Below are 115,343 nucleotides of genomic sequence, written 5' to 3'. Positions count from 1 at the left end.
CGGGATTCCAGCACGTTCATGCCGCCAAACAGCACGAACGGCAGGTCGTTTGCTACCTTGATATCACCAATGCTAACCACTTTTTGTTTCATAGGATCGCCTTATTCAGGTGTGAATCGGAATTAAGATTAATGCAGTGTAATTTGCTTGTGCGAGATCGCGTTGATCTGCGCACGAATCATTTCGCTAATAGGATCTTCCGGACACTGCTCGACGAAATAGCTCAGATCGTTCAGCGCCACGTGCTCACAATCGAGCTGGGCATAGATCAACCCACGGTCGCGAATTTCGTACGGGTCTTCCGGATTAAACTGCAGCAGCACTTCGCTGGCGCGCAGGGCCAGCTCCATCTGACGCTCTTCCATTAACGCAGACTTCAGCGTATCCAGCAGCTTGCGGATCACTTCTGCGTTATCCGCCTCGTCGAGATCTTCGTTGAAGAGCTCAGCCACCGGGCTGATATTGCCTTTCAGCCACACGTCCAGCGTATGTTCATCCAGCGTATCGCCGTTGAAGGGATTAATGAGCCACATCTCACCGTCCAGCCACTCCGCACGCAGGATCATCTGCGTCGGAAAAATGACCGGCACCAGTGGAATATCCAGGCGATGCGCAACCCAAAGCAAAATAGAACCCAGCGCAACGGCGCTCCCCTGACGATTTTTTAAGACCTGGTCCAGCCATAATGCGTCAGACAGGCGATACACGCCCCGCGTGTCGCAGAAACCCCATTCGCCGTAGAAAAGCTCAAGCAGCTTCTCTAATTGCCAGTCCTGCGGGCGCGCCTGATTGATCTCTTCACGCGCCAGGCTGACCAGATTCTCCAGCTCATCGTAGACGTACTGCGACGTAAAATCGTCGCGGATCATCTCAGAAATCAGGATCATGCCATCGCAAAGCGGCACTTTATTAAATTCGAAATCGGCTAAGGACTTCATGACTTACCCCAGTAACGACCGAGCGTACAGCGACGCCCGGGCGAGATAAAACTCAAAACGATGTAGATGATAACGCCAAACCGCCTTTCAGTCAGCCTTACGCCTTTATCAGTACCTGCGCTCATAACCACTGCCCCAGCGTCAGGCGTTCGTTGCCGCCGTAGTCGCGGCAGGTTTTGACATCGGCGTAGCCCGCCTGGGTAAAGAGCGCCCGCACGGCTTCCCCCTGCGTCCAGCCATGCTCCACCAGCAGCCAGCCGCCGGAAAGCAAATGTTGTCGTGACATTGTCACAATGTGTTCAAGGTCGGCTAAACCCTCCCTGGCGGCGACCAGCGCCGTCAGCGGTTCGAAGCGCACATCCCCCTGCGCAAGGTGCGGGTCACGCTCGTCAATATAGGGCGGGTTACTGACAATCACTCCGAACGTCTGCTTCTCCAGCGCGCTGAACCAGCTGCTTTGCAGCACCGTCACGTTGGTCAGGCCAAGACGTTCCACGTTACGCTGCGCCAGCGCCACCGCGTCGGGCATCACATCCACCGCCGTGACCGCGCAGTCGGGCCGTTCAGTAGCGAGCGCCAGGGCGATGGCCCCGGTCCCCGTTCCGAGATCGAGAATGCGGCAGGACGATGCGGGTAAGCGCGCCAGCGCCTGTTCAACCAGACACTCGGTGTCGGGGCGCGGGATCAGCGTCGCCGCCGAGACGTAAAGCGGTAACGACCAGAACTCGCGCTCGCCGACAAGGTGCGCCACCGGCTCGCCGGTTTTACGGCGGGCAAGCAGCGCGGCGAGCCGGGCTTCCTGTTCAGCAGTCAGTTTGGTTTCGCCGAAGGCCAGCAGGTACGTGCGGGCTTTACCCGTCACATGCTCAAGCAAAATTTCGGCATCGCGTTTCGGGCTTTCGCTTTCGGAAAGCTCACCGGCAGCATCACGTAACCAGCGCTGAAAATCCATTATTCCTGCTCGGACAGTGCCGCCAGCTGGTCGGCCTGGTATTCCTGCACGATAGGCTCAATCAGCATATCCAGCTTGCCTTCCATTACTTCGTCCAGACGGTACAGCGTCAGGTTGATGCGGTGGTCAGTCACGCGCCCCTGCGGGAAGTTGTAGGTGCGGTTACGGTCGCTGCGATCGCCGCTGCCCAGCAGGTTACGACGCGTAGACGCTTCCGCCTGCTGGCGTTTCGCCATTTCGGCCGCGTGGATACGTGCGCCCAGCACGGAGAGCGCTTTGGCTTTGTTTTTGTGCTGGGAACGCTCGTCCTGACACTCCACCACGATGCCGGTCGGCAGGTGGGTAATACGGATGGCGGAGTCGGTGGTGTTAACGTGCTGACCGCCCGCGCCAGAGGAGCGGAAGGTATCAATACGCAGGTCCGCCGGGTTGATGTCCGGCAGTTCAGCTTCCGGCAGCTCCGGCATCACCGCCACCGTACAGGCGGAGGTGTGGATTCGGCCCTGAGATTCGGTGGCCGGTACGCGCTGCACGCGGTGACCGCCGGATTCAAACTTGAGACGACCATACACGCCGTCGCCGCTGATCTTGGCGATAACCTCTTTGTAGCCACCATGTTCACCTTCGTTGGCGCTCATGATCTCCACGCGCCAGCGACGCGATTCGGCGTAGCGGCTGTACATGCGGAACAGATCACCGGCAAACAGCGCCGCTTCGTCCCCGCCAGTCCCGGCGCGGACTTCCACGAACGCGTTGCGTTCGTCGTCCGGATCTTTTGGCAGCAACAGCACCTGAAGCTGCTGCTCCATCTCCTCAGAACGCGCTTTCGCATCCTGCAACTCTTCCTGCGCCATCTCGCGCATTTCAGGATCGTCGAGCATCATCTGCGCGGTTTCGATATCTTCCTGAACCTGTCGCCAGTCGGTAAAGCATTTAGAAACATCACTTAACTGCGCGTATTCACGCGAAAGTGCGCGAAAACGTTCCTGGTCCGCAATGGTCCCGGCATCCCCGAGCAGCGCCTGGACTTCTTCATGGCGCTCGTGCAGAGCTTCCAGTTTAGCGACGATAGAAGGCTTCATAGGCGTAAGTGCACCTTGTCTTAGAAAATGGGTATAGGGCGCTATTCCAGCCCGAGGCTGTTGCGCAGAATAGTCAGGCGTTCATCATCCCCGTCACGGGCAGCCTGCTGAAGAGATTTGGTTGGGGCATGAATCAGGCGGTTAGTCAGTTTCCACGCCAGATCCTGCATAATAGCCTGCGCGTCGCCGCCCTGCTCCAGGGCCGCTAACGCTTTGGCAGTCAGGTCATCACGCACCTGCTCCGCCTGCCCGCGGTACTCGCGGATGGTCTCGCTGACGCTTTGCGCGCGCAGCCAGGCCATAAACTCACTGGTTTCCTGCTCGACAATGGTTTCCGCCTGCACCGCCGCCGCTTTACGCTGCGCGAGGTTGTGCGAAATGATGCTTTGCAGGTCATCTACGCTGTAAAGATAGGCGTTAGCCAGCTTGCCGACTTCTGGCTCCACATCGCGCGGGACGGCGATATCCACCAGCAGCATCGGCTGATTACGGCGGGACTTCAGCGCGCGCTCCACCATCCCTTTGCCGATAATCGGCAGCGGGCTGGCGGTCGAACTGATAATAATGTCCGCCTCTTTCAGGCGTTCATCGATGTCGCTCAGGGCAACCACTTCTGCCCCCACTTCATCCGCCAGCACCTGCGCGCGTTCGCGGGTGCGGTTAGCGATAATCATCTTTTTCACTTTATGCTCGCGCAGATGGCGCGCCACAAGTTCGATGGTTTCGCCCGCGCCCACCAGCATCACGGTGACGGTGGAGAGGGATTCAAAGATTTGGCGTGCAAGGGTGCAGGCCGCGAAAGCAACAGAAACCGCACTGGCACCAATGTCGGTTTCGGTTCGCACACGCTTCGCCACGGAGAATGACTTCTGGAACATGCGCTCCAGTTCGCTGGCCTTCAGATGCCCTTTTTGCGAATCCGCAAAGGCTTTTTTCACCTGACCCAGAATTTGCGGCTCGCCCAGCACCAACGAATCCAGCCCGCTGGCCACGCGCATCAGATGGCTGACGGCATCATTGTCCTGATGCCAGTACAGGCTGTTGCGCAGTTCGTCTTCATTGAGATTGTGGTAGTCGCATAGCCAGCGGATCAGCGCTTCGTGCAGGTTGTCCTGCTCTTCCACGCTTAAATAGAGCTCGGTACGGTTGCACGTCGAGAGCACCACGCCACCCTGCACCATCGGCTGTGCAAGCAGGCTATCCAGCGCCAGGTCGAGCGTATCTGGCGAAAACGTTACGCGTTCTCGCAGCGAAACCGGGGCTGTTTTGTGGTTGATACCGAGTGCTAATAGGGTCATGTTGAGCGGGAGTAGTACCAGCGTTAATAAGGTTAGCAGAACGCATCATACAGGATGCGCGAGATCAATAAAAGAGACAGCCCCCTTTCGGAGTAATAGGTTACACAACGCTTTGAGATAATTTGAACGTAGACGGTAGCCCCCTTCGACGCTAGCATTAACAGTTATAACTGCAACGTATCTCAAGGATTTGTCCTCATTATGACCCGACTGATTCGCCTGCTGCCCCTGGCGGCACTGGTTCTGACCGCGTGTACCGTCACCCAACCAAAAGGCCCGGGCAAAAGCCCTGATTCACCGCAGTGGCGTCAGCACCAGCAGGACGTCCGTAATTTGAGCCAGTACCAGACCCGCGGCGCCTTCGCCTATCTCTCTGATGAGCAAAAAGTGTATGCCCGTTTCTTCTGGCAGCAGACGGGTCAGGACAACTATCGCCTGCTGCTGCTGAACCCGCTGGGCAGCACCGAGCTGGAGCTTATCGCCAAACCGGGCGAAGCGCAGATCACCGATAACAAAGGCCAGCACTACACCGCAACCGATGCCGAAGAGATGATTGGCAAGCTGACCGGAATGCCTATCCCGCTGAACAGCCTGCGCCAGTGGATCCTTGGCCTGCCGGGTGACGCCACCGACTACACGCTTGACGATCAGTACCGTCTGAGCCAGGTGAACTACACCCAGAACGGCAAAACCTGGAAAGTGGTGTACAGCGCCTATGACAGCAAGAGTAAACCGTCGCTGCCATCGAACATGGAGCTGACCCAGGGCAGCCAGCGCATCAAGCTGAAAATGGACAACTGGATCGTTAAATGATGACCCACTGGCCTTCTCCGGCAAAGCTGAACCTGTTTTTATACATCACCGGCCAGCGTGCTGACGGGTATCACACCCTGCAGACGCTGTTTCAGTTTATTGACTATGGCGACACGATCTCCATTGAACTGCGCCAGGACGGGCAGATTTGCCTGCTGACACCGGTCGACGGCGTGGCGCATGAGGACAACCTGATTGTGCGCGCTGCGCGTCTGCTGATGAACGCCGCAGCGGAATCGGGTCGTCTGCCTGCGGGAAGCGGTGCGGACATCCGTATCGAGAAACGTCTGCCGATGGGCGGCGGCCTGGGCGGAGGCTCATCCAACGCCGCTACCGTGCTGGTTGCCCTGAACCACCTTTGGGGCTGCGGGCTGTCGCAGGACGAACTGGCCGCCTTAGGCTTGAAGCTGGGTGCGGATGTCCCGGTGTTTGTTCGCGGTCATGCGGCCTTTGCTGAGGGCGTGGGGGAAATCCTCTCCCCTGTAGAACCGCCGGAAAAATGGTACCTGGTTGCCCATCCTGGCGTAAGCATTCCGACCCCGGTCATCTTTAAAGATCCTGACCTGAAAAGAAATACCCCGATTCGGTCAATAGAAACGTTATTAAATTGTGAATTCAGCAACGATTGCGAGGATATCGCAAGAAAACGTTTTCGCGAGGTTGATGCGGTGCTTTCCTGGCTGTTAGAATATGCGCCGTCGCGCCTGACTGGTACAGGGGCCTGTGTCTTTGCTGAATTTGACACCGAATCCGCCGCTCGTCAGGTGCTTGAGCAAGCGCCGGTTTGGCTGCATGGTTTTGTAGCGCGTGGGATGAACATTTCCCCCCTACAGCAGGCCATTCTGGCGCAGACTGAGTTTCGGTGACAACGTCACCCTGTTCCAGACGTTGCATCGCGCTCTTTAATACACCGCCTGGATAGCCTTTGCCTGGCCCGCACAGTTTACGGCGAACGCTATCCACCACTGGACGCATGCCTGAGGTTCTTCTCGTGCCTGATATGAAGCTTTTTGCTGGTAACGCCACCCCGGAACTAGCACAACGTATTGCCAACCGCCTGTACACTTCCCTCGGCGACGCCGCTGTAGGTCGCTTTAGCGACGGCGAAGTCAGCGTACAAATTAACGAAAATGTACGCGGTGGTGATATTTTCATCATCCAGTCCACCTGTGCTCCAACGAACGACAACCTGATGGAACTGGTTGTTATGGTCGACGCCCTGCGTCGCGCTTCCGCAGGCCGTATCACTGCTGTTATTCCTTACTTCGGCTATGCCCGCCAGGACCGTCGCGTCCGTTCCGCGCGTGTGCCAATTACCGCGAAAGTTGTCGCTGACTTCCTGTCCAGCGTTGGCGTTGACCGCGTACTGACCGTTGACCTGCACGCAGAGCAGATCCAGGGCTTCTTCGACGTCCCGGTTGATAACGTATTCGGCAGCCCAATCCTGCTGGAAGACATGCTGCAGCTGAACCTGGATAACCCAATCGTGGTTTCTCCGGACATCGGCGGCGTGGTACGTGCCCGTGCTATCGCTAAGCTGCTGAACGATACCGACATGGCGATCATCGACAAACGTCGTCCGCGCGCTAACGTTTCTCAGGTGATGCACATCATCGGTGACGTAGCTGGCCGCGACTGCGTGCTGGTTGACGACATGATCGATACCGGCGGTACGCTGTGTAAAGCGGCTGAAGCGCTGAAAGAGCGTGGTGCCAAGCGCGTATTCGCTTACGCGACCCACCCGATCTTCTCCGGCAATGCCGTAAACAACCTGCGCAACTCCGTCATTGACGAAGTTGTAGTATGCGATACCATCCCACTGAGCGACGAGATCAAGGCACTGCCAAACGTGCGTACCCTGACCCTGTCCGGGATGCTGGCCGAAGCGATTCGTCGTATCAGCAACGAAGAATCCATCTCTGCAATGTTCGAACACTAATCGAACACGGCCGAAAAACCCGCTGCGGCGGGTTTTTTTGTCTCTGGGTTTTATTTGTATGATTAATGCCTCCTTCACCTGCCATTCACATGACAGATGATGCGCATACGGATGATAGATAATTGTGAAAAACGTAACCTCCTCACATGTTCTGCCCTTTCGCGCCCTCATCGACGCCTGCTGGAAAGAGAAGTACACCTCGTCACGTTTTATCCGTGACCTGATTGCCGGGATCACCGTCGGCATTATCGCGATTCCGCTGGCGATGGCGCTGGCGATTGGCAGCGGCGTTGCACCGCAGTATGGCCTGTACACCTCGGCCGTGGCCGGGATCGTCATTGCCCTGACCGGCGGCTCACGCTTCAGCGTCTCCGGCCCGACCGCCGCCTTTGTGGTGATCCTCTACCCCGTTTCGCAGCAGTTTGGTCTGGCTGGCCTGCTGGTCGCCACCCTGATGTCCGGCGTCTTTTTGATTCTGTTTGGTCTGGCCCGCTTTGGGCGGCTGATTGAGTACATCCCCCTTTCCGTCACGCTGGGGTTCACCTCGGGGATTGGGATCACCATCGGAACCATGCAGATCAAGGATTTCCTCGGCCTGCAAATGCCCCATGTTCCGGAGCACTATTTACAGAAAGTGGGTGCGCTGTTTATGGCGCTGCCGACGGCCAACCTGGGCGACGCCGCCATCGGGATTGTGACGCTCGGAACACTGATCGTCTGGCCTCGTCTGGGTATCCGTCTGCCCGGCCATCTTCCCGCGCTGCTGCTGGGCTGCGCGGTGATGGCTGTCGTCAATATGTTCGGCGGCCATGTCGCCACTATCGGCTCGCAGTTCCACTATGTTCTTGCGGATGGTTCGCAGGGGAGCGGCATTCCGCAGCTGCTGCCGCAGCTTGTGCTGCCGTGGGATATGCCCGGATCCAGCTTTACCTTAAGCTGGGATTCCCTGCGCGCCCTGCTGCCCGCCGCGTTCTCGATGGCGATGCTGGGGGCAATTGAATCCCTGCTGTGCGCCGTCGTTCTGGACGGGATGACCGGCACCAAGCACAAAGCCAACAGCGAGCTGGTTGGTCAGGGGTTAGGGAACCTCATCGCACCGTTCTTTGGCGGTATTACCGCCACGGCAGCCATCGCCCGTTCTGCGGCCAACGTGCGCGCGGGTGCAACGTCACCCGTTTCGGCAGTTATCCACTCCCTGCTGGTGATCCTCGCCCTGCTGATCCTCGCCCCACTGCTCTCCTGGCTACCGCTTTCCGCCATGGCCGCCCTGCTGCTGATGGTGGCCTGGAACATGAGTGAGGCGCACAAGGTGGTAAACCTGCTGCGTCGGGCGCCGAAAGACGACATCATCGTGATGCTGATCTGCATGTCGCTGACCGTGCTGTTCGATATGGTTATCGCCATCAGCGTCGGGATCGTGCTGGCTTCCCTGCTGTTTATGCGCCGTATCGCGCAAATGACGCGCCTCTCCCCGGTTAACGTGGAGGTGCCTGACGATGTGCTGGTTCTGCGCGTGATTGGCCCGCTGTTCTTCGCCGCGGCGGAAGGTCTGTTCAGCGACCTGGAGTCTCGCATCGCGGGCAAACGGGTTGTGGTGCTGAAATGGGATGCCGTACCGGTGCTGGATGCGGGCGGCCTGGACGCCTTCCAGCGCTTTGTGAAACGTCTGCCTGAAGGCTGTGAGCTGCGGGTGAGTAACCTCGAATTCCAGCCCCTGCGCACCATGGCGCGCGCGGGCGTGCAGCCAATCCCTGGCCGCTTATCCTTCTACCCTAACCGGGAAGCCGCGTTAGCGGATCTGTGAGTTAACCGATGCAGAGAAACGTCTCTGCATCATCACCCCGATCGCCTGCTGGAGCCATGCAAGCACGGCAGGCGTCATCCACGTTCCTTTCATCAGATGCGGTTCCTGCTGCATGGCAGCGCGAAACTTTTGCTGGGTCTCCGGGTTCGTCCCTGCGTACGACTGGAATAACGTCAGCCAGTTTTCCGCCAGCTTCTGCGCCTCCTCCGCAGCAGGATCGAGATTTTCCCGCTGCGCCTGATGCAGCTTCGCCACCAGCGGCGGCCACTCCATCATGCGGTCAAAGTAGTGCTTCCGCGTAAAGGCCATCTCTTCGGGAGTAAGGTACTTCTCCCATATGCTGAGCTTGGATTCCGCAAACGCGCGCGTAATGTAATCCGTCATCTCCGGCGTGATGCCGGTTTGCGCCTGCATCTGTGGCTCTACGCTGTGCATCTCGTTCAGCCGGGTAAGAAACTCCGGTTTGCCCGCCGTGTCCTGCTCCAGGCGCTCCATCCAGCGCGTCGCCAGGTCCTTCGCCCTCTCGTCCGTAACGGGTATATGGTGCTCCAGCAGCGCGTTGGCCTCTGCCACCAGCCCTGACCAGATAGCCGACAGCGCGTCCTTCTGCACCGCAAACGGCAGCTGCTGTAACTCTTCTTTGCTAAACCAGCGATCGTACATATTCATTAACTCCAGAGTCTGTAGCCAGGATTCCAGGTCCGGCGTCGCATCGTCGAGAAGCCCGGTACGCAGTTCGACCAGCCGGTCGCGCAGCGTATGTATGCTGCGCAGCTGTTTATCCAGCAACGTGATTTGCGCATCGAGTAACTCGGTTAACGACAGCGACTCCTGTTCCAGGAAATCCCTGATTTCAGCAAGTTCCAGCCCCGCTTTTGCCAGCGCCTGAATCATATGCAGGCGCTGAACATCCGCCAGGTTGTAAAGCCGGTAACCTGCCGCGCTTCTGGCAGAAGGCAGCAACACTCCTGTTTGCTCATAGTGATGCAATGTGCGTACGGTGATACCGGCCCGTTTCGCCAGTTCACCCACCTGAATCAACATAACTGCTCCTTTTCTTTGCCAGTGCCGCCACTCTGGCGCCTTACGTTACGTGAGGGTCAACCCTTGATGCAAAAAAAAACGACTCCCAGGGAGTCGTTTCGGTATTCTTTCGTCATGGCACTAGCTGTGCTTATGCTGATCTCGACGGCAGCGTTTATCGTAGTGGCGCACCCACCAGTATTTATCGCAGACTTCCTCATGTCCGCTCACGCGCGCCCCGGCGAGCCACAATACCGCACCGAGGAAGATGCTCAGTACCGCGCCATGCGCGAAGTATTGCGGAAGATCAAGCTGCGGCAGCTGGTTTAATATGGAATAACCTACGCCGACGACCATCACAAACAGCCCCAAACCCATCAGCACGTTACCGAGTAGCGAAGCGTTTTTGCGTTTCATGTGTCACCTCCGGAACTTTGGGTTGTCAGGGGAAAAGCCCCTAATCCTTGTGTGTAAAGTATAGACAACGCTCCTTTTATGAGTTGCGTGAATGATCACAATTACAGATAACGCCCAGACAAAAGTTTACAAATAACACGTTGAACAGCTTGAAATTCTAATTGTTCAGGTAAGTAATTATTCGTATTTCGCTGCGACGATCGCAGAATTTTGTCAAGCGGCGCGCCAGACAGTAAACTACGCGCCAGATCTGGAACCCATTAGGAATTGAATCGTGACGATTAAACTGATTGTCGGCCTCGCCAACCCGGGCGCAGAGTATGCGGCTACCCGCCACAATGCCGGGGCATGGTACGTCGATCTGCTGGCCGAGCGGTTACGTGCTCCCCTGCGTGAAGAACCTAAATTCTTCGGGTATACCTCACGTATCAACCTTGCTGGCGCGGATGTTCGCCTGCTGGTCCCCACCACGTTTATGAACCTGAGCGGTAAAGCCGTGGCGGCGATGGCAACGTTTTATCGCATCAATCCGGATGAAATTCTGGTCGCCCACGATGAGCTGGATCTTCCCCCTGGCGTGGCAAAATTCAAGCTGGGCGGCGGGCATGGCGGCCACAACGGTCTTAAAGACATCATCAGCAAGCTGGGCAATAACCCGAATTTCCACCGTTTGCGCGTGGGAATCGGCCATCCGGGCGATAAAAACAAAGTTGTCGGTTTCGTGCTCGGTAAGCCACCGGTTTCTGAGCAGAAACTGATTGATGAGGCGGTAGACGAAGCGGCGCGCTGCACGGAAATCTGGCTGCAAGACGGCTTAACCAAAGCGACAAACCGCTTACACGCTTTCAAAGCGCAATAATCCGCCCGATACGGCTTTTTTACCGCGCGTCATGCGGGTTACGTGTATAATAGGCGTAGTTATTTACTTTTCATCAGTCGGTTATCGTTAACGGATTGATTATCAAGATATTAAGGTGATTTAGAAATGGGATTCAAATGCGGTATCGTCGGTCTGCCAAACGTGGGCAAATCCACCCTGTTTAACGCGCTTACCAAAGCGGGTATCGAAGCGGCGAACTTCCCGTTCTGTACCATCGAACCGAACACCGGCGTGGTGCCAATGCCGGACCCGCGTCTGGACCAGCTCGCGGAAATCGTGAAGCCGCAGCGCATTCTGCCCACCACCATGGAATTCGTGGACATCGCGGGCCTGGTAAAAGGCGCATCCAAAGGCGAAGGTCTGGGTAACCAGTTCCTGACCAACATTCGTGAAACCGAAGCGATCGGCCACGTTGTGCGCTGCTTCGAGAACGACAACATCATCCACGTTAACAACAAAGTGGATCCGGCTGACGACATCGACGTTATCAACACCGAGCTGGCGCTCTCTGACCTCGACACCTGCGAACGCGCGATTCACCGCGTGCAGAAGAAAGCCAAAGGCGGCGACAAGGACGCGAAAGCGGAACTGGCTGCGCTGGAAAAATGCCTGCCACAGCTGGAAAACGCCGGCATGCTGCGCGCGCTGAAAAACCTGACTGACGAAGACAAAGCGGCGATCAAATACCTGAGCTTCTTGACCCTGAAGCCAACCATGTACATCGCCAACGTTAACGAAGACGGTTTCGAGAACAACCCGTACCTGGACAAAGTGCGTGAAATCGCCGCGGCGGAAGGTTCTGTGGTTGTGGCGGTTTGCGCGGCCGTTGAATCCGACATCGCCGAGCTGGACGATGCCGATCGTGAAGAGTTCATGGCCGAGCTGGGTCTGGAAGAGCCGGGCCTGAACCGTGTGATCCGCGCAGGCTATGAGCTGCTGAACCTGCAGACCTACTTCACCGCTGGCGTGAAGGAAGTGCGTGCGTGGACAATTCCTGTGGGTGCAACGGCGCCTCAGGCGGCCGGTAAGATCCACACCGACTTTGAGAAAGGCTTTATTCGAGCGCAGACTATTGCGTTTGAAGACTTCATCACCTACAAGGGTGAGCAAGGCGCGAAAGAAGCAGGCAAGATGCGTGCGGAAGGGAAAGATTACATCGTTAAAGATGGCGATGTGATGAACTTCCTGTTTAACGTTTGATTGGTTTTGAATGAAAAAAATCCACGCTTTGCCGTGGATTTTTTTATTGGGGGGTCAAAACACATTGTCTAAAAGTTCTGCCTTCATACTGGGTTCGAAGGGAATGATTTCGGCAGTCGCAAGCTTCAACGCCTGAAAGGGATCCTCGCGCAAGCGCTCTTCAAGAGAGACCAGACTCTCGCATTTAGCGAGTATGACTCCACCGGTTCTTGGGATCCGTCTACCCGATGCCAGAAATATCCCCTCTGCATACCCCTTTTTTAGCCACTCCACATGAGCAGGTATCGCTGCGTCAACCTCTTCAAGGGGTTTGATATAGGTCAATATGACAATGTAAACCGTACTCATCCTTTGCCTCTTAGCTCTGTTTTAAACCGCTTGTTGGAACTGCTTATTCGGCCCTCTTTGGCTACCGGTTATTGTTATCGTTTTTTGGCGCTTTTGATGTTAATACGCTGGGCCCAATTGAGACAAAGCATTACGCTTCATATCCCAGGAATAAAACCACTCATGCCAGCCGTTTTGCTTTTCCGCATAGCTACAGACCACAACCACTTCCTTTGACAGGTTGAAAGTTAAGTAATAGAAAAATGCGCCTTCAGGAGGTGCAGACCAAAATAGTTTTTCGCCCTGCGCATTGAAGATGGTCAAAACGGTTGGTAATGGCTTTGGCTCGCTTAACGTAAAGACTAACTGGCGAGTTGAGTCGACCATTGCATAGTCTAAAAACGGCATACTAACCAGTATGTTACTTGCACCACATACCCATTGAACCAGGTCATTTTCTTTAATAAAAATGAGATTTTCAATCATTGGTAAACCTCAACGTTTAAAGTTTGATCTGTTTCAAATCACCTTCAAAAAGCCCCACAAGATATACCCGGTATCGGGCTGGCTGCACTTCTTTATACGTTAATACAGTAGAAAATTCTTTTAAACAATTTGAACATGCTTTTTTCGAAACATGTAATTGGCTTTCATCATAGCTAAATTCATTATGATCGCTAACAAGCTTCACTCCTCTCATTTTCTTAACCAAAAAGTATTTTACCTCTTCAGAGAGCGAGTCAAACTCATATGAGTTTACGATGGAATAGACTATTACACCCTCGCATTCAGGGCATGCTATTTTTGCGCCATAATCTATAAAGTCATTATCAATGCCATCCAGGACTAATATCTTCTTTTTCAGTCGATTAGTTATTTTCATTTTTTTAGATTTTAACTTTATTAATAAAAAAGTAAGGCGAGAAGAAAATGAGGGGTTTTATTAATTAATAACATTGTTTAATCAAACATTCCATTCGATATAAATACCACAATCGAAGCTTTTTTCATTAGACTGTACAACAATACTTCCCCATTCATGCTCCCATTGAATTCCATATGGGGGGGTTGTAATTTTAAGTTTAGGCTTTGAGGTTATTTCACTCTCAACCCAGGCTGTCAAGCGTTGCTGCTCATCCGATAAATTACTCAGACTAGCCCTTTTATCCCAATCCTCTAGCGTTTTATAAAAACTTCCATCCTTACTAGTAAGGAATAATGATGGAGTAAAAGAAAATGCTGAGGGCCTCAGTTCCAAAATGAAAATTTGATCTTTCCATTTAATATTATCGATAGCGAAATAATAAGGACCTATTTTAGCCAATGGCGAGAAGAATTTGTAAAATGCGGAATTTTTAAAAGTATCAACATCTTTTAATTCGATTGGGTAGTTGTTAATTGCTACTAATCCAGTATGAACATCAAGTTTCATTTCTAACATATCTAAACAACCTTGTCTGGAAGTGACTACGTTATATTCCAAACTATATATATCCCATGATTAAACGACTTTGTCTCATATGAGACTGAAACCCGCCCCCACGCAAAGTTCCACCTAATGATGTCTGTTTCCATGGTATCAGGCGTGTCTAGGTTTAGTGATTCTTTCAGCCAATCAGACAAACTTTTTACTGATTCATTTAGTATGTGAATATTAGTTCGAGCATTCCAATCATTTAATGCTTTATAGTATTGACTGTTTTTATCAACAAGATGAAGCATAAAAGGAAAACCATAGCACACTGGGCGTATAGTAACTTGAAATTCTTTATCGGAAAACACTGCTGAGTCAACAAGGTAGTGATTTGGCATGGTTTTCTTAACGGCTTTGTGCTTTACTAATTCGCGGTATAAATCACACTTACAAAAGCCTTCTTCAGTATCAATTTCCAAAGGCAGATCATCAAGATTTAGTTCACCTGTAATCGGTTTAAATTTTAATTCAATCATTTTGTCCTGATTTACTTTTTATTGTCTGACAAGATCTTAATAATATAATCGACTCAACATGAGAACATCCATATGAGGAGCATTTTCCGCGTACAAATTATATTTATTATAACCATTTACAATGACACCCGCATAACAATAAAGTCTTATTGCCAATGGTGCAATAAGTCAATCCACATTTCTTTTTCCTCAGCGTTAATTTTTATGCCATCTCTACTTTGTTTTACATACTGCATGTACGTTTCATAAATTGCTCTTATTATCACCGTTTTTTCAGTGCGAGATCCTTCAATCAAAGTCATTAGTTTTTCTAAATAAATTGATGAATCCACTCTTTCGTTGAAAAAAAACCTGAGATAATCGAGTACTTCATTATATGAATCGTAATTCATGATAGGCATCCCTGATTTCATACACTGGTTTGTTTGGCACATCCAATTCTGGAGATACTCGGATATCTGCGTCTCGCTTTCCAGCAGTAGCTTACGCAGGCTCCGTTCGCCCCTTCCCAGCGCTTCTGCCCTTCGATATCCATTATCCGCTCTGGCGTGCCGTTGGGCTGGCAGTGGAACCAGAAGATCTCTGGGGCATTAACGTCGTCAGCATGTGCCAACGGGTCATCACTGTCTGGTCGCAGTATACTTAGGTCATCGGCACGTCCCCGTGCACCTCCTGCAGCAGGCGGTTATGGGTAATTTTTTCAATCGCCCTTCGAACGGATTATCATCAGCGGCGAACAGGTTTTGAATAAAGTTAAAAGAAGGAAATCAGCATAATGCGTGATATATAAAATAAAATCTGTAATTAATATTTTTCTAATGTCCCTCATAGGGGAGGGTAAGGATTGGGACGAGTCAAGAGTCATTTACCCTTCCCCATGCATCAACCTACTCACCTCCCATAAAAAAAACAAACATAATAAACAACCTGAAAAAATCAATTCCCCGTATAACTATTAGTTAGCAAAAATAAAAGTAAATATCACGTATCAAATCTCCATCCGCTTCATCAACGGTTCTTGTTTTGACTTTATTAAAATCAGCTAAAATACCTTTCACTGGCACATCAGGCTTTGATATGTCATCATAAAATGCTTCCTGTTGACTTTCCCGAACATATTTTTTTATTAAAAAAACAAGATTCTTTCGTAACTTTTCCACTGTCATTCATTTTACTCCTGATTTTTAATAACACATTCGAAAAAAACAGATTACCTCCTGACACCGATGGTAATAGCATAACCTTAGCAAAATAATACGGGATATTAAGTAAAAACCCATCCAGCCATTTTTATTTAATATTTTACTGCCATATATTGAACAACTGTTTCCATATCTCCTGTTCCTCATGAGTAGGGACTCTATAATCTTGAGTCTTTCGCCTATATTCCATAAAACATGAGTCTATAGCTCGAATAGCCACCATTTTTTCTTTTCGACAATCATCTAAAATAGATTGCATATCCTGCAAACAATTAGAATCAAGAATATATTTTTGAAAAAACAGCTCCAGGAAATCTAACACTTCATTATAAGATTGTAAATTTATCATGGTTCCTCTGGCAGAATATCAATCTTGTCGCTTTCAAACACTTTGAACAAATGTTTTTCGAAGCGTCTAATTGGCTTTCATCGTAGTTATATTTATTATATTCACTAACAAGCTTCACGCATCTCATTTTCTTAACCAAAAAGCATTTTACCTCTTCAGAGAGCGTGTCAAACTCATATGAGTTTACTATGGAATAGACTATTATGCCTTCGCATTCAGGGCATGCTATTTCTGCGCCATAATTTATAAAGTCATTATCTATACCATCCAGGACCAATAACTTCCTCTTCAGCTGATTAGTTATTTTCATTTTTCATCAAAACCTTAATTAAAACGCAACAAATCAGAATTAATTATAGATATAATGAATAGAGGTGATGTTTTAATTGGATAGATAATTCAAAGATGAATGCGAGCACAAATACATGCCAGAATGCTATGCATGCACACGCCGGGGAAATTGTATGCAATCAAAATTAAAACTGACTAATCATCTTCTATATCAGGGGGTGGTGTCGTAATACCAAGTATTTCTCGGCCAAATCGAATTTCCTCTGCAGTTTTCTTTTTAAGTTTAAGGATAATAACACCCAGTAAAGTATTATTATTTTCATCTGAATAAATCTTGAACGAGTACAACTTACTTCGGATATTAATTACGAATACATTTTCCTTTTCAAAATTTTCAAGGGCAATGATTAAATCATCAAGACCATTAACTTTCAACCCTGAAAATTTAGTATTTTCTTTATGCGCTTTCATTATTCTCAATTCATTTTGAGTACTACTTATAAATGATGCACATTGAAGATTATTCTTTTCATTTAGATAAGAACGAAACTCATCCGGTATTTTTTCTCGTGCATACTCAATAAGTTTATCATTTATCATGGTAGGAATACCTCCACATCGCCACTTCGAATTCCTTTAAGTAAGATTTCGCGTTCCATCCATTCATCAAAAGAATACTCCCACGACCAAGAATCGCCAGGCTTAGGAGCACCAACTTTGACTCTCAATATGACCCCATCAGGCCCTGCGAAGCCTCTAGCTACATCTGGACTATCTGTCCACGAAGTATAGGGGCTGATGCTGGATACCCCTCCGAAGTTATGTTGCTCCGGAGTTATTGATGAATGAACATCCCCAGGAATTACCTTACCATTAAGTGCATTTTCCCATTCGGGATGGTCTTTATGTATACCCCTGTAATTATATTGCCCAGGTTCCGCATCAGGTAGATGTTTATCGGGCTTACAAGGCGACAACCCCCACGGATCCACCCACCCCAGCGCATTCGGCGCATACTGGTAAAGATTTATCCCCCCCGCCAGCCCTATCGGGTCCTGCTGCGTAAATCTTCCGCAGTCCGGGTCGTAATACCGGAACAGATTGTAGTGCAGGCCTGTCTCACGGTCCAGGTATTGCCCCTGCATGCGCAGGTTCTGAGAATATCCTGATACCTGCGTCTCGCTTTCCCGCAGCAGCTTGCCCCAGGCGCTGTTCACGCCTTCCCAGCGCACCTGCCCTTCGATATCCGTCATCCGCTCCGGCGTGCCGTTCGGCTGGCAGTGGAACCAGAAGATTTCATGGTCATCAACGCCGTCAATACGCGCCAGCGGATCGTAGCTGTCCTGATCGCTGTAAACGTAGGTGAGCGGCACATCTCCGTGCACCTCCTGCAGCAGGCGGAACCCTTCCCAGACAAACCGGGTGGTGACCGGCTTGCCGGTTGGCTGTCCGCCTAGCATCTGGCGTCGCGTTTTGCTGATGCGGCGACCGAGCGGATCGTAGCGGAAGCTAACCTGCGTCTGCGGTTTGTTGCGGTCCCGCGGCTGGCTGATGACTTCCGTCAGGCGATGTTCGCCGTCGTAGCGGTAGTGCCAGCGGGTCTGGCCGTTATCCTTCTCCACGGTGCGGCCGTGGATGTCATAACGCCAGCGAATGCCGTTCAGCTGCGTCAGGCGGTTGTGCGTGACCTTCTCAGCAGATCCTTCGAGCGGGTTACCGGCTGCATCCCAGCGCCACTGCTCCTGGCCAGGCAGCGTGCCGTCCTGAACGAGCAGGCGCCCGGCGCTGTCGTACTGCCAGCGGTACCAGCTGAACGGGTTATCGTCCCGCTCTTCGCGCACCAGGTTATTGCGGTAGTCATAATCCCAGCGGCGGGACCAGCGGCGCGGCGACGGGCGCTGGGCGTTGCCGGTAAAGACGTCACGGCGATGCAGTCGGCCAAGGCGGTCGTATTCGCTGCGGGTGGTCAGCAGACCCTGGGTGCGGCTGGTCTCGCGGTGAAGCTCGTCGCGGGTAAAGTCGGAGACCGAGAGCTTATCAAGAGCAATGCTGAGCAGATGCCCGCTGCCGTAGTAGAACTGCTTCAGCTCGCGACCATCGGGCAGCGTGACGGAGGTGCGGTTGCCCAGCGCGTCATACTCCCACGCCAGCTCGCCGTGCTCGCCCGCTTCGCGGGTGACGCGACCGAGTGCGTCATACTCAAAGGCAAGCTCCTGCTCTGCCTCGGTGGTCCACGCGTCGGCTGAAAGCGCCGGATGCAGCCCAATCCGGCTTAATAGCCCGGACGGCGTGTAATGGTAGCGGGTCTGCCCTTCCGGCGTGGTGCGGGCGACCAGCTGGCCGCTCGCGCTCCAGGCGAAGGCGTGGGTGATGGCCTCCGGATGGCCGGCGGCAAAGGTGCGCGCAATCGTGCGCCCGCAGGCATCATAGCGATACTGCGAGGCCACGCCATCGAGCCCCACCTCTTCCAGCAGCAGCGAGTCTGGCCCCCAGCGGAACTGATACGCTTCGCCGTTCTCGTTTTCCAGGGCAATCAGACGCCCGCGGCTGTCCCAGCGGCGGCGCACCTCTTCACCCTGCGTATTTCGGGTGGCGGTTAAGCGCCCCGCCTCGTCGTATCTGAACTCGCTCTCTTTCCCGTCGGCGCCCGCATGCTTCACCGGCAGGCCACGTTCGTTCCATTTGAGCGACTCCGTCCAGCCTTCCGGGCGGTCGAGCTGCACCGGACGCCCTGCGGCGTCGTAGCGGTAACGTGTATCTTCACCGTCGGCGCCAGTCTCAGCCACCAGCCAGCCCAGCGGGTGATAGCGATAGCGGGTAATACGCCCGGAACAGTCCGTCGAACGGACGATCTGCCCGGCCTCGTTGTACTCCTGATAGCGGCTGTTGCCAGCGGCATCGACCTCTTCTACAACCAGGCCAAACTCGTCCCGTCGCAGCTGCGTCGTCTGCCCCATCGGGTCCACCACGCGCTTCAGCCCGTGATGTTCGTCGTACCAGAACCGGGTGGCGCTGCCGTCGGCTTCGATAATGGCCGCGGGAAGCGCGCGGTGCTCCAGCCAGGTGGTGGTGCGGGTATTGCCGTCGGCATCGGTCTCCTGCACCCGGTTGCCCATCTCGTCGTAGACGAAGGTGACGGCGTTGCCGAGCGGATCGATGCGACGCGTGAGAAGCTCGTTATCATCCCACTCGTAGCGCCAGTTTTCACCGCGCTCGTCAACGTAGCGGACAATCAGATTCTGCGCGTTCCAGTAGTGGCGGCGCGTCTGACCATCGTAGTGCTCGACGGTCGTCAGCCCGGCGGCTAAATCATAGCTAAAGCGGCAGCCGTCGCCGGTGCTGGTGCGGTTTTCCACCACGCGCCAGTGGTCGAATTTTTGCCAGCGGTATTCGCTCTCCAGCCCGCCCGGCATCCGGTGCCAGACCATCAGGCCGTGGTCGTTGTAACGGTATTCACGCGTCACCACGCCGGAGGCGTCCGTCGCGCTCGCCAGCTGGCCGCGCGCATCGTAGCCCCACTGCATCAGCGGCCAGGCTTGGTTGCCGTCGAAATGGCTGGCAGCGGTAACGCGATGGGGGAATCGTTCATCTTCATAGCGCAGGGTGACGTCTATCGCCCGCGGCTCGTCGTGAAGACCAACCAGCCTGCCGTGCTCGTCCCACGCCGTCAGCAGCGCGTTGCCGTATTCGTCGCTGAGGGAGGCCAGACGCAGGATGGAGGGATTCGCCCGGGTTGGTTTATACAGACGCCACACCGCGCCGTCATCGTCGGCAATCGCCACGTCGCCGCTCTCATTGCGGCGGATAATGATGCCTTCGCTGATGCTGTAAAACGCGCGGTCGACAGGCGGCAGTTCAAAGCTCAGCTCGCGCCCGGTTTCATCGAACCAGGTCGCATTGTTATCTTCCAGCGAGAGATAGCTGTCAAAGGTCGTTGCCCAGCCCAGACCAAACAGCCCTTCGCGGGTGGTCAGGCTGTTGTAGCTGCGCTGCCAGCGAAGCGGGAAGCGCCCCGGCAGCGAGAAGTCGAGCTCATCGTCGTCGTTCAGCACCTTCACGCCGGTGGCGGCGTGGACCGGGTGCGAGGAGCCAAACACGGCGTTGACCGCCATATCCGCCAGCATCCCGCCGCCGGCCGCGGCCAGCGCGCAGGGCATGTTTTTCAGGATCTTGCCCGGACGCCCGCGCAGCAGGGAGAGCGCAATCATCCCCAGCGCCAGACCCGGCGTTTTACCGCTTTTGATATCGCGGACCGTAAGCGTGTCCCCGCCGATGATCACGTTCGGGGAGACGTCGTCGGAAACGGTGCCTTCGCAGGTGGTGCGATCTTTCGCACGCACCGCGGGCTGCCCGTTGATAAAGACGCTTTTGGAGCCTTCCGCCAGATACTGCGGCCCGGAGTGCTTTTCGCACGCCACCTTGTCCTCTTCCAGCGGCGAGGTTCCCGCGGCGGCTGAGGCAACGCTCGGCTGCCACATTTCGCTGCCAAACTGTCCGGCGGCGGAAAGCAGCATGCCCGCGTAATCGGCAAAGCTGCCCGGTGACTGCGGCTCAGGGGACGGTGTATCGGCGGGCGTGAGCGTGCCTGCCGCGCGCGCGGCAGGGATTGCGTTGGTCAGTACGTTGTTCGAACCGGTGGTGATTTTACCCGCAGGCGACGGCGGGAAAAGCGCATTGCCTAACCCTTCCGCGGCGTTGCTGATATCGTCGGTGATCCCCGCCACGTTCGCCAGCACGCCACCGATAATCCCGCTTAACAGACAGCTGGACCCAATCGCCGCCACGCCCGCTGCGGCGGCTCCGGCACCGAGGAGTGGCGCGGAGGCCGTAGCCGCCAGCCCCACTGCCGCACCGATCACCGCATAGGCGGCACCTTCCGCCACAATGCTGGTGATATCAGCAAAAATGCTGGAGTGAATAATCTCGTCGCCCTTACGGGCCGCGTTGTTATCGCTCATGCCTTACACATTCCGGTTGTCGTTTAGCGTCAGACTCTGCTTAAGCGCGCTCCAGCGCACCTCGTCCTCTTTGGTAAAGGCTCTTAATGCCGAGAGGGTAAAAATCATCAATATCGGTTTGCCCGGCGTCTGCACGGCCAGCTGTTTTTGCCACAGGCGCTGTCCGTTACGGTCAAAGGTGGTCTCGACTTCCAGTCCGCTAATTTTTCCGTCAGGCCCGGCGTTTACGTTCCGGAATTCGCTCTGGGCGATCTCACCCATCTGAGGACGCAACACATCCCACTGGCGGTGAAACTCTTGTTCGTAGTCGCTGCCATCGGGAATCACGCCGCGGCTGACCACCACGGACAGCCCGCTTTCGTCATCGCGAATAATGTTCATGCTGTTATCCTGCCAGGCAGCAGGAAAAAGGGAAAATGAACCTTCCTGGAGGGTGTATTTCATAAGTGAACTCGGGATGATTAATATTGAGAGAAACAAAAAGGCCAATCCATGTTGGCCCTTTGGCTGGCTGTTTTATTATTTACGCCATTGACCTGATTGTTCGACTAAAACATGGCTGCCTTTGCTGACAACCAATTTCACGGGTGCATACGTCACGGTATAAGCGATCTCGCCATTCTTGTAGGTTGAGCCGATTATTTTACCTGCGGGGTCGTGTAACGTTTTCCCCTTTAAGGAGATCGTACTGTTATCGCTTTTGCGCACGCCGAGATAAACCATCTGGTCACATTCACCCTCGAAACGCCCGCACTTGTTTATCAGAGAAATAGTGAACTTTTCGGTGTCCAGTTTTCTGGTTTCAGCGTGATGAACCGAAGCGGCTTTGCGTAACGTATAACGCAGCGGGGTATAAACATTTCCTTTTTGCGGAGGCGTTACCAGACGCCATTCCATTTCACTCCCCTTTATTTCCAGAACAGCCCGTCCGCCTGCGCCGCCAAACGATGAGTTGAACTCTACGTTCGCACGGTTTCCCGCGATCGTACCGCTAAGATTATGCTCATCATCTTCCGGGCAGTCGATGCGGTTTCCTCTCCGGGAGATATAGCAATAAGACCCGGTGATACGGTTGCCTGATTCAGCTAACTGCAGGGTTAACGTCGAGTCGTTGCCAACCCCGCCTGCCCAAACCCCGTCAAACGCAGGTCTCGATTGGCTGTTCGCTGCAAACTGCATCGTATTGAACCTGGCGGCCCATTGCTGAATATCGGCATTAATCGGCTGACTATTATCAGAGGACTGGTAATGGATAACGTTTGATTCTGGAACCACCCAGGCCGCGAAGATTTTGCCGTCAGGATTGATAACCAGCGCTGAGGCATTTTCCTGGTAGAGATCCTTTAGCCAGCCCTCAACAAACAATCCTCCACCTGGAGTGGTATGCGGTTCGCCAAAGACATCAAAGTTATCAATAAAGGCCTGGTAATGATTTCCCAGCGTTTTCCTGAGAATGTCCGTCACTTCGCTATCATTAACGATGCGACTTACCGTATCGAGCTTATTGTACTGCGATAATTCAAGTGCCGTAGAGGTTTCAACGACGCCAGCCAATAAAGCCGCGCACAATGCGGATGCTAAAAGTTTATTGGACATAATTTACTCTGAAGAACCATTATCGTAATTCATTGTTATTTTCACAACGTTGCCGCCCTTCATCTCAAAAGAGAGTACTTTTTTACCCAACGCATAGGAAACCCACTGGGTCCCTGAATCATTTTCAACAAGGCCATTGCCGTATGCGTTGTTCAGCTCTCTGGTTGTTGAACCCACATGGACACCCCGCGGCGTTGCGAAGTCTTCGGCAGTCAGCGTAATCTGCGACACGATATAATCATCAACGCTTCTTTCAGCTTTATCCCACCAGAGATTGGAACTGAATATTTCTAACCCATCCCTTTGATGCTGGTAGAATTTATAGTTCGTTCCGTCAAAAGGAACCTCACCGACAAAGTTGCCTTCCCACGGCACATCAATTTTACCGGCACTATCAGGAGACCATCGGTCGCCCAATGCGACAGGCTGGTCTTTGATCTGCACAGAAAAATCCCGTTTTGTCAGAACGGGAGGCATCACCTGAGCCAAAACCACATTGCTGCCGAGACAGGTAAACATCAGGGCAGAAAAAAGAAATGTCGGCGTGTGTTTTTTCACGTTAATCGTCATTTATTGAATGTGTATTGCAATTATCATCCAGAAGAAACCGCCAGGACATGAGTGCAGTATTTCTTAGTCTGCGCTAATGACGACTGAACCCAGACGGTGAGGATTTTTCACGGTGAAACTGAAGCTCACCTTTTGTCCATTCATATCTTTTCGGGCTGTATAGCTGGTCACTTCGTTCTCCGAACGGCCGCGCGGATAATCAGTTAACCTCAACTGCGGATAGCGCTTTTTAACGGTATCAAGCGTTATGCATTGACCTGAGGAGGGTGAAAAATTCAGTAAAGGCGCCATGCCGTCGTTATCTTTGCTTAAACGTAACTCAATTGCGGTTATGTTCGTCCCATCAGCGAGTTTGATATCGTCGGCATTGTAGAAATTGATATATTCATTTTGCCTGGTCATCTTAAACGATAACGGCGCATTACTAAGGGTTGTAACGGATAACGTCTTAAGCGATGCGCTCATCCCGGAAATGAACATCCAAAGATCCTTTTTCTGAGCGTCTCCTTCAGCCATTCCCGTCGTTAATAATGCGATAAGTACCGCACCGGCCTTACTCATCTTTTGGCGTAAATTTCGCCTGCACCGCCGCATCAATATCCCCTTTATGCCCCGATCCCGGCGCCGTCGTGCCCGGCTTGGTTCCCGACGTGTTCAGATGCAGCTTACCGCCCGTAGTGATATACCCATCCCCCTCGACAAAGAAGTTAAACTCTTTGCCGATCAGGTTAATCTTGCCGTTCGCGTTGAGTTCAATGGCGCTCTCACCAGAGACCAACCGCAGCTTCGTCCCGGAAGCGATAACATACTGCTCCACCGCCGCATCCAGCTTGCCTTTCCCCGTCAGGATCTCTGTGCCGCCCTTCACCGCCTGAGTCTGATTCGCTTCCACGCGATGCAGTTCATTTTTCTTCACGTAATGGCTGCGCGCTCCGCCGACGCTGTGCGTTTCATCATTTTTAACGCTGGTGTCCATGTTGCGCTCGGCCTGGATCCATACCTGTTCTGCGCCCGCTTTATCCTCAAACCGCAGGGCATTGGCATTGTCCACGGAACCGTCTTTCGTGCGGCTCATAAAGCCCATCTGCGTCGCCGCAGCCGGCAGCGCCCACGGCGGCATGCTCGCGTCGTTGTACACCCGACCGGTAATGATCGGACGGTCCGGGTCGCCGTTGATAAAGTCCACCACCACCTCATCGCCCACGCGCGGGATCTGCACCCCGCCGTAGCCCTGGCCCGCCCACGCGCTCGACACGCGCACCCAGCAGGAGCTGGTGTCATCGCCCTTCGCCAGCCGGTCCCAGTGGAACTTCACCTTCACCCGACCGTATTTGTCCGTCCAGATACTTTCCCCGCTCGGCCCCACCACTTTCGCCGTCTGCGGGCCGTAGGTGCGCGGCCACGCCGTGGTCTGCGCCGGACGGTACACCACCGCCGACGGGATGACCGTGAAATCGGTCCGGTGTATGGTTTCCCCCTCGCCGCTGGCGTAGCGGTTCTCTTCGAAGTGGTAGCCCGCCGCCGTCACCAGATACTCCCCGTTGTCGCTGAAGAACGGCGCGTTGGTTAAGGTGAAGGTGTGACCGGGCGCAATCCCCGCTGCCGTCGCGGTGGCCTGAATCTGCTGATGCTCCACCTGCCAGCGCTCCTGACGGATACGGGCATAGAACTCCCCGTGCCCCTTGTCCACAAAGCGACCCGGCCAGTCGTACACGTCGATGCTGCCTGGCTTCGGCGATGCCGGGTTCTGCTGGGCCTGGAACAGCCACGCGTTCGGCTTGCGGAAGTCATAGTCATCGAGGCTGTAAATCCCCGGCGTCACGCTGTCCTCCAGCGCCCACTGGCTGATGCCCTCTTCATCCGTACTGCCGCCTGACGGCGTCTGGTGGTAGGGAATGACCTCATAGCCGCTGAACGGCTGGTACTGCGTGGCGGCGTCGGTCAGCACCAGGGTGTGCTTGTCCGCCTCATGGCGGAAGTGATACGCAATCCCCTCCAGCTCCATCAGGCGGCTGATGAAGTCCAGGCTCGACTCCTGATACTGCACGCAGTAGTCCCACACCCGGTAGCTGCCGGTGAGTTTGTCCTCAACGTTGACCTGATGCTCACCCAGCAGGGTTTTCACAATCTGCGGCACCGTCTGACCCTGGAAAATACGCAGGTTACGGTCGCGCTTCATCGGCCACAGGTCCGGCTCCACCGTCAGCTGGTACACCGCATAGCGGGTGCCCGTCAGCTCAACGGCGCTGACCGCCACGCGGGTAATCTTGCCGTTAATATAGCGGGACGTCAGCAGGCTCTGCGTCGGGATGGTCACCGTGACCGGCTGGCCCAGCAGCTTACTGCGGTCAATGCGCGCGTCCGTGCCGAGCACGGTCAGCGTCAGCGCGAACGACTCGGACATCGACTCGCGGCCCGTCAGTTTCCAGAACAGAAGCCCCTCCACCGGGAGCTGAACGGTAATTCGGTTGAGCATAATCTTTATTCCACTATGGACTAATCTCGGTGTTCATTGAGATATTTTTTAAATCGTGCTTATTTAAGCCATAAACCTGAAAACATAAGGACGCTCCCCAGGGAAACTACGCCTTTAGCAACGATAAGTAGGCAAGGCGCAACGACGCGTGTTATAGACGATATTGCTTCATAATTTTCAGCATTGTATTTTTTGTGCCCTCCTGTAATCCCGGAAAAGATCGTGCAGAGCAGCACAACGGTAACTTTTAGTCCCCATACGCACAGGAAAGACATGGAAAAGATAATCGAATAGTGTTTCGCCGTTGCGACGGAGAATAATGACATTGACTGAGCGAGCCATTTCAACGTAAAACCAATAACAACCGTAACCACTAGCACCAGAACGAACATCAACCCAGCAAGGAACCATTGTTTTTTACTGAATAAGTCTTTTCCATTCCAGATATAAACCAAAGTGATGAAAATGAAAAATATACAACCAATCCATTTCACCTTTCATTCTCCACTATTTTTATTTGTGACCATACAAACAGTAAAACAAATCAACCAAGACCTGGATGTTCACATCTTATCAGATATAAAAACAAAAAATTAATCAATTGCGATATCTTTTTTGTCTTTTCAAACACTCCAAATCTTGTTCATGCGGAAGAATAATCTTTAATCCTTGTCCCATCTGCGAAGCTATATAATTAGCATTAGATAAATGTTCAGCAAGTTCGGCATCTGTTGTATCAAATTCTTTGGACGCGAGTGCTCCTAAGTTCAATGCATGTAATTTACTTTTATCTTTTTCAGCACCGATTAAAAGAGATTTAATATAATCCAACTGACACTTCACCATAACATATAGTGAAAAATCAGGTTTTATTTCCAATCGTTGATTGATTATATCAATGGCATCATTAATGTAATCCAGACCGGTATAGCTTTCTTTATTCTTGTGCAATCTTACACCGATTTCATCTTGAAAAATACTCTATCCTTCCATTTTTTTGCTGGCGAGGTCGTTTTTTAACCGAAAATATAGGGTGCGAGAAAACAACATTACCTAATAGTTGTATTTTATTGCTGAGCAATTCAATATATTTTCAGTGCTGGCTAGGTGAGTTTTTTCTCACATATAACTTCACATTAACACAACATTTTCTGTTCAACTAAATGGCACGCTACAATAGCCGTGCCATAGGAATTATTCAATTATAATAAATTGTCCTCAGGTGCTCTATCGAATAACTCACCTGCCATTGTGGCGATACGTTCGTGTTGCACGAGTTTATCTTTCCAGTCCTGCGGAATACCGGAATAACCATATAATGCCCCCGCGATTTGACCCGCCGTCGCTGCAACGCTGTCAGCATCATCGGCAAGGTTAGCTGCCAGTAGAATGGCATCACGGAAATTATCAGTATTCCATACGGACCACATCGCGGCCTCAAGCGTATCGATAACATAACCACTTGAACGAATCTGATCGCGAGTTTTTTGCTTATACTCACCCGCGTTGATTATCATTACACGTGGCTGAAGCGGCATGACGTGCGGAGAAAAAACAAAAGCTTTATTGCTACCGTTAATCATATGCACAAGCAAATAACTTAAATACTGTGTACTATTTATTGCTTCCGCGGCACCGTGTGTTGCGATACTTTGTTTTTTAGCTTCATAAAACGCTTTGCTTAATGATTTTCTAAAAAAAATAGAGACAGGTGCTTGCCTGATAATGGAAGCATTACCTGCAGTTTCTGGTGCTGTATTACCGATCCACCCAGGACCAACAGTTAAATATTGCTCTAAAGCAAACCGAGTTGTATTTCCTATATCAAAACAGATGCCATTTGAACTGTTATAACCATGCCGATGCCATTCCAGAAGCTTATTCCTGAAGCATATAGTATCAGCATCACCTTTCTCAAGAAGCGTTTCCGCAAGACATAATGCCATGGATGTATCATCCGTCCATTCACCTGCGCGGAGTCGAAATGGCCCACCACCTATCATATCTTTGACATGTGCTTTGTCACGAGGTAAAAATTCGAGCGTCGTACCTACAGCATCTCCAACAGCAAGACCTATAAGCGCACCGACAGCACGATCCCGTGATTCCGCGAGTGAGATGTTACATTGTGGTGTTAAGTCCCATTGTTTTTGTGCATCGCAATCAAAAGATGATTCTAATAGTTTATCATTATATTTATACTGCATCTTCTGCTGGACTGAAAGACTGCTAACAGGTAAGTACTTACGATATATATCTACATATTTTAACAATACATTCAAATTAGCATGTAAGTCTATCACCATTCACCCATAATAAAATATTTTTAATATCAAACCCTAAAATTCACCAGGATATTTCATTTTAAGATTATGTTGTTTCATTTTGTAATTGGCATCAACCTCATGCGGCAGTCTAACCTTTAACCCTCGGCGGATTTGATCCACAATAAACCAGGCATCCGACAACCTTTCAAAAAACAACTCATCAGAATTATCAAACTCCTTTGCTGCATACATACCGAAAGTCATTTTCCATAATTTTGCTTTATCCTTTTCCTTGCCTTCGATTAAATCCCGTAGAAATATTAATTGTTGTACAATAGAATCGTACATTTGTAAAAGTGGGGAGTGGGGGTTGAGATGTTTTACCTCAGCATATCTCTTTTCTGCTAAAGTTAATGCTTTTTCAACATAATTTAGAGCTGTCATGTTATTCATTATATGGAGTCCAAATATCACGCTTAGTGGTAAACCATTGTATCCCACCGCCTTCTGTCTGGAAAGGTTTGTCTGGTACAGACCAGGTGTCCAAGGCTGGTGTGGCACTACTTCGAAGCATCTCAACTTTTTGTTGCGCTTGATAAGCTTTTACTTCTTTAGGAACAATTAACCCCGTATCCCTGACCTGTCCCTCTGGGTTAATGCCTAGTTTTGTGGCAGGGGTCGATTCGTCAAGAGAATACCAGTTTCCTTGCCAATTCCCTGGGGATTGATTCTGATAAGCTATTTTGCCTTTATTGATTGTTTCAATTGTCACTCTCTGTTCAAGATCTATACCGCTGCGATAAGCTGGTATTTTACTTTCTTCAACACCCTGAGAACGCATAAAATCATCAACAATTTTTTGATTTGCACGGATATTAATATCTCTATTAAGATCGCCCGTGCGTCCAAATTTTTCATTAAGTTCAGCTCTTCGGGCCGAAATATTTGGCTTAACCGGTTCGAGAACAGGCTTACCAGCCCGCCACGCATCAAACCTTGCCCCGCCTTTCATGCCAGCCCCGCCGCCAATAACCGAACCGATCAGCATCCCCCATTTCTGACCGTCGCTACCTTCGCCAAACAGCATTCCCCCCGCATAACTACCGACTGTCCCACCGCCCATCGCACCGAGGGTACTCAGAAGTGCGATTGCCGGACTGGCCAGCACCGCCATGGCTCCGGCACCAACGGCGAGCATCGTCCAGTTCACCCATTCCGGTATTTCAGGACTTATTTCATCGGTCTGAACCTTGCTTCCACCGATAATAACATTTCGCGATCCCTGGCTAATCTCAGCGCTGCATGTCAGCTTATCGCCAGTGCGAGAGGCGGGAAAGTTGTTGATGTAAACCTTTATCGAACCTTCGGCAACCCGTTGCAGACTACCGCTGTGTTCGTCACACTCTCCGGCTGACAGATGAGCGCGGATAGCCTTTCGGCTGTTGATAAAGACATTGGGTGAACCTTCTTTTAGCGTACCGGTAGTATGGCGTGGAGCCCATGACATACTGCCGAGGAGCTCACCCAACCCACCCGCAGCGCATGCCCCAGCCGCAACGGCAGAAACAGCAACCAGCGCGGTCCCTCCGGTGACGACAACGGCAGCTGCGCCCAGAATGGCCCCGCCCACCAATCCTGCAATCATCCAGCCTTTTGAGGCTGTATGTGCAATCTCATCATCTACGCGAGCAGCCTGACATTCGGACATGGCTATTCGGCTCGCTGTGCCATCAGATACTTACGGATCCGGTCGGCTGTATCAAGCGGGTCAGAACCAGACACCTGGCGGCATACGGAAAGCTGTGAAAGTAGGTGATGTGATTTGTCTGCGAAAGTCGTCCACAGCGCGTAACGAAGGGGTTGGCTCCCCGGAACAGGTGCAATACTGAGTGGTTTACCCTGTTTTTCAAAAAGCAAATATTGCCCCTCTTTCGCCCGCTGAAGCGAAAGATGTCCATACAGTTCCTGAATGTTTTCAAAGACACTCAATTCCTTACTCTCACTATCAAGCGCAAAAAATGGCCCCTGGCTGTCGGCAGCGAGCATTTCTCTAGTTTCAGTCTGAGCCGGTTTGTGGAACTTAATACTGCGGATAATTTCCTGATATTGATTATGATAATAATCGCTAAACTCGCCCGGGCAAGTACCGATATAACACACCATCTTTTGGCCGCCAGGATGGTCACCGAGCAAAATAACGGTCTGCCTCTGGAAAATGATCGCATTATCATTTTTGAATTGATAAAAAAGCTCAACCGCCGGGAGACCATCAACAGAGGTCATCTGCGAGGATTCGAGACGAAAGTCGGGCACCGTAATTTCCAGTTCACGTACCAAACGAGTTGCCGCATCATGGACTTTATCTTCGTTTTTAGCACTCGCACGAGAAACAACAAAAGTAAACTCGCTGGCTCCGTTATCACTCAGGGTAAATAAATTCATGGTTCTGTCTTTAAATACATCGGGTAAGGCAAGGGATGCTTCCTGAAGAATATATTCAGCCATTCGGGTTACTCTTACTTATTGCCATTAATAACAAAAAAACTATCCACTTCCTGCTGGATTTCACCCTGAAGGGATGCGCCAGGCGGATCGATGACATTTTGTCCATCATCAGGGTTCAAATGTAATTCGCCGGAAAGCGTATTAATTTGCGCGTTCTGTTTCGCAGTAAAGTTAAAATTATTACCAATGATATGGACGCTGCCGTCTTTTGATAGCTCGATGGCGCTTTCACCACATTCCAGTCTCAGCGTATTTCCTGCGGAAAGTATAAAATTATTAACGACTTTATCGTTTCGACTGTTCCCCGTCAGGCATACCACATCGCCTTTAATCCCTGATTTCTGATTTTTCGCTACCCGTAAGGTTTCATCTTCGCCAACGAACTGGGTTCGATTTTTTTCAGTAGAATGTGTTTCGTCGTTTTTGACGTTAATATCCAGATTGCGCTCGGCCTGGATCCATACCTGTTCTGCGCCCGCTTTATCCTCAAACCGCAGGGCATTGGCATTGTCCACGGAACCGTCTTTCGTGCGGCTCATAAAGCCCATCTGCGTCGCCGCAGCCGGCAGCGCCCACGGCGGCATGCTCGCGTCGTTGTACACCCGACCGGTAATGATCGGACGGTCCGGGTCGCCGTTGATAAAGTCCACCACCACCTCATCGCCCACGCGCGGGATCTGCACCCCGCCGTAGCCCTGGCCCGCCCACGCGCTCGACACGCGCACCCAGCAGGAGCTGGTGTCATCGCCCTTCGCCAGGCGGTCCCAGTGGAACTTCACCTTCACGCGGCCGTATTTGTCCGTCCAGATACTCTCGCCGTTCGGGCCCACCACCTTCGCGGTCTGCGGGCCGTAGGTGCGCGGCCACGCCGTGGTCTGCGCCGGACGGTAGACCACCGCCGACGGAATGACCGTGAAATCGGTCCGGTGAATAGTTTCACCCTCGCCGCTGGCGTAGCGGTTCTCTTCGAGGTGGTAACCCGCCGCCGTGACCAGATACTCACCGTTGTCGCTGAAGAACGGCGCGTTGGTTAACGTGAAGGTGTGCCCGGGCGCAATCCCCGCCGCCGTGGCGGTGGCCTGAATCTGCTGATGCTCAACCTGCCAGCGCTCCTGACGAATGCGGGCATAGAACTCCCCGTGCCCTTTGTCCACAAAGCGCCCCGGCCAGTCGTACACGTCGATGCTGCCCGGCTTCGGCGATGCCGGGTTCTGCTGGGCCTGGAACAGCCACGCGTTCGGCTTGCGGAAGTCATAGTCGTCGAGGCTGTAAATCCCCGGCGTCACGCTGTCCTCCAGCGCCCACTGGCTGATGCCCTCTTCATCCGTACTGCCGCCGGATGGCGTCTGGTGGTAAGGAATAACCTCATAGCCGCTGAACGGCTGGTATTGCGTGGCGGCATCGGTCAGCACCAGGGTGTGCTTGTCCGCCTCATGGCGGAAGTGATACGCAATCCCCTCCAGCTCCATCAGACGGCTGATGAAGTCCAGGCTCGACTCCTGATACTGCACGCAGTAGTCCCACACCCGGTAGCTGCCGGTGAGTTTGTCCTCAACGTTGACCTGATGCTCGCCCAGCAGGGTTTTCACAATCTGCGGCACCGTCTGCCCCTGGAAGATACGCAGGTTGCGGTCGCGCTTCATCGGCCACAGGTCCGGCTCCACCGTCAGCTGGTACACCGCATAGCGGGTGCCCGTCAGCTCAACGGCGCTGACCGCCACCCGGGTAATCTTGCCGTTTATATAGCGGGGCGTCAGCAGGCTCTGCGTCGGGATGGTCACCGTGACCGGCTGGCCCAGCAGCTTACTGCGGTCAATGCGCGCGTCCGTGCCGAGCACGGTCAGCGTCAGCGCGAACGACTCGGACATCGCCTCGCGGCCCGTCAGTTTCCAGAACAGAAGCCCCTCCACCGGGAGCTGAACGGTAATTCGGTTGAGCATAATCTTTATTCCATCTAGCTTATGCGATGCAGATAAGAGGTTCTGCATCTGTGATAAAGCGTCATTCAAGAAAGGGGCTTTTCCCTCTTGATCATCCAAAAAACAAGAGAGTAGATTTTCAGTGACTCTGATGTGACAAATAAACCTACATTCAACCAGATGTTTAAAAAATCAAACATACTTACTCAAAGAGGGAACAATGAGACCGAACATCTGAATGAAATCAAGCGAAAAAATTCCTGAGCGAGTGCAAGTTTAACCGCTCCGATCTTTCGCTTGAAGAATAAACAGGCCGAAGTACACAAAGAGAGTAATAAAAGTAAGTCAAGCACAAAAAAAAGCATGACCAAAATGCTGAAACCATCACCTGCATAATAATGCAACGAATCACTAAACGCTTTTGCGTCAGAAATGAATGGAATTCTGTGCTGGCGAACTGAATTCACGCAATAAAGCAATATTGCGAGAAGATCCATACTTCCCCAGAAATACCATAGATGGCTATTTAAATGAGCGAGGTTGTTTTGTGTACGCCCGTTATTGTTATTTAAAAAAATGGGGGAGCACATATTGGCTTCAACTCAACCCTCCGGGTTAGGAATAAATTCAAAACGCACAAACAGGAGAGACAATCTTCTCGTACTCCTTGGAATGAAGCCTAAGACTTCGAAGATCGTTCACTTCCATAGTCTCCCCTGTTTATATTCCTACGGATTCACCAGCCAGGTGCCCGGCTTGGTAATATCCAGCGTCTGGCCACGCGTTCTTCCGTTGCCCTGCAGTTCAATCTTCGCCTCACCGGCCGGCAGCTTGAGCGATGCATAGCCGTTGGTTCCCGGGCGCAGCGCTTTTGGCTCGCCGTTCACTTTCAGCGTTTCGCCGTCGAGGATGCGGATATAGACCAACGCAACAGGGCTCGCGGCAGGCGGTGGCGTCTGCTGTGCTGTCGCCGGTTCGCTCACCTTCGCCGTTTCTGGCTTCACGTCTGGGGCGTTCGCGGCGGTTTCGGTTGGACGCGTCTCTGCCGGTGCCTGCGCAGCCTGCTCTGGCGCATCGTTACCGCCGCTGAACAGCATCGCGCCAGCGACAACGCCGACCAGCACGCCTGCGGCAACCATGCCCGGGATCTTGTAGCGACGCCAGTCGAGCAGCGAAGCAGGTTGTTCCTCCTCCACCGGTACCAGCATCGTGCCGGGCTTTTTCGCCGTCAGCACATCGTTGATACCCGCGACCGGCATTTCAATCAGCGCGGCGAACTCGTCGATGGACTGTGGACGGTCCTCCATGTGCAGCGCCAGCGCGCGGTCAATGGCCTGCAGCAGCGGAATGGAATAGCCCTGCGGCATGATTTCCACCAGCGGTTTGCAGGTATCCTGAATCGAGCGCACCACGCTGACCGGCGGCGGAGAACCCACAATCAGGGTACGCAGCACGGCGCCGAGGGCGTAAATGTCCGTCCACGGGCCCTGCTCGCTTTCGTTGTCGTCGGTGTACTGCTCGATCGGCGCAAAGCCCGGGCGCAGCATGGTTTCCGTTTCGTCGGAGAGGTTGCCAATCGTGCGGCGCGCGGAGCCGAAATCGAGGAGCACCGGCAGGCCGTTTTCCTGGATCTGGATGTTATCCAGAGAGATGTCGCGGTGCAGGTAGCCTTCGTCGTGGATGGTCTTGATCGCGCCAAACAGCATCGGCAGCGTGCGGCGGATCCAGGCTTCGTTGATCAGCTCCGGCTTTTCCTCGCGCAGGCGCGAAAGCGTGGTGCCGCTGTAAAACAGCGTCCCCATGTAGGCCGTGTCGTTTTGCACCCAGAAACGCAGGACGTGCAGCAGGTTCGGGTGGTTAAAGCGCGCCAGCAGACGGGCTTCCTGGATAAAGCTGTTCAGGCCTGCGGAAAACGCTTTGCCAAAGCGCTCGCTGCGCAGCACCAGGGTCATGTCGTCGCCGCGTACGGCGAGCGAGGAAGGCATAAATTCTTTGATAGCGATAGTGCGTTCGAGCTGGTGATCCCACGCGCGATAGACAATGCCAAAACCGCCGCCGCCGATCACCTCTTTGATTTCAAACTCGTTGAAGCGGTACCCGACCGGGAGCGCGTTTGGGACAGTCCGATTGTTATCATTATCCGTCATCTTTTACAGTTCTCTTGATGATTATTACGCGGCAAACTGACAGTGAAACTCGCCCTGCTCGCAGGTGACGTGCAGACGTCGGTACTGTTCGTCGCTGCGGCTGGCGGTAAGTAAGATCTGGCTCATCTGAGGCAGCAGGGTGTTGGTCAGAATAGCATCCACCATGCGGCCGCCGGACTCCACCTCGGTGCAGCGCTGAACAATCTGTTCCACCACGCTGTCGTCAAACTCAGAAATAATGCTGTGATTCTCCTCCAGACGACGCTGAATACGCTTAAGCTGCAGGCGAACAATCTGCCCCAGCATCTCGTCGCTGAGCGGGTAGTACGGCACCACCAGCAGACGGCCCAGCAGCGCCGGTGGGAACACCTCCAGCAGCGGCTGGCGCAGCGCGCCGCTTAAGGCCTCAGGCTCCGGCATGAGGTCCGGATCGGCGCACATGGCGCTAATCAGCTCGGTGCCAACGTTGGAGGTCAGAATAATAATGGTGTTGCGGAAATCAATATGGCGCCCCTCGCCGTCTTCCATCCAGCCTTTGTCGAAGACCTGGAAGAAGATCTCGTGGACGTCCGGGTGCGCTTTCTCAATTTCGTCCAGCAGCACGACGCTGTATGGACGGCGGCGGACGGCCTCGGTTAATACCCCGCCTTCACCATACCCTACGTACCCCGGAGGCGCACCTTTTAAGGTGGAGACGGTGTGCGCTTCCTGGAACTCGCTCATGTTGATGGTAATGACGTTCTGCTCGCCGCCGTACAGAGATTCGGCGAGCGCCAGCGCGGTTTCGGTTTTACCGACGCCCGACGGACCGCACAGCATAAAGACGCCCACCGGCTTGTTCGGGTCGTCCAGCTTCGCCCGGGAGGTTTTCACGCGGCGGGCAATCAGGTCCAGACCGTGACGCTGGCCGATAACGCGCTGGTTCAGCGTGTCGGCAAGGTTGAGTACCGCGTCGATCTCGTTTTTCACCATCCGGCCCAGCGGGATCCCGGTCCAGTCAGAGACGACCGCGGCGACCACGTTTTCATCCACCGCGGCAAACAGCAGCGGCTCGTCTCCCTGTAAGGCGTTCAGCGCCTGCTGCTGTTCCGCCAGCTGGCCGCGCAGCTCGGCGGTATCTTCTTCGCCCGCCGCGAACAGCGCGGCGCGCAGGCGGATAATCTCCTGCACCAGGCTGCGCTCTTCTTCCCAGCGCCGGGCCAGGGCTTCGCGTTTTGTCTCATACGCGTCGCGTTCGGCGCGTAATGCCGTGACGCGCTCGGCGTCACCGGCCCCCACGCGCGCTTCGCGTTCTGCGATCTCAATTTCCACGTCCAGCGCGGCAAGGTGGCGCAGGCAGTCTTCCAGCTGCGCAGGCGGCGCGCTCTGGCTGACCGCGACGCGGGCGCAGGCGGTATCGAGCAGCGCAACGGCTTTGTCCGGCAGCTGACGCGCCGGGATGTAGCGGTGGGACAGCTTCACCGCCGCGCTGACCGCTTCGTCGAGCAGCAGGACCTGATGGTGCGTCTCCAGCGGCGACACGGTGCTGCGCAGCATCAGAATGGCTTTCGCTTCGTCCGGCTCGTGAACCTGCACCGTCTGGAAACGACGGGTCAGCGCCGGGTCTTTCTCAATGTACTTTTTGTATTCTGCCCAGGTGGTGGCGCCAATGGTGCGCAGCTGGCCGCGCGCCAGGGCTGGCTTCAGCAGGTTCGCCGCATCGCCGGTCCCCTGCTGGCCGCCTGCGCCAATCAGGGTGTGGATCTCATCGATAAACAAAATGATCGGCGTGGCGCTGGACTGGACTTCGTTAATAAGTGCCTGCAGACGGGCTTCAAACTCGCCTTTCATGCCTGCACCGGCCTGAAGCATGCCGATATCCAGCAGCCACAGCTGAATGTTCTGCAGCGGCTCCGGCACGTCGCCGTCGGCGATACGCAGCGCCAGCCCTTCCACCACCGCCGTTTTCCCGACTCCGGCTTCCCCGGTCAGCAGCGGGTTGTTCTGACGACGGCGCATCAGGATATCGACCATCTGGCGGATCTCCTCGTCGCGCCCGACGACCGGGTCAATCTTCCCTTCGCGGGCGCGGGCGGTCAGGTCCTGACCGTACTGGGCCAGCGTCCCCTGAGCAGCCGGTACTGCACCCGCCGGTGCGTCGACGGCGGCAGCGGCCTGCTGCGTCTCTTTGCTGTTGGCGCAGATGGTATCGAACTGCTCAATCAGCACCTCGACGTTAAGGCGGGTAAACTGCGCCGAAATGCTTTTCAGCACGTTGGCCAGGTTCCAGGTTTTCAGCATGCCGATCAGCAAATGGCCGCCGCGAATGCGGCTGACGCCAAACTTCAGCGAGCCGAAGACCCAGGCGCGCTCCACGGCGCTGTCGATATGCTCGGAGAGATCGGAAACGGAACTCGCCCCGCGCGGAAGCACATCCAGCGCGGCAACGATATCGCGCGTCAGCTGCTGTTCGTCGAGGGCAAAGTGGCGGATGACCTGCTGCAGATCGCCATCCTGCTGCTGCATCAGCTGATGCAGCCAGTGCACCAGTTCAACATAGGGGTTGCCGCGCAGCTTGCAGAACGCAGTGGCGCTTTCCAGAGAGGTAAATAACAGCGTATCCAGTTTGCCGAAAAGCACGGCACGGCTAATTTCTGACATGTTAGTTTCCATTAACAATGATTCGGTATACGGAAGGATTACCGCTCTGCGCGATACACCAGATCGCCGCGCGGGACAGGCTGCGGCTGAAGGCCCAGCCAGGTGTTATAGCCTAATCGCCCATGACTGCCGAGCGTGGCGCCCTGCACCGCGTCTGCGCGCAGGATCACCCGCGTTTCCCATTCAAACTCCACGCCGGCGTACTGACGCACCCAGTCGCGCAGCTCGGTGACCCACGCTTCACCCGGCAGAAAGCGGTTGTACTCCTCCGCGCTCAGCGGGCCAATCTCGATGCGAAACTTATGCTGCACGTCGCGGACGGCGACGCCGAGAAAGGCGGACTCACCCATGCGCGGCATACGGCGTCCTGCTCCCAGCTGCGCCTGCTCGCGCGTGGAGAGCGGCATCCACTGCGGCACGTTGCTGACCAGTTTGACCGGCGCCTTAAAATAGCTGCGCAGGATCTTCTCCAGCCCCTCCGGATCCCGCCCGTGACGGGTCAGGTGCCCGGCGTGCGTAAAGCGCGCGTGTGAGCTCAGGCTGCCGTTGTCCATCTGACCCGGCTGGCCCATACCAATCAGCGACGCCAGATAGCCCTCAAAGCGCTTGTTATCGGCGCGGTCCAGCGAGACGGTCGGCTGCGCATCCGCCCAGGCGCGGTAAAACAGCAGCGCCAGACGATGGTGGAACAGATCGGCAAACGCGCTCAGGCTGGTGTCCTGATGATGATAAATACGCTCGCGGGCGTACTCGGTCATGTGGACCGGCAGCGGGCCGTTCGGGCCAAACAGGCCGAAGCTGAGGATAGAGACCTCATGCAGCCCGCTCTCTTCCCGCTGACGCACCCTGGCCAGCGTCGACGGGGCAAAACTCATCGACGGCTGCTGGCCGATGCGCAGCGGTTCAAATTTTGGCAGCGGCGCGCGGCCCAGCGGATAGCGCTCGCCGCCCTGGGCATCAATGCGCCTTAACAGCTGAAACAGATCGTAGCGCCAGGGCGTCTCGCGGACGCCGTGCCAGAACGCGTCCGGCAGCTTCGTCAGGCGATGCACGCGCAGCGGTGCAGTGGCGGCGTCACTCATATCAGCGCCCTTTTACCCATGCGCGGCGCCCAGTAGCCAATCTCGCCGCGCTGCTGACTCTTCAGGGTGAACTCGGTGAAGCTGTTGATGGAGACCAGGCGGGCAAAAAGACGCTCCATCACGCTGCCGAAGAGCCACGGACTGGCCCCCGAAAAGGCTCGCTCATCCACCGTCAGGGTAATGCCGATCCCGCGGGCGAACACCACCGGGCCGGGTTCAGGCACGCGGCGGTGAACCGGCTCCAGCACGCAGTGGCGAACGCCCTCCACCTGACGCGCCACAGGCGTTTCGGCCAGGTTGGCGTACAGTCCTAACAGCTGACGCAGCGCGGCAGCCCCCTCCTCATTGTCACTGTCCATCAGGCTGAGGTAGTTCATCTGCAGCTGGCTGATAAGCCGCCAGGTGCTGAACCCTTCCGCCAGCGCCGGACGCGGCGGCGTCGGCCCTTTACGCAGGGTGAGGGATTTCACCGGCATGGAGTCAGCCATAATGAACTCCCCGAGCTCCTGCTGCAGCATCAGCGGCAGGTCACGGCTGGTGCAGAGCACCTCCGCAGAGATATAGCGCAGGTTTTCCTGCCACGGCGCGTGCTGTTCATCCACCAGCGAGACGAAGACCTCCGAGCCGATATAGCCGGTACGGGTGCCGTAGCGCAGGGCGTGCTCGGACAGCACGCGCTGCTCGCGTCGCAGGGAAAAATAGGCCCCGTAGTTGCCCGCATCGCCGCTCCAGGTGCTCCAGAACGGACGAAACGTCTGGTCATCACGCTGGCCGTCCGCGCTGCCATAGATTTTTTTTACCGCGTAGATTTCATAATCCAGCGGACGGATGTTATCGACCACCAGATGGTATTCATGCTGACCGTCATTTAGCTTCTGCCGCGCCGCAACTTTCGGGAAAAGGTTGATGACCGGGGTGCAGTGCAGCGCCAGATGGCTGGCATCGACCACGCGCTCCAGCTGTTCATCCGACTTATCCAGCAGGATGAAGATGTCGAAGGCTTTTTCACCTTCACAGCGCTGGATGAGCGTGCTCAGGCCGCTGAGGCTAATGAAGCGGAAACGGGCCGGAAACGCGAAATACTCCTGCAGCAGGCGATAGCCGTCAAAGTTACGCAGATCGTCCGGAAGCAGCGCCTGGTCAGGCTCGAATCCCTCCTGGCGCAGCGCATCCGTCGCCAGCAGCTGTCGCTGCGGCTGCGGGCTGACCGTCTGACAGACGATCCCGGCGTGGTGCTCCATCACCAGCTCCAGCAGCTTCAGCGCCTCGATATCCGGACCGGCGAGGAAAAACTCAAGACGGTCAAAATCCAGGTGCCCGAGATGTTGCGGGCCGTCGCAGGCGATGCGGATCCGCAGGGCGCTGCCGATCCCCCGCTGGCTCAGACCCAGCTGTGCGAGCGGCAAATCGGCGGGGACTCCGCCCAGCTCAACCTTGTCGATTTTCAGCGGCAGCAGGTTGACCTCGTGCGCCGTGGTATAGCTGCAGGTCACGCCGGTTTTTTTCAGCGCCAGGCTGTCCATCATGGTACCGCGCGGCACGACGAAGCCCTTGCTCAGGTCGCCCCGGCTGCTGTCGGGCTGAATCTCCGCAATCGCCATCGACGGCGTGGGCGCAAGATAGTTCGGCGCAATCATCTCCAGCAGACGCTGGGAGAAGCGCGGAAACTCCGCGTCCATTTTCATCTGCACGCGGGAGGTCAGGAAGGCGAACCCTTCCATCAGACGTTCGGTATACGGGTCCGCCACGTCGATGCCGCGCATGCCCAGCCGTCCGGCGACTTTCGGGTAGCGTTCGGCAAACTCGGCCCCCATTTCGCGCAGGTAGGCCAGCTCGCGGTTGTAGTATTCGAGCAGTTTACTTTCCATGATTACCCCGCATCTTTCAGTTCAAAATGGCCGTTTTCCAGATCGACATCGGTGCGAAACAGAAACTCCAGCGGGTACGGCACGCACCATAAACGCCCTTTGATCTCGATGGAGAGCACGTTGTGCAGATCCAGCGAGGAGGTATCCGACACGCAGCGGACCTGCAGCCCCTGCGGCAAAATGCGTGGTTCAAAATTGATGATGGCCTCGGTGAGCTTGCGCTGAATGTCGTGCCATTCGATGTCCGACATTCTTTTCCCGGCCAGGGGCGCGACGCCGAAGTTAACCACCGAGCGGCTCACGTGCGGTAGCGCGCTTAAATCGCCGGAGGCATCGTGGTTGATGGTATTAAACAGCCACTGCAAATCGCGCAGCACATTGCGGCGCAGGGCGGCGTGGGTGATCAGATTGCTGTTGGCCGACTCACGCTTTTTTTCCGGGTCGTTATCAGTGAGGCGATCGAGCAGCGAGGGCTGCATTTTGTCGCGCGCCCCCACCTTCTCCTGCTTGCTGCGGGCTTGCCAGCCGCTGCGCAGCAGATCGCCTTCGCCAGCGGGATTACTCATCGGCTCCATCCGTCGCAAACGTCACGAGGCTTAAGGACAGCAGCGGGCTTTCGCTTTGCTCGCTCAGCCAGGCCTTCTGGCCCTGGCCTTCATAGAGCGTGCCGTCAGTATCGAGCGGGTGCCAGTCGGTGGTCCGCCCGAGTTTAACCGCGTCAGAGGCATCGGCCGCAAACGGGTAACGCGCCGGGATCTGGCACACCTGCTCCGTCCCGTCCGTCAGGCGCACCAGCGCGTGACGCCAGACCAGGTCGGTCACGCTGGCAGGCGCCTGGAAACGGATCTCCGCGATAGCGTTAAACGGCAGCCAGAAATAGCGCCCGTTGACGATGGTTTCGCACACCGGGCCGAGACGGGCATCGCCGTCCATCAGCCAGTCAAAGGCCTGCGTCTCCTCGTTTTCGAGGGTAATCTGGCCGGGGGTGGCCTGCGCCTGCTCAAGGGCTTCCAGACGCAGCGCCTGCGCGCGCTCGCCCTCCTCGCTCAGCGCCGCCGCAAGGGTGGTTAGCCACGGCCACTGGGTTTCAGGCATCGCCGGACGCGCCTGTCCCGCCATCACCTGCGCGCGCTGCAGCTCGCCCTGAATGGACTGCTCCAGCAGCGTGACGGTGGGTTTCGCCTGCGGCTTCAGCGCCAGCCAGCTTTTCAGCTGGGTCAGGGCACGCGTCCAGTTGCCGCTAAGGGTTAAAAACTGCACGAACGCGGCGCGGAGGTCGGCATCCGCCGGACGAGCTTTGATTTCTGCTTCCAGACGCGCGAGCGCGTCGTTGAGCGACTCACCCGCCAGGTGTTGATAGAGCGTATTCATCGCCATTCCTTAATTTGCCGCGCGCCATGCGCCAACTGCCGGATCGCGCAGCTGAGGACGCAGGGTGTCAATCAGCACGATATTCAGCGGGGTGCCGGGTGCCACCCAGGCGCTCCAGGTTTTTTTCACCGCGGCGATACGCGCCTGCAGCTTTGCATCGTCGCTGGCGGTTTCACGGGAGATCTCCACCGCGACGGTGCCGTTGCTCTTCCAGCTATTCAGGGCGCTGTCGTAAGGCAGGATCATCCAGCTCTGGTCGCTGTTTGGGGTGCTGAATACCATGCGCTCTTTGTTGACGGAGGTGATCAGCGCGTTTTCCGGGTCGGCGCTCTGATTCAGCCCGGTTACCGGGAAGCCATGAATGTACGTTACCGCCATCTCTTTCTGCCCGCCGTTGCGGGACTGCGACACAACGGTGTGTCCGCTCAGCCAGCTGCCGTTGCCGCAGCGGGTGGTGTCAGAATCCGGAATGAAGAGCGCCGGTGCAGAGGCGCCCCCTTCCCAGAAGGTGCGCAGGTGGCAGCCGTCCTGCAGGGTAAACTCCTGCCACGGCGTACGGTCGGCGGCAACGGTACGGGAAGCCACGTTCTGATCGGGCGGCAGTAACGCGCCGCTGGCTGGGGTGGCGGTGACGGTCGCAGCAGGCGCGGCCTGCTCCTGTTTCACCACCAGCGCCCAGTCCTGCGCTTTGCCTGCCGTGCCCTGTGCCAGCGTGGTACCCGCCGGATCGTTGAGCGTCCAGCTGAGTTTATTGACTTTGCTGCACTGGTGTTCCAGCAGCGCGCCAAGACGCGGCACAAAGTTCTCCAACACGGAGACGTCTTTCTTGCCGTTCGCCACAATGCGCAGCGCCACCTCAGGCTTACACCAGCTCTGCGGCGTGTTGTCTTTGATGTTGTCGATCCAGATATCCAGCTTCTGCGCAGGAGACTGCACGATGCGGAAATTTTCAGCCTGCGCGGTAGAGGTCGCCGCCAGAAGTGCCAAACCCGATAGCCAAAGTTTCATATCGTTCCTTGTGTGTCTAATCAGTTCCGCAGGGAAGAAATTGTGCTGCGTCAGAGAGGGTGTGCAGCAAAGTGGTGTCCTGAGGGTTGCCCATCCATACCGCCAAGGCAGTATAGTTATCCTGGGCATTCCCCTCCTGCTCGCCATTCTTTTGAATGATTTGGTTCATTAAGGTCAGCCACTCCTGCGGCGTATTCACCATATGCAGCGACTGCTTCATTTGCTCTTCGCTGACGCCGTGCCAGAACCCGTCGGTGCAGAGTAAAAAGGCATCACCGTCTTCAACCTGCACCACGTCGCTGTAGCTCGCTTCCGGCCCGCCGTTTTCAATTCCCAGCGCCAGATAGAGCAAATTGCTGTTCAGGTTGTCGGTCTGGTGCCCGGCATCTTTCATCTGCTGCACCAGGCTGTGGTCGGTGGTCACATGCCACAGCCATCCCCGGCGGAACAGGTACAGGCGGCTGTCTCCGGCATGGGCCCAGTAGGCCAGCCCGTAATCACGGTCAATGAACAGGCTAACCAGCGTCGTGCCCATCCGGCGATAGTCCTGAACGGCCTGCTGTTCGCTGAGAATAGTGCGATTCGCCGTCTGCACGTAGTCGCGAATATGCTGCGCATTAAGATGTTTGTCGCCATCAAAGCGGGAGATAATGCTGTTGCGGGCCAGCGCGGCGGCCACTTCGCCGCCCGGCAGCCCCGCGATGCCGTCGCAGACGACAAAGCAGGCTGAACGTTCCCCAATGGTTTCTCCCGTCTGATCCTGGTTGCTGGCGCGCGTCCCCTGGCGGGAGAGAGAAGCCGTTGCGATATTCATTTGTCTTCCGATCCGCTCTGTGAGTCTTTGTACTGATTGACCTCCATGTCATACGCATGAAGGAAGGCCTCGCCGAACAGGGTGTGGAAGTCGTCCTCAATCTCGCCCGCCGTCTCGCCATAGCTGCGAACAAAGTAGTCCCACAGGGCGGCTTTGCGGCTGCCCGGCAGCGCCAGACGCGAGGTCATGCCGTTCTGCTTCGCCTGCTCTTCCAGCTGTTCCGGGTTAAAGGACTGCAGCATCGCGGCAATAATGGCGCGGATGCCGGAGATCATGCCCAGCTGGTGCGCCTGCAGATCGATCAGCGCGTCGCGCACGGATTTGGTCGGCGGCATAAAGCCCGGCATCGGGGTGCCGAACATCTGGATTAACACGGTTTTGCCGGTCGGCAAAAGCTTGAACGGGTTGTTGGCATCGTCCAGCACCATGGTCATGTCGGCTTTTACGCCGCGCTTGAGAATGGAGCGCGAGGAGAGCAGCGCCACGGTCCCCTGGGAGAACATGCCGAGGATCTGCCCCAGCTGACGCATATTTTCACGGTCAAACTGCGGAACGGGCTGCATTTCGCTGAGCCCCATCCCCTCCAGCAGCGCCTCCAGCAGCTCGCCCTGCAGCACTTCGCCCTTCTCACCGCTGTTTGCCGTGGCGGTTGGGGCGGCGGCGTTATTGACCGGATCGATGCGCAGGCGGCCCTTCGGTGCCTGCGCGCTGCTGCGCGCAACGGCCTGTGGCGTCGGCATCGTGAAGCCAGCGTAATCCGGTCGCGCGGGTTCCTCTTCAGCACGCGGTTCTTCCTGCGGCTCAGGGGCGAACAGCGGAGAATCGGCCAGCGCGTCCTCTTCCTGCTCAGGTTCCGGCACGGGGGCTGGCTTCTCGTTAATCACGTCATCCGGATGGGTTAACGGCGCGCCGCCCATCAGCCCGAGCGGGTCGTCATTACGCGCGGCTGGCGCGCTGGACTTACCGCCAAACAGGGCCAGCGGATCGAGCTCATCCGTCCCCTCTTCGTTCGGGGCTGGCTGGGTCTCAACCGGTGGCACCAGCGTGGAAGGCGTAACATCGTCAAAAATGCTCTCTTTTTTAAACAGCGCTTCGTCGCTGAACAGCGAGTCCGGATCGACATGCTTACGTTCGAGCGTGGGATCGCTGTCGTTGAACATCGCCAGCGGATCTTCGGCGTTACGCTCCGGGGCTGCAGGCTGGGAGAACGGATCGTGCGATGCCGCAGGCTGCGGTTTTGTACGGTTGCTGGAGATGCTGTCGGAGATGGAAAACTCCTGCATCAGGCTATCCCAGATCTCCGTTGGCACGGCGGTCGGCTCGGCTTTACCACGGGGTGCGGCACTCGCCGGTTTCGGCTGCTGCGCAGGCGCAGGAGTCACGGTCGGACGCGCCTGCTGGTGCAGGCTGGCCGCCATGCGGCTCACGGGCTGGGTATCGTGGATCAGCTCGGTCACTTCGATACGGTAGTCATCAATACCGAGAATGTCGCCATCCTGCAGCTCAACCTGACGCCCTCGCTCCAGCGGAATGTCATTTAATACTACGCGGGTGACGCTGCCGCGGTTGGTGACGCGGCATTCGCCCTGAGCGTCCACGTGAACAATGGCCTGCAGACGAGAGATGGTGCGGTCATTGTCCGGCAATACCAGATTGTTATCCGTACCGCGCCCAATGGTGCCGCCCGGGGCGTAAAAATCACAGCTGCTTTGCGGCGGCTGATGACCGGGTTTCGTAGAAATAATCGTGAATCGCATGGCGTATTCCTGCTGGTATGATTAGCGCTCAAACGCTGCCGCTCTCGGGGCGAGAACGGCGGCGTTTGGGGTTAACACATTCTATTCAGTCTGCGTAAGCTTAAACTGGCCTGAGGGACCTTCTTGTAAGGTGAAGCGGGCCGCATAGCGAATAGAATCGTTTTTCCCTGACACCTTCAGAGCAACATCATATTCTCCGGCTTGCCACGCAATCCCCTGCCACTGGTGACACTGTTGGGTCGTTAACGTCACTTCAGGGCTAAACGTTGACGGCGGCGATACCGCTTTCCATTCATTTCCCGCGCGTTTCATTATGGTGGGCGAATGGCTGGTGACAGGCGCGTCTAACCCGGAGTTAGCGGGAATAGCAAAGCAGGGTTCGTTGTTCTTTAGCGTAACCGAAAGCGACTGATATTGTGCAGGATGAGATACGCAGGCACTCACCGTTAATGCGATTGCTACAACACTGAGTAACTGTTTCATAACCATACCCGCCGGTCTTTAGGATTTTGAATAAACAACGATAATACCTGCAGGTATTTATCCTTCAGGTCGGGGCCGATTATTCCCTCAAACCCAGCAATGTTCCGGAAATCACCCAGGCCGTAATTTATCAAATAATAAAAATCTGAAATGATAGAAGCCTGCTGCTCCATACCAAAGTCCGATAGTTTTTTATCGGGGGGCAGAGAATAATTATAACTTGCTGCCCAACTGAATGCACCTCGGGTTCGAACATTCATTCCAATCTGATGCTGCAATACATGCACCATTTCGTGAATAAACCAGTGTTTATATCGCGGAACCTCTATTGAGAAGTCATCCCGATAATGCGGCTCGCGAAAATAGAGCTCACCATTGGGGGTCATCGCGACATCAGTCGACTGCATATTAAACGGCAAATAGCTTTTATTATGGACTTTAACTTCTGAATACTTTATTGCGTCACTAAAAACCGAGCGCGCCAGTGCTATTTCGCCAATGGTGAGAGGACGGGCGCCTCCTTCCTGCAAACTTGCCATGCTATCTTCCTTCCCGGTTGATAATGACCGGGGAAAACTCCCCGGCCACATACGCAATTACGCTTCTTTGTTCTCTTTGATGTTCCAGCCAGCGCTGCTTTCAGCACCTTTACCACCCGACGTGGTCTGCTCCCAGTACTGCTGTTTCACTTTCGCAGCCTGGAATGCATAGGTCACACCAACGGTATCGCCGTTATCTGCACCGGTGTACTGCACAGAGGTCACCAGCACATCTTCCAGCGTGATGCGGGAGTATTCCACCTGCTGGCCGCCCGCTTTACAAACGGACAGCTCAACTTTGGTCAGGTGTTTACCGCTGGCGCAGTGTTTCAGGATAGCGGTGGTGGATTTGTCGATCAGCGCGTTAACGTGCAGGTCGTTAAAGTTAACTTTACCGGCACCGCCGCCACCGCCAACGCTCATATTACCTGGCTGGGAAGCGCCCCAGGAGAAGGAGGTAATATCAGTCCAGCCGGTGTGGTTAGAATCTTTAGATTCGCCCGTAACACCCTCGACCTTCAGAAACATATCAATAGCCATAATATCTACTCTTCGTTGATGAACAATATTGCTTTCGAAAAAGCACTTATATGGCAAACAGGAAAGCATGGGGCTGAATAAAACCGTCCATATTTTACCTCTGCCTCACATCAAATGACCCGTGTCATTTGACAGTCTTACATTCCCCCTGAATGAACGGAAAGAATGTGAAGTCTTTTACTACTGCGGGTTATCCTGAATCCAGGTACGATCAGGATCGCCTATGATGACCTGCGGAACCAGTTTGTTCAGCTCATCGCTATGATAAAGACGTAAACAGTTTAAGGTTACACCTTTGACATCGGGTTTTCGCTCTGAATGAAAAACGTTAATTTGATTTTTATATTTTCCGATGAGGGCATCCACTTTATCAGTGCCATTTTCGGCATCAAAAGGTATCCACTCAATGAATGCACTTGCACTGCGGGCCGCATCAGCAGAAAACTGGCTGCCTTTATCTGCCACCTGCGCAAGGCATCGCGCCAGAACTAAATCTTTTAAAACCTGCCGGTATGTTTGCTGATGATAAAAATCAGGATAGTTATTTCCGGCACACACATAAGAGGTCATAAATACGAGGAAAAAACAGAAACGTTTCACCTTAATATCCTTTGCCATAGGATCCGCAGCGCATCAGTCCGCGAAAAATACTAATTTTTCTCTTTCCGTTTTTCTGCGACAACGTATATCCCTATCGCTAATGCATTAAGTCCAGCGCATAGAAATGCATGCATTGCGATTCGCGGGAAATCTGCCGGCCAGTCAAAGATAAACAAATAGTAGCCGGATACCGTCACAAACAGCATGAATGAAATTATTAGCAACGTATAAATGGCTAAATAGCTGATGAATTTTCGTATTAACGCTGTCAGAGTCAAATTCATTAGCTATCTCATATTCACCGAAATGTAGCCGGCCCAATGGGCCGGCTACATTTATCACGCGTCTTTCGTCTTCAGCGACGGCAGTTTAGATACCAGGCGCAGAGAAACGGTCAGACCTTCCAGCTGGTAGTGCGGACGCAGGAAGAACTTCGCGGCGTAGTAGCCCGGGTTGTCCTCAATCTCCTGCACCTGCACTTCCGCAGCCGCCAGCGGTTTGCGGGACTTGGTCTCCTGGGAGGAGTTCGCCGGGTCACCGTCGACGTAGTTCATGACCCAGTCGTTCAGCCAGCGCTCCATCTCTTCGCGCTCGCGGAAGGAGCCGATTTTGTCGCGCACGATGCACTTCAGGTAGTGGGCAAAACGGCAGCAGGCGAACAGGTACGGCAGGCGAGAGGCCAGACGCGCGTTGGCGGTGGCATCCGGGTCGTGGTACTCGGCCGGTTTTTGCAGGGACTGCGCGCCGATGAAGGCAGCAAAGTCGGAGTTTTTGCGGTGAACCAGCGGCATAAAGCCGTTTTTCGCCAGCTCGGCTTCACGACGATCGCTGATAGCGATCTCGGTCGGGCACTTCATGTCCACGCCGCCGTCATCGCTCGGGAAGGTGTGGCACGGCAGGTTTTCCACCGCCCCGCCGGACTCCACGCCGCGAATCGAGGTGCACCAGCCGTACTCTTTGAAGGAGCGGTTGATGTTGGCTGCCATCGCATAGGCCGCGTTCGCCCAGGCGTAGCTGTTGTGGTTCGCGCCGTCGGTCTGCTCTTCAAAGTCAAAGCTGTCCACCGGGTTGGTGCGAATGCCGTACGGCAGGCGCGACAGGAAGCGCGGCATCACCAGGCCCAGATAGCGGGCATCTTCGGATTCACGCAGTGAACGCCAGGCGGCGTATTCGGTGTTCTGGAAGATCTTGGTCAGGTCGCGCGGGTTGGCCAGCTCCTGCCAGGACTCCATCTGCATCACGCCCGGTGCGGTACCGGTAATGAACGGACAGTGCGCCGCAGAGCCGATGCGCGCCATTTCGCCCAGCAGCTCAACGTCCTGCGGGCTGTGGTCGAAGTAGTAGTCGCCGACGATGCAGCCAAACGGCTCGCCGCCGAACTGACCGTACTCCTGCTCGTAAATTTTCTTGAAGATCGGGCTCTGGTCCCAGCCCACGCCCTTGTAGCGCTTCAGGGTGCGGCCCAGCTCCTGCTTGGAGATGCTCATAAAGCGGATCTTCAGCATCTCGTCGGTTTCAGTGTTGTTCACCAGGTAGCTCAGACCGCGCCAGGCGCTCTCCAGCTTCTGAAACTCTTCGTGGTGAATGATCTGGTTCACCTGCTGTGACAGCTGCTCGTCGATACCGGCAATCAGGTTCTGAATGGTGCGGTAGGTATCGTTCGAGAAGGTGACGGTATTTTCCAGCGCCTGCTGCGCCAGGGTTTTGACCGCGCTTTCGACGGCGGAACGCGCCTGGTCGGTTTTCGGGCGGAACTCTTTGTTCAGCAGCGCGCTGAATTCATCCTGGCTGAACGCCTGACCCGCCTGCTGCTCGTGTTGTTGAGTCTGGTTGCTCATCGATTATTCCTCGCTACCTTTCGCGCTTTCGTCATTTTTCGGCAACTGGCTCAGGGATTTGAGCAGCGTCGGATCCTGCAGAATTTTTGCGATCAGCTCTTCCGCACCGTTTTTACCGTCCATATAGGTCAGCAGGTTGGAGAGCTGGGTGCGCGCTTCCAGCAGCTTGTTCAGCGGCTCAACCTTGCGGGCCACCGCGTCCGGCAGGAAGTCGTCCATGCTGTCGAAGGTCAGATCGACGTTGAGCTTACCTTCGCCGGTCAGGGTGTTGTCCACCTGGAACGCCACGCGCGGCTTCAGCGCCTTCATGCGTTCGTCAAAGTTGTCGATGTCAATTTCGAGGAATTTACGCTCGTCGACGGCCGGCAGGTTTTCCACCGGTTTGCCGACCAGATCGGCCATAACGCCCATCACAAACGGCAGCTGAATTTTACGTTCTGCACCGTAGATCTCTACGTCATACTCGATCTGCACGCGGGGGGCACGGTTACGTGCGATGAATTTCTGCCCACTGTTACTCATTGCCATGATGTTCTCCATCAAAGATGCGCGGTGAAGTTGAAACGCCAGGCTCCATGCCTGACGTCATAATGCCTGGACGCGCTATTCGCGGCGCCCAAAGATGTTTTCCAGTTGGTTAACGCCGTCTGGCGCCAGGTCGCGAATAATGTCCATAAAGTTAAGTTCTGACAGCCGCTGCACCCGTTCAATCATCAGCGGTGCGGGGTGGCTCGGTTCGTACTGCGCAAAATACTGCTTCGCTTTTTCCAGCATCAGCTGGGCGTCGGCGCGGCTGGTGACCTGCACGCTGCGCCAGTCGGTCACCGGCTGAACGGGCTGCGTTGCCGCTGATGGCTGCTCAGCCTGTAGTTCTGCCTGCGCCTCACGGTTCGGCAGCAGCTTGCTGATGTCGGTCACCTGACAGGCACTGGCCACCAGCCCCACGGTTTTCAGCAGCTGCTCCATCTCGGGCACGCCGCTTTCACCGAGATGCCCGGTAAGCAGCTCGCGAATGGCCAGCAGACGTTCGTTGATCACGATGACCGCTGCGGTCCCCGGCTGGTCGCCGCGAGCCAGCTCGTCAATCAGCCGCGGGCGCCCGCCGGGATAGTCCGGACATTCGGTTTTACTGCCGTCCAGCAGCGCCTGGGCATCCCGCAGCGAAATTTCATCGCCGTTTGAACGCAGCAGCGAGGCGTTGCGTACCGCGACCGTCAGGTCGGATTTATCACTCAGCCCGGCGAGAGCGTTGATGCGGTAGAACGGGTCGGTTTCACCGTACTCTTCGAGCAGCGGATAGAGCGGCTCCCAGTAGCGGGCGATCGCCTCCTGCACCAGCAGCAACCCGTCCGCGTAGCCCGCCAGCCCGCGACGGCGGGTCCAGGCATGGGTTAACGCCAGCAGCACGCGGAGATCTTTGGTGCGGGTCAGCAGGCTGGTGGCGTATTTTTCAACCGTGTTCCAGTCAGCAGGCTCCGCCGGGATAATGGTGTCGCCAAACTGCTGTTCCGCTTTCCCGAGGCTTGCCTGGTTCATCGCCTGAAAGTCGGCGTCGTACTCCAGGTTCTCGCCGCAGGGGTTGTCGGGGTTTATGGGCGCGAGAAATTCTTCGATATTCATGAGATCCCTGCTTATTCAAACATAGGCGGATAGAGACCGTGACGGCCCGGACGGGCGCCCCCTGCCGGGTCGAACAGCAGGGTGAAAAGCTGTCCGGTAAAGTTACCGCTGTGCACGTGGGTGTAGAGCGGGTATCCGTCGCAGCGGTTGGTCCACCAGTAGCTGGTCTGACGCAGCGGGTCAAAGCACTCTGCCGCCTGAGGCCAGCCCAGCGTGGTCTGGCCGTCCTCGTCGTAGCCAATCACATCCAGGATGTCGGAGCGCTTTTGCGGCTCGACCGGCTGCGGCGCCGGAATGGACATCAGCATCTCGTCGAGCTGCGAGGCGGAAAAACTGTTGCGCACCGCGTGCAGCCCCAGGCGTCCAATCTGCTGATACCAGCTTTCGGCCTGGCTGAGCAGGCTGGTCGACCACTCTGACGGGGCGAAGCTCAGCTGAATGCAAACCGGGTATTGTCGGCCGACGCTGTCGCGCCCGGGCAGCAGACAGCCCATCTGGATCATCTGGCTGCCCAGCATGGGCGGTACCACAAAATTCCAGACGGGTGCTTTCTGAAACGGGCGCTCGCCGCTGCGCTGCTCTTCCTGCTGCCAGGCCAGCAGACCAACCTGGAACCAGTGCGACCACTGGCGCTGTAAGGTGTCAGGAAAGCGGCGCTGCAAAAAATCTCCGGCGCTGGGTAACTTGCCATACCAGCTGTAGCGGTTCATCGCAGGGGTATTCGTCATACGGCTGTCCTTGCGGTTATGGGCATGAGAAACGGGGAAGCTGGAACGGGTTGCGAATGCTGTTTGGCGCAAACTCCAGCGTGACCTGATGTCCGTCGACGTTGAAGGTGGCCTGACGGCTGAGGCTACCCGCCCCCGGGCTGGTGCTCGCTTTATCAAAGAAGCGGTTCAGCGCCCAGGAACCGTTGGTCACCAGCGTCGCCGTGCTGCCGTTCGCCAGACCCAGCTGCATGCGGACCTGGTTGGTGCCGCCCGGCCCCGGCCAGTTCATGATCTGCACCGCCTGCGGCCCGTGGCTGTAGCGCAGCAGCTGACCGTCCACGTCCAGGGTCAGGTTCAGAATGGTGTTATCCATTCGCACGGTGCGAACCGTCACCTTGAAGGACGGCGTGGTTGCGCCGTTAGCAAAGAAGGCGTCGCGAATCGACTGGGCCTGCTGGAACGGTCTCAGCAGCCCTTCGCTTCCCGGCAGCGTTTTTCCGTCGATGCCCGGCATAAAGCGCCAGTTGGCCTGGGTGGTGTCCACTTTGCTGGTCAGGTTATCGCGAAAGAAGGTATCCATCAGCCCGGTCCCCGGCGCAAACATGCGCGCGAGATCGTCAGGGGTGACCTCGGTGCTGGCGCTGCGCACCAGCGGGTAGCGACCGGCAATCGCCTGACGGCAGAACCCGCCCACCTCAACGTTAATGCGCTTACGCACGTTTTCCAGGTCACGGCGCTGGGTGTCGCTGCTGGCGCCCACCGCCATGTTGCTGAACATGGTTTGCAGCCCGCCCGGCAGACGACCGGCGCTGGCCTGCAGGCGGCTGATCGCCTCCCCGCCCGGCGCCGGCATGCCGCTGTTGGCCGCGTCCTGTACGGCGGTCAGGTAGCGATACAGCTCATCCACCTGCTTGAGAAAATCGTCAAACACGATGGTCTTCCCGCCCTTCTCCAGCGGCTGGGCCAGCTCAATCATCGGCGCGTAATGGTCGGTCACCAGCTGCTCCGGCGCCTGGGTAACCGCTGCGGCCTGCGTTGGCGCGTTGTCATTATTGCTGAACAGCGCTTCCAGCGTGCGGGTGGCGCGGCTGCTTTGCGCCTGCGCTTTACCCGCATCTTCCGGCGCTGGCGTATCGCGGGAGAGCGTCAGGACCTGGCTCAGGTTCTGCACCAGGCGGCGCAGCGGCGAGTTGGCGCCGGAAAGCAGGCGCGCGGTATTGATGCGCTGGGAAAGGTCGGCGCTGTTATTCAGCTGAATGTCAGCGAGAAAGCGATCCCAGTTAGCGATAAAGTCGCGCATATAGAGCTGGCGCACGGCGTTATCGATCTGCTGTTTATCTTCCTGCGCCGTGGCGGCCCCCAGCACCCAGGCGTCGTCCTCGTGCAGGGCGGTGGTAACGCTGTCAATCTGGCCGTTAAAGCTTTTCCAGTAGCCGTCCGGCGTATACAGACCCGGAACGCCTTCGCTCACCGGCTTGCCGCTTTTGCGGGAAAATACCAGCTCGCTCTGCGGTCCGCCCAGGTCGGAAAGGGAGACCGGCTTCAGGTTGTCGTCATGCTCCAGCAGGCGCTTCAGGCGGCCGTAGACGCGGGTTGAAAGCGGCTGCTGGCCGATCATCGCTCTTTCGCGCGCCACCAGGGACTCGTCCTGCGCGTACGGCGAGGCCTGAATTTTCGGCTCCAGCAGCTGCGTCAGGTGCCATTCAAGCTGCTGCAGCTGTGCCTTCGTGACGTTCTGCGGCAGGTTACGCTGCAGGTTGAGCATTACCCACGAATGCAGGAATTTGCCGTCGTAGTGCTTCGGCTGATAGAACATCTGATAGGCTTTCAGCGCCTCGTAGCTGTATTCCACATCGCTGCCGTTGTCGTTGCGAAGCCAGGTGGTGATGTGCATGGCGACGGCAGGGAGCAGCATCTGATCCAGCGCTTTCTGATACAGGGACTGAGAGGCATCGCTGACGTCATCCCCGCGATAAAGCCCCATACGGCGGGAGACCGGCGGATCGTTCACGTCAAACGCGTCGCTTTTCGGCAGATCCACCAGGCTATTCAGCAGCGGCAGCAGTTCGAACAGATCACGCTGGGTCTGGTTCTGTAAGGCCTTGCTCTGCTGGTCGAGCAGCGGAACCTTCGCATCCACTTCTTCCAGGTAGGCCTTGTTTTTGGCATAGCTGGTGAGCCACAGTCCACCCAGGATCACCAGCAGGGCCAGCAGCGCCGCATAGCCAGACCAGATCACGGCCCGGTTGCGCAGCTCCCACCAGCGGTTTTCTCCGGCGATCCCGGCTTCCTGGAAGATGACGTTTTGCAGCAGGTTCTTGATGAAGAAACTCTGGCCTTTTGCGCCCGGGATTGGCGATTCTTTGCTGACCGAATCCCAGTTATCGCTCTCTGCCCCTTCCGGCAGCGACAGCGCGCGGTTCAGTTCGCCCATCACGCGGTCGAACGGCATGCCTTCCTGCGTCCCGCTGGCGAAGTAGATCCCGCGCGGAGAGAACTCGGTTTCGAAGTTCGAGCGGGCGAAGACCGTGCTGAGGTAATCCGCCAGCAGCGGACGCAGCGCGGCGAACTCCTGCGGGAAAAGATATGCTTCGGCGCGGGTCTTCGCGTCATGCTCTTTGAGCATGGTTTCCGGCAGCCCGGCGTCGAGGCGCTGCTGCAGCAGAGAAAACTCCTGCTGGAAGTTGCCCATCAGATCGTAATCGGCGTGTTTGGTTTGTTCCCACGGCAGCGTGAAGCCCCAAATCTGGTCGCGCTGCGCTTTATCGTAGTCGGCAAACCAGGCGCGGAAGCCTTTGAGCAGGTCGGCCTTGGTCACCATCACGTAGACCGGGAAGCGAATCCCCAGCTGTTCATGCAGCTCGGACAGACGCTGACGCAGGTTCACCGCCTGCTGGCGGGACGCCTCGGCTGACTGGGTGAGCAGGTCAGAAATGCTGATGGTGACGATCACACCGTTGATCGGCTGGCGGCGGCGATACTTGCGCAGTAACCCCATGAACTGCAGCCATTCCCCGGCGTCCTGCACCTGCTCGCTCTCCTGGGTGGTATAGCGACCCGCGGTGTCCAGCAGCACGGCCTCGTTGGTAAACCACCAGTCGCAGTTACGCGTGCCGCCAATGCCGCGCAGGGCGGTCTTACCGAAGCGGTCGGCCAGCGGGAACTGCAGCCCGGAGTTGACCAGCGCCGTGGTTTTACCGGAACCCGGCGCGCCGATAATGACGTACCACGGCAGCTGATAGAGATATTGCGTGCTGAAGCGCTGCGTCCACTGAGCGCCCTGCCCCGCCTTGCTGAAGTGCGCTTTTTTCAGCATCTGCGCGGCTTCATCAAAACGGCTGGCGAGGATCTGCTCCTCGTTGTTCAGTCGCTTCTGCGGATCCGCCGCTTCCGGGCTGGTGGTGTTCTCATTGAGCTTGTCCATCAGCTTGCGGTTCAGCCAGGCGTTGTAAAGACGCGGCAGAATGTGGCCCTGCGCCCACAGCAGATAGACCACGGCGATACTGATAATGCGGTTCTGTTCAGATTCAAGCGGCCGGGTGTCCACGATGGACAACAGCGGGCCAATCATCCAGATCACCGCCGCCAGCGCCGTGACGCCGAGGAAGCTCCACAGAATGCGGTTAGTCAGTATGGAAAGAAGAGTCGTCAGCATTCCTTAGTTTCCTTGCGGCAATCCGTTCAGCTCGGCCTGGGTATTTTCAGGCGACACCAGCAGAGTAATTTCCACACGGCGGTTACGGGCGCGGTTTTCAGGCGTCGTGTTCGGCGCTACCGGGTTAATCTCGCCCCGCCCTTCCGCTTTCACGCGGCCAGGCTGAGAGAGGCTTCCCTGCAGCATTTTCTGTACCGAGCGGGCGCGTTCCAGAGAGAGTTCATAGTTAGAGGCAAAGCGCGCGCTGCGGATCGGCACGTTGTCGCTGTAGCCCACCACCAGAATTTTGCCGCTCACGTTATTCATTGCCTGCGCGATGCGGTGGATGACCGGTTCATAGCGGTCGCGCACGACGGTCGAGGCAGAGGCAAACAGCCCGTCGCCTTTCAGGATAACCACGCTGCGATCCGCTTCGTCTTTCACCGCGACGAGGCCAGCCTCGATCTCCGGTTTCAGGAAGCCGCGCAGGTTCAGCACTGCCGGAAGCTGACGCGCCGGTTGCTGAATAGTGGTTTCCGGCAGCTGGGACTGGTAAATCTTCGCCAGCACCGGGTTGGTGCTGTCGCCAAGACGCCAGTTGAGCACGATATAAAACAGACAGGCGATAAACCCGGCCAGCGCCACGCAGGCCCAGAGAGGAACCATCGGCCGCCAGAGCTTGCGCAGCACCGGGCGATCTTCCGGATGGGGAGAAAGCGGCGCCGGATAGCTGCCGCGCACGCCGCGGATCATCTGCCACAGCCGCTGCTTGATGGTCTCAAGCTGGGTGCGGCCATTGTCCAGCACCCGATAGCGTCCTTCGAAGCCGAGCAGCAGGCAGTAGTTGATCATCTCCAGCAGCAGAATGTGCTCGCGCGGGTTTTGCGACAGGCGCGCCAGCAGCTGGAAGAACTTCTCGCCGCCCCAGGTTTCGTTATGGAACGTCACCAGCAGGCCGTTGCTTGACCAGACCCCGCTGCTGCCCCAGGGGGTGAGCGCGGCGGCTTCATCAAGCGCCGTACAGAGGCAGTAGCGTGCCCCGACGATCACTTCGTAGGGCAGCCCCGCCTGCTGACAGCGGACTTCGAAACGGCGAATTTCATCGATCAGGCGCTGGCGTAACGCCACCTGATCGTCGTGCGATACCGAATGACGGATCTGCGGAATCGCATTGAGCAGCGGATTGGCGGCCGCCACCAGCTGATTGTTGCTACTGGCCCCGGTGAACGCGGCATCGCTGCCGGTATCCTGTCGTTCCTGCATATTAAGCGCTCGCTTTATTATTCTGTCGGGCTACGGATGGCCCAAAACTCCATATCCAGCCCCGGGAACTCCCCCGCAAGGTGCAGGGCGAATGCGCCGGACTTATCCATCTCGTGCCACAGCTCGCTGCCCTTCTCGAGCTCAAAGTAGCTGTAGCCGGCATGCCACGGGATCTGCGGCGGTGCAACCGGCATGGCGCGCAGCATAATGCCCGGCAGCTGAAGCTGAACCAGATCGCGGATTTTCGACACCGGTGCGACCTTCATCTGCGCCGGGAAATGGGTTTGCAGGTGTTCGCCCGGCACGTTGGCTTTGACCGCCAGCACGAAGCCGAACTCACGCACCATGCTGGTTTCAGGCACCGTGGCGATGTTGAGGCCGTGAGAGCGCTCGTTAAGCGGCAGCTGGATAGCGTGGTCTTCCATCACCAGCGACAGCCCCTGACGCAGCATCAGCATCAGCTTGCTGAAGCAGTTCGCCAGATCGTCATGATCGTAAATCGGCAGCACGCTTTCGGCGGTCCGCTGCGACGTCCAGGTGGCAAGCTCGGTCGCAAACGGCAGCCAGCTGCGCCAGAGGGTTTCCGGGTGCAGCAGCGGGAGGGTTTTTAAATGAGACACCTCGCCCAGATGACGATTAACCAGCGACAGCAGCGTAAACTCGATCATTTCAGAGGTGTTAAAGCGGCCTGGCTGGCGCAAACGGCCGCCAATCTGCTGGCTGCGCTGCACCAGTAAGCCGTGCAGATCGTTGATCATGCTGTAGATCTGCGGGCTGTTATTAGCATTGAGCATCGGCGGGATGTAGCTGTTGTCGAGCCGCACGTGGTTGTCGTTACGCTTCTCGGTCACAAACGCCACGCCGATGGCGGTCCACTCCGCCGTGAGGTCTTTTTCGAGCATCAGGGTCAGACGCAGGCGGCCAAACTGGACGGTAGCATCCCCCACCGACATGGCGTTATCGTCCTCCACCTCCTGCTCGAACGCGATAAAGCGCGCCAGCGAGGATGGCTCTTCGCTGAAAATCACCTCTTCTCTCTCGCCACGACGAACCGGCAGTGCGAGCACCACCTTTTCGTTGGTGAGATTGTCAGGAATTTTCAGCGGTACTGGACCGTTACGCCCGTTGCGCACCTGGAAAAAGGTGCCGTCCGGCAGCAGCCCACTGCAGTAGCTGAGGGCAATGCATCCCTGACGAAGCATCGCTTCATCCAGTTCAACGTCGAGAAAGCCCCAGAGATACGATCGCTGCAGCGCGCCCCATTCACGAACATGGTTGAGCAGATAGCTTTCAGTCCGCTGAAAATGGTGTGGACGCAGGAACATGCCTTCGGTCCAGACGACCTTTTCTGCTTTCGTCATGATGATGTGTTTCCTGTTTAGAAGCGCGTTACTGGCTGATGACCCGAATGCCGTTCACGTCGAGAAAAACGTTGGCCTGAAGTTCATCGGCGGACCATTTCCAGAACTGGTAGATATGATTTTCGCCAGGCACGGGCAGAGGGAGTGAAACGCGCCATTTTTTGCCATCCAGCACCTGGTACTCCGCCATCACGCCGATGTAGCGAGCCTCCGGTGAGCTTTGCCCGCTGAGAGTTTTTGACAGCTGTCCCGGCATCAGGAAGAACACATCGCTGTTCAGCAGATTCGCGCCAAGCGTGGCTGACGCGTTGTTCTGCAGGGAGTAGAAGTCGCTGGACATGAAATCCGCATCGGATTTCAGCAACAGTACCCGGACCTTAAGCGGCGCAGATTCATTGATTTGTGGATGAGCCTGAAACTGCAGATTGTAGCGGGAGGGGTCGCTGTGTGAAGACGACGTACAACCACTGACCAGCGCGAAAATCATCGCGTAAAAGAATAACCACAGCCTATGAAAATTTTTATTATTCATAAAAATGCGCTCATGAAAGCCGTTTAGTTCAGGATCCAGGTACCGTTAGCGCTGTCTTTGCAGGCTTTGCTGTTGCCGTCGACATCAACACAGGTCGCTTTTTTACGCGCCTTTGGACGAATAGCCTGTTTACGCACGGTGGCGTCGTACTGGTCGGCCTTGATAACAGCGCGCATCGGAACGTAACCAATCAGCTGCTCGTTGCCTTCATCGGCAAGCGCCATCCAGTAGTGTTCAACCTGCCCCAGCACCACGTACGTTTTTCCGGTATCAAGAGTGCGGATAACTTTACCGCCGAAGTCAGGACGGCTCATCAGAGAGGCCGGATACATGGCACGATACGGCTCGTTAACCGGCGTGAACTCCGTCGGCGGCGTCACAGCGTGACGGTGGGTTAAGGTGACGCCGTTGACCTGGCTGGTCTCGATCGTATCGTCGTTGATCACAGGTTTCTGCGGTGCTTTACAGCCCGCCACCGCCATTACAAACAGAAGTGAAAACAGTACGCGCATTTTCATATGCTTTTCCGTAGCGATATTTCGATGATGGAGATAAGGGGATGAAGTTTGACTTAAGTGCTATTGTTAAAATAGCCAGGATATTTTCGGGGCGTTACTACTTTAAGGGCATAGCTACCGCACGAGCCTTTCAGAATAAGGCCCAGTGTCTTCCTGACATATTTTGACAAACGGTAAACAAGTTTACATGAGCTTCGTATCAATTCAATATTTACCGCCGCGTAACTGTTGGTAAATGAAGCAGTCGGAAAATTATAGGATTAATCCTATGATAAAAAACGATATGGCCCACCCTTTCATATTTCCCCACCACAAAACGACATAACTTCATGTTTTATCTATTAAAAAATACAAAAGAGAACCACTTTCATTAACGCAATCACGCTATTATCGCCACTACCATAATTAGTAGAATTCGCGTTTTTTTGATGTCAAAGGAATATATCCGTGATGAATTATTTGTTGCACTAACAGGGTATCTTTAATATTGAAGACGCTTCATCGCCTGGGTGAGAATATTTCACTTATGCAGAAAAATGTTAATTTCATGCCGCAAAAAAAGCGTATATTTTAGGCCGTAATAATTCCACTGCCAGGTATACCTTATATCTATTATTCATTAAGCGTGAGTAAAGCTTCCTGCCATTCTCTCAAATGAAAAATGCCTCCGGCAGCCCGCCAGCCGCGAATCGTGGCGATATCTCCAGCGCAACAGCTTCATTCGATATTTTACTGGCGCTACATACTTTCCTGCTCACTGCCATCTATCTCGCCTACCGGACGATAGATAAGATTTATTATTAAAATGATAAATATTCGTTATAATTTCTTTAAATATTTAAACACCAGACCAAATAAATTACTGTAATAAAAAGAGTTTGCGTTAAGGCATTTTTCCGTTCCGTATGTGCGTTGCCATCCGGCCGTCATTGCTTTCACCTATTGCTCTCGTCAGTGATTTTTTGAGCTCAGGCGTTGTGTGATCGAACAAATCAGGAGTGGGTATGAACAAGAAAAGACGCTCGGTGCCAGGCATCAGACACTATGACGGCCCTGCCGGCGGTTGGGGCGCATTGAAAGCAACGGCCATTGCGGTACGCACCCAAATGGATACCTTTGACGCCCCGGCGACGCTGCTGCGCACCAACCAGCCTGACGGCTTTGACTGCCCGGGCTGCGCGTGGCCTGATAAAGAACACAAATCGACGTTCCAGTTCTGTGAGAACGGCGCCAAAGCGGTGACGTGGGAAGCCACCAGTAAACGCGTGACACCCGCGTTTCTGGCTGCAAACACTGTCTCCTCGCTGCTGGCAAAATCGGACTTTGAGCTGGAAGGCTACGGTCGACTCACGCACCCCCTGCGCTATGATCGGGCGAGCGACACCTTCCGCCCCGTCGACTGGGACGAGGCGTTTCAACGCATCGGCGAAGTACTGCGCGGGCTCGAACCGGACCAGGTCGAGTTCTATACCTCCGGACGCGCCTCTAACGAAGCGGCGTATCTGTTCCAGCTGTTCGCCCGCGAATACGGCACCAACAACTTCCCCGACTGCTCAAATATGTGTCACGAGGCCACCAGCGTCGGTTTGCCCCGTTCGATTGGCATCGGGAAAGGGACCGTCTCGCTGGACGATTTCGACAAGACGGAGCTGGTGATCTCCATCGGCCATAACCCCGGTACGAACCATCCGCGAATGATGGGGACCCTCCATGAGCTGGCCCGTCGCAACGTGCCGATTATCGTCTTTAACCCGCTGCGCGAGCGCGCGCTGGAACGTTTTGCGGACCCGCAAAGCGTGATTGAAATGGCGACCTACGGCTCCACGGATATCGCTTCGACCTATTTCCAGGTGAAGGCCGGAGGTGATGCCGCCGCGCTGAAAGGGATTGCCAAACACCTGCTGGAAATGGAGGCCGCACGCGGTGACGTGCTCGATCGCGCGTTTATTGTCGAACATACTCAGGGCTTTGAGGACTTTGCCGCCGATATCGCGCAAACCCGCTGGGACGAGATCGAACGCGAGTCGGGTCTCAGCCAGGCGGCGCTCAAAAAGGTGGCCGAGGCCTATGCGAAATCGAATGCCACCATCATTACTTACGGGATGGGCATTACCCAGCATAATAAAGGGACGGCCAACGTCCGCCTGATTGCGGACCTGCTGCTGATGCGCGGGAATATCGGCAAGCCCGGCGCGGGAATATGCCCGCTGCGCGGCCACTCAAACGTGCAGGGGAACCGTACCGTCGGGATTAGCGAGAAACCCACGCCGGCCTTCCTGAACCGTCTGAAGGAGGTTTTCGGCTTTGAGCCACCGTCTCACCACGGCCATGACGCGGTGCAGGCCACCCAGGCGATGATCGACGGCCGCGCGAAGGCGCTCATCTGCCTCGGCGGTAATTTTGCGGTGGCGATGCCCGATCATGAACGCGGCTTTCCGGCGATGGGATCCCTGGATTTGAGCGTCCACGTTGGCACCAAGCTCAACCGTACCCATCTGCTGGTGGGCAAAGAGACCTTTATTTTCCCATGTCTTGGCCGTACCGAGCTGGATGTTCAGGCCACCGGCCGCCAGTCCATTACCGTTGAAGACTCGATGTCGATGGTCCATGCCTCATCCGGCAAGCTAAAACCCGCCTCGCCTTTACTCCGCTCGGAACCCGCTATCGTCGCGGGCATGGCGAAAGCCACCCTGCCGGATACCCGCGTGGACTGGATGACGCTGGTTGAGGATTACGACCGTATCCGCGATCTGATCGAGCAGACCATTCCGGGCTTTGAGAACTATAACGCGCGGATCCGCGTTCCCGGCGGCTTCCGTATGCCGCTGCCGCCAACGCAACGTCTCTGGCCAACGGCGACGGGAAAAGCGATGTTCTCGGTCTTCGACGGCGTACACGAGAACGCCAGCGGTGAAGGTGAGCACGTCCTGCGCCTGATCACGCTGCGCAGCCACGACCAGTACAACACCACCATTTACGCGCTGGATGACCGCTACCGCGGCGTGTTTGGCCGCCGCGACGTGCTGTTTATGAACGAAGAGGATATGGCGCAGTCAGGGCTGGAACACGGCGACCGCGTGGATATCGAAACCGCCCTGCCCGGCAACGGACAGCGTCTGGAAGACATTACCGTGGTGGCGTACAACATCGCGCCGGGGACCGTCGGGGCCTATTATCCGGAGGCCAACGTGCTGGTCCCGCTTGATTATCTGGATAAGGACAGCGGTACGCCGTCGTATAAATCCGTTCCGGTTCGCATCACCCTGCGCTCAAAAGAGATCCGCATGCTGTAAGCCGATCGCGCAGAGAAAAAGATGGATATTAAACAGTTAAAATATTTAATCGCGCTCGACGAGACCCGCCATTTTGGCAAGGCGGCCTCGCAGTGCAACATCACTCAGCCGACCCTTTCCATGCGCATCCGCAGCCTGGAAGAGGAGCTTGGGCTGGTACTGATTGTGCGCGGGCAGCGCTTTGAAGGGTTTACGCCGGAGGGTGAACGCATCCTCGCGTGGGCCCGCGCGCTGCTGGCTGCACATGACGGGCTACAGGCGGAAGCCGCGCTGTGCAAAGGTCAGGTGGTGGGCGAACTCCGTCTGGGGATGGTGCCGCTGGCGAGTGTGGATCCGATGATCTTTATCCGTCTGCTGACGGAAAAATACCCGGAGCTGACCTACAGCCTCTATTCCATGTCCTCCGCGCAGATTGCCGACGGCGTCAGCCGCAATCAGCTTGAGCTGGGGATTTGCTATCTCAACAGCATCGACGCCAGCCTGTTCGATATTATCCAGCTTCCCAAAACGAAGATGGGCCTGCTGCACGACGTCCGCCATTTCCAGCTCGGCCAGGATACATTGACCTGGCGCGATCTGACGGATTTTCCGCTGGGGTTCCTGACCAAAGGGATGCATTACCGGGCGCATATGGAGGCCAGCTTTAAGTCTGCTGGCATTGAACCGAGGTCCGTTTTCGAGAGCGACTCCACGTTCCAGATCATCCAGGCGGTTCAGAGCGGCGTATGCTGTGCCGTGATGCCGCTGAACAACGGGCTGGAAGAGTTGAACAGCCATTTCAGGATTGTCCCCATCGCCGATGCGGATATCGAGGCCCCTGTCGGCCTGATTATGCGCAGGCAAAAACCCGTCTCCTCGCTGGCGCTGCGCTGTTTTACCGACGCGCAGGAGATCTATCACGCCAGCAATGAGGCGTAGGCCTGACGCGTCACCACGCTAAAACCGCGGATCAGCACCGCGTCGCAAACGGCCCGGTGCTCCGGCGAACTCACCAGCGCGTGGAGCGCATCGCGAAGGGCGTTCAGGGTCTCAGGCGAGGTGCGGGGCGAGGTAATGAGCGGCAGCCCTGGCGTCAGAGGGGTATGGTCAATGACCGCCAGACCCGTCAGGCTTTCCGGTTCGTGACGCTGCAGCAGTGCCCAGGTGACACAGTCGATGGCCGCGATATCCCCTGCCCCGCGTTTGACATCAATCAGCGACTGGCGATGGCTGCCGCTGAAGGACGTTTGCGCGAAAAACGGCTCCTGAGCCACCAGAGGCGCCACTTTTTTTCGCAGCGCATTGTAGCCGGACTGCGAGTCCGCAGAGTTACAGACCGCCCGTCGTCCGCGAAAATCCGCCAGCGTGAGGTGGCGATCCTCCTCGCGCACCACCAGAAAGCTGCGGTAGTGGAACCCTTCGCAGCCCGGGGCCGCGTAGTGAAAACAGCCGACGACCTGCACGTCCGGAAGCTGTGTGACGAGCGGATAACCGCAGGCCTGGCTGAGGATAAGCCCGGGCTGTTGCCAGTGGGTGAGCAGATCGGACTCCGGCCAGCCAGGAACATCTTCGACGGGCACACCGCGAGCGGCCAGCAGCCCCTTTACCGCCAGCCAGAGCGCGCGGGTGTCGGCGCGATCCACCGCATACATGGGAAACGCCAGCAGGTTACTCATATCCCTCTTCCTGTTGTTTTCCGGGGTGAACGGTGACGTCGACGGGCCTGGCCCAGAACTGGCGCAGCCATTCACCGTAGCCCCTGACGAGAAAACCGCGGTTTCGCTCCCGGTACGCCTCCCGGTTTTGCTGGTAGATCGCCTTCAGCCCGTACCACGGCACCCCCGGTAAATCATGATGTACTGAATGGTAGTTGAGATTTAAAAACAGTATCCGCCAGAACAGCCCGGCCTCGTTAATGACGGAGCGTGCCAGGGGATCGTCCGCCGCGCGGTGTTCGAGAAACGATCGCACCTTGGTCAGCGCCAGCGCCGGATAGCTGACCGCCAGCACGAACCAGACGGGGGAAAAACCGACGTGCGTCATCCAGGCGAAAAGCGCCACCAGCAGCGTGATGTGAACCAGCCACATCGTCATCGCCCGCAGGTGAAAATGACGAAACGCCGCCCCGGCGCTGCCCAGCGTCTGGACGATATCCAGCAGCGGCGCCAGCAGAAGCCGACCGGCAAAGGTATTCCGGGCCCGGATCAGGCGCTTCTGCCAGGGGGAAAAGCGCGCCCAGCTCGCCTCGGTAAAATAGTACGACTCCGGGTCATCCACCGGATGGGTAAGGCTATCGTACCGATGGTGGGCCAGATGGGAATCCCGGTAGAGGCCATACGGATACCAGACCGCCAGCGGGAGCGTGCCGAACAGCTGGTTAAGCCAGGCAAAACGGGTGGGATGCCCGTGGATAAGCTCATGCTGCAGGGACATGTACCAGGCGGTAAACCCGATGAGCAGCAGCGTGGCGGGCAGCAGGCCGAGCGTTTGCCAGAACGCCAGCGTGGCAAACCAGCCCGCATAAATCGTGAACATTAACAGCCAGGTGGGCAGTTCGCTTCGCCATAAGAAACCCGACGCGAGGCGGTGAATTTGATTGCGTTGTTGCGGATGTAAATAGAGGGAGCTTCGTTTACCCATTCCTTCAGACGCCGTTTCGCCAGAGACAGAGCCCTGACGATCGGGGATTACGCCTGAAATCACAAACAACTTAAATCGCTTTGCTTTGCCAGAAACGTGAAGTGCGGGCACGCTTGACTTATTCTGTATTAAAGGTACTTTTCAGGACATGAAGAAGATCCTGATTATCGTTCCCGACGGCGGCATGCTGTTTGAAGCCGCCGGTATCGCCGACATTCTGATGCAGGCCAATCGGCTGCATCCGGAAGGGCTGGCGCATCCCCGCTACCGGATTATCATCGCCACCACGCAGCCTCACCAGGTGATCCACGGCCAGTCCGGTCTGAACCTGCTGGCGGACTATCGTCTGCCGGAGCTGGATCCGCGCGAACCGCTGGACACCATTATCATCACCGGACGCGGTATGAACGAGCAGGAGAGCATAGCCGTTGTGGACTGGCTGCACCTCGCTGCGCCGCACGCCCGGCGGGTAGCCTCTATCTGCGGCGGCGCGATGCTGCTGGCCCAGACCGGCTTGCTGGACGGTCGGCGCGCCACCACCCACTGGCGGCTGCTGGAGACCCTGCAAGCCCAGTACCCGTCAATCCAGGTCGAAGGCGGCCCGCTGTACATTCAGGATGGCCCCATCTGGACCTCCGGCGGCGTGAGTTCCGGGTTCGACCTGACCCTGGCGCTGGTGGAGGACGACTACGGATTTACCCTCGCCCGCGACGTGGCGCAGGATATGGTGATGTACCTGCGACGTCCCGGTGGACAGCTGCAGTTCAGCCGCTACAGCCTGCAGCAGCCGGGCACCGCAGGGCCGATAGGCGAAGTGCAAAGCTGGATCCTGCAGAACCTCACCGCCGATCTGTGCGTGGAGAACCTGGCCGAGAAAGCGGCGATGAGCCCGCGTAACTTCACCCGCGTGTTTACCCGCGAGGCCGGGGTCTCGCCTGCCCGCTACGTGACCGAAGCGCGACTGGCCGCCGCCCGCCAGCTGCTTGAGCAAACCCGCGATCCCCTTGAGCGCGTTGCTGAGCAAAGCGGATTTGGCACCAGCATTAATTTACGCCGCATCTTTGAGAAACAGCTTCACCTCACGCCCGGCGAATACCGCCAGCGCTTTCATTGCCGCAAGATGGCGTAACCTGATCCTTTTTTGTCGTTTACGCCAGCCGGCCCGACGCCTACAGTGACTCCAGACAACAGAGATAAGGAGTGCACCATGGTTAAGGTCGGTATTAACGGTTTCGGCCGTATCGGACGTAATGTCCTGCGCGCGGCGCTGGGCAACCCGGATCTGCAGATTGTGGCGATTAACGATCTGACGGACAGTAAAACCCTCGCCCATCTGCTGAAGCATGATTCCCTTCTGGGCAAACTGCCCGCGCCCGTTGAAGCGGGTGACGGTGCGTTGCAGGTAGACGGCCAGCGGATCGTGGTATTTAGCGAACGCGACCCGGCGAATATCCCGTGGCGTGATGCCGGGGTAGACGTGGTGATTGAGGCCACCGGCTTCTTCACCGAGCGGGAGAAAGCGGCGGTGCATATCACCCACGGCGGCGCTAAGCGCGTCATCATTTCCGCCCCCGGGAAGAACGACGACCTGACGATTGTGATGGGCGTCAACCATGACCAGTACGATCCCGCCCGGCACGCGGTGGTGAGCAACGGGAGCTGCACCACGAACGGTCTGGCACCGGCCGCTCAGGTGCTGCATCAGCAGTTCGGAATTGAGCATGGCCTGATGAACACGACGCACGCCTACACCAACAGCCAGGCGCTGCACGATCAGCCGGAGAAAGATCTGCGCGGCGCCCGCGCGGCGGCGCTGTCGATTGTGCCCTACTCCAGCGGCGCGGCGAAAGCGCTGGGGAAAGTGATCCCCTCCCTGGACGGCAAGCTGACCGGGTACTCCCTGCGCGTGCCGGTGCCGGTGGTATCGATTGTCGATTTAACCGTGACGCTGAGCCGCAACGTGACCGCCGAAGAGGTGAATGACGCGTTCCGCAACGCGGCCGCCAGCGGGCCTCTGAAAGGCATTCTGGGCTATAGCGATGAACCGCTGGTCTCCAGCGATTACCAGGGTGACCCGCGCTCCTCGATTATCGACGGGCTTTCCACGCTGGTGATTGGCGGGAATATGGTGAAGATCCTGGCGTGGTATGACAACGAATGGGGCTTCTCTAACCGCCTGGTGGATCTGGCGGTATTGATGGATAAGAAAGGGCTGTAAACCTGAGGCCGGGTGGCACGAACGCACACCCGGCTAAAAAATCACTCCGCTTTCACTTTCACACCCATAAACACAATCACCATCGCCGTCACCAGCAGCAAACCGCTGCCCGCGAACACGCCGCTGGCACCGTTAAGATCAAATACCGCCCCACCTCCGGCCGCACCGGCGCTTATCGCCAGCTGGATTGAGGCCACCAGCAGCCCCCCTGCACTTTCGGCTTCATCCGGAACGGTGGTCGCAAGCCAGGTTGACCAGCCCACCGGAACCAGACCAAATGCAAAGCCCCACAGCGCGACCAGCAGCCCGTCCAGCATGGCCAGATGACCAAAGGCGACCATCATGAGCGCGAGAACGCCCATCGCAAACGGCACCAGCGCCAGCGTCAGGCGCAGATTGCGTGCCAGCAGATGCCCGGCCACGGAGGTGCCCACAAAGTTGGCGATACCAAAGCCCAGCAGGATCAGAGAAATGGTCTCCACGCTCGCCTGTCCTACCGTCTCCAGGAACGGACGCAGGTAGGTAAAGAAAGCGAAATGGCCGCTGAAGATCAGGATGGTCGCCAGCATGCCGCCGATCATCCCCGGACGGCGCAGCACGCGGAACAGCGTACTCAGGCTACCGCTGCTCTCCGGCTTCATGGACGGAAGCACCCACAGCTGCCACAGCAGCGCCAGCATGCTCGGCAGAATGCAGAGCACAAAGACGTTGCGCCAGCCGATCAGGCTGCCCAGATAGCTGCCCAGCGGCGCCGCGACTACCGTGGCAATCGACACGCTGGAGAAGATCACCGCCAGCGCTTTCGGCACTTTATCTGCCGGAACCAGACGCATCGTCGTGGCCGTCGACATGGCCCAGAATCCCCCGATCGCTATCCCCAGCAGCAGACGCCCCATGAGCAGGACGTGCAGATTGGGCGCAAAGGCCACCAGCAGGCTGGAGATAATTTGCAGCACCGAGAAAAACATCAGTACCCAGCGGCGGTCGATACTCTTGGTTGCCGGGGTGATCAACAACCCGGTGACCAGCGCCACCAGCGCGGTGGCGGTGACAGCCTGTCCGGCCATCCCCTCGGTCACGCCCAGGCTCGCGGCCATGGGTGTTAACAAGCTGGCGGGCAGAAATTCTGCCGTAATCAAACCAAATACCCCCAGCCCCAGTGAATAGACGGCCCGCCAGGCGGGTTTTGCAGGCGCTACCGCCTCGCTCGCCGCGACACATGAACTCATCTGTTGATCTCCCGTTATAAAAATGTGACTACTGTCGCAAAAGAATAGAAGGTTCACCCTGGACGATCTATGACATATAATCTCCACTTATTGATTATTCGTCCGGAGTTGCGCCATGACCGTACAGTCACCCGATTTGATCAGCGAACTTTTACGGGGCATGCGCCTGTCAGGCGTGAAATACCGGCGGATTGAAGCCAGTGCGCCCTTTGGCGTCGCGTTTCATCAGGCTCCCGGCCGGGCACAGTTCCATTTTGTGAGCCACGGTAGCGCCCTGCTGCGCATGGAGAGTGGCGCAACGTTCGAACTGAGCGGTGGCGACGCCCTCTTTATTCCCGGCGGGAATTCCCACGCTTTGCTCTCTGACGAGCAGGCCACACTTACCCCGGTCAACGCCTTCCCGAGCGAGCCTATCTGCAGCTCGGTCTGCGCCATTACCTGCGAGCCCTGCCCTGAGAGCGAGAACACCCTTATTTTTAGCGGGTGCATGGATTTTGAGCTGGGCGGGATGCAGCCGCTGATCAAGGCGATGCCGGAAGTGATGATGGTTAGCCGGCTGATGTCCACCTGGCCGGAAATTCATCCGCTGCTGGCGGCGATGGAGCGGGAATCCGCGGCGCGTCAGGCCGGGTATGCCGGGATCCTTGCGCGGCTGGCCGACGTGGTGGCGGCGTTAATTGTGCGGGGCTGGGTTGAAGGCGGCTGTGGCAAAGCCACCGGCTGGGTGCAGGTGCTGCGCGACCCGCGCCTGAGCCGGGCCATTTACGCCATGCACCAGCAGCCAGGCCTGAACTGGAGCGTGGCGGATCTGGCAAAAGAAGCCGGGACTTCCCGATCCGTTTTCGCGGAACGGTTTCTCGCGGCGACGGGAACGACCCCGGCAAAATATCTCAGCGAGCTGAGAATGCGGCTGGCCATTCAGTATATTCGTCATGAAAACCAGCCCATTGAAACGGTCGCGCTGCGGCTGGGATATGGCTCTCTGGCGGCATTTAGCCGGGCGTTTAAGCGCATCATTGGCCATGCGCCGGGCACGCTGCGGGAAGCCAGCCAGACCGCGGAAGAGGTCTGAAAGCGCGGCAATATTTAACGCGAAGCGGGCAATATTCGTCTAAGGTTTTCAGGTGATTGACAACAGCGGTCACGCTGTTTAGTGAAGACAGGAGACGAACTGATGATAAGACCTCGTACACTACGCCCCGCGTTTTTGCCCCTTGCGTTAGGCGGCGCGCTGCTCGGCCTAACGACACTGGGCTATGCCGACGATAACCCCGCAACCCAGACAACCTCACCCGATATTTTACTTGGCCCTCTGTTTAACGACGTGCAGAGCGCCAAACTGTTTCCCGATCAGAAAACCTTTGCGGATGCCGTCCCCAAAAGCGACCCGCTGATGATTCTGGCGGACTACCGCATGCAGCACACGCAGTCCAGCTTTGACTTACGCCACTTTGTCGAGATGAACTTTACGCTCCCTGCGGAAGGGGAAAAATACGTTCCGCCTGCTGGACAAAGTTTACGTGAGCACATCGACGATCTCTGGCCCGTACTGACGCGCACTACCGATAAAGCCAGCAACAAATGGGATTCCCTTCTGCCGTTACCGAAGCCCTACGTTGTGCCCGGCGGACGTTTCCGCGAGGTCTACTACTGGGACAGCTATTTCACCATGCTGGGACTGGCAGAGAGCGATCATTGGGACAAAATCAGCGACATGGTGGATAACTTTGCGTATGAGATCGACACCTTCGGCCACATTCCCAACGGCAACCGCAGCTATTACCTGAGCCGCTCCCAGCCGCCGTTTTTCTCGCTGATGGTTGAACTGCTGGCGACCCATGACAGCGACGCGCTGAAGAAATATCGTCCGCAGATGGAGAAAGAGTATGCTTACTGGATGGACGGCGTCGATGCCCTGCAGCCGGGCCAGGCCAACAAACGCGTGGTGAAACTGGATGACGGCGCTGTCCTCAACCGCTACTGGGACGACCGCGATACGCCGCGCCCGGAGTCCTGGCTTGACGATGTGAACACCGCGAAAAGTAACCCAAACCGACCGGCAACCGAGATCTACCGTGATTTACGGTCCGCCGCGGCCTCGGGATGGGACTTTAGCTCCCGCTGGATGGACGATCCGCAAAAACTTGGCACCATCCGGACCACCAGCATTGTGCCCGTGGACCTGAACGCCCTGATGTTCAAGATGGAAAAACTGCTGGCCCGGGCAAGCCAGGAGAGCGGCGATGCCGCCAGCGCAAGCAAGTATGAGACGCTGGCCACCGCGCGCCAGAAAGCCATCGAGAGCCACCTGTGGAATGATAAAGAGGGCTGGTACGCCGATTACGACCTGAAGAGCAAGAAGGTACGCAATCAGCTCACGGCGGCGGCCCTGTTCCCGCTTTACGTCAAGGCGGCGGCGCAGGATCGTGCCGAAAAAGTCGCCGCGGCAACCTCCTCTCGTCTGTTGAAGCCGGGCGGGATAGCGACCACCACCGTCAACAGCGGCCAGCAGTGGGATGCGCCAAACGGCTGGGCTCCGCTGCAATGGGTGGCCGCGGAAGGGTTGCAGAATTACGGGCAAGAGAAGGTCTCGATGGATGTGACCTGGCGCTTCCTGAAGAACGTTCAGCATACCTATGACCGGGAAAAGAAACTGGTCGAGAAGTATGACGTGTCGACCACCGGTACGGGCGGCGGCGGCGGTGAGTATCCGCTGCAGGACGGCTTCGGCTGGAGCAACGGCGTGACGCTGAAGATGCTGGACCGGGTCTGCCCGAAAGAGAAACCGTGCGACAGCGTGCCGGAAAATCGGCCTGCGGCGAATGATGAGGTGGCGCCGGTGAAAGCCCCGGCGCAGTAAGGGAGTATTGCCGGGTGGCGGCTACGCCTTACCCGGCCTACTTTTTGCCCTCACAGGGCCTTGCTCAGAAACTGTAACTTGCCCCAAGCTGATACGTTCTGTCCCGCCCAATCCAGCAGTTGGTCACGTCGTAGCAGGTCAGCGTCTCTTTGTTGGTGATGTTCTGCGCGCTGGCTTTAAGCGTCAGCCCGGCCAGCGAAGGCAGAATTTCACCCATCCGGTAGGATGCCGACAAATCGTACTGCGTGCTGCCCCCCAGTTTACCCGCATCGTTAGCCGGTGAGATTTCCATTGGCCCGGTGTAGCGTGCGCCCGCGCCCAGCATCAGCCCTTTCAGCGGTGTGTTTTCAAAGGTGTAATCCCCCCAAAGGTTGAAGGCATTCTCCGGCACCTGCGTTGGACGTTTACCTTTGTACTTGTCATCTTCCGTATTGATCGCGTGGATGTAGGCGTAGTTGGCGATCAGCGTCAGGTTGTCCGTCGGGCGGCTGATGGCAGACAGTTCCGCCCCTTTGGATTCCACTTCCCCGGTCTGACGATAGTTCAGGAAGCCCGGATCGGAGGTGACAACATTTTTCTGGCGGATGTTAAACACCGAGGCGGTAAAGGTGGTGGCGTAATCCGCCAGCAGATATTTTACCCCACCTTCCACCTGCTTGCTGGTGGTCGGCTTGACGTCTTTCGCCGCGAGCGTGCCCTGCGGCGACACCGGCGCAAAACCTTCGGAATAGCTGATAAACGGCGAAATCCCGTTATCAAAGGCGTAAAGCGCGCCCAGACGTTTGGTGACGCGATCCTGCGATACCCAGGCCTTATCACCGTTTTGCAGATAATTAGTAGTGACGGAGCGATAATCATCGTAACGCAGGCTGGCCAGCAGATTTAACCCGCCAAACTCCACCTGATCCTGCAGGTAATAGCCGTTCTGCTGATAGCTCAGACGGTTTTTCTGGGCGGTATACAGCCCTAATGCGCTTTCGCTGATTTGCGAATAGTCAGGATTGCGCATATCCATGCCCGGCGTGGTCGACGCGTAACGGTAGTGGAAATGGGAGTTCAGCTTCTGATAGTCAAACCCGGCCAGCAGATGGTGTTGCCAGTCACCCAGCGCCACGGTTTTGGTGACCTGGTTATCGATGTTGAAGCTCTGCAGATCTTCATCGGTGGTGTAGGCAAAACGGTTGAGCTGATAGATCTCGCTTCCCGTGCCCGTTGCATAGACGCTGCGCTGATGCGTGTCAACGTCGAAATAGCGCGCCTTCTGGTTAAAGCCCCAGCCGCTGTCAAACTCATGCTCAAAGCTGTAGCCCAGCATCCACTGACGCTGCTTAAACCCGCTCCACTCATCACCGGCGTAATCGCGCTTGCCCGCGTATGTCGAGCGCAGGTAGGCGATCGGAAGCGGGTTAGACGGCGTCAGGCTCGGGGAGTTCTGCGCCAGCGCATCCAGGGTGAGGCGGGTTTTGCTGTCGGGTTGCCAGGTGACGGACGGGGCAACCAGGTAGTTTTCATACCGGGTGGTGTGCGGCTGATCGTCATTTTCCGTCGCTTTACCCAGCAGGCGGTAGTTCCAGTCGCTGTTGGCAATCTGCCCGGTTGAGTCGAGATAGCCCTCTTTCAGGTTGCGGTTGCCGGTGTTAAAACCAAATTCGGTTCGCGCTTCCCGCTGCGGCTTTTTACTCTGGATATTCACCAGCCCGCCCGGCGAGCCGCCGCCGTAGAGAACCGATGAGGGGCCTTTCAGGATATCAACGCTGTCAATCAACAGCGGATCGATGCGCGCTTTGGTATTGCCGGTGACGTTATAGGGTAACTGCAGCCCGTTGTAGAACTCCTGGTCGACGGTAAAGCCACGAATTTTATATTCGCTCATGTAGGAGGTATTTCCCCGCACTTCGGTTGAAACGCCCGGCGCATAGCGAAGGATTTCATTCACGGAATTCGCATGGCGCTTGTCAATTTCCGGCGCAGAGAGGGTCGTGATGACCTGCGGCGTTTTACTTTCAGCTACGGCCGATTTCGTGGCGCTGTTCGTCCAGGCCGGCAGCGCGCTGCCCTGCTCTGCGCCCGTGACGACGATAGTGGATTCTTCGGCGAATGCCGGAGCGTGCAGTGCGAGCGTGATGGCGCCTGCCAGGGCGCAAAGCGTAAAACGAGAGGGAGTCATAATGTCGTCTTGTTGTCAGATGCAATACGGAACGACAATTATTATCATTTACATTAACAAATCAATACTCAGGTAAAAAAACGGCCCTCCGCAGAGAGCCGTTTACGTTATCTTATGCTCGTCGCAGTAACCTGAATATGCCCAGCACCACAATGGCGCCCACGACAGCGACCAGAAAACTGTGCAGGTCAAAACCACTTATGTTGCCTCCGAAGCCAAACATCGTCGCCAGCCAGCCGCCCACAACCGCACCAACGACCCCGAGTACACAGGTCAAAATAAAGCCGCCGCCATCGTTTCCCGGCATGATCAATTTCGCGATAGCGCCAGCAATAAGACCAAAGATAATCCAGGCGATGATACCCATAGCGATGCCCTCTTGCAGGTTTAACGCATGTGCAGAAAACCTTCTGCACAGCTAACTTAAGTATAGGTCATCGCCGGAAAATCATTTTCTTGTCACCGACTTATCTTTGCCTGAACAGGCAAAAAAAACTCACCGGTTTGTATTAAGTTTCATTGCAGATTGCCGATAACGCTAAGACAGTCTGTCATCTATCAAGGAGCCATCCGGCGTGAGTCATTACAGTGAGCAGTTCCTCAAGCAAAATCCGCTGGCTGTATTAGGGGTATTACGCGACCTGCAAAAAGGTGAAGTGCCGCTGCGCATCAGCTGGTCGAATAATCAGTTCATCAGTAAGATCCTTGACGCCTCGCAGGAGCGGCTGGTGATTGATTTAGGCAGTCAGGAGTATGAAAACCGCGCGGCGCTGAAGGCGGAGAATATCGCCGTGATGGCCGAAACGCAGGGCGCCAAAGTGGAGTTTGTCCTGTCGCGACTGGAACTGAGCGAATACCAGGGGCTGCCGGCCTTTGTGACCCCGCTTCCCACTAATCTTTGGTTTGTCCAGCGCCGTGAATATTTCCGCATCAGCGCCCCGCTTCACCCTGCCTACTTCTGCAAGGCCAAAATGCCGGACAAAAAAGAGATTCGCTTCCGTCTCTTCGATCTGTCACTGGGCGGTATGGGCGCGCTGATGGATACGCCGAAGCCTGACGGACTGGTGGAGGGCATGCGGTTCACGCAAATCGAGCTGGATATGGGGGGCTGGGGGCGCTTTTATTTCGATGCACAGCTGATTGCCATCAGCGAACGCACCGTCGTGGACAGCAAAAATGAAACGATCACCACGCCGCGTCTGAGCTTCCGTTTCCTCAACGTCGGACCTGGCGCTGAGCGCGAACTGCAGCGCATTATCTACTCCCTGGAGCGGGAGGCGCGCGAACGCGCAAATAAAGTTCTGTAAAAAACATCGGGCAGCGTGACCGCCGCCCGTCTGCGGCATTACATGGCATCCATCGCTTTCTGCACTTTCCAGATATAACGAGGCGCCTGTGGTGCCGGGTGATTTTTCACCACATGCTCAAAGAATTCGTCTTTGTCCATGCCGTTAATCTCTTCTATCGCCTCTTTGCGGTCAGAGGAGAAGGTTCTCAGCAACGCGCCGGCGCCGTTAACGTAAGACACCACCAGCGCGTACTGCATGACCTCCGGATCCTGAATCCCCTTCAGCACGCCATGCTCCATGATGCTCAGATAGGCCGTGCCCATTGAAATGTTGCGTTCCGGGTTCTTCAGCTCGCTGGTCGACGGCTGGCCGCTCCAGCCCATGTAGCGGTATACCTCTCTCCCCGCCGTTGACGCTTTAAGCTGCATCAGCCCCACCGCGTTCGACTTGCTGACAAGCGTGGGGTTACCGCCGGACTCCACCGCAATGATCGCCGTGATGAGGCGCGGACTGACGCCCCAGGCTTTCCCGGCTTGTTCACTGATCGGCATCCACTGCATCGCCCGCTTCACCGGCACTTCCGGGTTCCAGGGCGGGTTTTGATAATCATGTTTTGAACTACAGCCAGCGAGCAACACAATCAAAAAAGCAAACCATCTCAATTTCACGTCATCTATCCTTATAGCCGGTCATCGCGGTGCGCCGCCCCTTGAAGCAGGCGGCGTATACGCGGCATGATATAGACAATTAGTTTCTCATTCAGCAAGGAATTGCCATGTCTCAGATTCATCTCATCGCGCCGTCGGGCTACTGCATTAACCAAGACGCTGCGCAGCGGGGCGTTCAGCGTTTGCTGGAATCGGGCCACCAGGTAGAAAATCAGACGATTATCCCCCGCCGCCAGCAGCGTTTTGCCGGTACCGAAGCGCAGCGGCTGAATGATATCAACAGCCTGGTGAACCTGAAGGGTGAAAACCGGATAGTGCTGGCGGTGCGCGGCGGATATGGCGCGAGCCGGCTGCTGGAGAGCATTGACTGGCAGGGCCTGGCGGAGCGTCAGCAGCAGGATCCGCTGCTGATATGCGGCCACAGCGATTTCACCGTCATCCAGCTTGGGCTGCTGGCGCTGCATAACGTCATCACCTTCAGCGGCCCGATGCTGGCCGGTAACTTCGGCGCGCCGGAGCTGGAAGCGTTCACCGTGGAACATTTCTGGCGCGCGCTGCGTAATCCCACCTACAGCGTGGAGTGGCAGGGGAATGGACCGCACTGGGAATGCGAAGGTCAACTCTGGGGCGGCAACCTGGCGATGCTGGTTTCGCTCATCGGCACCCCGTGGATGCCGAACATTGAAAACGGCATTCTGGTGCTGGAAGATATCAACGAACATCCGTTCCGCGTCGAACGCATGCTGTTGCAGCTCTATCATGCCGGTATTCTTGAGCGCCAGTCCGCGATTGTGCTGGGCAGCTTCAGCGGCGCTGCCCCGAATGACTATGACGCGGGTTACTCCCTGGAAACCATGGTCGAGTTCATTCGCTCGCGGCTGGATATTCCGGTGATCGCCGGTCTGGACTTCGGTCATGAGCAGCGCACCGTGACCCTGGCGCTGGGGGCGCACGCCTCCCTGCTCCATAATGATTCCGGCTCCCGGCTGACCATCAGCGGCCATCCTGTCATAAAGGCATAAAAAAGCCGTTATACCCCCTTAATAAAACGCTGTTGCCGTCGTTAATATGTTAGGGTTTTAGTAACAGCGTTAACATTGAGGTGGGAGTAAGAGAACATTGGATGCCGCAGCGATAATCAGCCTTTTCATTCTGGGTTCGGTCCTTGTAACCAGCAGTATTTTATTAAGTTCATTTTCATCGCGTCTCGGCATACCTATTCTTGTTATTTTCCTCGCCATCGGCATGCTGGCCGGCATTGATGGCATTGGCGGTATCCCATTCGATAACTACCCTTTCGCCTACATGGTGAGTAACCTGGCGCTGGCGGTGATCCTGCTGGACGGCGGCATGCGCACCCAGGCGAGCTCCTTCCGCGTGGCCTTAGGGCCCGCGCTGTCGCTCGCCACGGTCGGCGTGTTGATTACCTCCGGCCTCACCGGAATGATGGCCGCGTGGCTTTTCCATCTGAATATCATGGAAGGGTTGCTGATAGGCGCCATCGTGGGCTCAACCGATGCGGCTGCGGTGTTTTCCCTGCTCGGCGGAAAAGGGCTTAACGAACGCGTTGGCTCCACGCTTGAGATTGAATCCGGCAGCAACGACCCGATGGCGGTGTTTCTCACCATCACGCTGATTGAGATGATCCAGCAGCACGAGACGGGGCTCAGCTGGATGTTTGCGTGGCATATCCTGCAGCAGTTCGGGCTGGGGATTGTTATTGGCCTGGCGGGGGGATACCTCTTACAGCAGATGATCAACCGCATCTCGCTGCCCGCGGGGCTTTACCCGCTGCTGGCCTTGAGCGGCGGCATTCTCATTTTTGCCGTTACCACGGCGCTGGACGGCAGCGGCATTCTCGCCGTCTACCTCTGCGGGTTCCTGATGGGCAACCGCCCTATTCGCAACCGCCATGCCATTTTGCAGAACTTCGACGGCCTGGCATGGCTGGCGCAGATCGGCATGTTCCTGGTGCTCGGTCTTCTGGTTACCCCATCGGACCTGCTGCCCATCGCCGTTCCGGCGCTGCTGCTGTCTGCGTGGATGATCTTCTTCGCCCGTCCGCTGTCGGTATTTGCTGGCCTGCTGCCGTTTCGGGGCTTCAACCTGCGCGAGCGCGTCTTTATCAGCTGGGTGGGTCTGCGCGGCGCGGTTCCGATTATTCTTGCGGTCTTTCCGATGATGGCCGGTCTGGATAACGCCCGGCTGTTCTTTAACGTGGCCTTCTTCGTGGTGCTGATTTCGCTGCTGTTCCAGGGAACGTCCCTCGGGTGGGCGGCGAAAAAAGCCAAAGTGGTGGTCCCTCCCGTGGGCTGGCCGGTGTCGCGGGTGGGGCTCGACATTCATCCGGAAAACCCGTGGGAGCAGTTCGTCTATCAGCTGAGCGCCGACAAATGGTGCGTGGGCGCTTCGCTGCGCGATTTGCACATGCCGGCTGAAACGCGCATTGCCGCCCTGTTCCGCGACAATGTCCTGTTGCACCCTACCGGCAGCACCCGCCTGCGCGAAGGGGATATTCTCTGCGTGATTGGCCGCGAGCGTGACCTGCCCGCGCTGGGCAAGCTGTTCAGCCAGTCGCCGCCGGTGGCGCTGGACCAGCGTTTCTTCGGCGATTTCATTCTGGAAGCCAGCGCCAGGTTTGCCGATGTGGCGCTGATTTACGGCCTGGATGAAGGTGCTGAAGACGGAGATAGCCAGCAAACGCTGGGCGAAATCATCCAGCAGCGGCTTGGCGCTGCCCCGGTCGTGGGCGATCAGGTAGAGTTTGCCGGGATGATCTGGACGGTAGCAGAGAAAGAAGATAACGCGGTAAGGAAAGTCGGTTTGAGGCCGATGGAAGAGGAAGCGGAGTAGCGGTTTTTTTGCCGGGTGGCGGCTTCGCCTTACCCGGCAAAAAAACCCTCGAACGTAGACCGGGTAAGCGTTAGCGCCACCCGGCGAATATACGTTACACCGTCACAACCGGCACCCTTGGTGCCAGGGCACACATCAGTTCATATCCCACCGTGCCCGCCGCGGCCGCCACGTCATCAATTTTGATTTCGTTACCCCACAGCTCGACCGGGGAACCGATACCCGCCTGCGGGCAGGGCGTCAGGTCAACGGCCAGCATATCCATAGATACGGTGCCTACCGTTCCCGTGCGGACTCCATCTACCCACACAGGCGTACCGGTCGGCGCAATGCGCGGGTAGCCGTCGGCATAGCCACCCGCCACGATACCAATCCGCTGCTCGCCCTTTGCCCGATAGCGGCTACCGTAGCCCACCGTGTCGCCAGCTTTCAGGGTCTGCACGCCAATGATTTCACTGCGCAGGGTCATTACCGGCTTCAGTCCGCTGTTGGCGATATCCTGCCACTGCCCCGAGGGCGACGCGCCGTACAGAACGATCCCCGGACGCACCCAGTTGTAATGCGCCTCGGGATGCCACAGCGTGGCCGCCGAGTTGGACAGCGAGCGCGGGCAGTCCAGCCCTTCTGCCGCCTGCTCGATGCGGACCATGGCATCGGCGATACCGTCCGGTTTTTCCGCGTCGGCAAAGTGTGCCATCAGCGTCATTTCACCCACATTCTTCAGGGCGCGCAGCTGCTGCCAGACCGTATGCACCCGCTCAGGCTGGAAGCCCAGGCGGTTCATGCCGCTGTTGACCTTGAGATAGATATCCAGCGGCGCGTGGAGCTTCGCATCCTGAATCGCTTTGATCTGCCAGTTGCTGTGAACGCTGGTGGTCAGCCGGTACTTATCCAGCAGCGGCAGATCGTCGGCGTGGAAGAAGCCCTCCAGCAGCAGTATGGGCCCTTTCCAGCCGCGCTCGCGCAGCAGAATGGCCTCTTCAAGATTGAGTAACGCAAAGCCATCGGTGGCGCTCAGCGCGCTCCAGATACGGTCAATGCCGTGGCCGTAGGCATTCGCTTTCACCACCGACCACACGCGTGCGCCAGGTGCTGCCCGACGAACAATCTGCAGGTTATCCTTCAGGGCCTGCAGGTTCAGCTGAGCGAGAACAGGACGGGACATGACAACTCCTTAGTTATGCGCGCCGTGCAGGTGCTGTGGACGCGACGGCGTAAACCCCGATTGATAGCGCGCGACACTGAGATCGTCAAACGGAATGGCCGGCGTGCGTCCGGAAATCAGGTCGCTCAGCAGCTGTCCGGAGCCGCAGGCCATCGTCCAGCCAAGCGTACCGTGTCCGGTATTGGTCCACAGGTTTTTGAACGGCGTGCGCCCTACAATCGGCGTGCCGTCCGGCGTCATCGGACGCAGGCCGGTCCAGAAGGTCGCCTGCTCGACAAAGCCACCGCGCGGGAAGAGGTCCCCTACCACCATCTCCAGCGTTTCACGACGCGGTTTCAGCAGTTCGGTGTTGAAGCCGACGATCTCCGCCATGCCGCCTACGCGGATGCGGTTATCGAAGCGGGTAATGGCGATTTTGTAGGTTTCATCCAGAATGGTAGAAACCGGTGCGCCGCTCTCCTCTTTTACCGGAATGGTCAGCGAGTAGCCTTTTAGCGGGTAGACCGGAATGTCGAGAATGCCCTTCAGCATCGCGGTGGAGTACGAACCAAACGCCATGACGTAGGCATCCGCTTTGATCACCTCTTCGCCACACTTCACGCCGTAAATTTTTTCCCCTTCCGACAGCAGCTTGTCGACAGAGGTGTTAAAGCGGAATTTCACCCCCGCCTGCTCGCACATCTGCGCCAGACGCTGCGTAAAAAGCTGGCAGTCGCCGGTTTCGTCATTCGGCAGGCGCAGGCCGCCCGTCAGCTTATGCGCCACTTCCGCCAGCGCAGGTTCAACCTGACCAAGCTGGCTGGCTTCCAGCAGCTGATACGGTACGCCAGCATCTTCCAGCACGGCGATATCGCGGGTGGCGTTTTCATACTGTTGTTCGGTGCGGAACAGTTGGAGCGTTCCGCCCTGACGGCCTTCGTACTCAATCCCGGTTGAGGCGCGCAGCGCTTTCAGGCAGTCGCGGCTGTATTCCGCCAGGCGCACCATGCGCCCTTTGTTCTCCATGTAGTGGCGGGTGTCGCAGTTGCGCAGCATCTGCCACATCCACTTCAGCTGGAACTGCGTGCCGTCAAGGCTGATGGCCAGCGGCGCGTGGCGCTGGAACATCCATTTAATCGCTTTCAGCGGAACGCCCGGTGCTGCCCACGGTGCCGCATAGCCCGGAGAGATTTGCCCGGCGTTCGCCGCGCTGGTTTCCAGCGCGGGGCCTGACTCACGATCGATAACGGTGACGTCATGTCCCGCCTGACTTAAATACCAGGCGCTGGTTACCCCAACGACACCACTTCCCAGTATGACAACACGCATAGCCACTCCATTATGTGCAAAAGAACAATCTTCTAATTACAGATTGATAACCTAGTTGAAAATATTATTCAACATACGACTTTTTTATGGTGACTTACCTCACACATCCCCCAGCATCAGGGGATAGTGCTAATTTGGGATCTCCTGCTGCGCGTTATTTTTAACCAGCATAAAATGCTGAGAGACGCCCTTTTTTTGCCGTATCAAAAACGCGAAATCGCAAAGAAAAAATTTCTGCCCCAGCACGCTTTTTAACACGTTGATCTATGCTTGAAAGGAGGCTCTCCAGACAGAGAGAGCACCCACAACGAGGGCGCGCTAATGGCTACTATTGATTCCCTGAACAAGGACAACACACGTCTGAGCGATGGACCCGACTGGACCTTCGAACTGCTGGATGTTTACCTCGCCGAGATCGACCGGGTCGCAAAACTGTATCGCCTGGATACCTACCCCCATCAGATTGAAGTCATTACGTCCGAACAGATGATGGACGCCTACTCCAGCGTCGGGATGCCGATCAACTATCCGCACTGGTCGTTTGGTAAGAAATTTATTGAAACGGAGCGGCTGTATAAGCACGGCCAGCAGGGTCTGGCGTATGAAATCGTCATCAACTCCAATCCGTGTATCGCCTATTTAATGGAAGAGAACACCATTACCATGCAGGCGCTGGTGATGGCGCACGCCTGCTACGGGCATAACTCTTTTTTCAAGAATAACTATCTGTTCCGCAGCTGGACGGATGCCAGCTCCATCGTCGATTACCTGATCTTCGCCCGTAAATACATTACCGACTGCGAAGAGCGCTACGGCGTGGACGAAGTGGAAAAACTGCTGGACTCCTGCCACGCGCTGATGAACTACGGCGTAGACCGCTACAAACGTCCGCAGAAAATCTCCCTGCAGGAGGAGAAGGCCCGGCAGAAAAGCCGCGAAGAGTATCTGCAAAGCCAGGTGAACATGCTGTGGCGCACCCTGCCGAAGCGTGAGGAAGAAAAAACGATCGCCGAAGCGCGGCGTTATCCGTCCGAGCCACAGGAAAACCTGCTCTATTTTATGGAGAAGAACGCCCCGCTGCTGGAGCCGTGGCAGCGTGAGATCCTGCGCATCGTGCGCAAGGTGAGCCAGTATTTCTACCCGCAAAAACAGACGCAGGTGATGAACGAAGGCTGGGCGACCTTCTGGCACTACACCATCCTCAACCACCTGTACGACGAGGGGAAAGTCACCGAGCGGTTCATGATGGAGTTCCTCCACAGCCATACCAACGTGGTGTTCCAGCCGCCCTATAACAGCCCGTGGTACAGTGGGATTAACCCGTATGCCCTTGGCTTCGCCATGTTCCAGGACATTAAGCGTATCTGTCAGTCGCCGACGGAAGAAGACAAGTACTGGTTCCCGGATATCGCCGGATCTGACTGGCTGGAAACGCTGCACTTTGCGATGCGCGACTTTAAGGATGAGAGCTTCATCAGCCAGTTTATGTCGCCGAAGATCATGCGTGACTTCCGCTTCTTCACCGTGCTGGACGACGACCGCAACAACTATCTGGAGATCTCCGCAATCCACAACGAGGAGGGTTACCGTGAGATCCGCTCTCGCCTCTCTTCCCAGTACAACCTGAGCAATCTTGAACCCAACATTCAGGTGTGGAACGTGGATTTGCGCGGTGACCGCTCCCTGACGCTGCGCTATATCCCGCACAATCGCGCGCCGCTGGATAAAGGGCGTAAAGAGGTGCTGAAGCATGTGCATCGCCTGTGGGGCTTTGACGTGCAACTGGAGCAGCAGAATGAAGACGGGAGCGTCGAGCTGCTTGAACGCTGCCCGGCGCGGTTGAATACGCTGTAGTTTTTTGCCGGGTGGCGGCTACGCCTTACCCGGCCTACGGGTTTTGTAGGCCCGGTAAGCGAAGCGCCACCGGGCGAAAAAAAACCTCTCACACGAGAGGTTTTTTATTTCAGCGGCTCTGAATCGCCAAATCACCCGGCAGCGTTTTCTGCATACGGTGCCAGATTTCACCGGAATCGTGACCGTAGCGGCGCACCGTCTCATACACCTGATCGTGCAGACCTTCGGAGCACAGCTTGCTCAGCTTATGGTAAAAGCCCAGCGCCAGGCTGCGGGCTTCGGGATTGGCAAAGTAGTGGCGGCCAATGCGGGTGTAGAGTCCCTTCATACCGTTGAGGATCAGACCGTACACCGGGTTGCCGGAGGCAAACGCCAGGCCACGGAAGACGTTGTAATCGAGGGTGGCAAACGCGTCGGCGTGATCTTCCACCTCGTTGGCACTGGCCAGCACCGCAAGCGCATCTTCCGGATGCTGGCGGAAAGCCGTACGAATAAAGATCGTCGCGATGTTGGTGCGAACGGAGAGTAGATTATCAATGAGCTGCGGCACGCTTTCATGATCGAGACGCGCCAGCGTTTCAAGAATGTTCAGCCCGGAGGTTTCCCAGAAGTTGTTCACTTTTGTTGGCTTGCCGTGCTGGATCGTCAACCAGCCATCGCGCGCCAGTCGCTGAAGCACTTCACGCAGCGTGGTGCGAGTGACGCCAATCAGTTCAGAGAGTTCGCGTTCAGCCGGAAGAATGGACCCCGCAGGGAAACGATTATTCCAGATGCTTTCAATGATGTACTCTTCCGCGAAACCCGCCGGGCTCTGCGCCTTAATGACCATAGTGAGATTTCCATTACACAGCTTTAGCAAATTGGACTCATCATACCAGAGGCGTGCAGTGGCAGGTAGCGCGGCAAAGAGAGAAAAGAGGGATCGCCGTTTCATTTTTATGAAATTTACAATGCAGTCTTATCCGCGTCTGGACCGTGAATTTTGCGTATACTGATGTTTTGTCTTACTTGACGGGGAAGGACGTCTGTCGTGGAAATTTCTTTTGGGCGCGCTCTGTGGCGCAATTTTTTAGGCCAGTCTCCTGACTGGTACAAACTGATACTGCTGGTGTTCCTGGTCGTTAACCCTCTCCTCTTTTACGTGAACCCGTTCGTTGCCGGGTGGCTGCTGGTCGCGGAGTTTATCTTCACCCTGGCGATGGCGCTGAAATGCTATCCCCTGTTGCCGGGCGGATTGCTGGCGTTTGAAGCGGTAGTGATTGGCATGACCTCAGCCGAGCATGTCAAAGCAGAGCTGGCTTCAAATCTTGAAGTGCTTCTGCTGCTGATGTTTATGGTGGCGGGCATCTACTTTATGAAACAGCTGCTGCTGTTTATCTTTACGCGCCTGCTGCTCAGCATTCCGTCGAAAATGGTTCTCTCGCTGGCGTTTTGCCTTGCGGCGGCCTTCCTGTCAGCCTTCCTGGACGCGCTGACGGTCGTCGCGGTGGTGATAAGCGTCGCGGTGGGGTTTTACGGTATTTATCACCGCGTGGCCTCCTCTCGTCCGGGTGAGGATCTGCAGGATGACAGCCATGTCGATGCGCATAACCGCGAGGTACTGGAGCAGTTTCGCGCCTTCCTGCGCAGCCTGATGATGCATGCCGGGGTGGGTACCGCCCTGGGGGGCGTGATGACGATGGTGGGCGAGCCGCAAAACCTGATCATTGCGAAAGCGGCTGGCTGGCACTTCGGTGATTTCTTCCTGAGAATGGCCCCGGTGAGCGTGCCGGTGCTGATCTGCGGTCTGGCGACCTGTTTGCTGGTGGAGAAGTTTCGCCTCTTTGGTTACGGGGCACAACTCCCGGAGCCGGTACGTCAGGAACTGCATAAATTCGATCTGCAGAGCCGACGCCAGCGGACGCGCCAGGAGACGCTGCGCCTGATTGCACAGGGGATCATCGGCGTCTGGCTTATCGCCGCGCTGGCGTTCCATCTGGCTGAAGTGGGGCTGATTGGTCTGTCCGTGATTATTCTCGCCACGACCTTTACCGGCGTGACGGATGAGCATGCCATCGGCAAAGCCTTCACCGAAGCGCTGCCGTTTACCGCCCTGCTGGCGGTGTTCTTTGCGGTCGTGGCGGTGATAATCGACCAGCACCTGTTCGCGCCGATTATTGCCTTTGTCTTACGGGCATCGCCGGATGCTCAGCTGTCGCTGTTTTACCTGTTTAACGGCCTGCTCTCATCGATCTCAGATAACGTCTTTGTCGGGACGGTTTACATTAACGAGGCTAAGACCGCGATGGAGCAAGGCGTGATCAGCGCCGGACAGTTTGAACTGCTGGCCGTGGCGATCAACACCGGTACCAACCTGCCGTCGGTGGCGACACCCAATGGCCAGGCCGCCTTCCTGTTCCTGCTGACCTCCGCTCTTGCGCCACTCATACGTCTTTCTTATGGAAGAATGGTCTGGATGGCCCTGCCCTATACGCTGGTGCTTACGATCGTGGGATTGCTTTGCGTCAAAATTACCCTTATTCCCTGTACGCAATGGTTGATACAAGCGGGTATACTTGCGGCGCAGTAAACTCTGCAACTCGGGCAGTTCGCTGCCCGTTTGCCTTTTCGCACGATAAACATCCAATTACGTTTTATTTCGCCAGGTACAGGTGGCGCGAAAAACGAATTCGTTTACACTGCGCTTTCTAAGCATGTTCCAGGGAAATGATTATGTTGAGATTTTTAAACCAGTGCTCCCGCGGTCGCGGAGCATGGTTGTTAATGGCCCTGACCGCCTTTGCGCTGGAAATGGTCGCGCTGTGGTTCCAGCACGTAATGGGACTCAAACCTTGCGTGCTCTGTATTTACGAACGCTGCGCGCTGTTCGGCATTATGGGGGCTGGCCTGGTCGGCGCGATTGCGCCGAAGTCGCCGCTTCGCTATGCCGGGATCGCAATCTGGCTCTACAGCGCCTGGAAAGGCATTGAACTCTCCTGGCAGCACACGATGATGCAGCTGCATCCGTCACCGTTTATGACCTGCGATTTTGCCGCCCGCTTCCCGAGCTGGCTGCCGCTGGACAAATGGCTGCCGCAGGTGTTCGTTGCCTCCGGTGACTGCTCCGTTCGCCAGTGGGAATTCCTGACGCTGGAGATGCCGCAGTGGCTGGTAGGCATTTTTGCCGCCTACTTCGTCGTGGCGCTGCTGGTGTTGATCGCTCAGCCGTTCAAACCGAAGAAGCGCGATTTGTTCGGACGCTAATTCGCCCGGCGGCGCTTCGCTTGCGCGGGCCTACGGTTTTGTAGGTCGGGTAAGCGCAGCGCCACCCGGCACAACAGCGCACAATAAAAAACCCGCTTCGGCGGGTTTTTTAATCTCAACGGGTCGGGTGGTTCATGATGTGATCTTCCCAGTCCCGCACCTCGGACTCTTTCACCGCAATGTGGCGCACGGAGATACGTTCGCCGTGCATCGCCGCTTTTGAACCGGTCAGCAGGGGGTGCCAGTCAGGCAGACCTTTCCCCTCCGCCAGCAGGCGATACGCGCAGGTATGCGGCAGCCATTCAAAGGTGGGCAGATTCTCACGGGTTAATTTAATGCAGTCTGGCTCGAACTCGAAGCGGCGCTCGTAGTTGCGGCACTGGCAGGTTTTGATGTTCAGCTGCTTGCAGGCCACGTTGGTGAAGTAGATTTCGTCCGTGTCTTCATCCATCAGCTTGTGCAGGCAGCACTGACCACAGCCGTCGCATAAGGATTCCCATTCCGCGTCGGTCATGTCGTCGAGAGTTTTGCTTTGCCAGAAAGGGATGTCGTTCATCAGGATGTCCACACGTCAAAAGAAAGCGCACCTTATAACGAGTCTGGCACGTCGTTGCAAGTTTTGCCGCCCTTTTCAGGCGGCAAGAGGAGGTTACAGCACGCGGGTTTTCAGCGACAGGCCGTTAAAACCAACTTCAAGTTCATCACCGCTCGCGAGCGGACCAACGCCTTCCGGCGTGCCAGTCAGGATCACATCACCCGGCTTGAGGGTAAAGAAGCGGCTCATGTAGGCGATCAGCGGCACAATCTTATGGATCATGTCTGCCGTGGTGCCCTGCTGGCGGATTTCACCGTTAACCTTCAGGCTGAGCGGCGTATCCTGCGGATCGCCGGTAAATTCGCTCACCGGCACAAACGCCGAAATCGGGCAGGAATTATCAAACCCTTTGGCTTTTTCCCACGGCTGCCCCGCTTTCTTCATTTTGCCCTGCACGTCGCGTAGCGTCAGATCCAGCGCCACGCCGTATCCGGCGATCGCTTTTTGCACATGCTCTTCGGAGGCCTGACGCAGCGTTGCGCCGATCAGCACGGCGAGTTCCACTTCGTGGTGCACCGAGCCGAGCCCCTGCGGCAGGGCCAGCGGCTGGCGAATATCGCAAAGCGCCGTTTCAGGCTTAATGAACAGAACCGGCTCTTCTGGCGTCGCACTGCCCATCTCCTGAATATGTTTTGCATAGTTGCTGCCCACGCAAACCACTTTGCTGACGGGATAATCCAGTAATGCACCTTGCCAGTTATGATGTTGATACATGGTCGACCCCTAAACGGTTGATGTGTTGTGCTCAAAAACAGTTGAGACTATTTTTTACCGTTCGCCTCAAGATGCTGTTTTAATAAATTCTCGGGTGGCGGCGGAAGCTGTAAATAATAGCCCTGCTCGGCTAATGCCGTTTTCACTTTCTCCAGATCGGCATTCACCAGTTTCTTGCGACCATCAAGCGGCAGCAGCATCGCCATCTGCGGTCGGCCAAAGCTCTTCATTAATTCTTCAGGCACGCGTGAAAAATCGTCTTTCTTTTCGACATAAAGATAGGTCTGGTCACGGGTTGTACTTCTGTAGATCACACAAAACATGTTTTTACTCTGAATTAATGGGTGGTTGCTTGCCTCAATATACTCCTGACTATAACATGCCTGATACTCTTCGGAATATCGCAGCGAGTGGTTGCGGTTAATAGCAAATTGAGTAAGGCCAGGATGTCAAACACGCCCATCGAGCTTAAAGGCAGTAGCTTCACCTTATCAGTGGTACATTTGCATGATGCAAAACCCGAGGTTATTCGTCAGGCGTTAGAAGACAAAATCGCCCAGGCTCCCGCCTTCCTGAAGCACGCCCCTGTTGTTATCAACGTCAGCGGTCTTGAAGCGCCGGTTAACTGGAAACGTCTCCAGCAGGCCGTCTCCTCGACCGGACTGCGTATTGTCGGCATCAGCGGCTGCAAAGATACTGAACTGAAAGCGGAAATTGACCGTGCGGGGCTGCCGCTTCTGAATGAAGGCAAAGAAAAAGCCCCGCGTGCGGCACCCGTTGCCGTCGAAACGCCCCCTCCTGCGGCGCAAAACGTTACAAACATCACAAAAACGCGAATGATTGATGTGCCGGTTCGTTCCGGTCAGCGCATTTATGCACCAAACTGTGATCTGATTGTTACAAGCCACGTCAGTGCTGGCGCTGAGCTGATTGCAGATGGCAATATTCACGTTTACGGTATGATGCGTGGACGTGCGCTCGCAGGTGCAAGTGGCGATCGGGACGCGCAAATATTTTGTACTCACCTGACGGCGGAACTGGTGTCCATCGCAGGTGAATATTGGCTGAGCGACAAGATCCCAGCCGAATTTTATGGCAAAGCGGCTCGCCTGCTTCTGGCAGACGACGCGTTGACCGTTCAACCGTTGAATTGATCCCTTTTTAACAAGGAATTTCTATGGCACGCATTATTGTTGTTACTTCGGGTAAAGGAGGCGTTGGCAAGACCACCTCCAGCGCGGCCATCGCTACTGGTTTGGCCCAGAAGGGAAAGAAAACCGTCGTTATCGACTTCGATATCGGCCTGCGTAACCTCGACCTCATCATGGGATGTGAGCGTCGCGTCGTGTATGACTTTGTGAACGTCATTCAGGGCGATGCCACGCTGAACCAGGCGCTGATTAAAGACAAGCGCACCGAGAACCTCTACATTCTCCCGGCTTCTCAGACGCGTGACAAAGACGCCCTGACCCGTGAAGGGGTAGAAAAGGTGCTCGACGAGCTGAAAAAAATGGAGTTCGACTTCATCGTCTGTGACTCCCCTGCCGGTATCGAAACCGGTGCCCTGATGGCGCTCTACTTCGCTGATGAAGCAATCATCACCACCAACCCTGAAGTTTCATCCGTGCGTGACTCAGACCGCATTCTCGGGATCCTCGCCTCTAAATCCCGTCGTGCGGAAAATGGCGAAGACCCGATTAAAGAACACCTGCTGCTCACCCGCTACAACCCGGGCCGCGTAAACAAAGGTGACATGCTGAGCATGGAAGACGTGCTGGAGATCCTGCGCATTAAGCTGGTGGGCGTTATCCCGGAAGATCAGTCCGTGTTACGCGCCTCTAACCAGGGCGAGCCAGTGATCCTTGATACAATGGCAGATGCAGGTAAAGCTTACGCCGATACCGTTGACCGTCTGCTGGGAGAAGAACGTCCTTTCCGCTTCATTGAAGAAGAGAAGAAAGGTTTCCTCAAACGCCTGTTCGGAGGATAAGTTATGGCATTACTGGACTTTTTTCTCTCGCGGAAAAAGAACACCGCCAACATCGCAAAAGAACGTCTGCAAATTATCGTTGCGGAGCGTCGTCGTAGCGACGCCGAGCCTCACTACCTGCCGCAGCTGCGCAAGGACATCCTGGAAGTGATCTGTAAGTACGTGCAGATTGACCCGGAGATGGTGACGGTGCAGCTGGAACAAAAAGACGGGGATATTTCGATTCTGGAGCTGAACGTGACGCTCCCGGAAGCGGAAGAGTCGCGTCCGTAGGTTTGTGATTTCGTCGCCCCGGTAAGCGCAGCGCCACCGGGGGAATATGCCGGGTTTATCACCCGGCATATTTTTATCGCGGATAACCTTCCAGCAGCGTATTCAGGCGATCGGCCATCAATTCCCCGCGCCATCCCGCCATCATCTCCGGCATGCCATTCTGCGGCTTCAGCTTCCAGTGCCAGTTAAGCAGCTGGTTAATCTGACGGCGTGAAGCGAGCAGCTCCGCGCTCAGCTTGCTTTCCGTAGCCACCGCCTGCACCAGCGCTTTGATGTCCTTAAACGCTTTGCGATAGCCCGGCATATCCATCAGGTTCAGCAGCGGTTCCGGCAGCGCCTCTTCCGGCAACGCCTGCGCTTTTGCGACCAGCGCCAGCAGGGTTTTGCCGTGGAAACGGATTTCACTGCCCGAAAGCCCAATGCTGTCCAGCTCGCCGAGGCTGCCCGGCATATAGCGCGCAACCGCCCAGAGATGCTCTTCGCGAACCACAAAGTTAACGGCCAGATCGCGCTCGCGCGCTTTACGCAAGCGCCAGTCTGCCAGCAGCTGCAGGCACGCCAGCTGACGCGTACGCAGTTGCCAGGCGTTGCTGATGTCGCGCCAGGCCTCTTTCGGATCCACCACTTCCTGACGACGCAGCTGGGTCATACGGCACTCGTCCAGCGCGGCGGACAGCCAGCCGGATGCCTCGGCTTCTTTCATCAGCTGTCCGGCGATCGGCAGCAGGTAAAACACGTCAGCCGCCGCATACTCCAGCTGGCGCTCGGTAAGCGGACGCGCCAGCCAGTCGGTACGGGATTCGCTTTTATCCAGCGTCAGGCCCGTATACTCCTCCACCATGGCGGCAAAGCCCCAGGAGAGCGGTCGCCCGCTGAACGCCGCAAGGATCTGCGTATCAATCAGCGGCTGAGGCATGATGCCAAAGGTGTTCAGAAAGACTTCCAGATCTTCACTGCCTGCGTGCAGGTATTTCGTGACGGCGGTATCGAGCAGCAGATCGCGCATCGGCGTCCAGTCGGTAATGCCGAGAGGGTCGATCAGCGACACGTGTTTACCGTCGTACATCTGAATCAACCCCAGCTGCGGGTAGTACGTCCGGGTACGGACAAACTCGGTATCCAGGGCAATGGCAGGAAAGTCGCGCGTCACTTCGCACAGCGAAGCCAGCTCGTCGTTGGTCGTGATCATCTGGTAATTCAAATCGGATTCTCTTTTGTTTGCGCCCATAAAAAAACGCCGGCTTAACCGGCGTCTGGACGATTAACGTGAAGCTCAGGCCTTATTGTCTACTTTGGCACGGGCTTCGTCACGTAATTCTCGTCGTAATATCTTCCCGACGTTGGATTTCGGCAGCTCGTCGCGGAATTCCACCAGCTTCGGCACTTTATAGCCCGTCAGCTGACGACGACAAAACGTTATCAGCGCTTCCTCGGTGAGAGAAGGATCTTTCTTGACCACAAATATCTTCACCGCTTCACCGCTGCTGCCGGAAGGCACGCCGACCGCTGCCACTTCGAGTACGCCGCTGTGCTGCATGACCACGTCTTCGATCTCATTCGGATAGACGTTGAAGCCGGAGACCAGGATCATATCTTTCTTGCGATCGACAATGCGCAGGAAGCCCTCGTCATCCATCACCGCGATGTCACCGGTATGCAGCCAGCCGTCTTTGATGATTTCGTCGGTCGCATCGGGACGCTGCCAGTAGCCCAGCATGACCTGTGGACCTTTGACGCAAAGCTCACCCGGCTCACCCGGCGCGACTTCATTATCGTTATCATCGACCAGTTTCGCTTCAGTAGAAGGAACGGGCAGTCCAATGCTTCCGCTGTGGTAGTCGATGTCATGCGGGTTAACGCTGACCAGCGGCGCGCACTCCGTCAGGCCATAGCCCTCCAGCAGATACTGGCCGGTAAGCTTCACCCAGCGCTCGGCCACCGCCTGCTGAACCGGCATGCCGCCGCCCGCAGAGAGATGGAGCGTGGAGAAGTCCAGCTGCTGGAACTCTTTGTTATTAAGCAGCGCGTTAAACAGGGTATTTACCCCGGTCATGGCGGTGAACGGGTATTTTGCCAGCTCTTTCACCAGCCCCGGTATATCACGCGGGTTGGTAATCAGCACGTTTTGACCGCCCAGCTCAATAAACAGCAGGCAGTTCATGGTCAGTGCGAAAATGTGGTACAGCGGCAGCGCCGTAATGACCAGCTCTTTGCCGGGATGCAGCAGCGGCCCGTAGGTTGCATTGACCTGCTCAAGGTTCGCCAGCATGTTGCGGTGGGTCAGCATTGCGCCTTTCGCCACGCCGGTGGTACCGCCGGTATACTGCAGGAACGCGAGATCTTCTGAGACCACTTCCGGCTTAACGTACTGCATACGATAGCCCGCATGCAGCGCCCTGCGGAAGGAGATAGCGTCCGGCAGGTGATATTTTGGCACCAGACGTTTGACGTATTTGACGATAAAGTTAACCAGCGTGCCTTTGGCGGTGGAGAGTTGATCCCCCATGCGCGTCAGGATGACGTGTTTCACCAGGGTTTTGTCGACCACTTTTTCCAGCGTATGGGCAAAGTTGGACACAATGACAATCGCAACCGCGCCGCTGTCGTTAAGCTGATGCTCCAGCTCGCGCGGGGTGTACAGCGGGTTAACGTTGACGACAATCATCCCGGCACGCAGGATACCGAACAGCGCCACCGGGTATTGCAGCAGGTTCGGCATCATCAGCGCGACGCGATCCCCTTTTTGCAGCCCCAGCCCTTCCTGCAGGTACGCCGCAAACGCCCGGCTGCGCTCCTCCAGCTTACGGAACGTCATCACCTCGCCCATATTCACAAATGCGGGCTGGTCCGCGTAGCGCCTTACCGAGTGTTCAAATAATTCCACCAGGGATTGATAACGGTCAGGATTGATCTCAGCAGGAACGTCTGCAGGATAACGGTTAAGCCAAACCTTCTTCAATGCATCACCTCTGAAATGAGTGTTCGTCGTCATCACAACCCCGATAATAAACAGTTTGTTAACATTATATTAACTCAGCGTACCAGTTTATTAATTGTTCAGATTTAAGGTTGCGAAGCGCGTCACTCTTTTTTTTCGTTTTATCCGTAAAAAAACAGAGACAGCGGCTGAGCCGCTGTCTCTTTTCTAGCAATAACAGTAAGTTACTCAGTAACGATCGTCTGTACCTGTGCAGGTCCCGGGTTATACCAACCCCAGCCCGGGTAGCCGTAACGATAAGGATGCGGACCCCACATCCACGGATCGATCGGCTGAGGCGGCATGATCACCTGCTGTGCCAGCCGCCAGCGCTTATAGCCGTTGACCTGCATGGTCATAAATTTGTACGGCGTGCTGCCGATTTTGCCCTGCACGGCGCCGGTAATCGGCCCGACGACGGTCACCAGCTGTCCGCGAAAATCAACCGGATCGAGGAACCCGCTGACGTCCGCATAGATGCGCCCGCGGGAGGCCTCGCCCAGTACAGGCCGCGCGCCGCTGTCGAGCGGTACCGTGGCGATCTCCAGACGGGTTTTCCCCTGCTGGTTCTGCACGTCGATCACTTTCCCACCAAAGCGGGCTTCCTGACCGACGTACAGCTCAGGTGCATTCATCACCCGAACCAGATCCTGCTGTGGCGTCGGGCTGCTGCCCTTAATCGCATCAGGAACGGAAACGCATCCGCTCAGTGCTATGGCAACCGCGCCTGCCATAATAAGGCGTACTACTTTAGTCTGAACCGCCATGATGCGACTCCTTTTTCTCAGTTCCTGTTACTGAGAGTCACTCGCGGCCCGGAAGTTTCTTCCACGCGACGGTGTTTCGCAAATAAACCGGTTCCGCGTGTTCAACGGCCACGGTTTTGCCTGCTGCGAGCAGCTGGCTGGCAATCGGAAGCATATCTTCCGCAGCCGGCAGAAGCATGTTGCCGTCCACCAGCGTCAGCCCGGTGCCGTTCGCCATCTCAGGCCACGCTGGCCAGCCCGTACCGACGGTCGCCCACTCGCCGGACAGCTGCTTCAGCCGTTCCGTCACCGCTTCCGGCTTAAGCACGGCTTCCGTCTCTTCACCGTGCCACACGCCCTGCTCGTCGCGGGTGTATTCGGCCCAGTAAACTTCGCCCATGCGGGCATCAATCGCTGCCAGGACGCGCGTTGCCCCGGTCATGCGCCATGCGCCCTGTGCCATGGTGGCGAGGGTAGAGACGCCGATCATCGGCAGTTCGGCGCCCAGCGCCAGCCCTTGCGCAATGCCAATCCCGATGCGTACGCCCGTAAAGCTGCCGGGGCCGCGGCCAAAGGCCAGCGCGTCGAGGTCGGTTAAGGAGGTGTTGCCCTGGGTTAAAATGGCTTTTACCAAGGGGAGAATGCGTTGGGTGTGTTCCCGTGGGCACTCTTCGAAATGGGCAGAAACAGCACCGTCGTTCAACAGAGCAACAGAGCAAGCCTCTGTCGCGGTATCAATAGCCAGAATTCGCATCAGTCGTCGCGCTCTCGCAAGGGTCAGTCACAAAATGGCGCGCATCTTAGCACACTCCGGGGTAAATTACTCCGCCGTTGGGTTTGCCAGGAAACGCACCGCGCGTTTTATGTCCCGCGTCCGCGGTGCGGGCGGCAGGCTTGCAAGGAAGGTTGCCCCGTAAGGACGCATCACCAGCCGGTTATCGCAGATGACCAGCACGCCGCGATCGGTGACGTCACGGATTAAGCGCCCTACCCCTTGCTTAAGCGTAATGACCGCATCCGGCAGCTGAACCTCGTCAAACGGATCGCCGCCGCGCAGGCGGCAGTCTTCCATGCGCGCCTTCAGCAGCGGATCGTCCGGAGAGGTAAACGGCAGCTTATCAATGATCACCAGCGAGAGCGTATCGCCCCGCACGTCGACCCCTTCCCAGAAGCTGCTGGTTGCGACCAGCAGGGCGTTACCGGCGCTAACGAACTGCTGCAGCAGCTGGCCTTTGCTGGTTTCGCCCTGCAGCAGCACCGGTAGCGTCATGGTGGCGCGGAACTGCTCGGCGAGGTCGCGCATCATGGCGTGGGAGGTGCAGAGCATAAAGCAGCGGCCGTTATTGGCCTCGATCATCGGCTTCAGCATCGCCGCCAACAGCCGGGCCGCACCCGGCTGGTTGGGGAGCGGCAGATTGCGCGGCACGCAGAGCAGCGCCTGCTTTTCGTAATCGAACGGGCTGGGCAGAAGCAGCGATTCCGCCTGCTCGATGCCGAGGCGCTCGGTGAAGTGGTGCAGGTCGTCATTCACCGACAGGGTTGCCGACGTGAAGATCCAGCTGCCCGGCTTTTGCGCCATCACCTCTTTAAATTTATCCGCCACCGTCAGCGGCGTGAGCGCCAGGGTAAAGTGGCGCGAAGTGCACTCGTACCAGTAGCTGTAACCCGGCTGGTTAATCTCTTTCAGCCGTTTGAGCCGCCCGCGATAGAGCGTGGCGCGTTCGAAGGCCGCGTCCAGCAGCGCGGAACGGCCGAGCGACAGTTTCGCCACGTCATAGCAGAGCTCAAGCGCATCATCAAGCAGCAGCAGCGCGCGCTGGATGTTTTTGTCCGCCAGCAGCTCGCGCAGGTTTCCGCGATAGCCCGGCTCGCCAAGCTGTAAACGAAAATCCTGCGCGCTCTGCGCCAGACGGTCGGCGCACTTCTGCAGCTGCTGGGTATCTTTGAGTTCGGTCCGGTACGCAATGGTGAAATCTTTCGCCAGATCCTGCAGCTGGCGGCTGGAGAGCGACTGCCCAAAATACTGGCTGGCGATGTCCGGCAGCTGGTGGGCTTCGTCGAAGATCATCACGTCCGCCTCCGGGATCAGCTCACCAAAGCCGCTGTCCTTGACGACCATATCCGCGAGAAACAGATGGTGGTTCACCACCACCACATCCGCATCCATCGCCGTTTTGCGCGCTTTCACCACGAAGCAGTCTTTATACAGCGGGCAGTCGCTGCCGAGGCAGTTGTCGTTGGTGCTGGTCACCAGCGGCCAGGCGGGAGAGTCTTCCGGCACGCTCGCACAGGTGCTGATATCGCCCTCTTCGGTCTGGTTCGCCCAGGCGCGAAGGATAATGACGTCGCTCAGGGTTTGCACCGGCAGGTCGCCGCCCGCCAGCGCCTGCTGCTCAAGGCGTTCCAGGCAGAGATAGTTGGAGCGCCCCTTCAGCAGGGCCAGACGGCCTTTGTATTTCAGCGCCTTTGCCACCGTGGGCAAATCGCGGCTGTAGAGCTGGTCTTGCAGGGCTTTCGAACCGGTGGAGATAATCACCTTTTTTTTCGCCCGCAGCGCTGGCGCAAGGTAAGCATAGGTTTTACCCGTGCCGGTACCCGCTTCGACCACCAGCGGCTGAGCCTTATCAATGGCGCGTGCAACGGCGTGCGCCATCTGTCGCTGAGGCTCACGGGGTTTGAAGCCGGGGATAGCCTGCGCTAATTGACCTTCAGGGGAAAAATCGTCTGCCACGGTGCTCTCTCACTGTATTTTTGCACAGGGATTATGTCAGCCCATCCTCTCCTGTGCCACCCCAAATAGTGACGACACGAGAACAATATGGCAGTCTTGCCGCCTGACGACGAAAAATAACGAGGAAACGTTTATGACAATTGTGCGCATTGATGCCGAAGCCCGCTGGTCTGATGTGGTGATCCACAACCAGACGCTCTACTACACCGGCGTCCCGGCTAACCTGGACGCGGATGCGTTCGAGCAGACGGCCAATACCCTGGCGCAGATTGACGCGGTGCTGGAAAAACAGGGCAGCGACAAATCCCGCATTCTGGATGCGACGATTTTCCTGGCGAACAAAGATGACTTCGCGGCAATGAACAAAGCCTGGGATGCGTGGGTGGTGGCGGGTCACGCGCCTGTACGCTGCACCGTACAGGCCACGCTGATGAAGCCGGAATACAAGGTTGAGATTAAGATTATCGCGGCGGTTTAAGCCCGATCACTCTTCATCTTCATCCTCGAAACGCGCCACGATCCGCTCGCCGGTATGCGTGGCGCGCAGCTCTTCCGCCACCTGGGAAATCGCCTGTCCGCTGCTCATCCCCTGGGACATCAGTTCCTGAATTCGCTCAACCGCTTTCTGCTGCTGTTCATGGCTCAGAGAAGGTAAACCTGCAAACATCGTCAACTCCTGCTAAATTATTCGCGCTAATTATTTCACGCTGCCCGGTAGTATGCCACACATGAACATGCGCTTCCCCACTGTTATTACCCTGCCCTGGCGGACAGACGCCGCTGAATACTGGTTTGCCCGCCTGAGCCATCTTCCGTTTGCGATGCTGCTGCACTCCGGCCATGCGGACCATCCCTACAGCCGCTTTGATATTCTGGTCGCCGATCCGCTGAAGACGCTGACAACCGATGACCTGTCGCTGACGGACGATCCGCTGGTGCAGCTTCAGCACGATATTAACGCGCTGGGCTTATCCGCTACGCCAAACCCGGACCTTCCCTTTCAGGGAGGCGCGCTGGGCCTGTTTGGCTATGATTTGGGCCGCCGTTTCGAAACGCTGCCCGAGCGTGCGCAGGCTGATATTTCCCTGCCAGATATGGCCGTGGGGCTGTATGACTGGGCGTTAATCGTCGATCACCTCAAAAAAACGGTTTCCCTGCTGAGCCATCGTGACGTCCAGGCGCGTCTGGACTGGCTTGAGGCGCAACAGGCTGCACCCGCAGAGACGTTCACGCTGACCTCCGGCTGGCGCTCCAACATGAGCGCTGCGGAATATGCCGAAAAATTCGCGCGCGTTCAGGCGTATCTGCAAAGCGGCGACTGCTACCAGGTTAACCTCGCCCAGCGCTTCCAGGCGACCTATCGGGGAGATGAATGGCAGGCGTTTACCCGCCTAAATGCCAGCAATAAGGCGCCGTTCAGCGCATTTGTCCGTCTGGAACAGGGGGCGATCCTCAGCCTGTCGCCCGAGCGTTTTATTCATCTGGCCGAGGGCACGATTCAAACCCGTCCGATTAAAGGCACCTTGCCGCGTCTTGCCGATCCCGACGCCGACCGCAAGCAGGCGGAAAAACTCGCCGCCTCGCCGAAAGACCGCGCCGAAAACCTGATGATTGTCGATCTGATGCGTAACGACATTGGCCGGGTGGCCGTGCCGGGCAGCGTCCGCGTGCCGGAACTGTTTGTCGTCGAGCCTTTCCCTGCGGTGCATCATCTGGTCAGCACCATTACCGCGCGGCTGCCAGACTCGCGCACGGCCTGCGACCTGCTGCGCGCCGCGTTCCCGGGCGGCTCCATCACCGGTGCGCCGAAGGTGCGGGCAATGGAGATCATTGATGAACTGGAGCCCCACCGGCGCAATGCCTGGTGCGGCAGCATCGGCTATATCAGCCTGTGCGGCACGCTGGATACCAGCATTACCATCCGCACGCTGACCGCCTGCAACGGAAACCTTTACTGTTCGGCCGGGGGCGGGATTGTTGCCGATAGTCAGCTCGAGGCGGAATATCAGGAAACCTTTGATAAAGTTAACCGTATCCTGAAACTACTGGAGTAATCACGGGTGGAAAAAGAGAACCTGACGCTGGATGACTTTTTATCGCGTTTTCAGCTACTAAGACCGCAGGTCAATCGCGAAGCGCTGAATCAGCGTCAGGCGGCCGTGCTGATCCCGGTCGTGCGTCGCGCACAGCCGGGCCTGCTGCTCACCCAGCGTTCCGCCCATTTACGTAAGCATGCCGGTCAGGTCGCTTTTCCGGGGGGCGCGGTAGACAGCTCCGACGCCTCGCTGATTGCCGCCGCGCTGCGCGAAGCGCAGGAAGAGGTGGCCATTCCGCCGGAGGCCGTTGAGGTCATCGGCGTGCTGCCGCCCGTCGACAGCGTTACCGGTTTCCAGGTCACGCCGGTGGTGGGCATTATCCCGCCAGGTCTGCAGTATCACGCCAGCGTCGATGAAGTCTCTGCGGTGTTTGAAATGCCGCTGGATGAAGCCCTTCGACTGAGCCGTTACCACCCGCTGGATATTCAGCGTCGCGGGCATGACCATCGGGTCTGGTTGTCCTGGTATCAGCATTATTTTGTCTGGGGCATGACAGCGGGGATTATTCGTGAGCTGGCGTTGCAAATCGGCCTGAAGCATTGACTATACTTTACATTCCGCCCTCTTCTGCCAGGTTTGCGATCTGCGTCGCGCTATTAGCAAAACCCATCGTTAACCATTAGTTTAATTCATGTGAATAGTTAAGCCGAGGTCGGTGTTCCCTCTTACACTATGCGCAGTTATAACATCGTTACTGGAACCCCGGTAACCCTGTCAGGAGTGTGAAAGTGATTAGTATATTCGACATGTTCAAAGTGGGAATTGGCCCTTCGTCTTCCCATACTGTTGGCCCGATGAAGGCCGGTAAACAGTTCGTCGATGATCTGGTCGAAAAAGGATTACTGGAAAGCGTTACCCGTGTCGCCGTGGATGTTTACGGCTCGCTGTCATTAACGGGTAAAGGCCACCACACCGATATCGCCATTATTATGGGTCTGGCAGGCAATATGCCGGATACCGTTGATATTGATGCCATTCCGGCATTCATCCGCGACGTGGAAACACGCGGCCGCCTGCTGCTGGCAAACGGCCAGCAGGAAGTCGATTTCCCGCAGGATGACGGCATGCGTTTTCGCAGCGACAACCTGCCGCTGCATGAAAACGGCATGACCATTCACGCTTATAGCGGTGAAAAAGAGATCTACAGCAAAACGTACTACTCCATCGGCGGTGGTTTCATCGTGGATGAAGAGCATTTTGGCAAAGACAGCGTCGGCGACGTCAGCGTGCCGTACCCGTTCAAATCGGCGACCGAGATGCTGGGCTACTGCAAACAGACCGGTCTTTCCCTCTCCGGCATGGTGATGCAGAACGAACTGGCCCTGCACAGCAAACAAGAGATTGAAGACTATTTTGCCAACGTCTGGCAAACCATGCGCGCCTGTATCGATCGCGGGATGAACACCGAAGGCGTTCTGCCGGGTCCACTGCGCGTGCCGCGTCGTGCCTCTGCTCTGCGCCGTATGCTGGTAACCACGGACAAATTCTCCAACGACCCGATGAACGTGGTCGACTGGGTGAATATGTTTGCGCTTGCGGTTAACGAAGAGAACGCCGCCGGGGGCCGCGTCGTGACGGCGCCAACCAACGGCGCGTGCGGCATTGTTCCTGCGGTGCTGGCGTATTACGACCACTTTATTGAGCCCGTGACGCCGGACATCTATATCCGTTATTTCCTGGCGGCAGGTGCCATCGGCGCGCTGTACAAGATGAATGCGTCCATCTCCGGTGCGGAAGTGGGCTGTCAGGGTGAAGTCGGCGTGGCCTGCTCCATGGCGGCGGCGGGTCTGGCAGAGCTGTTGGGTGCAAGCCCTGAGCAGGTCTGCGTGGCGGCTGAAATCGGTATGGAACATAACCTCGGTCTGACCTGCGACCCGGTCGCGGGCCAGGTGCAGGTGCCGTGCATTGAGCGTAACGCGATTGCCTCGGTGAAAGCCATCAACGCCTCTCGTATGGCGATGCGCCGTACCAGCGAACCTCGCGTATCGCTGGATAAGGTGATTGAAACCATGTACGAAACGGGCAAAGACATGAACGCGAAATACCGCGAGACGTCCCGTGGTGGCCTGGCCATTAAGGTGCAGTGCGACTAATACTGCCTTTCGCCCATCTGCAACGGATGGGCGAATTTCCCTCTTCTTCCTCGTCTCCTTCTGCTTTCCCCACTACACTTTGACTGTTGCGTCCGGCTTTTGTGGCTGGTGGCTTACCAGGCGACCGTTCATGCAAACTGCACAAACGATCATTAAAAATTATCGCCGAAAACGCGTTATCGTCTGTGTGACGGTTGCGCTCCTCACGCTCATCCTGACGCTAGGCATTCGCTTTATCTCCCAGCGCAACGTTAACCAACAGCGGATCCTCGATTTTACCAGCCATACCGTTCGCGCCCTTGATAACGTTCTGCTTTCCCTGGAAAACCACCGCAACGTGCTGCAGCCGCTGGTGGGGCAGCCCTGCCTGCAGGTGCAACTGGCGCTGCGGCAGCAGGCAGCCATTTTGCAGACGGTACGCTCCATTGCCCTGATCGAAGACGGTATCCTGTACTGTTCGAGTATTTTCGGCAGCCGCAGCGAGCCTGTGCGTGACGTCCTTCAGGAGCTCCCTGCCAGCACGGCGAAGCTGATTTTATCGACCGACCAGTGGCTGCTTAAGGGCAGCCCTGTTTTGATCCAGTGGTATCCCGTCTCTCAGGACGGTGAAGATGGCGTCGTCGAGATTATCAATATCGACCTGATCGCCAGAATGATCCTTGAGCCCCAGCGTCCGCTCATCAATGACGTTGTGCTGACAGTCGGCGATCGGTTTTTACGCTACGGTCAACGCGTCACCGACAGCCTGACGTTTGATGAGGAGAGCGCCCTTTTCCAGCAGTCTTCAACCCAAAATCCTTTCACGATTACGGTCGGCGGACCTGGCCCCGGAGAGTTAGCCTTAAAAAGCCTGCCCGCCCAGCTGCCGCTGGGACTGATGCTCAGCCTGCTGCTGGGCTATCTCGCCTGGCTGGCGACGGCAAACCGGATGAGCTTTACGTGGGAGATCGATATGGGCATTGCGGCGCGGGAATTTGAGCTTTTCTGCCAGCCGCTGGTGAATGCCCGCACCCAGGCGTGCACTGGCGTGGAGATCCTGCTGCGCTGGAATAATCCCCGTCAGGGTTGGATCACCCCGGAGGTGTTTATCCCTCTGGCAGAAGAACATAACCAGATTGTCCCCCTGACCCGCTACGTCATCGCCGAAACGGTGCGCCAGATAGGCTACTTCCCGTCCAGCCCCGGTTTTCACATCGGCATTAACGTCGCCGCCAGCCATTTCCGCCACGCAGTATTGATACAGGATCTGAACCGTCTCTGGTTCAGCGCCTGTCCGCGCCAACAGCTGGTAATTGAACTCACGGAACGGGATGCGCTGCTGGACGCGGATTATCGCATCGTGCGCGAACTGCATCGCAAAGGCGTGAAGCTTGCTATCGACGATTTCGGCACCGGGAACAGCTCCCTCTCCTGGCTTGAAAAGCTGCACCCGGACGTCCTGAAGATTGACCAGTCTTTTACGACCGCCATCGGCACCGATGCCGTGAATTCAACGGTGACGGATATGATTATTGCGCTGGGCCAGCGGCTGAATATCGAGCTGGTGGCGGAAGGGGTTGAGACAGAGGAGCAGGCGCGCTATTTACGCCGTCACGGCGTACCTGTGCTGCAGGGATTTTTCTATGCGCGGCCGATGCCGCTGCGGGACTTTCCAGACTGGCTGGCGGGAAGTGCTCCCCCGCCAGCGCGTCATAATGGGCACATCGTGCCCTTAATGCCGCTGCGTTAAGCAGACTTACTCATCTTCATCGTGGGCAGATTGTTCTTTAACAATGCGGACCATATCAACACGATAGTCGTTGGCTTCGACAATGGTAATGTGCAGCGGCGGCAGCTCAATCACATCGCCGACGCGCGGGATCTGCCCATTCACGGCGATAACCAGACCGGCAACGGTCGCGATGTCTTCTTCATCGTTGACCACGTTTTCCAGCCCCAGCGTGTGTGAGAGCGCGTGCAGGTCGGTCGTACCTTTAACCAGCCAGCCTTCGCCGTCGGCAACAATTTCCGGCGTTTCGTCTTCATCCGGGAATTCACCGGCAATCGCTTCCAGCACGTCCAGCGGCGTCACCAGCCCCTGCACCACGCCAAACTCGTTGGTGACGATAACAAAGCTACCGCGCGCGCGGCGCAGCACACCGAGCAGGTTGATCGGATCCAGCGTTTCCGGCACCACAATCGCAGGCGATGCGGCAGCAACGGCTTCGACGTTAACGCCTTCTTCCAGAGCGACCAGCATCTCTTTTGCCCTGACCACGCCGATGATCTCATCCAGCTCGCCGCGACACACCGGGAACAGGCTGTGCGGTGAAGAGAGCAGCTGCTGGCGAATTTCATCCACGCTCAGGTTAGCATCGACCCAGCTGATCTCCCCGCGCGGCGTCATGATGCCGCGCAGCGAACGGGAGGCCAGGGAGAGCACGCCGTTAATCATGTAGCGTTCCTGTTCCACAAACGCCCCTTCCGGCACCGGAACCGGGTTGTGGTTTTCGGAATCAGACTGAACGTTCACCTGACGACGACCGCCCATCAGACGCAGAATGGCATCCGCGGTACGGGCGCGCAGCGGCTGATTTGACTGCTGTTTAATAAAGTTACGACGCGCAATCTGGTTGAACAGCTCGATCAGGATCGAGAAGCCAATCGCAGCGTACAGGTAGCCTTTCGGAATATGGAAGCCAAAGCCTTCCGCCACCAGGCTCAGACCAATCATCAGCAGGAAGCTCAGACACAGCACCACCACCGTCGGATGCTGGTTCACGAAACGCGTCAGCGGTTTCGACGCCAGCAGCATGACCGCCATCGCAATAACCACAGCCGCCATCATGACCGGCAGGTGGTTCACCATGCCGACCGCCGTGATCACCGCATCCAGCGAGAAGACCGCATCCAGCACCACGATCTGCAGCACCACCACCCAGAAGCTGGCATACCCTTTACCGTGACCATCATCGTGCTGCCGGTTTTCCAGCCGCTCATGGAGCTCTGTCGTCGCTTTGAAGAGCAGGAATATCCCCCCGATCAGCATGATCAAATCACGGCCGGAGAAGGTGTAATCCATGACGGAGAACAACGGTTTGGTCAGCGTGACCATCCACGAGATAACGGAGAGCAGACCCAGTCGCATGACCAGCGCCAGCGAGAGACCAATCAGACGCGCTTTATCACGCTGTTTTGGCGGCAACTTATCCGCAAGGATGGCGATAAACACCAGGTTATCGATGCCGAGAACAATCTCCAGCACCACCAGCGTGAGCAATCCTACCCAGATTGACGGGTCCATTAAGAATTCCATGACAAGCTCCTGCTAAAGGAATGACGAAACGGTGCCCCACTCAACGTGGGCAAAACAGAGGCAGACAGAGTCGATACATGGCGAGGATCGCCGGTGAAAAAGGCGCGAAATGGCCTGAAAGATGACTGACGTCGGTGACGGTCCATATAGTGGGCTGTAGCCCTATACTCCTGAACAATTAAACGGAGGCTAAACATATCAGACACAATGCATTTTTAGCAAAGATTTACGTTCCTTTGCAAAGATCTGTAACACAGTGGCTGTACCCTTAAGATAAATCTGTCGCGCGTGGCTAAATTACGGATCTTCATCACATAAATTATTTTTTCACTATCTAAAATAATTCGCGGAAGTCTTAGTTTTTTGAACTCTAACCCTTATCTGAATCGATTCGGTTCGCCAATACGATTCTCAGTACGACTGCCCGGCAGGCGTATTAATGATAATAAAAGGAGGTAGCAAGTGACCATTGCTATTGTCATAGGCACACATGGTTGGGCTGCTGAGCAGCTACTCAAAACGGCAGAGATGCTGTTGGGCGAGCAGGAAAACGTCGGCTGGATCGATTTCGTTCCCGGTGAAAACGCCGAGACGCTGATTGAGAAGTACAACGCTCAACTCGCGAAGCTGGATACCAGCAAGGGCGTGCTGTTTCTCGTTGATACATGGGGCGGCAGCCCGTTCAATGCTGCCAGCCGCATTGTCGTCGATAAAGAGCACTATGAAGTTGTCGCCGGGGTCAATATCCCCATGCTGGTGGAAACCTTCATGGCGCGCGACGACAATCCGTCTTTCGACGAGCTGGTGGCCCTGGCCGTTGAAACGGGCCGTGAAGGGGTGAAAGCCCTGAAAGCACAGCCGGTGGAAAAACCTGCCCCTGCGCCCGCAGCGGCACCGAAAGCGGCAGCGCCGGCAAAACCGATGGGTCCGAATGATTACATGGTGATTGGCCTTGCGCGTATTGATGACCGCCTCATCCACGGTCAGGTTGCCACGCGCTGGACCAAAGAGACCAACGTTCAACGCATTATCGTGGTCAGCGACGAAGTGGCCGCCGACACCGTTCGTAAAACCCTTTTGACTCAGGTTGCTCCGCCTGGCGTTACCGCGCACGTCGTGGATGTCGCCAAGATGATCCGCGTTTACAACAACCCGAAATATGCGGGCGAACGCGTAATGCTCCTGTTCACTAACCCGACAGACGTAGAGCGCATTGTTGAAGGCGGCGTGAAAATCACCTCCGTTAACATTGGTGGTATGGCCTTCCGTCAGGGCAAAACGCAGGTCAACAACGCCATTTCAGTTGATGCGAAAGATATCGAGGCATTCAACAAGCTGAATGCGCGCGGTATTGAGCTGGAAGCCCGTAAGGTTTCCACGGATCAAAAACTGAAAATGATGGATTTGATCGGCAAAGTTGGGAAATAAGCCCGCGCCGGTTCTCACATAAAGTTTATGTAATAGGAGAAGTGCAATGGAGATTACCACTCTTCAGATTGTACTGGTGTTCGTCGTCGCATGTATTGCGGGTATGGAATCCGTACTTGATGAATTTCAGTTCCACCGCCCTCTGGTGGCCTGTACGCTGATTGGGGCCGTTCTGGGTGACATGAAAACCGGTATCATCATCGGTGGTACCCTGGAAATGATCGCCCTGGGCTGGATGAACATCGGTGCGGCAGTTGCGCCTGATGCCGCGCTGGCCTCTATCATTTCGACCGTTCTGGTTATTGCCGGTCACCAGAGTATTGGTGCAGGTATCGCCCTGGCGATCCCACTGGCAGCCGCAGGCCAGGTTCTGACCATCATTGTTCGTACTATCACCGTAGCCTTCCAGCACGCAGCGGATAAGGCCGCCGAAAACGGCAACCTCACGGCACTGTCGTGGATCCACGTTTCTTCCCTGTTCCTGCAGGCGATGCGTATCGCGATCCCGGCGGTTATCGTTGCGATCTCCGTCGGTACCAGTGAAGTCCAGAGCATGCTGAACGCCATTCCTGAAGTGGTCACCGGCGGTCTGAACATCGCGGGCGGCATGATCGTGGTCGTTGGTTATGCGATGGTCATCAACATGATGCGCGCAGGCTACCTGATGCCGTTCTTCTACCTCGGCTTCGTGACCGCGGCATTCACCAACTTCAACCTGGTTGCGCTGGGTGTGATTGGTGCGGTAATGGCGATTCTCTACATCCAGCTCAGCCCGAAATATAACCGCGTCGCGGGTGCCCCAGCGCAGGCTGCTGGTAACAACGATCTCGATAACGAACTGGACTAACAGGTGAGCGACATGGTTGATATGACAAAAACTACCACCGAGAAAAAACTCACTCCGGGTGATATTCGTGGCGTGTTCATCCGTTCTAACCTGTTTCAGGGTTCATGGAACTTCGAACGTATGCAGGCGCTGGGTTTCTGCTTCTCCATGGTACCGGCGATCAAACGCCTGTATCCGGAAAATAACGAAGCGCGCCGTCAGGCCATCAAGCGTCACCTGGAATTCTTCAATACCCATCCTTACGTTGCGGCCCCCGTACTGGGCGTAACGCTGGCGATGGAAGAGCAGCGTGCGAACGGTGCAGAGATTGACGACGGTGCCATCAACGGTATCAAAGTCGGCCTGATGGGCCCGCTGGCTGGCGTCGGTGACCCGATCTTCTGGGGTACCGTGCGTCCGGTCTTCGCCGCACTGGGTGCCGGTATCGCGATGAGCGGCAGCCTGCTTGGCCCTCTGCTGTTCTTCATCCTGTTCAACGCCGTGCGTCTGCTGACCCGTTACTACGGCGTGGCCTACGGCTACCGTAAAGGGGTGGACATCGTTAAGGACATGGGCGGCGGCTTCCTGCAGAAACTGACTGAGGGGGCGTCAATCCTCGGCCTGTTTGTCATGGGGGCACTGGTTAACAAGTGGACGCACGTGAACATCCCGCTGGTGGTATCGACCATCACCGGACAGGATGGTCAGACTCGCGTCACCACCGTGCAGACGATTCTGGACCAGCTGATGCCGGGCCTGGTCCCGCTGCTGTTGACCTTCGCCTGTATGTGGCTGCTGCGTAAGAAAGTGAACCCGCTGTGGATTATCGTTGGCTTCTTCGTCATCGGTATCGCGGGCTACGCCGTCGGCCTGCTGGGTCTGTAAGTATCAATGCTATAGGCCGGGGGCTTGCCCCCGGTTTTTTTTATCTGGAGGATGAATGACTGCCACGGACATCGTACTGGTTTTATTTATTATTGCCCTTCTGGCTTATGCGATCTATGACGAGTTCATCATGCCGCGCCGTCACGGCGAGACGCTGCTCTCCCTTCCCCTGCTACGACGCGGGCGCGTGGATGCCTTTATCTTCGTGGGCCTCATCGCCATTCTTATTTACAATAACGTCACCAGCCATGGTGCATTATTAACCACATGGTTATTATGTGCGCTGGCATTAATGGCGATTTATCTGTTCTGGATCCGCACGCCGAAAATCATTTTTAAATCCCACGGATTCTTCTTCGCCAATGTATGGATAGAATATAACCGTATTAAAGAGATGAATTTATCCGAGGACGGCGTACTGGTGATGCAATTAGAACAACGCCGCCTGCTTATTCGGGTGAAGAATATTGATGACCTGGAAAAGATATACAAGTTACTCGTTAAGACTCAATAAGTTAGATATATAGCAACGGCTATATCCTGTGTTTATTTTGCGCAAGCAATATAGCCAAAGCTATATCCCCACCGCTAATTTGAACGCTATTTGTTAACGATATTTTCACGATTAAAGACAAATGAAAATCGTTATCAACAAACGATTTAAATAATGCCTTTTCATTGTTGTTTTATATTCTCAAAATATGTTAAGGTTGCGCCCGTCGTTGGGGAGTAGCCGATTTCCTGTTCGCAGGAAATGTACGTGTCAACATACTCGTTGAAAAACGTGGCACGTACGGATCGCTTACCGCATGTCTTATGTGCGTTGCGATCAGGCGAGACCATAGATACATCAACTGCTTTTTACTGGGGGCAGTGATGTGTCATATGGATATCCCCGGTCTGGACGCTGTTATGAATATCTCCGCTACGATCCTTCTCGCTTTTGGCATGTCCATGGACGCATTCGCTGCTTCCATCGGGAAAGGCGCCACGCTACACAAACCTAAATTCTCAGAAGCCCTGCGTACCGGCCTGATTTTCGGCGCTATCGAAACGCTGACTCCGCTTCTCGGCTGGGGACTCGGCATGCTCGCCAGCCAGTTCGTGCTGGAGTGGAACCACTGGATTGCCTTCGTCCTGCTGGTGTTTCTCGGTGGCCGAATGGTCATTGAAGGTTTTCGCGGCGGCGATGATGAAAACGAGGAGCCGCAGCACCGCCACGGCTTCTGGCTGCTGGTCACCACGGCCATTGCCACCAGCCTTGATGCGATGGCCGTCGGCGTCGGTCTGGCATTTTTGCAGGTCAATATTATCGCCACCGCGCTGGCTATTGGCTGTGCAACCCTGATTATGTCCACGCTGGGCATGATGGTCGGACGGTTTATCGGCCCGCTGCTGGGTAAACGCGCCGAGATCCTCGGGGGGATTGTGCTGATTGGCATTGGTGCCCAGATCCTCTGGGCACACTTCGCCGGTTAATCTTCGCGCTGCCAGACGTGGATGCTGAAGTCCGTCTGGCAGCGAAATGTTGAGTGTGCCGCTAACGTTTCCCATACCTCAGGTTTTGCCCGCCACGCGAACGGCGTCATCTGCAATAACGCGACGGCCTCTTCCCCTTTCAGCATCATTTCGTACGCCACCGATTCCGCCTGCTTCAGGGTAAAACCGGCCAGCTGTTCAGAATGAGGGGCATGGAGACGCACTTCGTCGTAGATCAGCCCTTTCAGCTCCATCAGATGACGCGGACCTGGCGTCACGGTGACCACCCATCCGCCCGGTTTCACGACGCGCGCCAGCTCCTCCGCCTTACACGGCGCGTAGATGCGGATAACCGCGTCCATGCTGGCATCGTCAAACGGCAGCCGGTGGCTGGACGCCACGCAGAACGTCACGTCGGTATAACGTTTTGCCGCCGCGCGAATGGCCACTTTCGACACGTCCAGACCGAATGTCTGTGCGCCCTTCTCACGAGCAACCTCCGCAAACCGTGCGGTGTAGTACCCTTCCCCACAGCCGATATCGAGCATGGCGGTGGCGGAAGCAGGCAGAATGTCATTCAGCCTCTGCGCGACGGTCTCCCGCAGCGGCAGATAGTGCCCGGCATCGAGAAACGCGCGGCGCGCCCGCATCATCTCTGCACTGTCGCCAGGATCGCGCGAGCGCTTATGCTGCACCGGCAGAAGATTCACGTAGCCTTCTTTTGCCTGGTCAAACTGATGCCCCTGCGGACAGGTATAACGTTTATCTGAGTAGGTCAGGGGGGCGTGACAAAGGGGACAGCTGAAGGACATGGCTACTCCGGAGCATAATCAAAGGGCGAAGTGTACCGCTATTCGCCCCTGTTATAAACGCCCGGTTAGCGCATGACGATAAGGTGTTCGGACCCCGCCGGTAAACCGTCAGGTTTGATATTCTCCAGACGCAGCACGTTACCCATAATCTCGCTGAAGACAGGCGCGGAGACGGCACCGCCGTAGTAGGCCCCGTTTTGCGGATCGTTAATCACCACCACCAGAGCAAAACGCGGATTGCTGGCAGGCGCAACGCCCGCGGTGTAGGCGACGTATTTATCGACATATTTCCCGCTATCGTCAATTTTCTTCGCCGTGCCGGTTTTCACCGCCACCCGGTAATCACGCACGGCAGCCTTAACGCCCCCGCCGCCCGGCAGCGCAACGCTCTCCATCATGTGCTCCACTTCGTGCGCAATCTCTTCCGGCATGACGCGGTGCCCGATAACGGGGGGATCGATGCGGGTGATGGAGAGAGGACGCTCAAGCCCGAACCCGCCAATCGTGGCGTAGACGTGGGCCAGCTGGAGCGGCGTGACCATCAGCCCGTAGCCGAAGGCAAAGGTCGCGCGATCGAGCTGGCTCCAGTATTTACGCTGTGGCAACAGCCCCGAGCTTTCCCCCGTTAAGCCAAGCCCCGTATTGGTGCCAAAACCAAAGTTTCGATAGGTATCAATAAGGTGCTGAACGGGCATCGCCAGAGAAAGCCGGGAAACGCCGGTGTCGCTCGATTTTTGCAGGATCCCGGTCATCGTCAGCTCAGGGTAATAGCCCACGTCGCGAATGCGATGCCCGTCAAGGGTATACGGATGGGTGTCAATCACGCTATCCGGCTGGACCAGGCCCTGCTGCAGGGCCGTCATCAGCACCAGCGGCTTGACGGTCGAACCGGGTTCGAACGTATCGCTGATCGCGCGGTTGCGGAAATCATTTATCGTCGCGCCTTCCCGATTATTGGGATTGAAATCCGGATAGCTCGCCATCGCGAGTATTTCCCCGGTTGGGATATTAATTAATACCGATGCCCCCGACTCGGCCTTGTTCCAGGCCACGGCATTGTCGAGCGCATCTTCGGTGATGGTTTGCAGCCGCTCGTCAATACTTAACTGAATGTTATGCGCCGGTGAGGGCGCGATTTCAGTCAGGTTTTCAACCACGCGCCCGTAGCGATCTTCCCTCACCTGACGCACGCCCGGCTTGCCGGTGAGTTGGGAGTTGAAGCTCTTTTCCACACCTTCAATGCCCTGCCCGTCAATATTGGTGAAACCAATCAGGTTCGCTGCCACATGGCCAGCAGGATAAAAACGGCGGGACTCGTCGCGTAAATTGATGCCGGGCAGATTCAGTTTATCGATCCACTTTGCCTGTGCCGGATCGACCTGGCGGGCAAGGTAAATAAAACGACCCTGCGGGTTGGCGTTGATGCGTGCCGAGAGCGTGCCGAGGGAGAGATGCAGCGCGCTGGCCAGCGCCTGCCAGCGCTCATCAAGGCTGACGCCCCCTTTTGCCAGCACCGACTTAGGATCGGCCCAGACGGCCTGGACAGGCACGCTCACCGCCAGAGGGCGGCCCTCGCGATCCATTATCATGCCGCGCGGCGCATCAATCGCCAGCTGGCGGAGGGATCGCATATCTTCCTGCTTCACCAGATTGTCAGGCTTAATGATTTGCAGCCAGGCAACGCGGCCCAGCAGAAAAGCCAGACTACAAAAAATAGCTAAACAGAGCAGCACAAAACGCGCCGGCGTGAAATTTCCGACGGTCGCTATCGATTTCTTCTTCACCTGAACCCCAGGACTGTAAAACAACGCACTGATTTAACGGGAAAAGATGGGTTTAGGGTGGCAAAACAGTGCTACTAACCTCGCAGCTTTGCAACAAGTTACTAACAAGACCGTGGATGGTAATATTTTGAAAGATAAGGGACATAAAAAAGCCCCGCGACAGGCGAGGCTTTATGTCTGAGAGTGAAGTGCCGGGCACTTCAGTCAGCAGCGGTTCGATCAGATAGCAGTTACGTTAACTGCAGCTGGGCCTTTCTGGCCGTCCTGAATTTCGAACTCAACGTTCTGGCCTTCAGCCAGAGTTTTGAAGCCGTTACCCTGGATTGCAGAGAAGTGTACGAACACGTCTTTGCTGCCGTCAGCAGGAGTAATGAAACCAAAACCTTTAGACTCGTTGAACCACTTAACTTGACCTTTAATCTTTGCCATTTTGCAAAATTCCTTAGAGTGTTTTCTTAGCCCGCAGGCATTAACTGAGATAAAACTGAGACATTACTGCATGAGGCACTAATATAAGGTTCGGCAGAGAAGCGGTATTCAACGACAACGTGTTTACTCAGGACTTCTTTACTGAAAATGCCACACATAAACAGAACTGTACCTCGTTTGACCCAAAACGTGTTATCACACACTATGTTTAATATGGCAAGCCATTTTTAAACATGTCTCGATCCGCCGCACAAATTCGAACAGTGCCTGTCATGTTTTGCACAATTATGCGCATCGCGTACAGACAGCCCTGCTGCGTAACAAAGACCCAGCATTGCTTGCACAACCGCTGTAATCTAAGACTTTTTTAACATAGCTCATTCATTACGAACCGTCCAGCAACCAGGAAAAGAAATCTTTCGTCCTGATTGAGTTAGAACAATTTGTGAAAAGTTATGCTTAAATCATTGTAACGCGACCAAATTGTTTCAGAGAAAAAACACTGTTAAAAACCCGCTTCCATCTGTATTAAAATGCACCAGCGAATAAACAGCGTTATGCACCAAAATAATGAAATTTTTATGACTCTGCATCAAAAGAAGGCAAGCAAAACGTTTCGATAAAAATAAAACATTCCCAGGCGCGTTTACATCAAGAATATATGCAACAATTTATCGCTTCGTTTAGAAGGATAAATATTCACCAATTTTCAGTATCCTGAAAGAATGGTTAACTGGTGCTAAATTATCGAGTGCGTGAGTTAACTCCTGCACAGGTTCATCTAAGGATTCATCTGCCAGTTCAAACACGCCCCAGTGAATAGGGAACGCCAGAGGTGAGCCCAGCTGCTGCCACAATGCCACCGCTGATTGCGGATCCATATGATGAACAGCCATGAACCATCGTGGGGCATAGGCACCAATCGGCAACGCGGCGGCATCTATCTGGCCCAGGCGTTCAGGAATCAACAACAGCTCAGGCGAATAGCCGGTATCACCGCTGAACCAGAAACGGTGATGCCGTCCTTCCATCACCCAGCCGCACCATAAGGAACGATTGCGGTTCCATGGTGTGCGCATGCTCCAGTGCTGCGCCGGCACGGCGGTCAGCGTCATCCCCTGCCAGGTGAAACTCTGCCACCAGTCGAGTTCGACCACGCGTTTTGCTCCCCGGCGACGAAACCAGTCGGCCAGGCCCAACGGAACGAAACAACAGACGTCGGGAAAGCGCTTGAGGATCCTGCGAATGGTTGCGTCATCAAGATGATCGTAATGATTATGGGAGATGACAACCGCATCAAGCTGATGAAGTTGCTCGACAGACAGTACGGGAGGCGTTTTGCGCTGGGGTCCCAGGAAAGGCAGCGGAGAAGCACGTCGTGAAAACACCGGATCGGTAAGGATGATATTGCCGTCCAGCTGCAGCAACACGCTCGCGTGTCCGAGCCACCACACCCCATCTTCATGAGATGCCGCAAGCTCAACCGGTTGCCACCACTGGCGGATGAAATCGTCATAACCCAGCGCGGGCGGCTTCGGTAAACCGGCCTCTTTGCGCGCTTTACGCCAACGGTCAAGGTCACCGGGTTGATGTCCGACAGGAAGGGTATTACGAAAACCGTTCGGGGTATGATGTTTCAGGGAGGGGTCATACCAGGGATTTTTCCAGACCACAGCCACCTCCCAGGACTAAAAAGATTAACGCTCAGCCACCAGGCGGATAAAGTCGTCTTCGTCTTTGTTATCTTCAGCGACCGCGTCTTTCGGCGCGTCTTTCTCTTCCGGTTCGTTAGCCTCGCAAAGACGGCGTAGCAATGCATTCTGGCGTTTTTGCTGATCGAGCAGCGCTTCCAGCAGTTCGATCTGCTCATTTGTACGCGAACTGGCCCGATTCACGAAAAACCAGATGACCAGCCCCACAAGCAGAACCACCAAAGAAATCATCAGGGTTGCCATATTCAGCAACCCTGAATTCAGTAACTCACCCATTTCACCACCTCAATAAAAACGTCTATTTTACCACTGGCGTGAAGGAAGGAAATCACGTTGAGAAAAAATGTGTATTACCACGGAATAAATTTGTTGATTGCGCAAACGCCGCTAAAAAACTGTACATCCTGATCGCACATCACATTGATCGTCTGCGTCCATAACACCACGCACGCTATCAGTACGATAATCAGAATTACCCAGCGTATTTTTTTCACTCCACACTCCGTCTAAGGACCTGATGTAACGAGATTATCACGCTTATCTTAAACAAGGGCTAACTGCGCCTCCATCGCGGTTTTTAAGAATGCTGCACTTGTTTCATTGCGTAAACACGTTACGCTAGCATTACGATAACAACGATAAAAGAGGTAATAATGCGATTCATCATTCGAACAATTATTGCACTGGCCCTTGTCTGGATTGGCCTTCTGTTAACGGGCTATGGTGTGCTTGTGGGGAGCACAGAAAACGCAGCCGGGTTAGGCATTCAGTGTAAATACCTAACCGCACAAGGAATGAGCACCGCCCAGTATCTGCATACTGACAGCGGGATCATTGGCTTAACCCAATGTCCTGTACTGCGTAAAACATCCGTCGTGATTGATAACGGCTAATCAGCCAGGTTCATGAGGCATAAAAAACGCCGCATCAGATGCGGCGTTTTTTCATTTCAGCAGGGATTAAAACGGGTAGTCGTGATAGCCCATCTGTTCAGAAATTTTACGTGCGGCAGTGTGCAGAATAGACACATACTCATGAAGACGCTCTTCGGAGAAACGTAAGGTTGGGAAAGAGATACTTAAGCCCGCAATCACCACCCCAAAGCGGTCAAATACCGGGACGCCGATACAGCGCAGCCCCTCTTCCTGCTCTTCGTTATCTTCGCCATACCCTTGCTCGCGCACGCGGTCGAGCACCGTCAGCAGCGCTTCCGTACTGGTAATGGTTCGTTCCGTGCTGCGTTTGTATTCCACGCCGTCGAGGATCTGCTCCACTTCCTCGCGATCGCGCCACGCCAGCAGAACTTTACCAATCGCGGTACTGTAGAGCGGGTTGCGGCGCCCAATGCGCGAATACATGCGCAGATTGTACATGGAGTCGATTTTATGGATGTAAACGATGCTGTCTTCATCCAGCGCACCGAGATGAATGGTCTCTTTGGTCAGGCGAGAGATTTCACGCATCTGAATGTCCGCGCTGCGGATCAGGTCAACATTTTGTAGCGCACGCGCACCTAATTCAAACAGCTTCAGCGTCAGAGAATATTTTTCAGATTCGCCTTCCTGCGCAACGTAACCCAATGACTTCATGGTTTGCAAAAAGCGATAAACGGTGCTTTTTGACATCATCACGCGCTGTGACAGCTCTGTAATACCTATTTCACGCTCTTCTCCAAGCGCCTGTAAGATGCCAAACACCTTCAGCACGGAAGAAACAGAATCTGGTTGTTTATCCAAATCCGCAATAGCCATTTACCACCTCATAGCGAGTGTTTTATAAAAATCAGAACTGGTTTTTATTATAAGTTCCCGTCATGTCAGCTGCAATCAATCCGCGTTTACTTCGTTACAAATCTGCGACATATCGCGGCTGTAACAATGCTAAAATAGTTACCCTGAGAATAATTTCACGCTGAGCTTTTTACTCCTGATGGACAAGAATCTTTCCGATGGCCTGCCATTACCCCAGCGGTATGGCGCAATAGCGACCATCATTATCGGTATCTCCATGGCCGTCCTTGACGGCGCGATTGCCAACGTTGCCCTGCCAACCATCGCCAGCGACCTGCATGCCTCACCCGCCAGTTCGATTTGGATTGTTAACGCCTACCAGATTGCGATTGTGGTTTCACTGCTCTCGTTCTCTTTCCTGGGCGATATGTTCGGTTACCGCCGGGTGTATCAGTGTGGCCTGGTGGTTTTCACGTTTACCTCCCTGTTCTGCGCCCTTTCAGATTCACTGCATACCCTGACGCTGGCGCGCATCGCCCAGGGTTTTGGCGGCGCGGCGTTGATGAGCGTAAACACGGCGCTGATCCGCTTGATTTATCCCCAGCGCCATCTGGGGCGCGGCATGGGGATAAACTCGTTTATTGTGGCCGTCTCTTCTGCCGCCGGGCCAACCATTGCGGCGGCGATCCTTTCCGTCGCGTCATGGCAATGGCTGTTCGCCATTAACGTGCCGCTGGGTATCCTCGCCATCTTCTTTGCCCTGCGCTTTCTTCCCGCTAACGGTCCCAAAATCAGCATGCCGCGCTTCGACGTGACGAGTGCGGTGATGAATGCCCTGACCTTCGGCCTGCTGATTACGGCGCTGAGCGGCTTTGCGCAAGGACAATCGCTGATGCTTACC

110 protein-coding genes, 1 pseudogene and 1 riboswitch (2 of these 112 only partly in view) are annotated in these 115,343 nt (G+C 56.0%); of the genes and pseudogenes, 33 read left to right on the top strand and 78 right to left on the bottom strand.

The window, feature by feature from the left end:
• From kdsA to hemA, 5 genes are all read right to left on the bottom strand, one after another.
• Positions 1-92: the 5' portion of a 3-deoxy-8-phosphooctulonate synthase gene (kdsA, locus tag LLF79_RS04260; RefSeq protein WP_008499516.1), read on the bottom strand. It extends 763 nt beyond the left edge of the window; 92 of the gene's 855 nt are visible here — the first part of the coding sequence; the start codon lies at positions 90-92; the stop codon falls past the left edge of the window.
• A 36-nt stretch (positions 93-128) separates the two neighbouring features.
• On the bottom strand, positions 129-938 hold the full coding sequence (gene sirB1, locus LLF79_RS04255) for an invasion regulator SirB1 (RefSeq protein WP_008499515.1): 810 nt from the start codon (positions 936-938) through the stop codon (positions 129-131).
• 121 nt (positions 939-1,059) lie between these two features.
• Positions 1,060-1,890 (bottom strand): peptide chain release factor N(5)-glutamine methyltransferase, encoded by an 831-nt coding sequence (gene prmC, locus LLF79_RS04250; protein ID WP_227879126.1) that lies wholly within the window; start codon positions 1,888-1,890, stop codon positions 1,060-1,062.
• Entirely contained in the window at positions 1,890-2,972 is a 1,083-nt protein-coding gene (prfA, locus tag LLF79_RS04245) for a peptide chain release factor 1 (protein WP_021240360.1), read from the bottom strand. The genes prmC and prfA overlap by 1 nt, the downstream gene beginning before the upstream one ends.
• Before the next feature lie 41 nt (positions 2,973-3,013).
• Positions 3,014-4,270, bottom strand: coding sequence for a glutamyl-tRNA reductase (gene hemA / locus LLF79_RS04240; RefSeq protein ID WP_008499512.1), 1,257 nt, complete (start codon positions 4,268-4,270; stop codon positions 3,014-3,016).
• 201 nt (positions 4,271-4,471) lie between these two features.
• Here hemA and lolB point away from each other — a divergent pair, with 201 nt between their 5' ends.
• From lolB to dauA, 4 genes are all read left to right on the top strand, one after another.
• A complete protein-coding gene (lolB, locus tag LLF79_RS04235) occupies positions 4,472-5,083 on the top strand; it encodes a lipoprotein insertase outer membrane protein LolB (RefSeq protein WP_070533119.1) in 612 nt (203 codons plus the stop codon).
• On the top strand, positions 5,080-5,949 hold the full coding sequence (gene ispE / locus LLF79_RS04230; RefSeq protein ID WP_227879125.1) for a 4-(cytidine 5'-diphospho)-2-C-methyl-D-erythritol kinase: 870 nt from the start codon (positions 5,080-5,082) through the stop codon (positions 5,947-5,949). Before lolB ends, ispE begins: the two co-directional genes overlap by 4 nt.
• 125 nt (positions 5,950-6,074) lie before the next feature.
• Positions 6,075-7,022 carry a ribose-phosphate diphosphokinase gene (gene prs, locus LLF79_RS04225; RefSeq protein ID WP_003856663.1) on the top strand — a complete coding sequence of 316 codons (948 nt, stop codon included), beginning with the start codon at positions 6,075-6,077 and terminating at the stop codon, positions 7,020-7,022.
• 124 nt (positions 7,023-7,146) lie between these two features.
• Positions 7,147-8,826 carry a C4-dicarboxylic acid transporter DauA gene (dauA, locus tag LLF79_RS04220; protein WP_227879124.1) on the top strand — a complete coding sequence of 560 codons (1,680 nt, stop codon included), beginning with the start codon at positions 7,147-7,149 and terminating at the stop codon, positions 8,824-8,826.
• On the opposite strand, the gene LLF79_RS04215 is transcribed toward dauA, so the two are convergent.
• A complete protein-coding gene (locus LLF79_RS04215; protein WP_227879123.1) occupies positions 8,812-9,870 on the bottom strand; it encodes a MerR family transcriptional regulator in 1,059 nt (352 codons plus the stop codon). The two genes, dauA and LLF79_RS04215, sit on opposite strands and share 15 nt — an antisense overlap.
• Before the next feature lie 120 nt (positions 9,871-9,990).
• A complete protein-coding gene (gene ychH / locus LLF79_RS04210) occupies positions 9,991-10,266 on the bottom strand; it encodes a stress-induced protein YchH (protein ID WP_008499505.1) in 276 nt (91 codons plus the stop codon).
• 274 nt (positions 10,267-10,540) lie between these two features.
• Between ychH and pth the strand changes: the two genes are divergently transcribed.
• Both pth and ychF read left to right on the top strand, forming a co-directional pair.
• The gene (pth, locus tag LLF79_RS04205; protein ID WP_008499504.1) at positions 10,541-11,125 is read left to right on the top strand and encodes an aminoacyl-tRNA hydrolase; all 585 of its coding nucleotides are present in this window, start codon (positions 10,541-10,543) and stop codon (positions 11,123-11,125) included.
• 126 nt (positions 11,126-11,251) lie between these two features.
• Complete coding sequence (gene ychF / locus LLF79_RS04200; protein ID WP_003856650.1) at positions 11,252-12,346, top strand: redox-regulated ATPase YchF; 1,095 nt, start codon at positions 11,252-11,254, stop codon at positions 12,344-12,346.
• A gap of 54 nt (positions 12,347-12,400) precedes the next feature.
• On the opposite strand, the gene LLF79_RS04195 is transcribed toward ychF, so the two are convergent.
• The 43 genes from LLF79_RS04195 to LLF79_RS03980 all read right to left on the bottom strand — a co-directional run bounded on the left by LLF79_RS04195 (position 12,401) and on the right by LLF79_RS03980 (position 59,081).
• On the bottom strand, positions 12,401-12,694 hold the full coding sequence (locus LLF79_RS04195) for a YciI family protein (protein ID WP_038416202.1): 294 nt from the start codon (positions 12,692-12,694) through the stop codon (positions 12,401-12,403).
• A gap of 99 nt (positions 12,695-12,793) precedes the next feature.
• On the bottom strand, positions 12,794-13,159 hold the full coding sequence (locus tag LLF79_RS04190; RefSeq protein WP_038416203.1) for a hypothetical protein: 366 nt from the start codon (positions 13,157-13,159) through the stop codon (positions 12,794-12,796).
• 16 nt (positions 13,160-13,175) lie between these two features.
• The gene (locus LLF79_RS04185) at positions 13,176-13,556 is read right to left on the bottom strand and encodes a hypothetical protein (RefSeq protein WP_070533126.1); all 381 of its coding nucleotides are present in this window, start codon (positions 13,554-13,556) and stop codon (positions 13,176-13,178) included.
• 81 nt (positions 13,557-13,637) lie between these two features.
• Positions 13,638-14,114, bottom strand: a complete 477-nt coding sequence (locus tag LLF79_RS04180; RefSeq protein ID WP_070533128.1) for a hypothetical protein — start codon at positions 14,112-14,114, stop codon at positions 13,638-13,640.
• Positions 14,115-14,140: 26 nt separating this feature from the next.
• Positions 14,141-14,623 (bottom strand): hypothetical protein, encoded by a 483-nt coding sequence (locus LLF79_RS04175; RefSeq protein ID WP_070533130.1) that lies wholly within the window; start codon positions 14,621-14,623, stop codon positions 14,141-14,143.
• A 146-nt stretch (positions 14,624-14,769) separates the two neighbouring features.
• Positions 14,770-15,015 carry a hypothetical protein gene (locus LLF79_RS04170; RefSeq protein ID WP_038416206.1) on the bottom strand — a complete coding sequence of 82 codons (246 nt, stop codon included), beginning with the start codon at positions 15,013-15,015 and terminating at the stop codon, positions 14,770-14,772.
• Between the two features lie 567 nt (positions 15,016-15,582).
• On the bottom strand, positions 15,583-15,789 hold the full coding sequence (locus LLF79_RS04160; RefSeq protein WP_045261114.1) for a hypothetical protein: 207 nt from the start codon (positions 15,787-15,789) through the stop codon (positions 15,583-15,585).
• A gap of 871 nt (positions 15,790-16,660) precedes the next feature.
• Positions 16,661-17,065 carry a hypothetical protein gene (locus tag LLF79_RS04155; protein ID WP_070533135.1) on the bottom strand — a complete coding sequence of 135 codons (405 nt, stop codon included), beginning with the start codon at positions 17,063-17,065 and terminating at the stop codon, positions 16,661-16,663.
• Positions 17,062-21,423: an RHS repeat-associated core domain-containing protein gene (locus tag LLF79_RS04150; RefSeq protein ID WP_227879122.1), complete on the bottom strand. Its 4,362-nt coding sequence runs from the start codon at positions 21,421-21,423 to the stop codon at positions 17,062-17,064. Before LLF79_RS04150 ends, LLF79_RS04155 begins: the two co-directional genes overlap by 4 nt.
• Positions 21,424-21,426: 3 nt before the next feature.
• A complete protein-coding gene (locus LLF79_RS04145) occupies positions 21,427-21,867 on the bottom strand; it encodes a DcrB-related protein (RefSeq protein ID WP_008499497.1) in 441 nt (146 codons plus the stop codon).
• A gap of 75 nt (positions 21,868-21,942) precedes the next feature.
• The gene (locus LLF79_RS04140) at positions 21,943-23,019 is read right to left on the bottom strand and encodes a hypothetical protein (RefSeq protein ID WP_163342228.1); all 1,077 of its coding nucleotides are present in this window, start codon (positions 23,017-23,019) and stop codon (positions 21,943-21,945) included.
• Positions 23,020-23,022: 3 nt separating this feature from the next.
• Positions 23,023-23,577 carry a hypothetical protein gene (locus tag LLF79_RS04135; protein ID WP_227879121.1) on the bottom strand — a complete coding sequence of 185 codons (555 nt, stop codon included), beginning with the start codon at positions 23,575-23,577 and terminating at the stop codon, positions 23,023-23,025.
• Between the two features lie 75 nt (positions 23,578-23,652).
• Entirely contained in the window at positions 23,653-24,150 is a 498-nt protein-coding gene (locus LLF79_RS04130) for a hypothetical protein (RefSeq protein WP_227879120.1), read from the bottom strand.
• On the bottom strand, positions 24,143-26,065 hold the full coding sequence (locus LLF79_RS04125; RefSeq protein WP_150323102.1) for a type VI secretion system Vgr family protein: 1,923 nt from the start codon (positions 26,063-26,065) through the stop codon (positions 24,143-24,145). Before LLF79_RS04125 ends, LLF79_RS04130 begins: the two co-directional genes overlap by 8 nt.
• 59 nt (positions 26,066-26,124) lie before the next feature.
• Entirely contained in the window at positions 26,125-26,559 is a 435-nt protein-coding gene (locus LLF79_RS04120) for a hypothetical protein (protein WP_227879119.1), read from the bottom strand.
• Positions 26,560-26,662: 103 nt separating this feature from the next.
• Positions 26,663-27,016, bottom strand: coding sequence for an immunity protein Tsi6 family protein (locus tag LLF79_RS04115; protein ID WP_227879118.1), 354 nt, complete (start codon positions 27,014-27,016; stop codon positions 26,663-26,665).
• Positions 27,017-27,267: 251 nt separating this feature from the next.
• Positions 27,268-28,368: an ADP-ribosylarginine hydrolase Tri1 gene (gene tri1, locus LLF79_RS04110; RefSeq protein ID WP_047747449.1), complete on the bottom strand. Its 1,101-nt coding sequence runs from the start codon at positions 28,366-28,368 to the stop codon at positions 27,268-27,270.
• 36 nt (positions 28,369-28,404) lie between these two features.
• Entirely contained in the window at positions 28,405-28,785 is a 381-nt protein-coding gene (locus LLF79_RS04105; protein ID WP_008503524.1) for an immunity protein Tsi6 family protein, read from the bottom strand.
• Positions 28,778-30,040, bottom strand: a complete 1,263-nt coding sequence (locus LLF79_RS04100; RefSeq protein ID WP_008503525.1) for a polymorphic toxin type 46 domain-containing protein — start codon at positions 30,038-30,040, stop codon at positions 28,778-28,780. Before LLF79_RS04100 ends, LLF79_RS04105 begins: the two co-directional genes overlap by 8 nt.
• Positions 30,041-30,042: 2 nt before the next feature.
• Entirely contained in the window at positions 30,043-30,837 is a 795-nt protein-coding gene (locus LLF79_RS04095; protein ID WP_008503526.1) for a DcrB-related protein, read from the bottom strand.
• An 11-nt stretch (positions 30,838-30,848) separates the two neighbouring features.
• Positions 30,849-32,777, bottom strand: coding sequence for a type VI secretion system Vgr family protein (locus LLF79_RS04090; protein WP_163341504.1), 1,929 nt, complete (start codon positions 32,775-32,777; stop codon positions 30,849-30,851).
• A gap of 707 nt (positions 32,778-33,484) precedes the next feature.
• Positions 33,485-34,903 (bottom strand): serine/threonine-protein kinase, encoded by a 1,419-nt coding sequence (locus LLF79_RS04085; protein WP_227879117.1) that lies wholly within the window; start codon positions 34,901-34,903, stop codon positions 33,485-33,487.
• Between the two features lie 24 nt (positions 34,904-34,927).
• Entirely contained in the window at positions 34,928-37,543 is a 2,616-nt protein-coding gene (gene tssH / locus LLF79_RS04080) for a type VI secretion system ATPase TssH (protein WP_087450730.1), read from the bottom strand.
• Between the two features lie 38 nt (positions 37,544-37,581).
• The gene (tssG, locus tag LLF79_RS04075; protein ID WP_032652298.1) at positions 37,582-38,625 is read right to left on the bottom strand and encodes a type VI secretion system baseplate subunit TssG; all 1,044 of its coding nucleotides are present in this window, start codon (positions 38,623-38,625) and stop codon (positions 37,582-37,584) included.
• A complete protein-coding gene (gene tssF, locus LLF79_RS04070; protein ID WP_063616078.1) occupies positions 38,622-40,493 on the bottom strand; it encodes a type VI secretion system baseplate subunit TssF in 1,872 nt (623 codons plus the stop codon). The genes tssG and tssF overlap by 4 nt, the downstream gene beginning before the upstream one ends.
• Positions 40,494-40,495: 2 nt before the next feature.
• Entirely contained in the window at positions 40,496-41,059 is a 564-nt protein-coding gene (gene tssE, locus LLF79_RS04065) for a type VI secretion system baseplate subunit TssE (RefSeq protein ID WP_024909842.1), read from the bottom strand.
• Entirely contained in the window at positions 41,052-41,864 is an 813-nt protein-coding gene (locus LLF79_RS04060; protein ID WP_008502635.1) for a type VI secretion system accessory protein TagJ, read from the bottom strand. The genes tssE and LLF79_RS04060 overlap by 8 nt, the downstream gene beginning before the upstream one ends.
• Positions 41,865-41,873: 9 nt before the next feature.
• The gene (locus tag LLF79_RS04055) at positions 41,874-42,872 is read right to left on the bottom strand and encodes a hypothetical protein (RefSeq protein ID WP_021240378.1); all 999 of its coding nucleotides are present in this window, start codon (positions 42,870-42,872) and stop codon (positions 41,874-41,876) included.
• A 16-nt stretch (positions 42,873-42,888) separates the two neighbouring features.
• Positions 42,889-43,686, bottom strand: coding sequence for a PP2C family serine/threonine-protein phosphatase (locus tag LLF79_RS04050; protein WP_008502637.1), 798 nt, complete (start codon positions 43,684-43,686; stop codon positions 42,889-42,891).
• Positions 43,683-45,443, bottom strand: coding sequence for a type VI secretion system-associated FHA domain protein TagH (tagH, locus tag LLF79_RS04045; protein WP_044596602.1), 1,761 nt, complete (start codon positions 45,441-45,443; stop codon positions 43,683-43,685). Before tagH ends, LLF79_RS04050 begins: the two co-directional genes overlap by 4 nt.
• A gap of 81 nt (positions 45,444-45,524) precedes the next feature.
• Entirely contained in the window at positions 45,525-45,932 is a 408-nt protein-coding gene (locus LLF79_RS04040; protein WP_031274939.1) for a putative T6SS immunity periplasmic lipoprotein, read from the bottom strand.
• The gene (locus tag LLF79_RS04035; protein ID WP_023293798.1) at positions 45,923-46,465 is read right to left on the bottom strand and encodes a hypothetical protein; all 543 of its coding nucleotides are present in this window, start codon (positions 46,463-46,465) and stop codon (positions 45,923-45,925) included. The genes LLF79_RS04040 and LLF79_RS04035 overlap by 10 nt, the downstream gene beginning before the upstream one ends.
• A 57-nt stretch (positions 46,466-46,522) precedes the next feature.
• Positions 46,523-47,005 carry a type VI secretion system tube protein Hcp gene (locus LLF79_RS04030; RefSeq protein WP_008502640.1) on the bottom strand — a complete coding sequence of 161 codons (483 nt, stop codon included), beginning with the start codon at positions 47,003-47,005 and terminating at the stop codon, positions 46,523-46,525.
• 180 nt (positions 47,006-47,185) lie between these two features.
• The gene (locus LLF79_RS04025; RefSeq protein WP_100245875.1) at positions 47,186-47,575 is read right to left on the bottom strand and encodes a T6SS amidase immunity protein Tai4 family protein; all 390 of its coding nucleotides are present in this window, start codon (positions 47,573-47,575) and stop codon (positions 47,186-47,188) included.
• Between the two features lie 368 nt (positions 47,576-47,943).
• Positions 47,944-49,443, bottom strand: a complete 1,500-nt coding sequence (gene tssC / locus LLF79_RS04020; RefSeq protein WP_013096181.1) for a type VI secretion system contractile sheath large subunit — start codon at positions 49,441-49,443, stop codon at positions 47,944-47,946.
• 3 nt (positions 49,444-49,446) lie between these two features.
• Positions 49,447-49,971, bottom strand: coding sequence for a type VI secretion system contractile sheath small subunit (tssB, locus tag LLF79_RS04015; RefSeq protein ID WP_008502644.1), 525 nt, complete (start codon positions 49,969-49,971; stop codon positions 49,447-49,449).
• A gap of 75 nt (positions 49,972-50,046) precedes the next feature.
• Positions 50,047-51,063, bottom strand: a complete 1,017-nt coding sequence (gene tssA / locus LLF79_RS04010) for a type VI secretion system protein TssA (RefSeq protein ID WP_227879115.1) — start codon at positions 51,061-51,063, stop codon at positions 50,047-50,049.
• Positions 51,064-51,074: 11 nt separating this feature from the next.
• Entirely contained in the window at positions 51,075-51,791 is a 717-nt protein-coding gene (gene tagF / locus LLF79_RS04005) for a type VI secretion system-associated protein TagF (RefSeq protein ID WP_045352231.1), read from the bottom strand.
• Between the two features lie 16 nt (positions 51,792-51,807).
• On the bottom strand, positions 51,808-55,428 hold the full coding sequence (gene tssM, locus LLF79_RS04000) for a type VI secretion system membrane subunit TssM (RefSeq protein ID WP_227879114.1): 3,621 nt from the start codon (positions 55,426-55,428) through the stop codon (positions 51,808-51,810).
• A 3-nt stretch (positions 55,429-55,431) separates the two neighbouring features.
• Positions 55,432-56,670: a DotU family type VI secretion system protein gene (locus LLF79_RS03995; protein ID WP_008502648.1), complete on the bottom strand. Its 1,239-nt coding sequence runs from the start codon at positions 56,668-56,670 to the stop codon at positions 55,432-55,434.
• 17 nt (positions 56,671-56,687) lie between these two features.
• Positions 56,688-58,031 carry a type VI secretion system baseplate subunit TssK gene (gene tssK, locus LLF79_RS03990; RefSeq protein WP_021240388.1) on the bottom strand — a complete coding sequence of 448 codons (1,344 nt, stop codon included), beginning with the start codon at positions 58,029-58,031 and terminating at the stop codon, positions 56,688-56,690.
• Positions 58,032-58,059: 28 nt separating this feature from the next.
• On the bottom strand, positions 58,060-58,563 hold the full coding sequence (tssJ, locus tag LLF79_RS03985) for a type VI secretion system lipoprotein TssJ (RefSeq protein WP_126306266.1): 504 nt from the start codon (positions 58,561-58,563) through the stop codon (positions 58,060-58,062).
• Positions 58,564-58,586: 23 nt separating this feature from the next.
• Positions 58,587-59,081 carry an SH3 domain-containing protein gene (locus LLF79_RS03980; protein WP_227879113.1) on the bottom strand — a complete coding sequence of 165 codons (495 nt, stop codon included), beginning with the start codon at positions 59,079-59,081 and terminating at the stop codon, positions 58,587-58,589.
• Between the two features lie 1,004 nt (positions 59,082-60,085).
• Here LLF79_RS03980 and LLF79_RS03975 point away from each other — a divergent pair.
• Together LLF79_RS03975 and LLF79_RS03970 are read left to right on the top strand one after the other, a co-directional pair.
• The gene (locus LLF79_RS03975; RefSeq protein ID WP_045418961.1) at positions 60,086-62,374 is read left to right on the top strand and encodes an FdhF/YdeP family oxidoreductase; all 2,289 of its coding nucleotides are present in this window, start codon (positions 60,086-60,088) and stop codon (positions 62,372-62,374) included.
• Positions 62,375-62,395: 21 nt separating this feature from the next.
• A complete protein-coding gene (locus LLF79_RS03970; RefSeq protein ID WP_039024218.1) occupies positions 62,396-63,292 on the top strand; it encodes a LysR family transcriptional regulator in 897 nt (298 codons plus the stop codon).
• On the opposite strand, the gene LLF79_RS03965 is transcribed toward LLF79_RS03970, so the two are convergent.
• Together LLF79_RS03965 and LLF79_RS03960 are read right to left on the bottom strand one after the other, a co-directional pair.
• Positions 63,271-64,029, bottom strand: a complete 759-nt coding sequence (locus LLF79_RS03965) for a phosphate/phosphite/phosphonate ABC transporter substrate-binding protein (protein ID WP_039024217.1) — start codon at positions 64,027-64,029, stop codon at positions 63,271-63,273. The two genes, LLF79_RS03970 and LLF79_RS03965, sit on opposite strands and share 22 nt — an antisense overlap.
• Positions 64,022-64,993 (bottom strand): fatty acid desaturase, encoded by a 972-nt coding sequence (locus LLF79_RS03960; protein WP_039024252.1) that lies wholly within the window; start codon positions 64,991-64,993, stop codon positions 64,022-64,024. Before LLF79_RS03960 ends, LLF79_RS03965 begins: the two co-directional genes overlap by 8 nt.
• 148 nt (positions 64,994-65,141) lie before the next feature.
• Here LLF79_RS03960 and LLF79_RS03955 point away from each other — a divergent pair, with 148 nt between their 5' ends.
• Together LLF79_RS03955 and gap are read left to right on the top strand one after the other, a co-directional pair.
• Complete coding sequence (locus LLF79_RS03955; RefSeq protein WP_039024216.1) at positions 65,142-66,122, top strand: GlxA family transcriptional regulator; 981 nt, start codon at positions 65,142-65,144, stop codon at positions 66,120-66,122.
• 78 nt (positions 66,123-66,200) lie between these two features.
• Positions 66,201-67,211 (top strand): type I glyceraldehyde-3-phosphate dehydrogenase, encoded by a 1,011-nt coding sequence (gap, locus tag LLF79_RS03950; RefSeq protein ID WP_021240396.1) that lies wholly within the window; start codon positions 66,201-66,203, stop codon positions 67,209-67,211.
• Positions 67,212-67,252: 41 nt separating this feature from the next.
• On the opposite strand, the gene LLF79_RS03945 is transcribed toward gap, so the two are convergent.
• Positions 67,253-68,440, bottom strand: coding sequence for an MFS transporter (locus LLF79_RS03945; RefSeq protein ID WP_023325486.1), 1,188 nt, complete (start codon positions 68,438-68,440; stop codon positions 67,253-67,255).
• Positions 68,441-68,555: 115 nt separating this feature from the next.
• On the opposite strand from LLF79_RS03945, the gene LLF79_RS03940 reads away from it, so the two are divergent.
• Both LLF79_RS03940 and LLF79_RS03935 read left to right on the top strand, forming a co-directional pair.
• A complete protein-coding gene (locus tag LLF79_RS03940; RefSeq protein ID WP_008502659.1) occupies positions 68,556-69,512 on the top strand; it encodes an AraC family transcriptional regulator in 957 nt (318 codons plus the stop codon).
• 102 nt (positions 69,513-69,614) lie between these two features.
• Positions 69,615-71,300 carry an alpha,alpha-trehalase gene (locus tag LLF79_RS03935; protein WP_227879112.1) on the top strand — a complete coding sequence of 562 codons (1,686 nt, stop codon included), beginning with the start codon at positions 69,615-69,617 and terminating at the stop codon, positions 71,298-71,300.
• A gap of 64 nt (positions 71,301-71,364) precedes the next feature.
• Here LLF79_RS03935 and LLF79_RS03930 read toward each other — a convergent pair whose 3' ends face one another.
• Together LLF79_RS03930 and LLF79_RS03925 are read right to left on the bottom strand one after the other, a co-directional pair.
• Positions 71,365-73,467, bottom strand: a complete 2,103-nt coding sequence (locus tag LLF79_RS03930; protein WP_227879111.1) for a TonB-dependent siderophore receptor — start codon at positions 73,465-73,467, stop codon at positions 71,365-71,367.
• Between the two features lie 112 nt (positions 73,468-73,579).
• Complete coding sequence (locus LLF79_RS03925) at positions 73,580-73,834, bottom strand: GlsB/YeaQ/YmgE family stress response membrane protein (RefSeq protein ID WP_008502662.1); 255 nt, start codon at positions 73,832-73,834, stop codon at positions 73,580-73,582.
• 208 nt (positions 73,835-74,042) lie between these two features.
• Here LLF79_RS03925 and LLF79_RS03920 point away from each other — a divergent pair, with 208 nt between their 5' ends.
• Positions 74,043-74,774: a flagellar brake protein gene (locus LLF79_RS03920; protein ID WP_008502663.1), complete on the top strand. Its 732-nt coding sequence runs from the start codon at positions 74,043-74,045 to the stop codon at positions 74,772-74,774.
• A 38-nt stretch (positions 74,775-74,812) separates the two neighbouring features.
• Here LLF79_RS03920 and emtA read toward each other — a convergent pair whose 3' ends face one another.
• Complete coding sequence (gene emtA / locus LLF79_RS03915; RefSeq protein WP_008502664.1) at positions 74,813-75,424, bottom strand: membrane-bound lytic murein transglycosylase EmtA; 612 nt, start codon at positions 75,422-75,424, stop codon at positions 74,813-74,815.
• 107 nt (positions 75,425-75,531) lie between these two features.
• Here emtA and ldcA point away from each other — a divergent pair, with 107 nt between their 5' ends.
• Both ldcA and LLF79_RS03905 read left to right on the top strand, forming a co-directional pair.
• Positions 75,532-76,446, top strand: a complete 915-nt coding sequence (gene ldcA, locus LLF79_RS03910) for a muramoyltetrapeptide carboxypeptidase (protein ID WP_045352240.1) — start codon at positions 75,532-75,534, stop codon at positions 76,444-76,446.
• A 97-nt stretch (positions 76,447-76,543) separates the two neighbouring features.
• Entirely contained in the window at positions 76,544-78,277 is a 1,734-nt protein-coding gene (locus LLF79_RS03905; protein ID WP_021240401.1) for a potassium/proton antiporter, read from the top strand.
• A gap of 94 nt (positions 78,278-78,371) precedes the next feature.
• Here the strand turns inward: LLF79_RS03905 and dadX are convergent, their stop codons facing one another.
• On the bottom strand, positions 78,372-79,442 hold the full coding sequence (dadX, locus tag LLF79_RS03900; RefSeq protein ID WP_008500515.1) for a catabolic alanine racemase DadX: 1,071 nt from the start codon (positions 79,440-79,442) through the stop codon (positions 78,372-78,374).
• A gap of 9 nt (positions 79,443-79,451) precedes the next feature.
• Positions 79,452-80,750 (bottom strand): D-amino acid dehydrogenase, encoded by a 1,299-nt coding sequence (locus LLF79_RS03895; RefSeq protein ID WP_021240402.1) that lies wholly within the window; start codon positions 80,748-80,750, stop codon positions 79,452-79,454.
• A 321-nt stretch (positions 80,751-81,071) separates the two neighbouring features.
• Between LLF79_RS03895 and LLF79_RS03890 the strand changes: the two genes are divergently transcribed.
• Positions 81,072-82,604, top strand: coding sequence for a SpoVR family protein (locus tag LLF79_RS03890; protein ID WP_023293929.1), 1,533 nt, complete (start codon positions 81,072-81,074; stop codon positions 82,602-82,604).
• A gap of 109 nt (positions 82,605-82,713) precedes the next feature.
• On the opposite strand, the gene fadR is transcribed toward LLF79_RS03890, so the two are convergent.
• Positions 82,714-83,433, bottom strand: a complete 720-nt coding sequence (gene fadR / locus LLF79_RS03885; protein WP_008500512.1) for a fatty acid metabolism transcriptional regulator FadR — start codon at positions 83,431-83,433, stop codon at positions 82,714-82,716.
• A 201-nt stretch (positions 83,434-83,634) separates the two neighbouring features.
• Between fadR and nhaB the strand changes: the two genes are divergently transcribed.
• Positions 83,635-85,173, top strand: a complete 1,539-nt coding sequence (nhaB, locus tag LLF79_RS03880) for a Na(+)/H(+) antiporter NhaB (protein ID WP_023293930.1) — start codon at positions 83,635-83,637, stop codon at positions 85,171-85,173.
• Positions 85,174-85,316: 143 nt separating this feature from the next.
• The gene (gene dsbB, locus LLF79_RS03875) at positions 85,317-85,847 is read left to right on the top strand and encodes a disulfide bond formation protein DsbB (protein WP_028015880.1); all 531 of its coding nucleotides are present in this window, start codon (positions 85,317-85,319) and stop codon (positions 85,845-85,847) included.
• Between the two features lie 115 nt (positions 85,848-85,962).
• Here dsbB and LLF79_RS03870 read toward each other — a convergent pair whose 3' ends face one another.
• From LLF79_RS03870 to LLF79_RS03860, 3 genes are all read right to left on the bottom strand, one after another.
• Positions 85,963-86,403, bottom strand: a complete 441-nt coding sequence (locus tag LLF79_RS03870) for a YcgN family cysteine cluster protein (protein WP_008500509.1) — start codon at positions 86,401-86,403, stop codon at positions 85,963-85,965.
• A gap of 93 nt (positions 86,404-86,496) precedes the next feature.
• Positions 86,497-87,156, bottom strand: coding sequence for a fumarylacetoacetate hydrolase family protein (locus LLF79_RS03865; RefSeq protein WP_021240407.1), 660 nt, complete (start codon positions 87,154-87,156; stop codon positions 86,497-86,499).
• 47 nt (positions 87,157-87,203) lie between these two features.
• Positions 87,204-87,479: a YcgL domain-containing protein gene (locus tag LLF79_RS03860; RefSeq protein WP_008500507.1), complete on the bottom strand. Its 276-nt coding sequence runs from the start codon at positions 87,477-87,479 to the stop codon at positions 87,204-87,206.
• Between the two features lie 123 nt (positions 87,480-87,602).
• On the opposite strand from LLF79_RS03860, the gene minC reads away from it, so the two are divergent.
• Genes minC through minE form a run of 3 tightly spaced genes read left to right on the top strand, consistent with a single transcriptional unit; the run spans position 87,603 to position 89,419 of the window.
• The gene (gene minC, locus LLF79_RS03855; protein ID WP_008500506.1) at positions 87,603-88,310 is read left to right on the top strand and encodes a septum site-determining protein MinC; all 708 of its coding nucleotides are present in this window, start codon (positions 87,603-87,605) and stop codon (positions 88,308-88,310) included.
• A gap of 23 nt (positions 88,311-88,333) precedes the next feature.
• A complete protein-coding gene (gene minD, locus LLF79_RS03850; protein ID WP_008500505.1) occupies positions 88,334-89,146 on the top strand; it encodes a septum site-determining protein MinD in 813 nt (270 codons plus the stop codon).
• A gap of 3 nt (positions 89,147-89,149) precedes the next feature.
• Positions 89,150-89,419, top strand: coding sequence for a cell division topological specificity factor MinE (gene minE / locus LLF79_RS03845; protein ID WP_008500504.1), 270 nt, complete (start codon positions 89,150-89,152; stop codon positions 89,417-89,419).
• Between the two features lie 73 nt (positions 89,420-89,492).
• On the opposite strand, the gene rnd is transcribed toward minE, so the two are convergent.
• The 5 genes from rnd to LLF79_RS03820 all read right to left on the bottom strand — a co-directional run bounded on the left by rnd (position 89,493) and on the right by LLF79_RS03820 (position 95,873).
• Positions 89,493-90,608: a ribonuclease D gene (gene rnd / locus LLF79_RS03840; protein ID WP_157841597.1), complete on the bottom strand. Its 1,116-nt coding sequence runs from the start codon at positions 90,606-90,608 to the stop codon at positions 89,493-89,495.
• 84 nt (positions 90,609-90,692) lie between these two features.
• Positions 90,693-92,378: a long-chain-fatty-acid--CoA ligase FadD gene (gene fadD / locus LLF79_RS03835; RefSeq protein ID WP_122984304.1), complete on the bottom strand. Its 1,686-nt coding sequence runs from the start codon at positions 92,376-92,378 to the stop codon at positions 90,693-90,695.
• Positions 92,379-92,581: 203 nt separating this feature from the next.
• Complete coding sequence (locus LLF79_RS03830; protein ID WP_023293933.1) at positions 92,582-93,163, bottom strand: Slp family lipoprotein; 582 nt, start codon at positions 93,161-93,163, stop codon at positions 92,582-92,584.
• Positions 93,164-93,200: 37 nt separating this feature from the next.
• Entirely contained in the window at positions 93,201-93,896 is a 696-nt protein-coding gene (gene tsaB / locus LLF79_RS03825; RefSeq protein ID WP_063435827.1) for a tRNA (adenosine(37)-N6)-threonylcarbamoyltransferase complex dimerization subunit type 1 TsaB, read from the bottom strand.
• A gap of 66 nt (positions 93,897-93,962) precedes the next feature.
• Complete coding sequence (locus LLF79_RS03820; protein WP_023325496.1) at positions 93,963-95,873, bottom strand: ATP-dependent DNA helicase; 1,911 nt, start codon at positions 95,871-95,873, stop codon at positions 93,963-93,965.
• A 133-nt stretch (positions 95,874-96,006) separates the two neighbouring features.
• Here LLF79_RS03820 and LLF79_RS03815 point away from each other — a divergent pair, with 133 nt between their 5' ends.
• Positions 96,007-96,351, top strand: coding sequence for a RidA family protein (locus LLF79_RS03815; protein ID WP_008500498.1), 345 nt, complete (start codon positions 96,007-96,009; stop codon positions 96,349-96,351).
• A gap of 6 nt (positions 96,352-96,357) precedes the next feature.
• On the opposite strand, the gene LLF79_RS03810 is transcribed toward LLF79_RS03815, so the two are convergent.
• Positions 96,358-96,540 (bottom strand): YoaH family protein, encoded by a 183-nt coding sequence (locus LLF79_RS03810; protein ID WP_008500497.1) that lies wholly within the window; start codon positions 96,538-96,540, stop codon positions 96,358-96,360.
• Positions 96,541-96,601: 61 nt separating this feature from the next.
• Here LLF79_RS03810 and pabB point away from each other — a divergent pair, with 61 nt between their 5' ends.
• The 4 genes from pabB (at position 96,602) to LLF79_RS03790 (ending at position 101,791) form a co-directional block, all read left to right on the top strand.
• Complete coding sequence (gene pabB / locus LLF79_RS03805) at positions 96,602-97,927, top strand: aminodeoxychorismate synthase component 1 (RefSeq protein WP_227879268.1); 1,326 nt, start codon at positions 96,602-96,604, stop codon at positions 97,925-97,927.
• Positions 97,928-97,933: 6 nt separating this feature from the next.
• Positions 97,934-98,512 (top strand): CoA pyrophosphatase, encoded by a 579-nt coding sequence (locus LLF79_RS03800; protein WP_039024206.1) that lies wholly within the window; start codon positions 97,934-97,936, stop codon positions 98,510-98,512.
• Between the two features lie 185 nt (positions 98,513-98,697).
• Positions 98,698-100,062 carry an L-serine ammonia-lyase gene (gene sdaA, locus LLF79_RS03795; RefSeq protein WP_008500494.1) on the top strand — a complete coding sequence of 455 codons (1,365 nt, stop codon included), beginning with the start codon at positions 98,698-98,700 and terminating at the stop codon, positions 100,060-100,062.
• A gap of 130 nt (positions 100,063-100,192) precedes the next feature.
• A complete protein-coding gene (locus tag LLF79_RS03790) occupies positions 100,193-101,791 on the top strand; it encodes a cyclic diguanylate phosphodiesterase (RefSeq protein ID WP_039024205.1) in 1,599 nt (532 codons plus the stop codon).
• Between the two features lie 6 nt (positions 101,792-101,797).
• On the opposite strand, the gene yoaE is transcribed toward LLF79_RS03790, so the two are convergent.
• Both yoaE and LLF79_RS27025 read right to left on the bottom strand, forming a co-directional pair.
• Complete coding sequence (gene yoaE / locus LLF79_RS03785; protein WP_008500492.1) at positions 101,798-103,357, bottom strand: CNNM family cation transport protein YoaE; 1,560 nt, start codon at positions 103,355-103,357, stop codon at positions 101,798-101,800.
• Positions 103,345-103,503 carry a hypothetical protein gene (locus LLF79_RS27025; protein WP_371258203.1) on the bottom strand — a complete coding sequence of 53 codons (159 nt, stop codon included), beginning with the start codon at positions 103,501-103,503 and terminating at the stop codon, positions 103,345-103,347. The genes yoaE and LLF79_RS27025 overlap by 13 nt, the downstream gene beginning before the upstream one ends.
• A gap of 316 nt (positions 103,504-103,819) precedes the next feature.
• Between LLF79_RS27025 and manX the strand changes: the two genes are divergently transcribed.
• The 5 genes from manX (at position 103,820) to mntP (ending at position 107,975) form a co-directional block, all read left to right on the top strand.
• Positions 103,820-104,785, top strand: coding sequence for a PTS mannose transporter subunit IIAB (gene manX / locus LLF79_RS03780; protein WP_008500491.1), 966 nt, complete (start codon positions 103,820-103,822; stop codon positions 104,783-104,785).
• 46 nt (positions 104,786-104,831) lie between these two features.
• Positions 104,832-105,632, top strand: coding sequence for a PTS mannose transporter subunit IIC (manY, locus tag LLF79_RS03775; RefSeq protein WP_008500490.1), 801 nt, complete (start codon positions 104,832-104,834; stop codon positions 105,630-105,632).
• 12 nt (positions 105,633-105,644) lie between these two features.
• Positions 105,645-106,496, top strand: a complete 852-nt coding sequence (locus tag LLF79_RS03770; RefSeq protein WP_006810994.1) for a PTS mannose transporter subunit IID — start codon at positions 105,645-105,647, stop codon at positions 106,494-106,496.
• Between the two features lie 55 nt (positions 106,497-106,551).
• A complete protein-coding gene (locus LLF79_RS03765) occupies positions 106,552-107,010 on the top strand; it encodes a DUF986 family protein (RefSeq protein ID WP_021240416.1) in 459 nt (152 codons plus the stop codon).
• Between the two features lie 198 nt (positions 107,011-107,208).
• Positions 107,209-107,398: riboswitch (yybP-ykoY riboswitch) on the top strand.
• 10 nt (positions 107,399-107,408) lie between these two features.
• The gene (mntP, locus tag LLF79_RS03760) at positions 107,409-107,975 is read left to right on the top strand and encodes a manganese efflux pump MntP (protein ID WP_039266936.1); all 567 of its coding nucleotides are present in this window, start codon (positions 107,409-107,411) and stop codon (positions 107,973-107,975) included.
• Here mntP and rlmA read toward each other — a convergent pair.
• From rlmA to mgrB, 7 genes and pseudogenes are all read right to left on the bottom strand, one after another.
• On the bottom strand, positions 107,972-108,787 hold the full coding sequence (rlmA, locus tag LLF79_RS03755; protein WP_032675027.1) for a 23S rRNA (guanine(745)-N(1))-methyltransferase: 816 nt from the start codon (positions 108,785-108,787) through the stop codon (positions 107,972-107,974). The two genes, mntP and rlmA, sit on opposite strands and share 4 nt — an antisense overlap.
• 65 nt (positions 108,788-108,852) lie before the next feature.
• Positions 108,853-110,571 (bottom strand): peptidoglycan glycosyltransferase FtsI, encoded by a 1,719-nt coding sequence (ftsI, locus tag LLF79_RS03750; RefSeq protein ID WP_227879110.1) that lies wholly within the window; start codon positions 110,569-110,571, stop codon positions 108,853-108,855.
• 219 nt (positions 110,572-110,790) lie between these two features.
• A complete protein-coding gene (cspE, locus tag LLF79_RS03745) occupies positions 110,791-111,000 on the bottom strand; it encodes a transcription antiterminator/RNA stability regulator CspE (RefSeq protein ID WP_001062678.1) in 210 nt (69 codons plus the stop codon).
• Positions 111,001-111,013: 13 nt separating this feature from the next.
• Positions 111,014-111,158: pseudogene (locus LLF79_RS03740) on the bottom strand (DUF2627 domain-containing protein).
• A gap of 525 nt (positions 111,159-111,683) precedes the next feature.
• Positions 111,684-112,673, bottom strand: coding sequence for an MBL fold metallo-hydrolase (locus LLF79_RS03735; protein ID WP_227879109.1), 990 nt, complete (start codon positions 112,671-112,673; stop codon positions 111,684-111,686).
• 24 nt (positions 112,674-112,697) lie between these two features.
• Complete coding sequence (locus tag LLF79_RS03730) at positions 112,698-112,988, bottom strand: YebO family protein (protein ID WP_181367712.1); 291 nt, start codon at positions 112,986-112,988, stop codon at positions 112,698-112,700.
• Between the two features lie 74 nt (positions 112,989-113,062).
• The gene (gene mgrB / locus LLF79_RS03725) at positions 113,063-113,206 is read right to left on the bottom strand and encodes a PhoP/PhoQ regulator MgrB (RefSeq protein WP_006175995.1); all 144 of its coding nucleotides are present in this window, start codon (positions 113,204-113,206) and stop codon (positions 113,063-113,065) included.
• A gap of 159 nt (positions 113,207-113,365) precedes the next feature.
• On the opposite strand from mgrB, the gene LLF79_RS03720 reads away from it, so the two are divergent.
• Positions 113,366-113,605 (top strand): YobH family protein, encoded by a 240-nt coding sequence (locus tag LLF79_RS03720; protein ID WP_008500483.1) that lies wholly within the window; start codon positions 113,366-113,368, stop codon positions 113,603-113,605.
• A 66-nt stretch (positions 113,606-113,671) separates the two neighbouring features.
• Here LLF79_RS03720 and kdgR read toward each other — a convergent pair whose 3' ends face one another.
• Positions 113,672-114,463 (bottom strand): DNA-binding transcriptional regulator KdgR, encoded by a 792-nt coding sequence (kdgR, locus tag LLF79_RS03715; RefSeq protein WP_025910101.1) that lies wholly within the window; start codon positions 114,461-114,463, stop codon positions 113,672-113,674.
• A gap of 178 nt (positions 114,464-114,641) precedes the next feature.
• Here kdgR and LLF79_RS03710 point away from each other — a divergent pair, with 178 nt between their 5' ends.
• Positions 114,642-115,343 carry the 5' portion of an MFS transporter gene (locus LLF79_RS03710; protein WP_032675029.1) on the top strand. The gene runs 672 nt beyond the window's last position, so only the first 702 of its 1,374 coding nucleotides appear in the window; its start codon is at positions 114,642-114,644; its stop codon lies off the right edge, out of view.

The organism is Enterobacter cloacae complex sp. 2021EL-01169 (assembly GCF_020733125.1).
In the GTDB taxonomy this organism is placed as follows: Bacteria; Pseudomonadota; Gammaproteobacteria; order Enterobacterales; family Enterobacteriaceae; genus Enterobacter; species Enterobacter roggenkampii.
This window is presented reverse-complemented; position numbering and strand designations above follow the sequence as displayed.

Coding starts and splice junctions, on each gene's coding strand:
- sirB1 (WP_008499515.1), bottom strand. CDS start 938: ATGAAGTCCTTAGCCGATTTCGAATTTAATAAAGTGCCGCTTTGCGAT.
- prmC (WP_227879126.1), bottom strand. CDS start 1,890: ATGGATTTTCAGCGCTGGTTACGTGATGCTGCCGGTGAGCTTTCCGAA.
- prfA (WP_021240360.1), bottom strand. CDS start 2,972: ATGAAGCCTTCTATCGTCGCTAAACTGGAAGCTCTGCACGAGCGCCAT.
- hemA (WP_008499512.1), bottom strand. CDS start 4,270: ATGACCCTATTAGCACTCGGTATCAACCACAAAACAGCCCCGGTTTCG.
- lolB (WP_070533119.1), top strand. CDS start 4,472: ATGACCCGACTGATTCGCCTGCTGCCCCTGGCGGCACTGGTTCTGACC.
- ispE (WP_227879125.1), top strand. CDS start 5,080: ATGATGACCCACTGGCCTTCTCCGGCAAAGCTGAACCTGTTTTTATAC.
- LLF79_RS04215 (WP_227879123.1), bottom strand. CDS start 9,870: ATGTTGATTCAGGTGGGTGAACTGGCGAAACGGGCCGGTATCACCGTA.
- ychH (WP_008499505.1), bottom strand. CDS start 10,266: ATGAAACGCAAAAACGCTTCGCTACTCGGTAACGTGCTGATGGGTTTG.
- ychF (WP_003856650.1), top strand. CDS start 11,252: ATGGGATTCAAATGCGGTATCGTCGGTCTGCCAAACGTGGGCAAATCC.
- LLF79_RS04195 (WP_038416202.1), bottom strand. CDS start 12,694: ATGAGTACGGTTTACATTGTCATATTGACCTATATCAAACCCCTTGAA.
- LLF79_RS04190 (WP_038416203.1), bottom strand. CDS start 13,159: ATGATTGAAAATCTCATTTTTATTAAAGAAAATGACCTGGTTCAATGG.
- LLF79_RS04185 (WP_070533126.1), bottom strand. CDS start 13,556: ATGAAAATAACTAATCGACTGAAAAAGAAGATATTAGTCCTGGATGGC.
- LLF79_RS04180 (WP_070533128.1), bottom strand. CDS start 14,114: ATGTTAGAAATGAAACTTGATGTTCATACTGGATTAGTAGCAATTAAC.
- LLF79_RS04175 (WP_070533130.1), bottom strand. CDS start 14,623: ATGATTGAATTAAAATTTAAACCGATTACAGGTGAACTAAATCTTGAT.
- LLF79_RS04170 (WP_038416206.1), bottom strand. CDS start 15,015: ATGAATTACGATTCATATAATGAAGTACTCGATTATCTCAGGTTTTTT.
- LLF79_RS04160 (WP_045261114.1), bottom strand. CDS start 15,789: ATGACAGTGGAAAAGTTACGAAAGAATCTTGTTTTTTTAATAAAAAAA.
- LLF79_RS04155 (WP_070533135.1), bottom strand. CDS start 17,065: ATGATAAATGATAAACTTATTGAGTATGCACGAGAAAAAATACCGGAT.
- LLF79_RS04150 (WP_227879122.1), bottom strand. CDS start 21,423: ATGAGCGATAACAACGCGGCCCGTAAGGGCGACGAGATTATTCACTCC.
- LLF79_RS04145 (WP_008499497.1), bottom strand. CDS start 21,867: ATGAAATACACCCTCCAGGAAGGTTCATTTTCCCTTTTTCCTGCTGCC.
- LLF79_RS04140 (WP_163342228.1), bottom strand. CDS start 23,019: ATGTCCAATAAACTTTTAGCATCCGCATTGTGCGCGGCTTTATTGGCT.
- LLF79_RS04130 (WP_227879120.1), bottom strand. CDS start 24,150: ATGAGTAAGGCCGGTGCGGTACTTATCGCATTATTAACGACGGGAATG.
- LLF79_RS04125 (WP_150323102.1), bottom strand. CDS start 26,065: ATGCTCAACCGAATTACCGTTCAGCTCCCGGTGGAGGGGCTTCTGTTC.
- LLF79_RS04105 (WP_008503524.1), bottom strand. CDS start 28,785: ATGAATAACATGACAGCTCTAAATTATGTTGAAAAAGCATTAACTTTA.
- LLF79_RS04100 (WP_008503525.1), bottom strand. CDS start 30,040: ATGTCCGAATGTCAGGCTGCTCGCGTAGATGATGAGATTGCACATACA.
- LLF79_RS04095 (WP_008503526.1), bottom strand. CDS start 30,837: ATGGCTGAATATATTCTTCAGGAAGCATCCCTTGCCTTACCCGATGTA.
- LLF79_RS04090 (WP_163341504.1), bottom strand. CDS start 32,777: ATGCTCAACCGAATTACCGTTCAGCTCCCGGTGGAGGGGCTTCTGTTC.
- LLF79_RS04085 (WP_227879117.1), bottom strand. CDS start 34,903: ATGACGGATAATGATAACAATCGGACTGTCCCAAACGCGCTCCCGGTC.
- tssH (WP_087450730.1), bottom strand. CDS start 37,543: ATGTCAGAAATTAGCCGTGCCGTGCTTTTCGGCAAACTGGATACGCTG.
- tssG (WP_032652298.1), bottom strand. CDS start 38,625: ATGAGTGACGCCGCCACTGCACCGCTGCGCGTGCATCGCCTGACGAAG.
- tssF (WP_063616078.1), bottom strand. CDS start 40,493: ATGGAAAGTAAACTGCTCGAATACTACAACCGCGAGCTGGCCTACCTG.
- tssE (WP_024909842.1), bottom strand. CDS start 41,059: ATGAGTAATCCCGCTGGCGAAGGCGATCTGCTGCGCAGCGGCTGGCAA.
- LLF79_RS04060 (WP_008502635.1), bottom strand. CDS start 41,864: ATGAATACGCTCTATCAACACCTGGCGGGTGAGTCGCTCAACGACGCG.
- LLF79_RS04055 (WP_021240378.1), bottom strand. CDS start 42,872: ATGAAACTTTGGCTATCGGGTTTGGCACTTCTGGCGGCGACCTCTACC.
- LLF79_RS04050 (WP_008502637.1), bottom strand. CDS start 43,686: ATGAATATCGCAACGGCTTCTCTCTCCCGCCAGGGGACGCGCGCCAGC.
- tagH (WP_044596602.1), bottom strand. CDS start 45,443: ATGCGATTCACGATTATTTCTACGAAACCCGGTCATCAGCCGCCGCAA.
- LLF79_RS04040 (WP_031274939.1), bottom strand. CDS start 45,932: ATGGTTATGAAACAGTTACTCAGTGTTGTAGCAATCGCATTAACGGTG.
- LLF79_RS04035 (WP_023293798.1), bottom strand. CDS start 46,465: ATGGCAAGTTTGCAGGAAGGAGGCGCCCGTCCTCTCACCATTGGCGAA.
- LLF79_RS04030 (WP_008502640.1), bottom strand. CDS start 47,005: ATGGCTATTGATATGTTTCTGAAGGTCGAGGGTGTTACGGGCGAATCT.
- LLF79_RS04025 (WP_100245875.1), bottom strand. CDS start 47,575: ATGACCTCTTATGTGTGTGCCGGAAATAACTATCCTGATTTTTATCAT.
- tssC (WP_013096181.1), bottom strand. CDS start 49,443: ATGAGCAACCAGACTCAACAACACGAGCAGCAGGCGGGTCAGGCGTTC.
- tssB (WP_008502644.1), bottom strand. CDS start 49,971: ATGGCAATGAGTAACAGTGGGCAGAAATTCATCGCACGTAACCGTGCC.
- tssA (WP_227879115.1), bottom strand. CDS start 51,063: ATGAATATCGAAGAATTTCTCGCGCCCATAAACCCCGACAACCCCTGC.
- tagF (WP_045352231.1), bottom strand. CDS start 51,791: ATGACGAATACCCCTGCGATGAACCGCTACAGCTGGTATGGCAAGTTA.
- tssM (WP_227879114.1), bottom strand. CDS start 55,428: ATGCTGACGACTCTTCTTTCCATACTGACTAACCGCATTCTGTGGAGC.
- LLF79_RS03995 (WP_008502648.1), bottom strand. CDS start 56,670: ATGCAGGAACGACAGGATACCGGCAGCGATGCCGCGTTCACCGGGGCC.
- tssK (WP_021240388.1), bottom strand. CDS start 58,031: ATGACGAAAGCAGAAAAGGTCGTCTGGACCGAAGGCATGTTCCTGCGT.
- tssJ (WP_126306266.1), bottom strand. CDS start 58,563: ATGAATAATAAAAATTTTCATAGGCTGTGGTTATTCTTTTACGCGATG.
- LLF79_RS03980 (WP_227879113.1), bottom strand. CDS start 59,081: ATGAAAATGCGCGTACTGTTTTCACTTCTGTTTGTAATGGCGGTGGCG.
- LLF79_RS03975 (WP_045418961.1), top strand. CDS start 60,086: ATGAACAAGAAAAGACGCTCGGTGCCAGGCATCAGACACTATGACGGC.
- LLF79_RS03970 (WP_039024218.1), top strand. CDS start 62,396: ATGGATATTAAACAGTTAAAATATTTAATCGCGCTCGACGAGACCCGC.
- LLF79_RS03965 (WP_039024217.1), bottom strand. CDS start 64,029: ATGAGTAACCTGCTGGCGTTTCCCATGTATGCGGTGGATCGCGCCGAC.
- LLF79_RS03960 (WP_039024252.1), bottom strand. CDS start 64,993: ATGGGTAAACGAAGCTCCCTCTATTTACATCCGCAACAACGCAATCAA.
- LLF79_RS03955 (WP_039024216.1), top strand. CDS start 65,142: ATGAAGAAGATCCTGATTATCGTTCCCGACGGCGGCATGCTGTTTGAA.
- gap (WP_021240396.1), top strand. CDS start 66,201: ATGGTTAAGGTCGGTATTAACGGTTTCGGCCGTATCGGACGTAATGTC.
- LLF79_RS03945 (WP_023325486.1), bottom strand. CDS start 68,440: ATGAGTTCATGTGTCGCGGCGAGCGAGGCGGTAGCGCCTGCAAAACCC.
- LLF79_RS03940 (WP_008502659.1), top strand. CDS start 68,556: ATGACCGTACAGTCACCCGATTTGATCAGCGAACTTTTACGGGGCATG.
- LLF79_RS03935 (WP_227879112.1), top strand. CDS start 69,615: ATGATAAGACCTCGTACACTACGCCCCGCGTTTTTGCCCCTTGCGTTA.
- LLF79_RS03930 (WP_227879111.1), bottom strand. CDS start 73,467: ATGACTCCCTCTCGTTTTACGCTTTGCGCCCTGGCAGGCGCCATCACG.
- LLF79_RS03925 (WP_008502662.1), bottom strand. CDS start 73,834: ATGGGTATCATCGCCTGGATTATCTTTGGTCTTATTGCTGGCGCTATC.
- ldcA (WP_045352240.1), top strand. CDS start 75,532: ATGTCTCAGATTCATCTCATCGCGCCGTCGGGCTACTGCATTAACCAA.
- dadX (WP_008500515.1), bottom strand. CDS start 79,442: ATGTCCCGTCCTGTTCTCGCTCAGCTGAACCTGCAGGCCCTGAAGGAT.
- LLF79_RS03895 (WP_021240402.1), bottom strand. CDS start 80,750: ATGCGTGTTGTCATACTGGGAAGTGGTGTCGTTGGGGTAACCAGCGCC.
- LLF79_RS03890 (WP_023293929.1), top strand. CDS start 81,072: ATGGCTACTATTGATTCCCTGAACAAGGACAACACACGTCTGAGCGAT.
- fadR (WP_008500512.1), bottom strand. CDS start 83,433: ATGGTCATTAAGGCGCAGAGCCCGGCGGGTTTCGCGGAAGAGTACATC.
- dsbB (WP_028015880.1), top strand. CDS start 85,317: ATGTTGAGATTTTTAAACCAGTGCTCCCGCGGTCGCGGAGCATGGTTG.
- LLF79_RS03870 (WP_008500509.1), bottom strand. CDS start 86,403: ATGAACGACATCCCTTTCTGGCAAAGCAAAACTCTCGACGACATGACC.
- LLF79_RS03865 (WP_021240407.1), bottom strand. CDS start 87,156: ATGTATCAACATCATAACTGGCAAGGTGCATTACTGGATTATCCCGTC.
- LLF79_RS03860 (WP_008500507.1), bottom strand. CDS start 87,479: ATGTTTTGTGTGATCTACAGAAGTACAACCCGTGACCAGACCTATCTT.
- minC (WP_008500506.1), top strand. CDS start 87,603: ATGTCAAACACGCCCATCGAGCTTAAAGGCAGTAGCTTCACCTTATCA.
- minD (WP_008500505.1), top strand. CDS start 88,334: ATGGCACGCATTATTGTTGTTACTTCGGGTAAAGGAGGCGTTGGCAAG.
- minE (WP_008500504.1), top strand. CDS start 89,150: ATGGCATTACTGGACTTTTTTCTCTCGCGGAAAAAGAACACCGCCAAC.
- rnd (WP_157841597.1), bottom strand. CDS start 90,608: ATGATCACGACCAACGACGAGCTGGCTTCGCTGTGCGAAGTGACGCGC.
- LLF79_RS03830 (WP_023293933.1), bottom strand. CDS start 93,163: ATGGCGGTTCAGACTAAAGTAGTACGCCTTATTATGGCAGGCGCGGTT.
- tsaB (WP_063435827.1), bottom strand. CDS start 93,896: ATGCGAATTCTGGCTATTGATACCGCGACAGAGGCTTGCTCTGTTGCT.
- LLF79_RS03815 (WP_008500498.1), top strand. CDS start 96,007: ATGACAATTGTGCGCATTGATGCCGAAGCCCGCTGGTCTGATGTGGTG.
- LLF79_RS03810 (WP_008500497.1), bottom strand. CDS start 96,540: ATGTTTGCAGGTTTACCTTCTCTGAGCCATGAACAGCAGCAGAAAGCG.
- pabB (WP_227879268.1), top strand. CDS start 96,602: ATGAACATGCGCTTCCCCACTGTTATTACCCTGCCCTGGCGGACAGAC.
- LLF79_RS03790 (WP_039024205.1), top strand. CDS start 100,193: ATGCAAACTGCACAAACGATCATTAAAAATTATCGCCGAAAACGCGTT.
- yoaE (WP_008500492.1), bottom strand. CDS start 103,357: ATGGAATTCTTAATGGACCCGTCAATCTGGGTAGGATTGCTCACGCTG.
- LLF79_RS27025 (WP_371258203.1), bottom strand. CDS start 103,503: ATGGACCGTCACCGACGTCAGTCATCTTTCAGGCCATTTCGCGCCTTT.
- manY (WP_008500490.1), top strand. CDS start 104,832: ATGGAGATTACCACTCTTCAGATTGTACTGGTGTTCGTCGTCGCATGT.
- LLF79_RS03770 (WP_006810994.1), top strand. CDS start 105,645: ATGGTTGATATGACAAAAACTACCACCGAGAAAAAACTCACTCCGGGT.
- LLF79_RS03765 (WP_021240416.1), top strand. CDS start 106,552: ATGACTGCCACGGACATCGTACTGGTTTTATTTATTATTGCCCTTCTG.
- mntP (WP_039266936.1), top strand. CDS start 107,409: ATGAATATCTCCGCTACGATCCTTCTCGCTTTTGGCATGTCCATGGAC.
- rlmA (WP_032675027.1), bottom strand. CDS start 108,787: ATGTCCTTCAGCTGTCCCCTTTGTCACGCCCCCCTGACCTACTCAGAT.
- cspE (WP_001062678.1), bottom strand. CDS start 111,000: ATGGCAAAGATTAAAGGTCAAGTTAAGTGGTTCAACGAGTCTAAAGGT.
- LLF79_RS03730 (WP_181367712.1), bottom strand. CDS start 112,988: ATGGGTGAGTTACTGAATTCAGGGTTGCTGAATATGGCAACCCTGATG.
- LLF79_RS03720 (WP_008500483.1), top strand. CDS start 113,366: ATGCGATTCATCATTCGAACAATTATTGCACTGGCCCTTGTCTGGATT.
- kdgR (WP_025910101.1), bottom strand. CDS start 114,463: ATGGCTATTGCGGATTTGGATAAACAACCAGATTCTGTTTCTTCCGTG.